This is a genomic window from Ruegeria sp. YTSA108 (genome assembly GCF_059610185.1).
Genome location: NZ_JBXWND010000010.1, coordinates 1 through 112826, shown reverse-complemented (window position 1 = coordinate 112826; position 112826 = coordinate 1). Strand labels below are relative to the sequence as shown.

The 112826-nt window shown below is 57.9% G+C and carries 104 protein-coding genes and 1 tRNA gene (1 of these 105 running past the window's edge); 52 read left to right on the top strand and 53 right to left on the bottom strand.

The annotated features are described in order from the left end of the window. A protein-coding gene (locus AC2FHW_RS14655; RefSeq protein ID WP_142637398.1) for an NADP-dependent malic enzyme crosses the window boundary here: on the bottom strand, positions 1 to 2053 show its 5' portion. It extends 203 nt beyond the left edge of the window; only the first 2053 of its 2256 coding nucleotides appear in the window; the start codon lies at positions 2051 to 2053; its stop codon lies beyond the left edge, outside the window. 160 nt (positions 2054 to 2213) lie between these two features. On the opposite strand from AC2FHW_RS14655, the gene mutS reads away from it, so the two are divergent. Further along, positions 2214 to 4826 (top strand): DNA mismatch repair protein MutS, encoded by a 2613-nt coding sequence (gene mutS / locus AC2FHW_RS14650; protein ID WP_496678697.1) that lies wholly within the window; start codon positions 2214 to 2216, stop codon positions 4824 to 4826. A gap of 32 nt (positions 4827 to 4858) precedes the next feature. Here the strand turns inward: mutS and AC2FHW_RS14645 are convergent, their stop codons facing one another. Next, positions 4859 to 5422: a nucleotide exchange factor GrpE gene (locus AC2FHW_RS14645; protein WP_142637400.1), complete on the bottom strand. Its 564-nt coding sequence runs from the start codon at positions 5420 to 5422 to the stop codon at positions 4859 to 4861. Positions 5423 to 5432: 10 nt separating this feature from the next. Further along, positions 5433 to 6497: a heat-inducible transcriptional repressor HrcA gene (gene hrcA / locus AC2FHW_RS14640; RefSeq protein WP_271950608.1), complete on the bottom strand. Its 1065-nt coding sequence runs from the start codon at positions 6495 to 6497 to the stop codon at positions 5433 to 5435. 112 nt (positions 6498 to 6609) lie between these two features. Between hrcA and rph the strand changes: the two genes are divergently transcribed. Genes rph through AC2FHW_RS14620 form a run of 4 tightly spaced genes read left to right on the top strand, consistent with a single transcriptional unit; the run spans position 6610 to position 9435 of the window. Beyond that, complete coding sequence (gene rph, locus AC2FHW_RS14635) at positions 6610 to 7323, top strand: ribonuclease PH (protein ID WP_271950610.1); 714 nt, start codon at positions 6610 to 6612, stop codon at positions 7321 to 7323. Further along, complete coding sequence (gene rdgB, locus AC2FHW_RS14630) at positions 7320 to 7934, top strand: RdgB/HAM1 family non-canonical purine NTP pyrophosphatase (RefSeq protein ID WP_142637405.1); 615 nt, start codon at positions 7320 to 7322, stop codon at positions 7932 to 7934. The genes rph and rdgB overlap by 4 nt, the downstream gene beginning before the upstream one ends. Beyond that, complete coding sequence (hemW, locus tag AC2FHW_RS14625) at positions 7924 to 9078, top strand: radical SAM family heme chaperone HemW (RefSeq protein ID WP_496822129.1); 1155 nt, start codon at positions 7924 to 7926, stop codon at positions 9076 to 9078. Before rdgB ends, hemW begins: the two co-directional genes overlap by 11 nt. A 3-nt stretch (positions 9079 to 9081) precedes the next feature. Further along, positions 9082 to 9435, top strand: a complete 354-nt coding sequence (locus tag AC2FHW_RS14620) for a YbaN family protein (RefSeq protein WP_142637410.1) — start codon at positions 9082 to 9084, stop codon at positions 9433 to 9435. On the opposite strand, the gene AC2FHW_RS14615 is transcribed toward AC2FHW_RS14620, so the two are convergent. The 7 genes from AC2FHW_RS14615 to AC2FHW_RS14585 form a co-directional block, all read right to left on the bottom strand. Beyond that, positions 9425 to 10321 carry a ParB/RepB/Spo0J family partition protein gene (locus tag AC2FHW_RS14615; protein ID WP_496822127.1) on the bottom strand — a complete coding sequence of 299 codons (897 nt, stop codon included), beginning with the start codon at positions 10319 to 10321 and terminating at the stop codon, positions 9425 to 9427. The genes AC2FHW_RS14620 and AC2FHW_RS14615 overlap by 11 nt on opposite strands. A gap of 19 nt (positions 10322 to 10340) precedes the next feature. Then, positions 10341 to 11144, bottom strand: coding sequence for a ParA family protein (locus tag AC2FHW_RS14610; protein WP_142637414.1), 804 nt, complete (start codon positions 11142 to 11144; stop codon positions 10341 to 10343). Next, the gene (rsmG, locus tag AC2FHW_RS14605) at positions 11137 to 11751 is read right to left on the bottom strand and encodes a 16S rRNA (guanine(527)-N(7))-methyltransferase RsmG (protein WP_496703257.1); all 615 of its coding nucleotides are present in this window, start codon (positions 11749 to 11751) and stop codon (positions 11137 to 11139) included. The genes AC2FHW_RS14610 and rsmG overlap by 8 nt, the downstream gene beginning before the upstream one ends. Continuing rightward, positions 11748 to 13616, bottom strand: coding sequence for a tRNA uridine-5-carboxymethylaminomethyl(34) synthesis enzyme MnmG (mnmG, locus tag AC2FHW_RS14600; RefSeq protein ID WP_496702907.1), 1869 nt, complete (start codon positions 13614 to 13616; stop codon positions 11748 to 11750). Before mnmG ends, rsmG begins: the two co-directional genes overlap by 4 nt. A 12-nt stretch (positions 13617 to 13628) precedes the next feature. Further along, positions 13629 to 14915: a tRNA uridine-5-carboxymethylaminomethyl(34) synthesis GTPase MnmE gene (gene mnmE, locus AC2FHW_RS14595; protein ID WP_496822125.1), complete on the bottom strand. Its 1287-nt coding sequence runs from the start codon at positions 14913 to 14915 to the stop codon at positions 13629 to 13631. Positions 14916 to 14946: 31 nt separating this feature from the next. After that, positions 14947 to 16218, bottom strand: a complete 1272-nt coding sequence (gene rho, locus AC2FHW_RS14590) for a transcription termination factor Rho (protein WP_142637421.1) — start codon at positions 16216 to 16218, stop codon at positions 14947 to 14949. A 124-nt stretch (positions 16219 to 16342) separates the two neighbouring features. Continuing rightward, positions 16343 to 16792: a CopD family protein gene (locus AC2FHW_RS14585; protein WP_142637422.1), complete on the bottom strand. Its 450-nt coding sequence runs from the start codon at positions 16790 to 16792 to the stop codon at positions 16343 to 16345. 404 nt (positions 16793 to 17196) lie between these two features. Here AC2FHW_RS14585 and AC2FHW_RS14580 point away from each other — a divergent pair, with 404 nt between their 5' ends. The 4 genes from AC2FHW_RS14580 to dnaQ are packed head-to-tail and all read left to right on the top strand — an operon-like array spanning position 17197 to position 19931. Continuing rightward, complete coding sequence (locus AC2FHW_RS14580; protein WP_496822146.1) at positions 17197 to 17796, top strand: Maf family protein; 600 nt, start codon at positions 17197 to 17199, stop codon at positions 17794 to 17796. Continuing rightward, positions 17793 to 18626, top strand: a complete 834-nt coding sequence (locus tag AC2FHW_RS14575) for a shikimate dehydrogenase (protein ID WP_496692597.1) — start codon at positions 17793 to 17795, stop codon at positions 18624 to 18626. The genes AC2FHW_RS14580 and AC2FHW_RS14575 overlap by 4 nt, the downstream gene beginning before the upstream one ends. Next, positions 18623 to 19216 carry a dephospho-CoA kinase gene (gene coaE / locus AC2FHW_RS14570; protein WP_496822123.1) on the top strand — a complete coding sequence of 198 codons (594 nt, stop codon included), beginning with the start codon at positions 18623 to 18625 and terminating at the stop codon, positions 19214 to 19216. The genes AC2FHW_RS14575 and coaE overlap by 4 nt, the downstream gene beginning before the upstream one ends. Then, positions 19209 to 19931, top strand: coding sequence for a DNA polymerase III subunit epsilon (gene dnaQ / locus AC2FHW_RS14565; protein WP_271950625.1), 723 nt, complete (start codon positions 19209 to 19211; stop codon positions 19929 to 19931). Before coaE ends, dnaQ begins: the two co-directional genes overlap by 8 nt. Before the next feature lie 26 nt (positions 19932 to 19957). On the opposite strand, the gene secB is transcribed toward dnaQ, so the two are convergent. Beyond that, on the bottom strand, positions 19958 to 20455 hold the full coding sequence (gene secB, locus AC2FHW_RS14560) for a protein-export chaperone SecB (RefSeq protein ID WP_142637430.1): 498 nt from the start codon (positions 20453 to 20455) through the stop codon (positions 19958 to 19960). Positions 20456 to 20509: 54 nt separating this feature from the next. Next, complete coding sequence (locus tag AC2FHW_RS14555; protein WP_142637432.1) at positions 20510 to 21010, bottom strand: FxsA family protein; 501 nt, start codon at positions 21008 to 21010, stop codon at positions 20510 to 20512. A gap of 108 nt (positions 21011 to 21118) precedes the next feature. Here AC2FHW_RS14555 and AC2FHW_RS14550 point away from each other — a divergent pair, with 108 nt between their 5' ends. Genes AC2FHW_RS14550 through AC2FHW_RS14540 form a run of 3 tightly spaced genes read left to right on the top strand, consistent with a single transcriptional unit; the run spans position 21119 to position 23396 of the window. Continuing rightward, on the top strand, positions 21119 to 21778 hold the full coding sequence (locus tag AC2FHW_RS14550; RefSeq protein WP_142637434.1) for a Tim44/TimA family putative adaptor protein: 660 nt from the start codon (positions 21119 to 21121) through the stop codon (positions 21776 to 21778). Further along, the gene (gene mltA, locus AC2FHW_RS14545; protein WP_271950628.1) at positions 21775 to 22809 is read left to right on the top strand and encodes a murein transglycosylase A; all 1035 of its coding nucleotides are present in this window, start codon (positions 21775 to 21777) and stop codon (positions 22807 to 22809) included. Before AC2FHW_RS14550 ends, mltA begins: the two co-directional genes overlap by 4 nt. After that, the gene (locus AC2FHW_RS14540) at positions 22809 to 23396 is read left to right on the top strand and encodes a Smr/MutS family protein (protein WP_271950630.1); all 588 of its coding nucleotides are present in this window, start codon (positions 22809 to 22811) and stop codon (positions 23394 to 23396) included. Before mltA ends, AC2FHW_RS14540 begins: the two co-directional genes overlap by 1 nt. Here the strand turns inward: AC2FHW_RS14540 and AC2FHW_RS14535 are convergent. The 3 genes from AC2FHW_RS14535 to hslU form a co-directional block, all read right to left on the bottom strand. Further along, on the bottom strand, positions 23393 to 24610 hold the full coding sequence (locus AC2FHW_RS14535; RefSeq protein ID WP_271950632.1) for an MFS transporter: 1218 nt from the start codon (positions 24608 to 24610) through the stop codon (positions 23393 to 23395). The two genes, AC2FHW_RS14540 and AC2FHW_RS14535, sit on opposite strands and share 4 nt — an antisense overlap. Continuing rightward, positions 24610 to 25704 (bottom strand): alpha/beta hydrolase, encoded by a 1095-nt coding sequence (locus AC2FHW_RS14530; protein WP_496702921.1) that lies wholly within the window; start codon positions 25702 to 25704, stop codon positions 24610 to 24612. Before AC2FHW_RS14530 ends, AC2FHW_RS14535 begins: the two co-directional genes overlap by 1 nt. Before the next feature lie 97 nt (positions 25705 to 25801). Further along, on the bottom strand, positions 25802 to 27109 hold the full coding sequence (hslU, locus tag AC2FHW_RS14525) for an ATP-dependent protease ATPase subunit HslU (protein ID WP_142637444.1): 1308 nt from the start codon (positions 27107 to 27109) through the stop codon (positions 25802 to 25804). Positions 27110 to 27289: 180 nt separating this feature from the next. On the opposite strand from hslU, the gene AC2FHW_RS14520 reads away from it, so the two are divergent. Further along, complete coding sequence (locus AC2FHW_RS14520; protein ID WP_496822121.1) at positions 27290 to 28531, top strand: MFS transporter; 1242 nt, start codon at positions 27290 to 27292, stop codon at positions 28529 to 28531. Between the two features lie 14 nt (positions 28532 to 28545). Here the strand turns inward: AC2FHW_RS14520 and hslV are convergent, their stop codons facing one another. After that, complete coding sequence (gene hslV, locus AC2FHW_RS14515) at positions 28546 to 29097, bottom strand: ATP-dependent protease subunit HslV (RefSeq protein WP_271950638.1); 552 nt, start codon at positions 29095 to 29097, stop codon at positions 28546 to 28548. 198 nt (positions 29098 to 29295) lie between these two features. Here hslV and AC2FHW_RS14510 point away from each other — a divergent pair, with 198 nt between their 5' ends. Then, entirely contained in the window at positions 29296 to 29490 is a 195-nt protein-coding gene (locus AC2FHW_RS14510; protein ID WP_142637449.1) for a DUF1127 domain-containing protein, read from the top strand. A gap of 166 nt (positions 29491 to 29656) precedes the next feature. Here the strand turns inward: AC2FHW_RS14510 and trxA are convergent, their stop codons facing one another. The 8 genes from trxA to regB all read right to left on the bottom strand — a co-directional run bounded on the left by trxA (position 29657) and on the right by regB (position 41476). Further along, positions 29657 to 29977 carry a thioredoxin gene (gene trxA, locus AC2FHW_RS14505; protein ID WP_271950641.1) on the bottom strand — a complete coding sequence of 107 codons (321 nt, stop codon included), beginning with the start codon at positions 29975 to 29977 and terminating at the stop codon, positions 29657 to 29659. Positions 29978 to 30037: 60 nt separating this feature from the next. Further along, entirely contained in the window at positions 30038 to 33397 is a 3360-nt protein-coding gene (addA, locus tag AC2FHW_RS14500) for a double-strand break repair helicase AddA (RefSeq protein ID WP_496822120.1), read from the bottom strand. Then, positions 33394 to 36321 (bottom strand): double-strand break repair protein AddB, encoded by a 2928-nt coding sequence (addB, locus tag AC2FHW_RS14495; protein WP_496729337.1) that lies wholly within the window; start codon positions 36319 to 36321, stop codon positions 33394 to 33396. Before addB ends, addA begins: the two co-directional genes overlap by 4 nt. Further along, positions 36314 to 37000 carry a nucleotidyltransferase family protein gene (locus tag AC2FHW_RS14490; protein WP_271950645.1) on the bottom strand — a complete coding sequence of 229 codons (687 nt, stop codon included), beginning with the start codon at positions 36998 to 37000 and terminating at the stop codon, positions 36314 to 36316. Before AC2FHW_RS14490 ends, addB begins: the two co-directional genes overlap by 8 nt. Then, on the bottom strand, positions 36997 to 38001 hold the full coding sequence (locus AC2FHW_RS14485) for an aminoglycoside phosphotransferase family protein (RefSeq protein WP_496822119.1): 1005 nt from the start codon (positions 37999 to 38001) through the stop codon (positions 36997 to 36999). Before AC2FHW_RS14485 ends, AC2FHW_RS14490 begins: the two co-directional genes overlap by 4 nt. Next, complete coding sequence (gene tsaE / locus AC2FHW_RS14480) at positions 37998 to 38471, bottom strand: tRNA (adenosine(37)-N6)-threonylcarbamoyltransferase complex ATPase subunit type 1 TsaE (protein WP_282022140.1); 474 nt, start codon at positions 38469 to 38471, stop codon at positions 37998 to 38000. Before tsaE ends, AC2FHW_RS14485 begins: the two co-directional genes overlap by 4 nt. Positions 38472 to 38512: 41 nt before the next feature. Beyond that, positions 38513 to 40018, bottom strand: a complete 1506-nt coding sequence (locus tag AC2FHW_RS14475) for a PAS-domain containing protein (RefSeq protein ID WP_496822117.1) — start codon at positions 40016 to 40018, stop codon at positions 38513 to 38515. Positions 40019 to 40081: 63 nt separating this feature from the next. After that, positions 40082 to 41476: a sensor histidine kinase RegB gene (regB, locus tag AC2FHW_RS14470; protein ID WP_142637465.1), complete on the bottom strand. Its 1395-nt coding sequence runs from the start codon at positions 41474 to 41476 to the stop codon at positions 40082 to 40084. Between the two features lie 92 nt (positions 41477 to 41568). Here regB and AC2FHW_RS14465 point away from each other — a divergent pair, with 92 nt between their 5' ends. The 3 genes from AC2FHW_RS14465 to AC2FHW_RS14455 all read left to right on the top strand — a co-directional run bounded on the left by AC2FHW_RS14465 (position 41569) and on the right by AC2FHW_RS14455 (position 44264). Continuing rightward, a complete protein-coding gene (locus AC2FHW_RS14465; RefSeq protein WP_142637468.1) occupies positions 41569 to 42189 on the top strand; it encodes an SCO family protein in 621 nt (206 codons plus the stop codon). Positions 42190 to 42275: 86 nt separating this feature from the next. After that, on the top strand, positions 42276 to 42830 hold the full coding sequence (locus AC2FHW_RS14460; protein WP_142637470.1) for an ActR/PrrA/RegA family redox response regulator transcription factor: 555 nt from the start codon (positions 42276 to 42278) through the stop codon (positions 42828 to 42830). 357 nt (positions 42831 to 43187) lie between these two features. Continuing rightward, positions 43188 to 44264 carry a CapA family protein gene (locus tag AC2FHW_RS14455; protein ID WP_496729298.1) on the top strand — a complete coding sequence of 359 codons (1077 nt, stop codon included), beginning with the start codon at positions 43188 to 43190 and terminating at the stop codon, positions 44262 to 44264. A gap of 6 nt (positions 44265 to 44270) precedes the next feature. Here AC2FHW_RS14455 and AC2FHW_RS14450 read toward each other — a convergent pair whose 3' ends face one another. Beyond that, positions 44271 to 44870 carry an HD domain-containing protein gene (locus AC2FHW_RS14450; protein WP_271950659.1) on the bottom strand — a complete coding sequence of 200 codons (600 nt, stop codon included), beginning with the start codon at positions 44868 to 44870 and terminating at the stop codon, positions 44271 to 44273. Positions 44871 to 45074: 204 nt separating this feature from the next. Between AC2FHW_RS14450 and AC2FHW_RS14445 the strand changes: the two genes are divergently transcribed. The 4 genes from AC2FHW_RS14445 (at position 45075) to AC2FHW_RS14430 (ending at position 48258) form a co-directional block, all read left to right on the top strand. Beyond that, complete coding sequence (locus tag AC2FHW_RS14445; RefSeq protein ID WP_142637476.1) at positions 45075 to 45392, top strand: hypothetical protein; 318 nt, start codon at positions 45075 to 45077, stop codon at positions 45390 to 45392. A 101-nt stretch (positions 45393 to 45493) separates the two neighbouring features. Next, entirely contained in the window at positions 45494 to 46882 is a 1389-nt protein-coding gene (gene ahcY, locus AC2FHW_RS14440) for an adenosylhomocysteinase (protein WP_271950718.1), read from the top strand. A gap of 13 nt (positions 46883 to 46895) precedes the next feature. Then, the gene (locus AC2FHW_RS14435) at positions 46896 to 47645 is read left to right on the top strand and encodes an extensin-like domain-containing protein (protein ID WP_496678629.1); all 750 of its coding nucleotides are present in this window, start codon (positions 46896 to 46898) and stop codon (positions 47643 to 47645) included. A gap of 271 nt (positions 47646 to 47916) precedes the next feature. After that, the gene (locus tag AC2FHW_RS14430) at positions 47917 to 48258 is read left to right on the top strand and encodes a DUF2853 family protein (protein ID WP_271950663.1); all 342 of its coding nucleotides are present in this window, start codon (positions 47917 to 47919) and stop codon (positions 48256 to 48258) included. 204 nt (positions 48259 to 48462) lie between these two features. Here AC2FHW_RS14430 and AC2FHW_RS14425 read toward each other — a convergent pair whose 3' ends face one another. From AC2FHW_RS14425 to tsaD, 4 genes are read right to left on the bottom strand one after another with little or no spacing between them, the layout of a single operon-like run. Beyond that, on the bottom strand, positions 48463 to 48885 hold the full coding sequence (locus AC2FHW_RS14425; RefSeq protein ID WP_496822115.1) for an EVE domain-containing protein: 423 nt from the start codon (positions 48883 to 48885) through the stop codon (positions 48463 to 48465). After that, the gene (locus tag AC2FHW_RS14420) at positions 48885 to 49154 is read right to left on the bottom strand and encodes a YciI family protein (RefSeq protein WP_142637484.1); all 270 of its coding nucleotides are present in this window, start codon (positions 49152 to 49154) and stop codon (positions 48885 to 48887) included. Before AC2FHW_RS14420 ends, AC2FHW_RS14425 begins: the two co-directional genes overlap by 1 nt. A 1-nt stretch (position 49155) precedes the next feature. Beyond that, on the bottom strand, positions 49156 to 50118 hold the full coding sequence (locus tag AC2FHW_RS14415; RefSeq protein WP_142637486.1) for an NAD(P)H-dependent glycerol-3-phosphate dehydrogenase: 963 nt from the start codon (positions 50116 to 50118) through the stop codon (positions 49156 to 49158). Next, complete coding sequence (tsaD, locus tag AC2FHW_RS14410) at positions 50115 to 51212, bottom strand: tRNA (adenosine(37)-N6)-threonylcarbamoyltransferase complex transferase subunit TsaD (RefSeq protein ID WP_271950666.1); 1098 nt, start codon at positions 51210 to 51212, stop codon at positions 50115 to 50117. Before tsaD ends, AC2FHW_RS14415 begins: the two co-directional genes overlap by 4 nt. 97 nt (positions 51213 to 51309) lie before the next feature. Here tsaD and AC2FHW_RS14405 point away from each other — a divergent pair, with 97 nt between their 5' ends. From AC2FHW_RS14405 to AC2FHW_RS14395, 3 genes are read left to right on the top strand one after another with little or no spacing between them, the layout of a single operon-like run. After that, positions 51310 to 52023 (top strand): uroporphyrinogen-III synthase, encoded by a 714-nt coding sequence (locus AC2FHW_RS14405; protein WP_271950668.1) that lies wholly within the window; start codon positions 51310 to 51312, stop codon positions 52021 to 52023. A gap of 54 nt (positions 52024 to 52077) precedes the next feature. Continuing rightward, positions 52078 to 53286 carry a COG4223 family protein gene (locus AC2FHW_RS14400; RefSeq protein WP_496822113.1) on the top strand — a complete coding sequence of 403 codons (1209 nt, stop codon included), beginning with the start codon at positions 52078 to 52080 and terminating at the stop codon, positions 53284 to 53286. Positions 53287 to 53296: 10 nt separating this feature from the next. After that, positions 53297 to 54793 (top strand): heme biosynthesis protein HemY, encoded by a 1497-nt coding sequence (locus AC2FHW_RS14395; protein WP_271950672.1) that lies wholly within the window; start codon positions 53297 to 53299, stop codon positions 54791 to 54793. On the opposite strand, the gene AC2FHW_RS14390 is transcribed toward AC2FHW_RS14395, so the two are convergent. From AC2FHW_RS14390 to AC2FHW_RS14380, 3 genes are read right to left on the bottom strand one after another with little or no spacing between them, the layout of a single operon-like run. Continuing rightward, entirely contained in the window at positions 54790 to 55824 is a 1035-nt protein-coding gene (locus AC2FHW_RS14390; RefSeq protein WP_142637498.1) for an ABC transporter substrate-binding protein, read from the bottom strand. The genes AC2FHW_RS14395 and AC2FHW_RS14390 overlap by 4 nt on opposite strands. Continuing rightward, a complete protein-coding gene (locus AC2FHW_RS14385; protein ID WP_496743511.1) occupies positions 55821 to 57218 on the bottom strand; it encodes a sensor histidine kinase in 1398 nt (465 codons plus the stop codon). Before AC2FHW_RS14385 ends, AC2FHW_RS14390 begins: the two co-directional genes overlap by 4 nt. Beyond that, a complete protein-coding gene (locus AC2FHW_RS14380; protein ID WP_142637501.1) occupies positions 57211 to 57882 on the bottom strand; it encodes a response regulator transcription factor in 672 nt (223 codons plus the stop codon). The genes AC2FHW_RS14385 and AC2FHW_RS14380 overlap by 8 nt, the downstream gene beginning before the upstream one ends. Positions 57883 to 58029: 147 nt before the next feature. On the opposite strand from AC2FHW_RS14380, the gene AC2FHW_RS14375 reads away from it, so the two are divergent. From AC2FHW_RS14375 to AC2FHW_RS14355, 5 genes are all read left to right on the top strand, one after another. Next, positions 58030 to 58998, top strand: a complete 969-nt coding sequence (locus AC2FHW_RS14375; protein WP_142637503.1) for a Bug family tripartite tricarboxylate transporter substrate binding protein — start codon at positions 58030 to 58032, stop codon at positions 58996 to 58998. Positions 58999 to 59084: 86 nt separating this feature from the next. Then, positions 59085 to 59516, top strand: a complete 432-nt coding sequence (locus tag AC2FHW_RS14370) for a tripartite tricarboxylate transporter TctB family protein (RefSeq protein WP_281973875.1) — start codon at positions 59085 to 59087, stop codon at positions 59514 to 59516. 10 nt (positions 59517 to 59526) lie between these two features. Next, positions 59527 to 61065 carry a tripartite tricarboxylate transporter permease gene (locus AC2FHW_RS14365; RefSeq protein WP_142637508.1) on the top strand — a complete coding sequence of 513 codons (1539 nt, stop codon included), beginning with the start codon at positions 59527 to 59529 and terminating at the stop codon, positions 61063 to 61065. Between the two features lie 144 nt (positions 61066 to 61209). Then, positions 61210 to 61662 (top strand): SRPBCC family protein, encoded by a 453-nt coding sequence (locus tag AC2FHW_RS14360; protein ID WP_142637510.1) that lies wholly within the window; start codon positions 61210 to 61212, stop codon positions 61660 to 61662. Between the two features lie 91 nt (positions 61663 to 61753). Next, entirely contained in the window at positions 61754 to 62728 is a 975-nt protein-coding gene (locus AC2FHW_RS14355) for a hypothetical protein (protein WP_496822111.1), read from the top strand. 41 nt (positions 62729 to 62769) lie between these two features. Here the strand turns inward: AC2FHW_RS14355 and nadC are convergent, their stop codons facing one another. The 3 genes from nadC to nadA are packed head-to-tail and all read right to left on the bottom strand — an operon-like array spanning position 62770 to position 66248. Further along, entirely contained in the window at positions 62770 to 63624 is an 855-nt protein-coding gene (gene nadC, locus AC2FHW_RS14350) for a carboxylating nicotinate-nucleotide diphosphorylase (RefSeq protein ID WP_142637514.1), read from the bottom strand. After that, the gene (locus AC2FHW_RS14345; RefSeq protein WP_496822109.1) at positions 63621 to 65189 is read right to left on the bottom strand and encodes an L-aspartate oxidase; all 1569 of its coding nucleotides are present in this window, start codon (positions 65187 to 65189) and stop codon (positions 63621 to 63623) included. The genes nadC and AC2FHW_RS14345 overlap by 4 nt, the downstream gene beginning before the upstream one ends. Before the next feature lie 6 nt (positions 65190 to 65195). After that, the gene (gene nadA, locus AC2FHW_RS14340; RefSeq protein ID WP_496814472.1) at positions 65196 to 66248 is read right to left on the bottom strand and encodes a quinolinate synthase NadA; all 1053 of its coding nucleotides are present in this window, start codon (positions 66246 to 66248) and stop codon (positions 65196 to 65198) included. A 575-nt stretch (positions 66249 to 66823) separates the two neighbouring features. Here nadA and AC2FHW_RS14335 point away from each other — a divergent pair. From AC2FHW_RS14335 to AC2FHW_RS14290, 10 genes are all read left to right on the top strand, one after another. After that, positions 66824 to 68767 (top strand): AMP-binding protein, encoded by a 1944-nt coding sequence (locus tag AC2FHW_RS14335; protein ID WP_496814518.1) that lies wholly within the window; start codon positions 66824 to 66826, stop codon positions 68765 to 68767. Positions 68768 to 68845: 78 nt separating this feature from the next. Continuing rightward, positions 68846 to 69664: an ABC transporter ATP-binding protein gene (locus AC2FHW_RS14330; protein ID WP_142637523.1), complete on the top strand. Its 819-nt coding sequence runs from the start codon at positions 68846 to 68848 to the stop codon at positions 69662 to 69664. Between the two features lie 77 nt (positions 69665 to 69741). Continuing rightward, complete coding sequence (locus tag AC2FHW_RS14325) at positions 69742 to 70728, top strand: branched-chain amino acid ABC transporter permease (RefSeq protein WP_142637525.1); 987 nt, start codon at positions 69742 to 69744, stop codon at positions 70726 to 70728. A 2-nt stretch (positions 70729 to 70730) separates the two neighbouring features. Then, a complete protein-coding gene (locus AC2FHW_RS14320; RefSeq protein WP_271950685.1) occupies positions 70731 to 70988 on the top strand; it encodes a hypothetical protein in 258 nt (85 codons plus the stop codon). Positions 70989 to 70991: 3 nt separating this feature from the next. Next, positions 70992 to 72068 carry a branched-chain amino acid ABC transporter permease gene (locus tag AC2FHW_RS14315; protein ID WP_142637529.1) on the top strand — a complete coding sequence of 359 codons (1077 nt, stop codon included), beginning with the start codon at positions 70992 to 70994 and terminating at the stop codon, positions 72066 to 72068. 73 nt (positions 72069 to 72141) lie between these two features. Further along, positions 72142 to 73425: an ABC transporter substrate-binding protein gene (locus AC2FHW_RS14310; RefSeq protein ID WP_271950686.1), complete on the top strand. Its 1284-nt coding sequence runs from the start codon at positions 72142 to 72144 to the stop codon at positions 73423 to 73425. A 108-nt stretch (positions 73426 to 73533) separates the two neighbouring features. Beyond that, positions 73534 to 74367 carry an ABC transporter ATP-binding protein gene (locus tag AC2FHW_RS14305; RefSeq protein ID WP_271950688.1) on the top strand — a complete coding sequence of 278 codons (834 nt, stop codon included), beginning with the start codon at positions 73534 to 73536 and terminating at the stop codon, positions 74365 to 74367. Between the two features lie 19 nt (positions 74368 to 74386). Further along, positions 74387 to 75607 (top strand): phenylacetate--CoA ligase family protein, encoded by a 1221-nt coding sequence (locus AC2FHW_RS14300; RefSeq protein ID WP_271950690.1) that lies wholly within the window; start codon positions 74387 to 74389, stop codon positions 75605 to 75607. Between the two features lie 119 nt (positions 75608 to 75726). Continuing rightward, positions 75727 to 77394, top strand: a complete 1668-nt coding sequence (locus tag AC2FHW_RS14295) for an ABC transporter permease (protein ID WP_271950692.1) — start codon at positions 75727 to 75729, stop codon at positions 77392 to 77394. A 71-nt stretch (positions 77395 to 77465) separates the two neighbouring features. Next, complete coding sequence (locus AC2FHW_RS14290; protein ID WP_271950694.1) at positions 77466 to 77816, top strand: DUF2794 domain-containing protein; 351 nt, start codon at positions 77466 to 77468, stop codon at positions 77814 to 77816. Here the strand turns inward: AC2FHW_RS14290 and AC2FHW_RS14285 are convergent. The 3 genes from AC2FHW_RS14285 to AC2FHW_RS14275 all read right to left on the bottom strand — a co-directional run bounded on the left by AC2FHW_RS14285 (position 77813) and on the right by AC2FHW_RS14275 (position 80382). Then, positions 77813 to 78550, bottom strand: coding sequence for a C40 family peptidase (locus AC2FHW_RS14285; protein ID WP_271950695.1), 738 nt, complete (start codon positions 78548 to 78550; stop codon positions 77813 to 77815). The two genes, AC2FHW_RS14290 and AC2FHW_RS14285, sit on opposite strands and share 4 nt — an antisense overlap. Further along, positions 78547 to 79929: a leucyl aminopeptidase family protein gene (locus tag AC2FHW_RS14280; RefSeq protein WP_271950696.1), complete on the bottom strand. Its 1383-nt coding sequence runs from the start codon at positions 79927 to 79929 to the stop codon at positions 78547 to 78549. Before AC2FHW_RS14280 ends, AC2FHW_RS14285 begins: the two co-directional genes overlap by 4 nt. 63 nt (positions 79930 to 79992) lie before the next feature. Next, entirely contained in the window at positions 79993 to 80382 is a 390-nt protein-coding gene (locus AC2FHW_RS14275) for a hypothetical protein (protein ID WP_271950724.1), read from the bottom strand. A gap of 144 nt (positions 80383 to 80526) precedes the next feature. Here AC2FHW_RS14275 and AC2FHW_RS14270 point away from each other — a divergent pair, with 144 nt between their 5' ends. Together AC2FHW_RS14270 and AC2FHW_RS14265 are read left to right on the top strand one after the other, a co-directional pair. Next, entirely contained in the window at positions 80527 to 81177 is a 651-nt protein-coding gene (locus tag AC2FHW_RS14270; RefSeq protein ID WP_142637545.1) for a carbonic anhydrase, read from the top strand. Positions 81178 to 81281: 104 nt separating this feature from the next. Beyond that, positions 81282 to 81818: an SRPBCC family protein gene (locus AC2FHW_RS14265; RefSeq protein WP_271950701.1), complete on the top strand. Its 537-nt coding sequence runs from the start codon at positions 81282 to 81284 to the stop codon at positions 81816 to 81818. A 92-nt stretch (positions 81819 to 81910) separates the two neighbouring features. Here the strand turns inward: AC2FHW_RS14265 and AC2FHW_RS14260 are convergent, their stop codons facing one another. From AC2FHW_RS14260 to AC2FHW_RS14245, 4 genes are all read right to left on the bottom strand, one after another. Beyond that, the gene (locus tag AC2FHW_RS14260; protein ID WP_142637549.1) at positions 81911 to 83248 is read right to left on the bottom strand and encodes a metal-dependent hydrolase family protein; all 1338 of its coding nucleotides are present in this window, start codon (positions 83246 to 83248) and stop codon (positions 81911 to 81913) included. 180 nt (positions 83249 to 83428) lie between these two features. Continuing rightward, positions 83429 to 84451: an aspartate-semialdehyde dehydrogenase gene (locus tag AC2FHW_RS14255; protein ID WP_142637551.1), complete on the bottom strand. Its 1023-nt coding sequence runs from the start codon at positions 84449 to 84451 to the stop codon at positions 83429 to 83431. A 111-nt stretch (positions 84452 to 84562) separates the two neighbouring features. After that, positions 84563 to 85597: a glycosyltransferase family 4 protein gene (locus tag AC2FHW_RS14250; protein ID WP_142637552.1), complete on the bottom strand. Its 1035-nt coding sequence runs from the start codon at positions 85595 to 85597 to the stop codon at positions 84563 to 84565. Between the two features lie 23 nt (positions 85598 to 85620). Further along, positions 85621 to 86793, bottom strand: a complete 1173-nt coding sequence (locus tag AC2FHW_RS14245) for an MFS transporter (protein ID WP_271952613.1) — start codon at positions 86791 to 86793, stop codon at positions 85621 to 85623. Positions 86794 to 86934: 141 nt separating this feature from the next. On the opposite strand from AC2FHW_RS14245, the gene AC2FHW_RS14240 reads away from it, so the two are divergent. Next, the gene (locus AC2FHW_RS14240) at positions 86935 to 88077 is read left to right on the top strand and encodes a DUF3095 domain-containing protein (RefSeq protein ID WP_496729523.1); all 1143 of its coding nucleotides are present in this window, start codon (positions 86935 to 86937) and stop codon (positions 88075 to 88077) included. Here AC2FHW_RS14240 and AC2FHW_RS14235 read toward each other — a convergent pair. Both AC2FHW_RS14235 and AC2FHW_RS14230 read right to left on the bottom strand, forming a co-directional pair. After that, positions 88074 to 88841, bottom strand: a complete 768-nt coding sequence (locus AC2FHW_RS14235; RefSeq protein ID WP_142637558.1) for an aldolase/citrate lyase family protein — start codon at positions 88839 to 88841, stop codon at positions 88074 to 88076. The genes AC2FHW_RS14240 and AC2FHW_RS14235 overlap by 4 nt on opposite strands. Before the next feature lie 9 nt (positions 88842 to 88850). Continuing rightward, on the bottom strand, positions 88851 to 90263 hold the full coding sequence (locus tag AC2FHW_RS14230) for a pyridoxal phosphate-dependent decarboxylase family protein (RefSeq protein WP_271952609.1): 1413 nt from the start codon (positions 90261 to 90263) through the stop codon (positions 88851 to 88853). Between the two features lie 228 nt (positions 90264 to 90491). Here AC2FHW_RS14230 and hpaR point away from each other — a divergent pair, with 228 nt between their 5' ends. Further along, the gene (hpaR, locus tag AC2FHW_RS14225; protein WP_142637561.1) at positions 90492 to 90944 is read left to right on the top strand and encodes a homoprotocatechuate degradation operon regulator HpaR; all 453 of its coding nucleotides are present in this window, start codon (positions 90492 to 90494) and stop codon (positions 90942 to 90944) included. Positions 90945 to 91560: 616 nt separating this feature from the next. Further along, the gene (locus AC2FHW_RS14220; RefSeq protein WP_271952606.1) at positions 91561 to 92259 is read left to right on the top strand and encodes a fumarylacetoacetate hydrolase family protein; all 699 of its coding nucleotides are present in this window, start codon (positions 91561 to 91563) and stop codon (positions 92257 to 92259) included. On the opposite strand, the gene AC2FHW_RS14215 is transcribed toward AC2FHW_RS14220, so the two are convergent. Continuing rightward, positions 92252 to 93466 (bottom strand): winged helix-turn-helix domain-containing protein, encoded by a 1215-nt coding sequence (locus tag AC2FHW_RS14215; protein WP_496729521.1) that lies wholly within the window; start codon positions 93464 to 93466, stop codon positions 92252 to 92254. The two genes, AC2FHW_RS14220 and AC2FHW_RS14215, sit on opposite strands and share 8 nt — an antisense overlap. Positions 93467 to 93469: 3 nt before the next feature. Beyond that, positions 93470 to 94495: a LacI family DNA-binding transcriptional regulator gene (locus tag AC2FHW_RS14210; protein ID WP_142637565.1), complete on the bottom strand. Its 1026-nt coding sequence runs from the start codon at positions 94493 to 94495 to the stop codon at positions 93470 to 93472. Positions 94496 to 94610: 115 nt separating this feature from the next. Here AC2FHW_RS14210 and AC2FHW_RS14205 point away from each other — a divergent pair. Further along, positions 94611 to 94687: transfer RNA gene (locus AC2FHW_RS14205), tRNA-Arg, on the top strand. 431 nt (positions 94688 to 95118) lie between these two features. Here the strand turns inward: AC2FHW_RS14205 and AC2FHW_RS14200 are convergent. The 4 genes from AC2FHW_RS14200 to AC2FHW_RS14185 all read right to left on the bottom strand — a co-directional run bounded on the left by AC2FHW_RS14200 (position 95119) and on the right by AC2FHW_RS14185 (position 99818). Next, positions 95119 to 95406, bottom strand: coding sequence for an HU family DNA-binding protein (locus tag AC2FHW_RS14200; RefSeq protein WP_142637567.1), 288 nt, complete (start codon positions 95404 to 95406; stop codon positions 95119 to 95121). Between the two features lie 130 nt (positions 95407 to 95536). Continuing rightward, positions 95537 to 97000: an AMP nucleosidase gene (locus AC2FHW_RS14195; RefSeq protein ID WP_496679274.1), complete on the bottom strand. Its 1464-nt coding sequence runs from the start codon at positions 96998 to 97000 to the stop codon at positions 95537 to 95539. Then, the gene (gene ade / locus AC2FHW_RS14190) at positions 96997 to 98799 is read right to left on the bottom strand and encodes an adenine deaminase (protein ID WP_496679271.1); all 1803 of its coding nucleotides are present in this window, start codon (positions 98797 to 98799) and stop codon (positions 96997 to 96999) included. Before ade ends, AC2FHW_RS14195 begins: the two co-directional genes overlap by 4 nt. 143 nt (positions 98800 to 98942) lie before the next feature. Beyond that, positions 98943 to 99818 (bottom strand): LysR family transcriptional regulator, encoded by an 876-nt coding sequence (locus AC2FHW_RS14185; protein WP_496822106.1) that lies wholly within the window; start codon positions 99816 to 99818, stop codon positions 98943 to 98945. Positions 99819 to 99934: 116 nt separating this feature from the next. Between AC2FHW_RS14185 and AC2FHW_RS14180 the strand changes: the two genes are divergently transcribed. Then, positions 99935 to 100690 carry a class II aldolase and adducin N-terminal domain-containing protein gene (locus AC2FHW_RS14180; protein ID WP_271952596.1) on the top strand — a complete coding sequence of 252 codons (756 nt, stop codon included), beginning with the start codon at positions 99935 to 99937 and terminating at the stop codon, positions 100688 to 100690. Positions 100691 to 100702: 12 nt separating this feature from the next. Continuing rightward, positions 100703 to 101692: a sterol desaturase family protein gene (locus AC2FHW_RS14175; RefSeq protein WP_271952593.1), complete on the top strand. Its 990-nt coding sequence runs from the start codon at positions 100703 to 100705 to the stop codon at positions 101690 to 101692. On the opposite strand, the gene AC2FHW_RS14170 is transcribed toward AC2FHW_RS14175, so the two are convergent. Continuing rightward, on the bottom strand, positions 101689 to 102630 hold the full coding sequence (locus tag AC2FHW_RS14170; RefSeq protein ID WP_282027925.1) for a GlxA family transcriptional regulator: 942 nt from the start codon (positions 102628 to 102630) through the stop codon (positions 101689 to 101691). The genes AC2FHW_RS14175 and AC2FHW_RS14170 overlap by 4 nt on opposite strands. Positions 102631 to 102707: 77 nt before the next feature. On the opposite strand from AC2FHW_RS14170, the gene AC2FHW_RS14165 reads away from it, so the two are divergent. The 3 genes from AC2FHW_RS14165 to AC2FHW_RS14155 are packed head-to-tail and all read left to right on the top strand — an operon-like array spanning position 102708 to position 106659. Continuing rightward, a complete protein-coding gene (locus AC2FHW_RS14165) occupies positions 102708 to 103868 on the top strand; it encodes an acyl-CoA dehydrogenase family protein (RefSeq protein WP_281973960.1) in 1161 nt (386 codons plus the stop codon). Then, positions 103865 to 105883: an acetate--CoA ligase family protein gene (locus AC2FHW_RS14160; protein ID WP_271952587.1), complete on the top strand. Its 2019-nt coding sequence runs from the start codon at positions 103865 to 103867 to the stop codon at positions 105881 to 105883. The genes AC2FHW_RS14165 and AC2FHW_RS14160 overlap by 4 nt, the downstream gene beginning before the upstream one ends. Beyond that, positions 105880 to 106659: a carnitinyl-CoA dehydratase gene (locus AC2FHW_RS14155; RefSeq protein WP_496822104.1), complete on the top strand. Its 780-nt coding sequence runs from the start codon at positions 105880 to 105882 to the stop codon at positions 106657 to 106659. Before AC2FHW_RS14160 ends, AC2FHW_RS14155 begins: the two co-directional genes overlap by 4 nt. A 6-nt stretch (positions 106660 to 106665) precedes the next feature. Here the strand turns inward: AC2FHW_RS14155 and AC2FHW_RS14150 are convergent, their stop codons facing one another. Continuing rightward, positions 106666 to 107298 carry a class I SAM-dependent DNA methyltransferase gene (locus AC2FHW_RS14150; RefSeq protein WP_496822102.1) on the bottom strand — a complete coding sequence of 211 codons (633 nt, stop codon included), beginning with the start codon at positions 107296 to 107298 and terminating at the stop codon, positions 106666 to 106668. 89 nt (positions 107299 to 107387) lie between these two features. Here AC2FHW_RS14150 and AC2FHW_RS14145 point away from each other — a divergent pair, with 89 nt between their 5' ends. Next, positions 107388 to 108233 carry an SDR family oxidoreductase gene (locus tag AC2FHW_RS14145; protein WP_142637589.1) on the top strand — a complete coding sequence of 282 codons (846 nt, stop codon included), beginning with the start codon at positions 107388 to 107390 and terminating at the stop codon, positions 108231 to 108233. A 4-nt stretch (positions 108234 to 108237) separates the two neighbouring features. Here the strand turns inward: AC2FHW_RS14145 and AC2FHW_RS14140 are convergent, their stop codons facing one another. After that, complete coding sequence (locus AC2FHW_RS14140) at positions 108238 to 109857, bottom strand: GMC family oxidoreductase (RefSeq protein ID WP_496822100.1); 1620 nt, start codon at positions 109855 to 109857, stop codon at positions 108238 to 108240. 428 nt (positions 109858 to 110285) lie between these two features. Between AC2FHW_RS14140 and katG the strand changes: the two genes are divergently transcribed. Beyond that, a complete protein-coding gene (katG, locus tag AC2FHW_RS14135; RefSeq protein ID WP_496679254.1) occupies positions 110286 to 112487 on the top strand; it encodes a catalase/peroxidase HPI in 2202 nt (733 codons plus the stop codon). The last annotated feature ends 339 nt before the right edge of the window (positions 112488 to 112826 follow it).

The following is a 112826-nucleotide window of genomic DNA, read 5'->3' as shown; positions in this document are numbered from 1 at the left end:
GGCGCTGGAACGGATAGTTTGCCTGCTGGTCGACATTCAGCGCCACGTCCACCGTCATTTCACCTTCGTATTCGAAATCTACGCCACGCTGATCCAGAACGGCAGGAGCGCGGTGCATCTTTTCGGCCCGCTCCGACACCGGGTAGCCAAACGTCGAAAAGCTGACAAAGGCAACGCGCGGCTCCAGCCCCATATGGCGGGCAACGGCTGCTGAGCGCTCGGCGATATTGGCCAGATCGTTTTCGTCCGGCCATTCATGGACTAAAGTGTCGCCGATCAGCACGATCCGCCCCTTGTGCAACAACGCCGTCACACCGGCCGCGCCACGGGCCGCATCTGCATCAAACACATGGTTGATCCGATCCAGCACATGCGCCGATTTACGCGTCGCGCCCGAGACCAAACCGTCGCCATGCCCATGCGCCAGCATCAGCGATGAAAACACATGCCGGTCGCGCGCGGCAAGTCGATGAATATCCTTTCGATCAAAGCCTTTACGCTGCAGGCGATCGTACAAAAAATCAGAATAGGTATCGAGATGCGCAGTGTTGGCGGCATTCACGACCTCCAGCTCACGCACAGCATCGCCCAGCCCGGCCTCTTCCAGCTTTTGCTTGACGTCATCCGGGCGGCCTACGACCAGCGCTTTACCAAAGCCCGAGCGTTGATACATCACCGCAGCCCGCAGCACACGCGGATCGTCGCCCTCGGCAAAGATCATTCGGCTTTGCGCCTGACGGGCCCGCGCGTTCAGGCCGCGCAGAATGCTGGCGGTCGGATCCATGCGGGATTTCAGGCTCAGCTCATACGCGTCCATGTCGATAATCGGGCGCCGCGCCGCGCCGGTATCCATCCCGGCCCGCGCAACGGCGGGCGGAATGCGGTGAATCAGGCGCGGATCGAAAGGTGTCGGGATAATATAATCGCGCCCAAAGGTCAGCGACTTACCATAGGCCATCGCGACCTCATCAGGGACATCTTCGCGCGCGAGGTTGGCCAGGGCGTGGGCACAGGCAATTTTCATCTCGTCATTGATGGCGCGGGCGTGGATATCCAGCGCACCGCGGAACAGGTAGGGAAAGCCCAACACGTTGTTGACCTGGTTCGGATAATCGCTGCGCCCTGTGGCGACGATGGCATCAACGCGCACTTCGTGGGCCTCTTCCGGCGTAATTTCCGGATCGGGGTTTGCCATCGCAAAAATCACCGGGTTATCGGCCATGCTGGCGACCATATCCTGCGTCACAGCCCCTTTGACCGACACGCCCAGAAAGACGTCTGCGCCTTTCATGGCGTCTTCCAGCGTACGCAGATCTGTGGTGATCGCATGGGCCGATTTCCACTGGTTCATGCCCTCGGTCCGGCCCTGATAGATCACGCCTTTGGTGTCACACACGATGCAGTTCTCATGCCGCGCGCCCATCGACTTGAGCAGTTCGATACACGCTATCCCAGCAGCCCCGGCACCGTTCAGAACAATCTTCACATCTTCGATCTTCTTGCCCGAGATACGCAGCGCATTCAGCAGGCCCGCCGCACAGATCACCGCCGTGCCATGCTGATCATCGTGGAAGACGGGGATATCCATTTCTTCCTTCAGGCGCTGTTCGATGATGAAACACTCGGGCGCCTTGATGTCTTCCAGATTGATGCCGCCAAAGGTTGGCCCCATCAGTCGCACGGCGCGGCAGAACTCATCCGGGTCTTCGGTGTCCAGCTCGATATCGATCGAGTTTACGTCAGCGAAACGCTTGAACAGGACTGACTTGCCCTCCATCACCGGTTTTGAGCCCAGCGCGCCCAGATTACCAAGACCCAAAACCGCCGTCCCATTCGAAATCACGGCGACCAGATTTCCCTTGTTGGTATAGTCATAGGCCGTTTCTGGATTTTCCGCGATTGCTTCACATGGAACAGCCACGCCGGGGCTGTAGGCCAGCGACAGGTCGCGCTGCGTCGTCATGGGAACGGTGGCTTGTACCTCCCACTTGCCAGGAGTTGGGTCCAGGTGAAAGGCCAGCGCCTCTTCGTTGGTGATCTTCGCTTTGGGCATTTGATACGTCGTTTCTCTGCAACTACGGGGCTTCTGCCTCATAGCGCAGGCACGCGCGCGCCTCAACGAGAATACTTTTGCCTTTCGCACCAGATGGCGGATTTGTAAGGTCGCGACCGAACGCCGTCAAAAGGGATCAACCTTGTCCACAGTCACGCCGATGATGGCGCAATATCTCGAAATCAAAGAGGCCCATGCCGACGCCCTTCTGTTTTACCGGATGGGCGATTTCTACGAGATGTTTTTCGAGGATGCCGTCAACGCCGCCGAGGCGCTGGACATCGCCCTGACCAAACGCGGCAAGCACAACGACGCCGACATTCCGATGTGCGGTGTGCCGGTCCATGCCGCCGAAGGGTACCTGCTGACGCTGATCCGAAAAGGCTTTCGCGTGGCCGTTTGCGAACAGATGGAAAGCCCGGTTGAGGCAAAGAAGAGAGGCTCTAAATCAGTTGTAAAGCGCGGTGTTGTCCGGCTGGTGACACCCGGAACACTGACCGAGGACGCGCTGCTAGAGGCGCGCCGCCACAACTTTCTGGCCTGTTATGCCGAGGTGAGGGATGAAGCGGCGCTTGCCTGGGCCGATATCTCAACCGGGGCGTTTCACGTGATGCCTTTGACCTCTGTGCGCCTAAGCCCTGAACTGGCCCGGCTGGCCCCGTCGGAGCTGATCGTGGCGGACGGGGCCGAACAGGTCCTGCACGAACCTGCCCGCGATCTGGGCATCTCGCTGACGCCCATTGGCCGCGCCAGTTTCGACAGCACGGCGGCTGAAAAGCGCATCTGCGCTTTGTTTCACGTGGGCGCGCTGGAAGCGTTTGGAAATTTTGGCCGGGCCGAAGTGTCCGCTATGGGCGCATTGATTGACTATTTGGAGATCACGCAAAAAGGCAAATTGCCCCTGCTGCAAACGCCGCTGAAAGAATCCGAGGACCGCGTGGTGCAGATCGACGCCGCAACGCGCCGCAATCTGGAGCTGACCCGGTCGCTGTCTGGCGGGCGCGCCGGATCGCTTTTGTCGGTGGTTGACCGTACAGTCACGCCGGGCGGCGCGCGGTTGTTGGAACAGCGCCTGTCCAGCCCCTCGCGCAATCTGGATGTGATCCACGGGCGGTTGGATGCGGTAAGTTTTGCAGCCGATGACAGCCTGATCGCCCAAGATCTGCGCGATGCCTTGCGCAAAACCCCCGATTTGGACCGCGCCTTGTCGCGCCTGTCGCTGGAACGCGGCGGTCCTCGCGATCTGGCCGCCATCCGCAACGGGCTGGCGCAGGCTGCAACCATAGCCGAACTGTGCAATGCCGGAGATCTGCCGGTATTGCTGGCCACTGCGGTGCAAAACCTGACAGGGTTTGATGATCTGCTGACCCTGCTGGATGAGGCGCTTGTGGCCGAGCCGCCTCTGATGGCGCGCGACGGCGGCTTCATTGCCCCCGGCTATGACGCGGAACTGGATGAGGCGCGCACCCTGCGGGACGAAGGCCGCTCGGTCATCGCCGGGTTTCAGAAGAAATACTCCGAGCACACGGGCATCACCTCACTGAAGATCAAGCATAACAACGTGCTGGGCTATTTCATTGAAACCACGGCAACCCATGCCGAAAAGATGTTGAACCCGCCGTACTCCGAAACCTATATCCACCGGCAAACCACGGCCAATCAGGTGCGGTTCACGACAGTAGAACTGTCCGAGATCGAAACCCGTATCCTGAACGCCGGAAATCATGCTTTGGAGATCGAAAAGCGGCTCTATCAAAGGCTTTCTGATGAGATTCTTACCCGTGCTGCGCAGCTGAACCAAGCCGCGCGCGGGCTGGCAGAACTGGACCTAACCACTGCGCTGGCCGATCTGGCACGGGGCGAGAACTGGTGTCGCCCGCAGGTCGATGCCTCTCGTGCCTTTGATATACAGGGCGGGCGGCATCCGGTTGTTGAACATGCGCTGCGCCAACAAAGCGGTGACGCGTTTATCGCCAATGATTGTGATCTCAGCGCCGAAGATGGTGCTGCAATCTGGTTGCTGACCGGCCCCAACATGGCGGGTAAATCAACCTTCCTGCGGCAGAATGCGCTGATCGCCCTGCTTGCACAGATGGGCAGCTATGTTCCAGCCGAACAAGCCTATATCGGTGTAGTCAGCCAGCTGTTCAGCCGTGTCGGGGCATCTGACGATCTGGCCAGGGGTCGGTCGACCTTTATGGTTGAAATGGTCGAAACCGCCGCCATCCTCAATCAAGCCGACGATCATGCGCTGGTCATTCTGGATGAAATCGGACGCGGGACGGCCACCTATGACGGGCTTTCCATCGCCTGGGCCACGCTCGAACATCTGCACGCCGCCAATAAATGTCGCGCGCTGTTTGCAACGCATTATCACGAGCTGACCGCGCTGGCCGGAAATCTGGAAGGTGTCGACAACGCCACCGTTGCGGTCAAGGAATGGGAGGGCGAAGTGATCTTTTTGCACGAGGTTCACAAAGGCGCCGCAGACCGGTCCTATGGTGTCCAGGTGGCGCAACTGGCTGGCCTGCCGGCATCCGTTGTCGAACGTGCCCGCGTTGTGCTGGACCAGCTGGAGAAAACCGAACGCGAAGGCGGCAAGCAAAAGGCTTTGATCGACGATCTGCCGCTGTTCTCGGCTGCCCCGCCGCCACCGCCTCCCCCAAAAGCTTCACCCGTTGCGGATATGTTGGGTGAGATCTTGCCGGATGAGCTAAGCCCGCGCGAGGCATTGGACCTGATCTATAAATTGAAAGGGGCGGCCAGATCCTGACCGCCTCAATAATTGAATGATATCTTAAGCGCTTAGCTTGCCGGCGTGGACGACACGCCCACCTGCGCGGGGCGCAAGAGCCGGTCGTACAGCATAAAGCCTTCTGCAGATACCTGGATGATGTCACCGGCGCGTGTTCCGGGCACGGGGGCCTCGAACATCGCCTCATGCACATTGGGGTCAAACCGATCGCCAACTTCTGGCGTGATCACCTGAATCCCGTGTTTCTGAAACACGTCCTTCAGCGCGCGCATGGTCAGTTCAACACCTTCCAGCAAAGCGCCTGCGACCTCTTTCTGCTCGTCGGTTGCGGCCTCAAGCGCGCGTTTCATATTGTCATAGACCGGCAGCATGTCACGGGCCAGTTTCGAGCCGCCATACTGTTCGGCATCGCGCCGTGCCTTGTCGCCGCGCTTGCGCGCGTTTTCCGCATCGGCCAATGCACGCATGAATTTGTCTTTGTAGTCGTCGCGCTCGGCGCGCAGCTCATCCAGCTCCAGCGCTTCTTCGCTGATCTCAGCAAATTCATCTGCCAGCTCTTCGGCCTCGGCCGTTGCGATATCGTCCAGAAAATCTTCGTTCTTGGGCTCTGCCATCTCTTACCCTCTAGCTCCGGTCGGATATCAGTTTGCCGACCAGTTGCGCCGTATAATCCACGATCGGCACGATCCGTCCATAATTCAGACGTGTGGGCCCGATGACCCCAACCGCACCGATTATCTTACGATCAGCGTTCATATATGGAGACACCACCAAAGAGGAACCCGAAAGTGAGAAAAGTTTGTTCTCAGACCCGATAAAAATGCGCACACCTTCGCCTTCTTCGGTCAATTCCAGAAATTCGGCGATGTCGCGCTTGCGTTCGAGGTCGTCAAACAGGGTGCGAATGCGCTCCAACTCATCTGCTTCGCCACGTTCACCCAGCAGATTCGCCCGCCCTCGGACGATCAAACGAGCCGAGTCGCCATCATCCCCGTCCCATGCGGCCATGCCGCTGTCGACCATTTCACGGGCCAGCACGTCAATTTCCTGTTTCCGCGCATCGATCTGGGTCAGCATCTGACGGCGAGCCTCGCTGATTGTGCGGCCCTCGATCAGGGCGTTCAGAAAATTCGCCGCTTCCCGCATCGAGCTGGGCGTTTGCCCGGGTGGCGGCTTGAACAGCCGGTTTTCCACCTGACCGTCGGAAAAGACCAAAACCACCAGGGCCCTGTCATGCCCAAGCGACACAAATTCGATATGTTTGATTTCCGCTTCGTGTTTCGGCGTCAAAACCAGTGAGGCCCCTTGTGTCACGTGTGACAAGGCCGCACCGACACGGTCAAGCATCCCGCCGACATCCCCCGAGTTAGCGCCCAGTGTGTCGTCCAGCTTCTGCCGGTCATCCGCGCCCAGATCACCGACCTCCAGCAATCCGTCCACGAACATCCGTAACCCGTGTTGCGTCGGAATCCGCCCCGCACTGACATGCGGGCTGTCGAGCAGGCCCAGAAACTCAAGATCCTGCATCACATTGCGAACCGTCGCCGCACTGACTTTTTCCGATAAAGTGCGCGTCAGGGTACGGCTGCCGACAGGCTCACCGCTATCCAGATAGCTTTCGACAATCAGCCGAAACACCTCGCGCGACCGGTCATTCATCTCGTTCAGAACTTTGCTTGCGTCACTCATCGGCAATCCTCTGCTGGATGGCCATTAAATAGCAGGTAGGCGAAAGGTCAATCAGGGTTGCATCCTGACGCTGCGGGGCGGTATCCCCAAACCAGCAAACAAAGGAATTCCCATGCGACCCTCAGGACGTGATCTAAACGAAATGCGCGCCGTTTCAATCGAAACGGGATTTACCAAACATGCCGAAGGTTCCTGCCTGATTAAGATGGGCGATACCCATGTGTTGTGCACTGCCACGATCGAAGATCGCGTGCCACCGTTCATCAAGGGTTCGGGCCTGGGCTGGGTTACCGCTGAATACGGCATGCTGCCCCGTGCGACCAATACACGGATGCGGCGCGAGGCTGCCAGCGGTAAGCAGGGTGGTCGTACCGTGGAAATCCAGCGTTTGATCGGCCGTGCCCTGCGTGCAGGTGTTGATCGGGTTGCCCTGGGTGAACGCCAGATCACCGTCGACTGCGATGTGATCCAGGCCGATGGTGGCACCCGATGTGCCTCGATCACCGGTGGCTGGGTTGCACTGCGGCTGGCGGTGAACAAGCTGATGAAGGCCGGGGACGTGATCTCGGACCCGCTGGTTGACCCGGTTGCGGCCGTGTCCTGCGGTATTTACGCCGGTCAATCGGTGCTGGATCTGGATTACCCCGAAGACAGCGAAGCCGGCGTGGACGGCAACTTTATCATGACCGGGTCCGGCAAATTGATCGAAGTTCAAATGAGCGCGGAGGGCTCGGTCTTTAGCCGCGTTCAGATGGATCAACTAATGGATCTGGCTGAACAGGGCGTTAGTGAACTGGCTGCTGCGCAAAAGGCCGCCACCGCATGACCCGCAAGTTCGACGGCGACAGGTTGCTGGTGGCCACGCATAACAAAGGCAAGCTTGAGGAGATGGCACATCTGCTTGAACCCTTTGGCGTCACTGTTATCGGCGCCGCTGACATGGACCTGCCTGAACCGGAAGAGACCGAGGATACATTCGTCGGCAATGCCCGGATCAAGGCCCATGCCGCGGCCAACGCGACCGGCCTGCCTGCGCTGTCGGACGATTCCGGGATCACCGTCGACGCGCTGAATGGCGCTCCGGGCGTCTATACCGCCGATTGGGCAGAAACCGGCAATGGCCGCGATTTCCTGATGGCGATGACCCGCGCGCATGAAGAGCTGGAGGCCAAGAACGCCCCGCACCCCCGCACCGCGCAATTCCGATGCACTCTGGTGCTGGCCTGGCCCGACGGGCATGACGAGGTGTTCGAAGGCATCGCCCCCGGTCACTTGGTCTGGCCCATTCGTGGTGCGGACGGCTTTGGTTATGATCCAATGTTTGTGCCCGAGGGTCATGGCATTACCTTTGCCGAGATGGATCGCTGGGAAAAGAACAAGATCAGCCATCGCGGTCGCGCGGTTGAGATGTTCGTGAAAGGCTGTTTTGGCGGATGATTGGCGCAATGGGGGCTTTGGCCTGTATGTGCATTGGCCCTTTTGCGAGGCCAAATGCCCCTATTGCGATTTCAACAGCCATGTTTCAAAAAATATTGATCAAAAACAATGGCTTGATGCATATCTGGTCGAGCTGCGCCGTAGCGCTTCCGAAACCCCCAACCGTGTCCTGAACACCATCTTCTTTGGCGGCGGCACCCCGTCTCTGATGGATCCCGAAACCGTCGCCGCAGTGATTGATACCGCCCGCGCCCTTTGGCACCCCGCCAATGACATGGAAATCACACTTGAAGCCAATCCCAGCTCGGTCGAGGCGGGACGGTTCGCAGCCTACCGGGAAGCAGGCGTCAACCGTATCTCAATGGGGGTTCAGGCGCTGAATGATGACGATCTGCGCCGGTTGGGCCGCATTCACAGCGTGGCCGAAGCGCGGGCTGCTTATGACATAGCCCGTCATTGTTTTGAACGGGTCAGCTTTGACCTGATCTATGCGCGGCAACATCAAACCCTTGATGCCTGGCGCGCAGAGTTGACCGAAGCCCTGTCGATGGCGGTCGATCACCTGTCGCTGTACCAACTGACCATAGAAGACGGAACCGCCTTTGGTGATCGCTATGCCGTGGGCAAGCTACGCGGCCTGCCCTTGGATGATAGCGCCGCCGATATGTATCTGGCCACGCAAAAGATCTGCGAGGCTCATGGTCTGCCCGCCTATGAGGTATCGAACCACGCCCGCCCCGGAGCGGAATCACAGCACAATCTGATCTATTGGCGCTATGGTGACTATGTCGGCATTGGCCCCGGCGCCCATGGACGGATCACCCAGAATGGCCAGAAATATGCGACTGAAACCTATCTGAATCCGCAGCGGTGGTTGGACGCGGCTTCCTGTGGTAGCGGAGAGAAAGAACGCGCCGCATTATCGCGTGAAGATCAGGCAAGTGAATACCTTATGATGGGTCTTAGAGTTTCCGACGGGCTAGATATAGATAGATATACGGAAATATCAGGCCACCCCTTACCACAAGACCCTTTGGGCCATCTTCAGGATATCGGCATGGTTCAAATGCTGGATGGTAGACTGATAGCAACAACGGACGGTCGGGCCGTCTTGAACGCCGTGATCCGCGAACTTTTGGGATAGACCATGCAATATCTGTGGGCAGGGCTTGGATTGTTATGCGTCGGGCTGGCCGCTGTTGGGGTGGTGCTTCCCCTACTACCAACGGTTCCATTTCTGCTTCTCGCCGCCTTCTTCTTTGCCCGCTCGTCTTCACGGCTGCATAGCTGGCTGATAACGCACCGACTGTTTGGCCCAATGATCGTCGATTGGCAGAGTTCAGGCGCGATTCGTCCGGCCGCAAAAAAGGCGGCCACCCTGTCGGTCACCGCCGTATTTGGACTATCGGTCATGATGTCTGCGCCGTCTCATGTCCTGATCATCCAGGCGATTGTACTAGGCGGCGTGATGTTCTTTATCTGGACCCGCCCTAGCGGCTGAGCTTGGAACAAAGATCATCCAGTTGATCCAGGTTCTCATAGGTCAGGACCACCTGCCCCGTTTCCGAGCCCGCTTTGTGATTGATCGCCACTTTCATCGCCAGAATCGCGGAAAGATCCTTCTCCAGCGCCCGGGTATCCGCATCTTTACCCGCATTCAGATCCCGAGACCTTGGTGCCGGTCGGGCCGCATCCCCCTGCTGTTGCTTCTTCACCAGCGCTTCCGTTGCCCGCACCGACAGCCCGTCTTTGACAATTTGCTTTGCAAGGTCCGAGGCATTCTCGACCGTGATCAGCGTCCGTGCATGGCCAGCCGATAATTTTCCTTCTATTACAAGGGTTTGTACATCCATTGGCAGGGACAACAGGCGCAGCAAATTGGCAATATGACTGCGGCTTTTGCCCAATGCTTCAGCCAGCTTTTCTTGCGTATGACCAAAGCGGTCCATCAGCTGCTTATAGCCGGCCGCCTCTTCCACCGCATTCAAATCCGCGCGCTGGATGTTTTCGATAATGGCGACTTCCAGAACCTCAGTGTCATCAAAATCGCGAACGATAACGGGGATATCATGCAACTGCGCCATTTGCGCCGCGCGCCAGCGGCGCTCACCCGCGACGATTTCATAATCGCCTTCGGCAATCTCGCGGACGATCAGCGGCTGAATGATCCCCTTCTCTTTGACCGAAGCGGCAAGCTCATCCAGATGCTCCCGGGCAAAGGTGCGGCGCGGCTGATTTGGGTTTGCGTGAAGCTTTTCGATTGGAATCGTCAGGTCCGGCCGCCGTGAATCAGTTGGCACGCGTCCCTGGGGCTCTTGTGTGACATCTGCCATCAACGCCGAAAGCCCGCGACCCAACCCTCTTGGTTTTGATTTTCTGGCTGTCACAGGGTCCTCCTAGTACCGCTCAGACTGCGGTTTTATTGTTCTTATGCATGACTTCCCGGGCCAAATGCCGATAGGCCATCGCGCCCAGAGACCCCGAGTCATATTGCAAAACCGGCAACGCGTATGACGGAGCCTCACTGACCCGTACATTTCTGGGTATTTTGGTTTTAAATACCATCTCACCCAGATTGTCACGTGCGTCTTTTTCGACCTGACGGGACAAGTTGTTGCGGTTGTCATACATAGTCAGCACAACACCTTCGATTCTGAGGTCTGGATTCGCAGTCTGTCGCACCTCGCGAATGGTCAGCATGAGCTGGGACAAACCCTCTAATGCGAAGAACTCGCTTTGCAATGGCACCAGTACGGAATGCGCTGCGACCATCGCGTTTACCGTCAGAAGATTCAGCGATGGCGGACAGTCAATCAGGACGAAATCCAGATCGTACTTATCAATAGCAGTCTGGCGTAACGCATCATGCAGTAAATAGCTGCGTTTTTCGTTCGAAATCAGTTCGATATCGGCGGAACTGAGGTCTACCGTAGCGGGGACAACGAGAATGCCTTCAATCTCCGAGTCCTGAACGACCGCATCCAAAGGCGCATCATCCAGAATCAGGTCATAAGTTGTCCAATCTCGATCCTCGACACCTAAACCGGTTGAAGCATTCCCCTGTGGATCCAGATCAACCACTAGAACCCTGCATCCGGCCTCGGCCAGGCCTGCTGCCAAGTTTATGGCTGTTGTCGTCTTCCCAACCCCGCCCTTCTGGTTGGCTACCGCTATGATCCGGGGGCCTGAGGGACGAGATAGATCAACCACGTGATACTCCTTTGACCTTGAGGATGACGGCTTGGGGTTCTGTTAAACTTGTAATCGGATCACAGGTGAAATTCCATTCTTCCTGCGCATCCTGTACCTCTTTTTTCCAGCTTACACCTTTCGGCAACAAAGCGACGCCAGGATCGCCTAAATGTCTGTCACAAAAAGACAATAACACCCCGAGATCTGCCAAGGCGCGGGCAGACAAAACATCTGCATTCAGGGGGTCCACCGCTTCAATGCGTTTCGCCACCACTTTACAGTTTGCGCCACATTCCCGGGATACATTGCGTAAAAACGCAGATTTTCGCTGATCGCTTTCAACAAAGGTGAATTTTGCGTCTGGCGCTTCTTCGATCGCCATAATTGCACAGACCATACCGGGAAACCCACCACCACTTCCAATATCAACCCAATGCGAAAAGTTCTCGGCACATCGAAAAACCTGAACGGAATCCAAAATGTGCCGTGTCCAGATTTCGGACAAGCTTTTGCGCGATACGAGGTTGATTTTCGGGTTCCAGCGCTCGACAAGGGCAACATATGTTGCCAGTCGATCATATGTTTCACGTGAAACATTCAGACCGTCAAACAGCTCTTCCTTCATGCTTTGCGCACCCTCTGATCGCGGCGAAGCTTGGCCAACACCAGAGTCAGCGCAGCCGGCGTCACACCCTCTATCCGGCTTGCCTGCGCTACATTCTCAGGACGGGCGTTGGACAACTTCTGCTTCATCTCTGACGACAGCCCATCCAATGCGAAGAAGTCAAAATCACGCGGAATCTCATAGGCTTCATCGCGTTTCATCGCTTCGACATCACGTCTTTGCCGCTCGATATAATTCGCATACAGCGCATCGCGTTCCACTTGCTGCCGAATGCCTGAATCAACGTCCTGCAACTCAGGAATCAAGGGAACAAGGTCCTCAAAGTTCACATCAGGAAAGGCCAAAATCGCCATACCATCGCGGCGATTGCCATCCTGATTGACCTCGATACCAGCTTCTCGCACTTCTTTCGGAGTATAGGAATGATCTGTGAGCTTCTTTTTCGCAGCCTCCAACTTCTCCATCTTTTCAGAGAAGTGCTTGCGGCGTGTCTCGCTTACGCAACCTAGGCGTAGGCCAATAGGCGTCAGTCGTTGGTCGGCATTATCGGCGCGCAAAGACAATCTAAACTCTGCCCGTGAGGTAAACATCCGATAAGGTTCCGCCACTCCGCGAGTGGTCAGGTCATCGACCATGACACCAATATAACTGTCGGAACGCGTGAAATGGATTGGATCCCGACCCAAGACCTGAAGGGCAGCATTGAGGCCAGCCACCATTCCCTGAGCTGCAGCTTCCTCATATCCTGTGGTACCGTTAATCTGACCCGCAAGATATAGTCCTGGCGCCTCAGGCAACGACAGTGATGATGTAAGAACGCGAGGATCTACGTAGTCATATTCGATGGCGTAGCCAGGTTGGAGGATCTCTGCCTTTTCCAGCCCCATAATGGATCTGACATAATCGACCTGAACATCCTGTGGCAGTGAGGTAGAAATTCCATTCGGATAGATTGTGTGATCATTCACACCTTCTGGCTCGAGGAAAATCTGATGAGATTCCTTATCCGCAAACCGCACAATCTTATCTTCGATCGAAGGGCAATATCTGGGGCCTATACCGTCAATATGCCCCCCATACATCGCCGATCTGGAAAGGTTCTTTTCAATGATCTCATGTGTTCTGGCATTGGTATGTGTAATCCCGCAAGAAATCTGCGGTGCCACCACCCCCATCGAAAGGAATGAGAACAGCGTAGGTTCATCATCGCCGTCCTGACGTTCGAGACCTGACCAATCAATCGTCCGACCATCCAGCCGGGGTGGTGTCCCCGTTTTCAAGCGTCCTAGCGGCAGGTTAAGGCTATCCAAACGCTCGGCCAGCTTTACCGAGGGACGATCCCCCATACGTCCGCCAGGGCGCGATACGTCACCAATGTGAATAACGCCTCGCAAAAATGTCCCAGACGTCAGGATCACAGCGCCGGCCCGTATTTCAGACTCATCCGCCAATCGAATTCCGGTAACAGCAGGTCCATTCACCAGGAAATCTGTCACCTCGCCGACTACGACGCTGAGGTTCGGCTGTGCCGTGGTTTCTCGCTGCATCGCAGCTCGGTACAAAGCCCTGTCTGCCTGCGTTCTGGGCCCCTGCACAGCGGGGCCTTTACGGCGGTTCAGTAAACGAAACTGAATTCCCGCCTGGTCTGCGACGCGCCCCATCACCCCGTCCAACGCGTCAATTTCGCGGACAAGATGCCCTTTGCCGAGGCCCCCAATAGCGGGGTTACAGGACATTACGCCGATATCAGTGGCCGACAGAGTCACAAGGGCGGTAGTCGCACCCATCCGGGCGGCCGCATGGGCCGCCTCTGTTCCGGCGTGGCCCGCTCCGATAACGACGACGTCAAAATCCGAATGTTTCACGTGAAACACTCCTTACTTTCCCAGGCAGAAGCTTGAGAATATTTCATCCAACAAGTCTTCTACACCAATTCTGCCAACCAGAGCTTCCAAAGCGCGGATCGCGGTCCTCAGTTCCTCGGCTGCAATATCATACAGGTCGGGACCTGATTCCAGAACAACGATTGCAGCACTAAGTGCGTCGCGCGCTGTGATCAGCGCTATACGATGCCTTTCACGCGTGGCGATACCATGGGTAGTAGTACGATCACCCAATACACGCGATATGTTGGAAATCAACCGATCCACACCCTGCCCGGTTTTCCCGGAGATTCCCTCATCAGGACTGTTTCTCAGATCGGATTTCGGATGAACCTGGATATCTCCTTCCAACAACTGAACGCCCAGCTCTTTTGGATCATCAGTCAGAAATACGCGCAGATCGGCGGCCTCGGCGCGCTTTTTGGCCCGCTCAATTCCCAGGCTTTCGACGTGATCGTCGGTTTCCCGCAAGCCCGCTGTATCCAACAAAGTAACGGGAAGTCCCTCAAGGTCCATTCGAACTTCAATCACATCGCGCGTAGTGCCGGCATATTCCGACGTGATCGCTGCTTCGCGACCGGCCAGAGCATTCAGCAATGTCGACTTTCCAGCATTTGGCAAGCCAACAATCGCAACCTCGAACCCGGTTCGAATGCGTTCCGCAATACGAACCCCTTCAGCTTCACGGTGTAGATCTGCAATGACATCTGTGATCAACTGGCGCACTTCAGGGGTAACATCGGTTGGCACCTCTTCATCGGCAAAATCAATCACTGCCTCAAGCAGCGATGCGGCGCGAATCAAATCGCGCCGCCAGCGTTCAGCCAAATTCCCAAGCTCTCCGGCCAGAATGATCTGTGCTTGCTTGCGTTGAGCTTCTGTCTCAGCGTCGATCAGATCGGCAAGGCCCTCGACCTGTGTCAAATCCATTTTGCCGTTTTCCAAGGCACGGCGGGTGAATTCCCCGGGATCGGCCAGGCGCAAACCGTCCATGTCCGCAAGGCAGCGCATGACGGCGTTGACCGCCGCTGTACTGCCGTGAATCTGTAGCTCTGCCACGTCTTCGCCAGTAAAGCTGGCCGGGGCCTGGAAGGTCAGAACTACCCCATCATCCAGGCGCGATCCGTCTTTGCCATACAGGCTGCGCACCCGCATCCCGCGGGAGGGCAAAGCAGCACCGGAAAGAGCAGCCGCGGCAGGATGCGCCAAGGGGCCCGAGAGACGGATGACCGCCACCCCTGCCTTGCCTTGCGCGCTGGCCAAGGCGAATATCGTATCCATTCGACCGCCTCGCTTGCGTCCAGGACCTGTGTCAGGTGTTCATCGAATCGAAGAACTCGCCATTTGTCTTGGTCTGTTTCAACTTGGACAACAGGAACTCGATCGCATCGGTAGTGCCCATCGGGTTCAGGATACGGCGCAGAACAAAGGTCTTGGCCAGATCACCCTTATCGACCAGCAAATCCTCTTTCCGCGTACCGGATTTGAGGATGTCGATAGCCGGGAACACGCGCTTATCTGCGATCTTACGATCCAGAACAATTTCCGAGTTACCGGTGCCTTTGAATTCTTCGAAGATGACTTCGTCCATCCGGCTGCCGGTATCAATCAGCGCAGTGGCGATGATGGTCAGCGAGCCGCCTTCTTCGATATTCCGTGCCGCACCAAAGAATCGCTTAGGCCGTTGCAGAGCGTTTGCATCCACACCGCCGGTCAGAACCTTACCCGAGGATGGAACCACGGTGTTAAATGCCCTACCAAGTCTTGTGATCGAGTCGAGAAGAATAACAACATCTCGTTTATGCTCGACCAAACGCTTGGCTTTTTCGATAACCATCTCAGATACGGCAACGTGGCGGGTGGCGGGTTCGTCAAAGGTCGACGACACGACCTCGCCCTTCACCGAACGCTGCATGTCGGTCACCTCTTCCGGCCGCTCGTCGATCAGTAGGACGATCAGATAGCACTCAGGGTGGTTCTTTTCGATCGAGTTCGCAATATTCTGCAGGATCACCGTCTTACCGGTCCGTGGCGGTGCCACAATCAACGACCGCTGACCTTTACCGATCGGCGAAACCAGATCGATGACACGGGCGGACTTGTCCTTGATGGTTGGGTCTTCGACCTCCATCTTCAGGCGCTCATCCGGATAAAGCGGTGTCAGGTTGTCGAAAGCAACTTTATGCCTGGCTTTCTCGGGATCTTCGAAATTGATTTTGGTGACCTTGATCAGTGCGAAATACCGTTCGTTCTCGTCCGGCGCCTTGATATCACCTTCGACCGTATCACCGGTGCGCAACGAATGCTGGCGGATCATTTCTGGCGAGACATAGATATCATCAGGACCGGGCAAATAGTTCGCCTCGGGCGAACGCAGGAACCCGAACCCATCTTGCAGAACTTCAAGTACGCCATCGCCGCCCACGGTCCAGCCTTCATCTGCGCGTTCACGCAGAATCTGGAACATCATCTCGCCTTTTCGCATGGTCGAGGCGTTTTCGATCTCAAGCTCTTCGGCCATCGCCAAAAGGTCTTTGGGGCTTTTGGCTTTCAGATCGGCCAGATTGAGGGATTCATTAGACATGATGATAAGAACCTTGGCCGCATGGATGCGGCTCGGACTGGAATTTCAATACGGAAGATACGCCGCCCGGACGGGCGTGTTACGCGATAAATAAGCGCTTACCTACAAAGAGTCAAATAGCTGCTCAGAACTTCAGAACGACCGCCAGAACGATGATAACCATCAAAATGGTAGGCACCTCGTTCATCATGCGATACTGCCGCCCAGTGAGCGTATTTCGGCCCTCTAAGAAGTCCTTTCGACGTACCATCAGCCAGTAGTGGAACCAAGTCATCGCAATCACTGCTGCGCCTTTGACCCAGGGCCAGGCAAAATCCCAGCCGACTATGCCTGGAGTGAATACCATGATCAGGCCGCAGGCCCAGGCCACGTACATCGCCGGGCGCATGATCACCCGCAGCAGCTTTTCTTCCATTTCAAAGAAGATCTCCTGCGCCCCGTCAACGCCTTGGGCTTTTTCTACGTGATAGACGTACAATCTAGGCAGATAGAACAAACCAGCCATCCAAGAGATCACGGCCATGATGTGCAGGGACTTCACCCAAGGATAGATGGTGAAAAGAAGATCAGTCATTCCAGCTCCGGGCGTGGTTTGGATCTCTCCCTATAAAAAAAATAGGAAAAGAGAAAGGATGATGGCTTTGTAGGGAGATCAAATTCCGTGGATTACTTATTTACCCATCTGTTTTCCCCAGGTGGATAGTTTCACCCGAGAACTGGGTGATTCTGTTAATTTCATAAAAAACCACAATAAAACAATATGTTATGATTATATAGTGCGTAGACTTCCCGGGATAACTTGATGAATAAGCTGGGATATCCCGCTTGTCCCGATGTTCAAAGTTATCCTTGTCCAGACTGGACAGGGTTCGGGCGACTCATAGAAGTTTTTCGCGAAAACACCGGGCTTGCGTGTCAACAGGAAAACCATACAAACCATCCTTGAACGATCAACCATTTGCTCAGGGGGTTTTCCACATTTCTGTCCCCATCATATTGGCCTCGGGGTCATCCATTCGTGCGCAGTTGCTAGAGAATGCGGGCGTGCGGTTTGCCGTTCAAACTGCACGCGTGGACGAAGAGACCGCCAAACGGGCTTTGCTGGCCGAAGAGGCATCTCCACGTGATATTGCCGATACTCTGGCAGAGATGAAAGCCCGCAAGGTCAGCGACAAGGTGCCGGGGCCGATGGTTCTGGGATGTGATCAGGTGCTGGATTTCGAAGGTCAGCTTTTGTCCAAACCGCAATCGCCCGAGGATGCGCTGGCGCAGCTCAAAGCGATACGGGGCAAGCGGCATATGCTGTTATCCGCAGCCGTCATCTATCAGAATGGCGAGCCGATCTGGCGACATGTAGGTCAGGTGCGCCTGCGGATGAGGATGAGTTCGGACGCCTATCTACGCGACTATGTTGCGCGCAACTGGGACAGCATCCGCCACGCAGTCGGGGCCTATAAGCTTGAGGAAGAAGGCGTGCGGCTGTTCGCAACCATTGACGGTGACTATTTTAACGTTTTGGGTATGCCCCTATTGGAGCTGTTGAATTTTCTGGCGGTCAAAGGGGTGATTGATCAATGAGTGGCAAGCAGATCCCGCTGGCGGGTGTGATCGGGCATCCGATTTCCCATTCGAAATCCCCAATACTGCATGGCCATTGGCTGAAAACTTATGGCCTGGCCGGTCACTATATCCCCATGGATGTCGCACCGGATGATCTTGAGGCTGTTCTACGAACTTTGCCCAAAGCCGGATTTGTCGGGGCCAACATCACAGTGCCCCATAAAGAGGTGGCCTTGGATCTGGCGGATACGGCTTCGGACCGGGCCAAGCAGATCGGGGCTGCTAATACGCTTGTGTTTCAGCCCGACGGTTCGATCCATGCGGATAACACCGATGGGTACGGGTTCATGCAGAACCTGCGCAGCGGCGCCCCAGATTGGATTCCAGCGGATGGTCCCGCGGTTGTCTTTGGTGCCGGAGGCGCCGCGCGTGCTGTTCTTCAAGCGTTGGTCGATGCAGGTGTGCCCGAGATTTTCTTGACCAATCGGACGCGCACACGTGCAGATCGCCTGAAGGAAGAGTTTGGTACGACCATAACGGTGGTGGATTGGTTGAAAGCGGGCAACGTGGTTGAAGATGCGGAACTTGTGGTCAACACAAGTTCGCTTGGGATGCACGGCCAGCCCGAGCTGCGGGTGCCTCTGGACGGGTTACAGCCCGGTGCCATAGTCACCGATCTGGTCTATGCGCCACTTAAGACACGCTTGCTGGAAACAGCAGAACAGGCGGGATGCACACCCGTAGATGGCCTTGGCATGTTGTTGCATCAGGCCGTACCTGGGTTTGAAAGCTGGTTTGGGGTGCGCCCTGAAGTCACTTCTGATTTGCGTGCTGCGGTGCTGGGATGAGCTTTGCACTTGGCCTGACCGGTTCTATCGGCATGGGAAAAAGCACAACTGCCAGCATGTTCGTCGACGAAGGCTGTGCGTTGTGGGACGCAGATGCCGCCGTGCATCGGCTATACGCGCGTGGCGGGACAGCGATCAAGCCGATGCGTAGGGCGTTTCCTGAGGCCATTATCGACGGCGCGGTTAGCCGGGAAGTATTGAAACGGCTCATTTCAGCAGACCCGGCAGCGCTGAAAGCGATTGAGGCCGTTGTTCACCCGCTGGTGGCGGCGGATCGAGCGGCGTTCCGGGAACAAGCCACCGCAGATATTCTTGTTTTCGATATTCCGCTGCTTTTTGAAACCGGTGGAGATGCGGCGATGGATGCGGTCGCCTGTGTCTCGGTCCCGGCTGACGAGCAGAAACGCCGCGTGATGGCGCGCGGTACCATGACCGAGGCGCAGTTCGAGCAGATCAAAGCCAAGCAGATGCCGAATGACGAAAAATGCGCGCGGTCTGATTTTGTGATCGTCACGGACAGTCTGGACCACGCCCGCGCGCAAGTGCAGGATGTGGTCAGACAGATACGAGCAGGGCTGACAGATGCGTGAGATCGTACTCGATACAGAAACCACAGGCTTTGATCCTGAAAGCGGCGACCGGATTGTGGAAATCGGTGCGGTTGAGCTTTGGAATCATGTGGCCACGGGCGAGACCTATCACGTCTATATCAACCCCCAACGGTTCATGCCCGAAGAGGCGTTTGGCGTGCATGGCATTGGCCCGGACCTGCTGGAACCGCCCCGGCCGGTGGAAAAAGGTCAGGTCACGCTGAAGGACAAGCCGGTTTTTGCCAAGGTTGGTCAGGGGTTTCGGGATTTTGTCGCTGACTCGAAACTGGTGATCCACAATGCGTCATTCGACATGAAGTTCCTGAATGCCGAGCTGGGCTGGATGGGTCTGCCGCCGATCCCGATGGATCAGGCGCTGGATACGCTGGCGATTGCGCGCAAACGGTTTCCGGGCTCGCCCGCCTCGCTGGATGCGTTGTGCCGGCGGTTCAACATAGACAACTCGAACCGGGTCTTGCACGGGGCGTTGCTCGACTCTGAAATTCTCGCTGAGGTCTATCTTGAGCTGATCGGCGGACGTCAGCCAGATTTCGGGCTGTCGACCTCTGCGTCTTCTTCGGTTGGCGGAGCAGAAGAGTGGCGGCCATCGCCGCGCAAAGATGCCTTGCCGTCCCGGATCACCCAAGACGAACGCGCGGCGCATGAGAAATTTATTGATAAACTGGGCGAAAACGCCCTTTGGTCCCGCGCCTGAGATCACTCCGGCGCGGGGAGGGCTGATTAGGCCTGAGTCTTTTGCGTCTCGGCTTGGCGACGCATCAATTCATTCCGGTACAGGCTGACAAAATCAATATTGTCCAGGTTAACCGGCGGGTATCCTCCATCGCGCGTGATGTCGCTGACGATGCGGCGCAGGAACGGGAACAGCATGCGCGGGCATTCGATCATCAGGAACGGATGCAGCTGGTCTTCGGCGACACCTTCCACATGGAACAGGCCGCAATAATCCAGCTCGCACAGGAACAGGATGTCTTCCATGCCCTTGGCTTTGGATTTGAGGTTCAGCTTGATCGACACCTCGTATTGATGCTCAGCCGGGCGCTTTTTGGCGTCCAGATTGACCTGAACCGCGATCTCGGGCTGGACATCGCCAGACACGCCTTTTTGCGCCATCACGTTTTCAAAGGACATATCGCGAATGAATTGTCCCAGAACGCGCATCTGGATCTGGGGTGCGGTCTGGGCCGCGGTGTTTTCTTGGGCGCCGTCTTCGGCCATGGGTCTACTCCGAAACTGAAATTCGCCACTGCTTAGCAAGTTGGGCGAGGCACCTCAATGCTGGTGCGGCCCTTCGACCCATTTCGATGGCTTTGACGGGTTCTGACGGGGACGAACCTCGGTGTATTCACCGTCGACCACATCGCCCTGGGTCGATGCTTGGGGCCCGGTCCTGAACTGCGTCCCGCCGCCCATCTGAAACTGCGTGATTGTGACCTTCGAGCGGAGATAACGGAATACAGAGACCCGGACGCCAGGGATTAACAGCGCAAATCCAACGGCATCGGTGAAAAACCCCGGTGTCAGCAGCAAGACACCAGACAGCAAGATCATCGCGCCATGGGCCAAAGGTTCGGTCGGGTCGTCAAGCTCTGCAAAGGATCGTTGCAGGTTTTCCAGCGCCATGCGACCTTGTGTCCGCACCAAAGCGGTACCCAGAACGGCCGTTAGAACCACGATCGCAAGGGTTGGCCACAGTCCGATTAGCCCACCAACCTGAATGAACAGGCCGATTTCGATGATCGGAACAAGTAAAAAAGCCAGGAACAGGTACATTTGCATTATCCTTTACTGCAGGTCGGGCGGTAGACTTGTCCCGAACTGTCACCTACATAGTGGCAAGAGGCCGTGTATACAAAGTCGCGGTCTGACCAAGAGGATGAAATGAACGAACCAATGATCCAGTTGCTGGTCCTGGCCGGAATTGCCGTTTTCCTGATCCTGCGCCTGAAAAGCGTACTGGGTACACGTGAGGGTTTTGAGAAACCCCCGCTTCAACAACAGTCCGAAGCCAATAAGTCGCGCCGTGATTTTGAGGTGATTGAGGGTGGGCCAGATCACGACATTACCGATCACGTGCCCGAGGACAGCGAACAGGCGCAGACCCTATCCGCTATGAAACGGATCGAGCCGGGCTTTTCGGTGGGTGAATTTGTTCAGGGCTCTCGCGGCGCTTATGAGATGATCGTCATGGGGTTCGAAAAGGGCAATCTGGATGAAATCCAGCCCTTCCTGTCGGAAGAGGTATTTGAAACCTTTGTTTCGGTCGTTGCCGCGCGCGAGGATCAGGGGCTGACCATCGAGGCCGAATTTATCGGTGTGCGCGAAACCACACTGGCAGATGTGAGCTTTGACAAGGATACCAACCAGGCCGAAATCACCATGAAATTTGTTGGTGAGCTGACTTCGGCCGTGCGGGATCGTGGTGGCGATATCATCGAGGGCAACCCAAACACGGTTAAACGTCAAAAGGACAGCTGGACCTTTGCCCGCGTTATGGGCTCGGACGATCCGAACTGGCTGCTTGTTGCCACGGACGCATGATTGAAGCGTTTCGGTCGCTTTTCCTGGTGGCTGTCATGACCACCTCTGCCAGCGCCGAGGTGACACGATCCATACTGTCCTATGATGACCTGAATGGTTGGGCCGCCGATGATCACGGGGCGGCCCTTTCGGTTTTTCTGAACACGTGCGGTGATCTGGATGATCCGGACTGGCAGGCATTGTGCGGCGTGGCGCGCACCTATAAGCCCGATGCGGCCCGGTCATTTTTTGAGCTGTTCTTCCGTCCCGTTCTGGTCGAAGACGGGAAGGATGGCCTGTTCACAGGCTATTTTGAACCCGAACTGGACGGGTCCAAAACCAGATCGGAGCGGTATAAATACCCGATCTATAAAATGCCTCCTGAGGCGCGCGGAGCCGAAAAATGGTTATCCCGTCGCGATCTGCTGACCGGTGATGTCATGCAGGGCCGCGGTCTTGAAATCGCCTGGGTGGACGACCCAGTCGAGCTGTTCTTTCTGCAGATTCAGGGCTCAGGCCGTATCCGGTTGCCCGATGGGAGGGCGCTGCGGGTCGGTTATGGGGGCGCCAATGGGCATCCTTATCGTTCGATCGGGTCCGAACTGATCCGGCGCGGTGCCCTGGGTGCGCATCAGGTCAGTGCGCAGATGATCAAATCCTGGGTCCGCAAGAATCCCGAGGCGGGTACCGAATTGCTGTTTCACAACCCGTCTTATGTGTTCTTCCGCGAGGTGAATCGTGTTGCACCGGAATTTGGCCCTCTGGGTGCGATGAACCGTTCGGTCACTACCATGCGCAGCATTGCCGCCGATCCGGCATACACACCGCTGGGTGCTCCAGTCTGGGTCGAAAAGGACGGCAAGGATCCTTTGCGCAGGCTGATGATCGCTCAGGATACCGGGTCGGCCATCAAGGGCGCGCAACGGGCTGATATTTTCTTTGGAACCGGCGATGCCGCAGGGGCTGCAGCGGGGCGCCTGAAAGATCCGGGTCGCATGGTGGTACTGCTGCCGATTCAGCGCGCATATGCTCTTTTGCCGGACGAGTTCTGATGTCGCGCCGCAAATTGACCCCTGACGAAATGGATCTGTGGCGCAAGGTGACCAAACAGGCAGATCGCCTGCATCCCGAACTGCCGCAGTCGGTGCACCCCACCTCATTGCCCAAGCCGAAACCGACAAAGACCTTTAAGCCCCGGATCGAGGCGTTTGAAGTCGGGCAGAACGCGGCTGGCAGGGGTGTACGGCATGTGTTGAAACCATCCGTTACCGAAGGGTTACGCGCCAACCCGGTGCAAATGGACAGCAAGGCTTTTGCCCGGATGAAACGTGGCAAGCTCCGACCCGAGGGCAAGTTGGACTTGCATGGCTTGCGGATGGACACGGCCTATCCGGCACTGGTGCGCTTTGTGCTAACCGCGCAGGCTTCGGGCAAGCGTCTGGTTCTGGTGGTGACCGGAAAGGGCAAGGATCGGGACGAGCCCGGCCCCATCCCCACTCCGCGCGGCGTCTTGCGTAATCAGGTACCGCAATGGCTGTCACTGCCGCCCTTGGCACAGGCTGTGATGCAGGTGACGCCCGCGCATATCAGCCATGGTGGCGACGGGGCCTATTACGTCTATCTGCGTCGCAGTCGCTAAAGCGTGCGTGCGGCGCGGCTGATTCCAATCCAGGTCAGCAGACAAACCAGCAGGAAGAAGACGCCGATCCACAGGAACTGCGTGTCCAGAGGAACCCCCTGATCAATCAACACGCCGGTCAGTCCGGGGCCAATCGCCGACCCAAGGACCATGACCGCAGTGGCCATGGCCTTGATCGCGCCAATATGACGGGTTCCATAGAATTCCGCCCAGAACGCACTGGGCAAGGTGCTGTTTGCGCCGACGGTAAGCCCCAGAAAGACCAATGCAGCAACCGCACCCCCAATCGAGGTGCTTGCAGCCGCCAACATGAAGCCGATAGCTATTGGCACCTGATAGAAGGGCATCATTCGGGCGGTTCCCCATTTATCCAGTGCCCATCCCGCGACAAACATCGAGATCAGGGAAACACCTGTGTAGACGGGAAACAGCGCCACCAACTCGATATGTTGCCAGCCTTTGACCTCGGCCAGATGGACCTGATGAAAGAAGAATGCGGTGATAAAGGCAGAAGGACCCAGCAAGGCGGGGGCCATGAACCAGAACAACGGGTTCAGCAAAGCGTCGGTGCGTGTCCAGTGCCGCCCCTGCATACCTGCTGCTGAGTACTCGCTGGCCAGACTTTGCGGTGTGCGCTCTTGCCGAAGCAAGCGCAGCAGAATCGGAATGCCGGCCACACAAATACCTGCCGAGATGATCCAGAGCAGGCGCCAATCCAAAAACACCATCGCAGCGACAAAGATTACCGGCAAAAGCGCTTCGCCAACCGCAAATCCGACCGAGGCGATCGACAAGGCCTTGCCGCGCGTTGTGGTAAACCAACGCGCCATCGCGACCAAGGCAAGATGGGTGCTCATCCCTTGCCCGAACAGGCGCAACAGGAAGATCACCAGCGGTAGCAGGATCAGCCAGCGGTTCAACGCCATCGCTAGCGCCGCCACGGCTAGCCCAGCCAGGACAGCGGGGCCGAGCACACGCACCCGGAAGATATCCGTAAGCCCGCCCGCCCAGATCATGATGATGGCGGATGCGGTCGTACCCAGCGAATAGATCCCACCCCAGGCTCCATGGCTCAACCCGAACGTCGCACGAATTTCGCCGGAAAAGATCGAGATGAAGAACGTTTGCCCAAAACAGGACAGAAAAGTCAGCAGAACTCCGGCGCCAAGCCATGAGGCATTTGCTTTCAGATAATGCCCCAGGTGAAAGGACATTACGGAGAGCTGACCTTGGCCTGCCCGGTCTCGGTCAGCTCAATCTCGGTCGCCCCGGTCGGGTTGCGGACCTCGGCGGGGGCGATCACGTCAATTCCGCGTTGCCTGCCAAAGGTGCTGCTGACTCGCCGCGCGGAATTGATGATCGCAAGAAGCGCCGGAGAGGTTGCGGCCACAAAATGAGAAGACCCGGCATCGCTGTTGAAGGCGGTCGTATCCAGAATACTGATCTTATATTCGGACAGCGCATCGGCCGAGCTGATATTTCCCAGACGTTCGCTTTTGGCGGTACCGCGCAGGCGTGCGGATATACTCAGCAGCCTGTCTTTGCGTGAGATCATCACAATGAACGGGTCAGGCAGCGTTTTGATGCTGTCCATCTGCGACCGGAACAGATCGACATCCAGATCCGGTGCGATCAGAACAACCCCTTCGATATTCCGATGCGACCAGCCCGGTTCGCGCAGCTCGGCCTGCCGCATCATCTCCATCGTCAGGGCGGTGCCCATGGAATGCGCCACAAGGATAACCCGATCGACCCCCATTGATTTCAGCTGGCGAACAGTTTGTTCCAGACCATCACGGGCGAACAGCATGCTGTCGATGTCATAGGCATAGCCATAACCCGTTGCCTGGCTTGGCCAGGAATAGACCATGGTTTCACCCGGTATTTCCAGATCATGTTCCAACTGCGCGGCGCGGAACACTGTTTCCGACTGGGTCGTGTTATAGCCGTGGATAAAGATCGAAACCTCGTCCACACCTCTTAGTCGCGAGGCAAGGCCCTGGGGTCCAGCAAGCTCGTCTTCATCAGCCATCACGAACTGATTTTCCGGGTCCGGGTCGGCATAGGAAAAATCCAATGTCCCGGGTGTGTGATTGGGTGGAATCGAGACCGTCATCTCGAGAAACTGCAGCTGATCGCTGCGGCGATACCCATAGGATCCGTCCGCTTCGCGCGCGCGGGTGGTTGCTGCGTAAATGGTTTTGGGCGTGCCAATCTCCAGTGCCGAGGGCACGGTTTGAGATACGGTCCGGTCGACACATGCGGCTAGCGTTGCCGCAGTCAGGACAAAAATAATATAGCGCAGCACCTGTCGCCCCCTAAGGAATTTGCGCACACGCTACTCTATTCTGATCCCAGGTCCAGCGGGGTCAATGACACGGACCGGCAAAAACCGGCTGGAGATATTACAGAACGTAACGGCTGAGGTCCGTAGACTTTGTCAGCTCACCCAGATTGTCGTCAACGAACTGTGCATTCACGGTGATTTCCAAACCGGCCTGATCGGGGGCTGTGAAAGACAATTCCTCGAATACGCGCTCCATCACGGTGTAAAGCCGACGTGCACCGATATTCTCGACGCTTTGGTTCACATCCGCTGCGATTTTCGCCAGGGCTGCGATGCCGTCCTCGGTAAAGCTGACCGTGACATCCTCGGTGCCCATCAAGGCAGTGTACTGGCGGGTCAGCGCGTTGTCTGTCTCGGTCAGGATGCGGACGAAATCCTCTTCGGTCAGTGCGCGCAGCTCGACACGGATCGGCAGGCGCCCCTGCAGTTCCGGCAACAGGTCGGATGGTTTGGCAATATGAAACGCGCCTGAGGCAATGAAAAGAATGTGGTCGGTTTTAACCGGCCCATGCTTGGTGGAGACGGTTGTGCCTTCGATCAGAGGCAACAGGTCACGCTGCACCCCCTCTCGGCTGACATCACCGCCGCGTGCGTCCGAACGGGCGCAAACCTTGTCGATCTCGTCCAGAAACACGATGCCGTTCTGTTCAACCGATTCCAGCGCCGCGCGGTTTACGGTTTCGTCATCCAACAGTTTGTCGGCCTCTTCCCCGATCAGCATGTCATAGCTTTCGGCGACGGTCAGGCGTTTCTTGACGGTGCGCCCGCCAAAGGCCTTGCCGAAAATATCGCCCAAATTCATCATCCCCATCTGACTGCCGGGTTGGCCAGGGATATCGAACATCGGCATCTGACTTGAGGTATCCGTCAGTTCCAGCTCGATCACTGTGTCGTCCAGCTCTCCGGATTTGAGCTTTTTGCGGAACATCTCGCGGGTGCCCTCACGTGCGTCTTCCCCGGCAATGGCAGTAATCACCCGGTCTTCGGCGGCCTGATGGGCCTTGGCTTTGACGTCCTCACGCATGAATTCACGGGTCTGCAGGATCGCGGCATCGGCCAGATCACGCACGATCTGTTCCACATCGCGGCCAACATATCCAACCTCGGTGAATTTGGTGGCCTCGACCTTGATGAAGGGTGCGCGGGCCAACTTGGCCAGACGCCGGCTGATCTCAGTCTTGCCAACGCCGGTGGGGCCGATCATCAGGATATTCTTGGGATAAACCTCATCCCGGATGTCATCAGCCAGTTGCTTGCGCCGCCAGCGATTACGCAGCGCCACGGCGACTGCACGCTTGGCATCCTTCTGCCCGATGATAAAGCGATCCAGTTCCGAGACAATCTCGCGCGGGGTCAGGTCGGTCACGGGGGCAGTCCTTTCGGTCGGCATAAGTTGGCTGCGGTCTAGGTAATCACCGCAACGGCGAAAACAACAGCGGCAGCGTTGGTTAGCAATGCCCCACCCGGTTTGCAAATGCTTTCCATAGGTAAAGCGCCCGGCCTCTGTTACAGTGATTTCAAAGCGTTGAGAGCCCGGAGCGCGGAAATGACCAAGATTGCCAAGATCACCCTGCTGTTTGTCGTGTTTGTCGACCTGATCGGGCAAGGGTTGGTCTTTCCGATCATCAACTCACTGATCATGGAGACGAAATCGGGGTTCCTGCCTGAAAACACGGCCATGGGCACCCGGCATTTCTACTACGGCTTGGTGATTGGCTGTTTCTTTCTGTCCTGGTTTCTGGGCGTGGTCTATGTCTCTAAGGTTTCAGATTCCATTGGTCGCAAGAACGCGCTGCTAGTGTGTCTGGGAGGGGCATTGATAGGTTATGCGCTGACCATCACTGCGCTGTATCTCAACAGCCTTTTGCTGTTGATTGTCGGCCGGTCGATCACCGGGTTCACAGCTGGCAACCAGCCTATCGCGCAGGCGGCAATGATTGACGGCAGCACCGATGCCGCTGACCGCGACCGCAACATGGGCTATATCGTGACAGGTGTCAGCTTTGGCCTGGTTGGCGGTCCCATTATTGGCGCGGTCCTGTCGGACTCGGCCCTGCTGGGCAGCGCGGCGACGCTGAAAACGCCATTCTACGGCGCCTTTGTTCTGGTGTTGATCGCCATTTTCCTTGTCGCCGCGTATTTCAAGGATACCCGGACCGAGCGTGAGCCCTTTGTCTTTCGCCCCCGCGATATCACCGACAGCCTGATAGCGGTGCGCGAACATCCGATGGTTCTGAAAATCATGCCGGTCTATGGCCTGTTCATGATCGCCAATGTGACCTTCTATGTGTTTGTCGACAACTTCCTGACCAGCGCATTTGGATACGGGGTCATCGGCGGCAGCATGGCCATGGTCGTCATTGGGGTTGCGCTGGCCTTTTCCAGCACCTTCCTGGTCAAACCTGCGCAAGAACGGTTCAGCAAACACCAGATCATCTATGTCTCACTGGTTGTGATGGTGATCAGCGGCCTAGGTTTCGCCTTCAGCCCCAGCGGTGTGCTGAGCTATGTCCCGGTCTTTTTCTTCTATTTCTTCTTTGGCGTCTCATACCCGACACTGCTGGGCCTGTTTTCCTCCAGTGTCAGCGACACCGATCAAGGCTGGGTCATGGGGGTGACCACGGCTGTCTTCTGTTTGGCCGGGGGCGTCATGTCCCTGATCGGCGGCGGGTTGATGAGTATCGACATCCGCCTGCCCTACTACATCGTGATCCTGACCGCCCTGTTGGGGCTGGTCGGGATGCATAAGCGGTGGAAAGGCAAAGAGATCCGAGAGCTGTTGGCCTGAGACAGTTCTGCGTCTTAGATCGTCTCAACCGTGAGATTGCCATTGGTATAGACGCAGATATCGGCGGCGATGGCCATGGCTTCGCGGGCGACTTGTTCCGCCGGTCTGTCGCCATCCATCATCGCGCGCGCCGCTGCCAGGGCAAAATTGCCACCCGATCCGATGGCAGCCACGTTGTGTTCCGGCTCCAGCACATCCCCTGCCCCGGTAATCACCAGCAGATCCTTGCCATCAGTGACGATCAGCATCGCCTCAAGCTTTTGCAGGTATTTGTCGGTGCGCCAGTCCTTGGCCAGCTCGACCGAGGCGCGGGCCAGTTGGCCGGGTGTGGCCTCAAGCTTGGTTTCCAGACGTTCCAGCAGGGTAAAGGCATCGGCGGTTGATCCGGCGAAGCCTGCGACAACCTCGAACCCGCCGGGTGACAGGCGGCGTACCTTGCGCGCGGTCCCTTTGATCACGGTCTGGCCCAAGCTGACTTGCCCGTCCCCGGCAATGACCACCTGCCCGCCTTTTTTGACGCCAATAATGGTTGTGCCGTGCCAACCGGGAAAGTCGCTGTCTGCCATGGGGGCCTCCGTTTTCGCCTGCTGTTCTATATGGGCCGGTCTCATCCGCAGCGCAACAGTTCACAACTTGCTTATAAGATATGCAAAAAACGCAAATCGGGGCTGTAAAACCAGCAATTGTGGGACTCAGTTGAAAATCCTACATGAGGCTCACAACCGACAACGGGTCGGCTGTTTCTGTTTATAAGGAATGCGCAAATGGCAACTACCGCAAATATCCATGCGCCGCTCGGAGCAGCTACCATCCTGCATGTAGTGGACGCGTTTTTTGGCGCTTTTGAAAAAGCCGCCGATTGGAATGAATCCCGCAAAACCCGCAATGCCCTGTCGGCTCTCAGTGATGAACAGCTGGACGATATCGGCCTGTGCCGCGCGGATATCACCACCCTCTGATCCACGAGAATTCGTGAATTCAAGATAAGCCGCCCGGGTCTGGGCGGCTTTTTCTTTTTCTGCGCAGCTTTTTCCAGTCAGACAATTCAGGCGGAAGCGCTTTGCCCCAGATACGAAAAAAGGCGCCCCGAATGAGGCGCCTTCAAACGTTGTTTCCCGAACCGGATCAGAGCGCTTCTTCGATCCAGCTTTGCAGCGCGGCTTTCGGTGCGGCGCCTGCGCGGTTCGAAACGACCTGACCATCCTTGAAGATGAACAGCGCCGGGATGCCACGTACGCCCATGGCGGCGGCAGAGTTCGGGTTGCTGTCTACATCGACTTTGGCGATCTTGACCTTGTCGCCATATTCAGCCGCCAACTCTTCCAGAGCGGGTCCGATCTGTTTACAGGGGCCACACCATTCGGCCCAGAAATCGACAACTACGGGGATGTCGGAATTCTTGACTTCGGCGTCAAAAGTATCGTCGGTAACAGCTACGGTCGACATATTCTGTCTCCTGAATGGGGAATGCTTGGTCACTGAAACTAGGTGTCGGGTATGCCAAGGTCAAGGCGTCAGCGCACGGGTCAGCGCAGCTTTCACCAGATCGTGTGGCAGCCACATCAGCTGGGCTGTTCGGGTCCACAGAATTGCGGTTCTGACTTCGTGGTCCGGATAGATCTGCGACAATGAATCAGCATAGGCACCCATCTGCCGCAGCAGTCCTTCGGGGCAGGATGCTGCATTGTCTGGAACTGTCATATTAGATTTAAAATCAATTACTTGGACGTCCGTTTCAGTGACGATCAGCCGGTCAATGACACCATGGATACGCCGCCCGCCCAGATCGGCCGTTACCGGGACTTCGGCCAAGGTATCGGGGGCGAACACTGCCTTCAGGTGATCCGCCGTCAACACATTTTGCGCCTCGGCCAGCAATCCTTGCCGCTCGGCCTCACGCATATCGGGAAGAACCCGTGCGCAAAGCTGCGGCCTGTTCTCAGGAAGGACCCGCGGCAAATGCTCCAGCAGCAGGTGCAGGCGGGTGCCGCGCAGCTTGGCGGCCTCTTCATCCTGGCCCATGTCCCCGGGCAAGGCCTTGGCCCCGCCCAGATCAGACGGGCTGAGGGTTTCCGGCGCCGCATCAATGGCGGGGGCGGAATTCAGGAAGGTCGGCGGCAATTCGCTGTGGGCACGAACGGCACCTGTGTGTTCGATAAATTCCGGACCATGCCAATCTCCGTGCGACAAGCGCAGGATCTCACTGTTGGGCAGAGCTGTTGCCCCTGCCCGCGCCATAGCCGCCTGCACCAGTTGATACCAACTGGTTCCGTCCTTGCCGACATCCCCTGCCGCACCGACGATTAGCCACTTCTCTGCACGGGTCAGCGCCACGTATAACAGGCGCAACCGTTCATTCTCTTCCCGTTCGCGCGCTTCGGCTCGCGCCTGCGCGATCAGCGCCGGGGACGCGTCTGCCGGTACTTTCCATAGTGGCTTAGCATCCGTCACCATGATCTCGGCATCGCGCGGGGCTTGCCGTCTGCCGGTATCCGGCAGGATCACGATGGGGGCTTCCAACCCTTTCGATCCGTGCACGGTCATCACGCGGATCATGTTGCCGACACCGCTCATCTGCCGTTTGATCTCCAGATCGTCCGTCTGCATCCAGACTAAAAAACCTGTCAGGCTTGGAATGTCGGTGCGTTCATAGGCCAGCGCCTGTGACAACAGCGCGTTGATGCCGTCTTCGGCCTCGGGGCCCAGCCGACCCAGCAGCAGGCGCCTCCCGTGATGACGGGTCAGAATCCGCTCGATCAGGTCATATGGGCGCAGAAAGTCGATTTGGCTGCGTAGGTCATTCAGAATGGCTAGCGTCTCGGGAAACTCCTCGGCCCGATTTCGCAGCGCTGCCCAAAGGAATTGCTCTTGTCGCCGATGCGCCAGATCAAAAAGCTGCTGTTCTGACCATCCAAACAGAGGAGATTTCAGTACCGTGGCCAGCGACAAGCTGTCCTCGGGCGTGGCCAAAAAGCTCAGCAGAGCCGCCAGGTCCTTGACCGCAAGCTCGGCTCCGACCTTCAACCGGTCAGCCCCTGCAATCGGCAGTTCGGCAGCCTTGCAGGCGCGGATGATCTCAGCAAACAGGTCCGAGCGGCGCTGGACGAGGATCAGAAAATCCCCCGGCTGTACCTTTCGCCGGACGAAACTGCCCGGTACCTCGCCATCTTCGGGGATGGTTTCCCCCTGTTCGATCATATCCCTGATCGACTGTGCAACCTGCTCGGCCAGAACAACGGTATGGTGGCGCGCTCCAGGGCGGTCCACCGGGTCGGTCCATTCGGTATCTTCCTCGTCTTTGACTTTTTCGACCACCGGCCATAGGTCGACGCGCCCTGGCAGATCGGACTTGAAGGCGCGGTGCTGGCTTTCTTTGTGAAACCCGGCCTCGGCATGGTTTTCGAACAGAATATCGACCAGAGACAGAATGGCGCTGGAGGAGCGGAACGAGTATTCCAGCGTAGAATCCCACAGTTTAGAGCCTGATTCTTCCAGTTTCCGCCCAAATTCGGCCTGCATCCTGTCAAAGGCCTGAGGGTCGGCCCCCTGGAAGGAATAGATCGATTGTTTCTTGTCACCCACCACGAAAATAGTGCGCTCAATCCCGGACCGGGCCCCCTCCCCACTGGTGAATTCCTGCGCCAACTTTTCGACGACGTCCCATTGGTCCGGGCTGGTATCCTGGGCCTCATCCACAAGAATGTGGTCAATCCCGCCATCCAGCCGGTACAATACCCAAGACGCTACCGCCGGGTCGTTCAGTACGTTTCGGGCGCGCAAGATCAGGTCGTCAAAGTCCAGCCAGCCGCGCAGTTGTTTGCGCCGCTCATATTCCGGCAGAAAGGCCATTGCGAACCGATGAAGTGCCAGCGTTTTACGGGCTGCAACCAGTGCAAGCCGCTGTTCACGCGCGGCTTCAATGCGCAACATCAACGCCTCTAGCTGTGGCATCTGACCCGCCAGAACACCTTCGCGCAGGGGTTTGGTCGGGAAAGCGTTAATCTTGGCGGTAAACGGGTCCTTGGCCGCCTTTCCGGTCAGAAATACATCTTCAAGCACCGGCAGCGCACTGATATCGGCGCGGGTGAAGGCCGCAAGCCTGGTGGCTGCCTTGGCATTATTCCCACCGCTTTCGGTCAGTGCGGGCAAGACGCTGCGGACAAGTTCGACCTCGCCCCCCAAAAACACCTGACCCAGCAAGAGCTGTTCGTCAAAATCGGCGGGCAGATTGAATTGCTGCAAAACCTGCGACCAATCGACGGTCTGCGTAAACAGATTGCGCTTTTGCGTGATGGCGGCGGTCAGTGTTTCGAACCCCGTATCGGTCACAAAACGGGCGACATCCCCGATCAGATTGGCCATATGGCCTTCGGCAAAATCTTCAACGATTTCTTCGCGCAGTAAGGCCGCGGCCCGATCTTCCATCTCGGTGAATTGCGGGCTGACCCCGGCCTCAAGTGGGAAACGGCGCAGCAGCGAGGCGCAGAAAGAGTGGATGGTCTGAATCTTCAGTCCGCCGGGCGTTTCGATCGCGCGGGCAAACAATGTGCGGGCCTGTGCCAGACGGTCCGGGTCAATCGCACCCTGAACGCCCAGATCGGTCAACTGCGCCAATAGCGGAGCATCCCCCAGCATGGCCCACTCACCGAGGCGTTTGAACAACCGGTTTTGCATCTCGCTGGCTGCAGCCTTGGTGTAAGTCAGGCAGAGGATGTGTTGCGGCTGCACCCCGTCCAGCAACAGCCGCGCCACCCGATCGGTCAGAACCCGCGTTTTGCCAGATCCCGCATTTGCCGCCAGCCAGGTCGAGGTATCGGGTCGTGCGGCCTGCACCTGCCGTTCGGTTGCGTCGTTGCGGGCGCTCATTTCAGGTACTCGGGGGCGCTGTTGCTGGTTCGGTCCCACTCTCCGAAACGTGCCAGATGATCATAGTCCCCGATATCGGTATCCTTGTGCAGCATGCGGCGCGAGGTGAAGCCTTGATCAGGCTCTAAATAAGAGGAAATGAGCTGTTTCAGCTCAGCCAGGACCTTGTCGACCGGCTCTTTGGTCAGAGGCGCGGGCACCTCTTTATAGGTGCCGCCCATGCCGATAAAAATTGCTTCGGCCACAGGCAGCGGGTCAAACCCTTCGATCCCGCCCTGCTCGGCCATTGCAGCTTCGATCAGCAACTGTTTTTCAAACTTGGCCTGCTGGCTTTCGGTCGGGGGCGCACCGGTTTTATAGTCGACCAGCCGCAGCGCCCCGCGGCTGTTCAGGTCAATGCGGTCGGCGCGCCCGACTATGGTGAAATCCAGCGGACTGAGCGCCAGTTTCATCGCGGCCTCAAAAGCCACAGGCCCACCATCGCTGCGCCTGGTGGTCTCGGCCCGCAGGAAATCATCCGCAATCCGTTCCAGCCGCGCGAGCCATAATTTGCGCGCTGTGGGCCATGGGACATGCTGGACCAGCAGGCTTTCGGCGCGTTTCAGGAAGCTTTCGCGTGTCAGCAAGGCCGTGTCCAGCACGCTGTCCTTGACGAATTGCTCCAAAATCTCGTGGATCACGATCCCGCGCAGCAGCGCATCCGGGGCCTGAACCAAAGGGTCCAGTGGTTTCAACCGCAGCACATGTTTGGCGTAGATCGCATAAGGATCACGGATCAGGCGCTTGATCTCTGTGACGCTCAGGCGGCGCGGGCGCGACCCGACCGGAGGGCGCGGAGATGGGCGCGGTGCCGCCTTGATTTCTGGAGCGTATTCAAGTTGTTCGGACCACCCCAGATATTGCCGCCCTCGGCCGCGCATTTCTACAAGGGCGGTTTGGCCACCCTGTTCTGCGAGGCCACTCAACAGGTTGGTTAACCGATTCAACCAGCGGGAAGGAACGGTTTCGGCATCGTCGGACCGGGTCGACCGGGTCAGCCAGACCTCGGGCGCGCCGATAGCCTGCTGGAAGTCATGTGCCGACAGGCCAATGCGCCGCTCTGGCAGCAACAGCCCGGCCTTATCGCGCATCTGCCGGTTCAACCAGGGATCGGGCGCGGGCGCCTCGGGCCAACTGCCCTCGTTCAAACCGCCAAGGATTAGCAAATCGGCGCCCTGCACCCGGGCCTCGAGCGTGCCCCAGATCATGATCCGGGGGTGTGGCGCGTCGCGGTCGCGGACCTCTTCTCCGGCCAGCAAAGCACCCAGCAGATCGGCAAAGTCATGGGCGGTCATGGTGCCGCCATGCTGAGCCTCATTTCGCAGCTCGGTCACAACCGCCAGCGCCTTTTGACCGGCGTTCTTGTCCCATAGGGTGCCGGAATCGTCAGTGTGACCGGCGGCAATGGCCTGAGCCAACCCGCAGAGGCGATCAACCCAATCCGCCAGTGGCAACTCATCAGCAATTTGCTGGTCGCAGAAATGCTGCACCAACCAATGGACCCAGCCTTCGGGCATCTCTTTGCGGATGGCAAATGCCGTCAGGCTGGCGGCATCCGGAAATGGCGGCCCGTGGCGGCGCAGGTCCAGTTCCAGATCGCGGGCGTGCAACAGATGAGAGCCACGCTCGCCCCCGTCATGACAGAGCGGATGTTTCAGCAGGGTCAACAGCGCTTCGCCGTCCAATCGACGCGCGAACAGGGCCGCGACATGGCGCAGGAACCGTCCGGGTGGGGACAGCTGCAGCGGCAGGCCAGCACTGTCATCGGGCAGGATGTTCCACCGGTCCAGCGCAGCGCTGACCTGACGAGTCAGCATGCGGTCGGGGGTGATCAGAGCGGCGGTCTGGCCGGTTTCAGCCGCCTCTCGCAAGCGGAGTGCTATGGCCAGGGCCTCGGCCCGAGGGGACTGCGCCTCGACCAGGGTCAGGTCCTTGGTTGCACCATGCAGATCGGTCAGTTGCGGGCCTTCGGACATCCACGCATCCGTGATCGGGGCAGGGCGTAACGCAAGCGATATCAGTTTGTTACGGGCGGGTGAGGGTGGATTGTCCTGGGCCCAGGCTGTGATTTGATCCGGACTCAGCCCAAGCTGGTTCATGAGTTTTCGGAACCGGTATTGCGGGTGATCCTCAGAGGTTAACGCCGCATCCAGCTGAGCCCAGACCTGATCGGGCTGGTCAAAGTCAAAACCCGGCAGGATCAAAGCGCCTTGCGGCAGGCAGGCAACGGCTTGCATCAGCATCAGTGTCGTTCCCCGTGACCCCGTCGAGCCGGCAAGAATGACCGGGTGCTGAGGTGGATCCACTCGCCAATGTTTGATTAGGTTCTCGACCACGCGGCGCTGCCGGGCCTGCGTGTCCAGGATGTCGTCTTCTGTGTCGATGAACTGATCCGCAATCCCGATAAACGCCTGCGCGCGGGCCCAATGCCCGGACATGTCGGTGACATCCAGCCGCCGGATCGCTTCGGGTGAAACGCCTTCGCCCTGCATCTCATCTATCAATGTGGCCAGACTGTCTGACAGGTCAAACAAAGACGAGCGCGCCGCCAGATCCGGTTGTTGATCCAGCAGCTTCGAGACCAGCTGCGTCAATTCCAGCCGCCGTCGCAGGGGTGGGATTGCGGGTGGTATCTGCGCCAGATTCACGCTTTCACCCAGATCAGTCACCAGTGAAAGGCGCGGCAACAAACAGGCAGGGCCCTGGTCGAACAGCTCACGCACCCTGCGAGCCATACGCCGCGTGTTAACAACCAGTTCCACTCGGGCCAAAGCCTCGGGCGGAAGAGCGGCACAGCGATTTCTCAACCCCCGGACCAGCGTCTTTGGAAAATCCACACCCGGAGGTACGGCAAAGACGCGGGGCAGGGGTGAGGGGTCAAACATCCGCCAACAGGCCTTCAGCAAGGGCGATCCCTTCCGGATGGCCAACATCGCACCAGCGGCCGGGATAGGTTAGGGCAAACAGCCGGTCTTTCTTTTGCATCCGATCCCAAAGCAGGTTCAGCGAAAACACCTTGTCTGGAATTTCGACCAGCCCTTCCGTCTTCATGATCTGCGCGCCTCCGTAGATCAATCCGGGGCCGCGGGTAATCCGGCCCGTTTCATCAGCAGTAAAGTCTCCGGCGCCGGCATGACCAATCGCCTGCGCGGTCGGGATGCACATTAGCAATGCGTCCATCAAATCGGGGTTCCAGGCGGCCCGCAGCATTGTCAGCGGGTTCAGGCCGGACCAAATGGCATCTGAATTCAACGTGAACACTGAATCAGACCCTAATAAGGGCAAAGCTGCCCGTAATCCGCCCCCAGTATCCAGAATGTCGGGCTGTTCGTGTGAAACAAGTACGCCTTTCGGTGCCAAATGCGCCTCAAGCTGATCCGGCAGATAGTGCAGGTTGGCCACTTTGCGAACCGGCCCAAGCGCGTCAACCAAATCAAGCGCGTGGTCGATCAACGGGCGCCCGGCTACCTCGATCAGCGGCTTGGGGCGGTTCAGGGTCAGGGTGCCCATGCGGGTGCCGAACCCGGCTGCGAACAGCATGACGGCATTGGGGGGCCGGGTCATCTCTGTCTGAGCCTGTTCAGGTTTTCGGGTGTCGGCGCGGGCAGAGCCACGCGCAGCAGGTCGGCAACATTCACCAGCGCCGGGTGATCCAGATCCCGCATCAGATGGCCCCACGCAGCGGGGATCAAATCGACATAATGGGGTTTGCCATACTCGGTCGCAAGCCGTGTAAACACACCAAGAATCCGCAGATTTCGCTGGGCACCCAGCACAGCATAGGCACTGCGGAAATCATGATCGTTGACACCCGTAGCCGAGATATAGTGGCTGACCATCCGCATTTCCGTACCCGGCGTCACTTTGCGGCGCACATCCTGGAGCAAAGACACCAGATCATAGGCAGGATGGCCCAGCATGGCGGTCTGAAAATCCAGCAATCCAACCCGCTCAACCCCTTGGCGGTCAGGGAGCCAGATCAGGTTTTCCGCGTGGTAATCCCGTTGGACAACAACTTTGGTGCCGGATGTTTCTTGATGCAGGATATCAGCAAATCGGTGTTCGAACCGATCCTGCGCATCCCGGTCATATTCGCCAAGAACCCCTTGGGCGTATTTGGTGAAGGATAAGGCCGCCAGTTCGGTCATCAGTGCCGGGCCGTAAGATTGCAGCGACAGGGTCGGGGCCTCGTGCAACGTGATCAGAACATCTGTCGCCGCCTCGTATAATTCCCGCTCCATATCGGGATGTTTGACCAGAACCCGCGCGAACAGGTCATCGCCAAGGTCTTCCAGAAGAAGAAACCCATATTGCGTGTCTTCGGCGTAGATCTGTGGGGCGCTTAGCCCGATAGATTGTAAATGCCGGGCCATCCGTACGAAGGCTTCGACCGGTTCCGCCTGGCCCGGGGGCGAATCCATCAGAACAGCGGACTTGCCCGTGACCGGGTCGGTCAGGCGCTCGTACCGGCGGTTCGAGGCATCCCCCGCCAAAGGCTCTCGGCGGGCCTTGGACCACGGCGTGTGTGAAATCAGAGCTTCGGCAAGGACGGCGCGGTTTGTCATTCGCTGACCTCCAGTTTTTGAGTCCATTTTTCGTCGGTCCATGTGAGGGTGATGTGGCGCATATCCAGCATGTCCGGGTCTGTTTCAAATGTCATCGCCAGGGCAGAACCGGGTGTCAGCGGGCCCAGTTTCTCGGGCCACTCAATCAGGCAGATCGCTTGTTCCATCGCTTCGGCCAGCCCAAGCTCTTCGACTTCCTCCACCGCGCTCAGCCGGTATAGATCGCAGTGCCAAATCTCACCTTTACGGGTGTCATAGACCTGAACCAGCGTGAATGTGGGCGAGGGCACATCCTCGGGCCGGGTCATCAGTGACTGGATCAGACTGCGCGCGAAATGGGTCTTACCGGTTCCGATCTTACCCTGCAGCAGCAGGATGTCGCCCGGATGCAGAATTGCGCCCAGCCGACTGGCAAATTTGGTCGTATCTTCGGGCGAATTCAGGGTGATCCTGAGGGGTGGTAACGTCATGGCGCCACAATGGCCCCACGCTGGATTGGCTGCAACCCGGTTCAGGCGCTGATTTGCTGTATCTCGTGCTGTGGCAACGCATTGTGCGTGGCAAAGCGAATGATGGTGGCCCCGTTTTGCAATGGGCAGATGGTGCAGTTCAGATCGGTTCCGTTACGCATCTGGATTCTGGCTGACCACTCAGCCCGGTTGTCCCGCATTTCCACGAAATCCCGGATTTCACCCAAAATCGGAGTGGCCGTGCAATGTTTCTGCCAGTTGCGGGTCACGTCCAGAACCGTGTCGGGTTCAAATCCGGCACCATCGGCTTCACCCCATAATTTCTGATAGGCATAATTGGTGAAGGCCAAGGTACCGTCATCACCGAAAACGGCAACCGCGTCGGCCAGCTTATCCAGGATGGATTGCATCAAATCCATTTCCGCCCGAAAGCGGCGGGTCAACGTGATCTCGGCCGTGATATCTTCGAACAGAAAGGCCACCGCACCATCCGGGTGCGGGCGGCCGCTGACGGAATAGACCGAGCCGGATGGCAGCGACCATGTTTCCTGGTAATTTCCGTCTTCTGCGGCCTCCAGCAGATCGTTCATCTGATTACGCCAGCTGCGATAGTTCTTGGGTTCCGGCATCATGTGCTGATCGCGCAGGCGGTCAAAGAAACTGGACAGGTTGGGGCGGCAGCTCAGGAAATCCGGGGGCAGGGTGGTCAGGTCAATCAAGGCGGGGTTGAACAGGGCAAGCTGGCGATTTCTGTCAAAAATGGCCAAGCCGATGGACAGCTGTGCAAAGGTTTTGGTCATCGTCTGTACGAATTTTCGCTGTGCTGTCTCGGCGGCGACGATGGCGTTGATGTCCACAGCGTAGCAAAGGCTGCCTTCCGGATGGTCCACCATCGTCAGGTCAAACCAAAGCTTGTTTGCACTGTCTTCGGACGAAATGAATACACGGGTCTTGGCGCTGATACGCGCGCCATTTTCGGGCCCGGGAAAAAGAGGTGCAGTCAGGTCGGTATCGCCACCGCGCACTTTGCGGACAAGCGAGACATAGGCGGCGTTGCACCAGCGGATCTTGTTTTGATAATCCAGATGCCAGACCGGGTAGGGCGCCAGTTCCATCGCCAGGCGGATCGGATCGCTATTCTCGCGCAATACGGTTCTGGGGTAATCAGAGCTTTCCCGCAGCTGTACGCGCACGACCCCGTCGATCCATTCGCACAAAACGTCCCGCTCGACCGAGCAATCAATGGCGGGGATGACAAGATTCCCTTCGTGCCTGACGCGTTCAGGGGTTTCAGGAAAGCCCGGAAAATCCCGCTGCAGCAGCCGACGCAGATCTGACCAGTCGCGCACAGCCTCAAACCCATCCAGAGCGATGTCTGTGTGGCTGATCAGGCGGTCACCGTCGAACAGAAACACGACATTGAACAACGAGGCCGGCTCGGACAGGCCGAAATTGTCACTTGTCTGCTGACGACGGGGCAAAAGCCATTGAACCGCCAGACTGGCAGACACCACACTGATGACGGCCAATATGATCCAGTCGACCATGTGCTCTCCCGCGGTGAATTCACGGGTATAGCTATGGGCGGAAATGGTTAACGGGGTCTTAACTCAGACTTGGATATGCTGATTTACACCTGAAGGAACGGGGGTGTCGCCGGTCTGTGCATCCACAAGTTTTCGCGGCCAGGATACCCGGACGATGGCCCCTATACGTTCGGGATTGTCCGACAAGGTCTGATATGGATCAGAGCCATTGGCGAAATCCAAATGCGCACCGCTGCGTTCCAGTAGGGTTTTTGCGATGAACAGGCCCAGGCCCATACCTTCATATTCCGGCCGGGCCCGCTTTTCCGATTCTGCCCGCCGTCGGCGCATGAACGGATCCCCGATCCGGCCAATCATTTGCGAAGGATACCCGCGGCCGTCATCCATGATGTTGATCGTAATCCTTTCGGCTGTCCATTCCGCTTCGACCCAGACGTTGCTGCGCGCGAAATCCACAGCATTCTGGATGAGGTTGCGCATTCCGTGGATGATCTCAGGTTTACGCAGGATCGAAGGCTGTTGAACATCGCCATCCCCCACCGGGCCTTCGGCAAAGTGAACCTGCTTGCCGCGGTTGATATGTGGCTCGGCGGCCTCATGGATGACAGTGGACAGGGGGGCCTGTCTCAGGTGGAGGTCGTCTTTACCAGCCCGCCCCATGTCGCGCAGAATGTCGCGGCAACGATTGGCCTGTTCGCGGATCAAGGCGGCGTCTTCTTTCAGATCCGGGCGGTCGTCCAGCTCTTCAATCAGTTCGGCACTGGTCAGTTTGATTGTTGCCAGAGGTGTTCCAAGTTCGTGCGCGGCGGCGGCGACAACTCCACCAAGATCGGTCAGTTTCTGTTCACGTGCGAGGGCCATATGCGTGGCCGACAGCGCCTGAGACATCGACTGCACCTCAGAGCTTACGCGGTGGGAATAGGCCCCCAGGAAAACGATCGCGATAACGATGGCGGCCCAGTTTCCGAACAGAAGGATATCGGGGATCTCAAGATCCACACCGCCATCCGTGTGCAGGGGAAGGTGAAATTCGGCTAGCAGCGTGGTCAGAATGATGGCCACCGTACCGATGATCAGCGTAGAACGGGTGCTCATGACATTGGCCGAGATCGTCACAGGACCCACCAACAGCAAGGCGAACGGATTATTGAGGCCTCCGGTAAGGTACAGCAGGATGGTCAGCTGCAACAAATCGAACAACACCATCAGAAAGTTTTCGAACTCGGACAGGCGTTTGTTGCGTGGAAAGACAAGAATAGCCGTCAAGTTGCCCATGACCGAAATGCCGATGGCCAGATAGCACAGCGTCACATCCAACTGCACATCATAGGTCTGTTGCGCCACGGTGATTGCGGTGATCTGGCCAAAGATGGCCACCCAGCGCAGCAGGATCAGCGTCCGCAGGCGAATCCAGCTGCGTTCCTGACCAGGCCAAAAAGTGATGTTGGAATCTGCCATTGGTCCATTATGTCCTGTTGCATCGGCTGTTCATCTTGATAGGTGTCCCGGCCGGAACGATCAACAACTCCTCTATCGTCAGGTAAGATGCCATGGTCCGTCTATACGCTATCCTTGCAACAGTTGTTTTGGCCGTAGGTCTGGGGGCCATGTGGCTGCTGACGCGCGGCGCAGGCTCGGACGACAAATTCGCGCAGTGTCGGTCCAGCCAGATCGCAGGGGGTACGGCCACCATTGGCGGGCCCTTCGAACTGATCAACGGCAAGGGCGAGACTGTGACCGACAAACAGGTGATAACCGAACCTACGCTGGTCTACTTCGGCTATACCTTCTGTCCGGATGTTTGCCCCTTTGACATGTCCCGCAATGCCGAAGCGGTGGATATTCTGGCCGAACGCGGACAATCGGTGACGCCGCTGTTTATCTCGATCGACCCGGATCGCGATACACCCGAAGTTATGGCCGATTACGCCTTTAACCTTGGTGGTAAGACCATCGCCCTGACCGGCACGCCCGAGCAGGTCAAGGCCGCCAGCAAGGCCTATAAGACCTATTATAAGGCCCATGACAAAAGTGATGAGTACTATCTGGTTGATCACTCGACCTTTACTTATCTGGTCACACCCCAGGACGGGTTTATCGAATTTTTCGATCGCAATGACACAGCCGAGCAGATGGCTGACAAGGTGGGCTGCTTTCTGGACAAGATCTAGAACGCAACGGTCTGTTTGACCTTTGCAATGGCGCTGCTATTACTCATGTTTAAGCCAACGGCGTGAATTAGCGGAAAGAATAGAATATGGCGGACAGCTCTGACCTCGACATCGGCCCGGATAAATCGCTGTTATTGGTGGATGATGACGAACCGTTTCTGAGACGTCTGGCCAAGGCCATGGAAAAACGCGGGTTCGAGGTTGAAACCGCGGGCTCTGTCGCCGCTGGCCGCGCCATTTCCACAGCCCGCCCGCCTGCATATGCGGTTGTTGACCTGCGGTTGGAGGATGGCAACGGCCTGGATGTGGTCGAAGTGCTGCGCGAAAAGCGCCCCGACAGCCGGGTTGTGGTTCTGACCGGGTACGGCGCTATTGCCACCGCTGTGGCCGCAGTCAAGATTGGTGCCACCGACTATCTGTCGAAGCCCGCCGACGCCACCGACATCACCAACGCATTGCTGGCCAAGGGCGACGAACTGCCCCCGCCGCCGGAAAACCCAATGAGCGCGGATCGCGTGCGCTGGGAGCATATCCAGCGGGTCTATGAGCTGTGTGATCGCAACGTCAGTGAAACCGCGCGACGCCTGAACATGCACCGCCGGACATTGCAACGGATCTTGGCGAAGCGCAGCCCGCGATGAGATCGTGAGTATAGCTTGCGCATACCAGGCCAGAACTCATGAAGCCGGAAAACCGAATTGAGTCTCGACAGGCGGCTATCAAACATATGCTTTGTCGCGGCTGATGGACCGCCACCCCTGAAGACTTTAATTTAGTGTCTGTTAACCAATTTGTGTTGTCGTTAAGTTCAATAATTATATTTTCCGAACAAATAGTTGAGATGTATCGAAGTGTCGCCGCTCCCTAATACGCCATACGAAAGCCTCCGTATTTCCAACCCTGCCCTTAAAGCCATTGTCTCTGTTGTCACCTGGGCAGCAGAGAGATTTGGGTTTTGGGCGCGACCACGAAAGGGCGCTGCGGGTGAGCTTTCCGAAATGAACATTTTGGACAACCTGTACTGGGTCTATAAAAGTAAGAACCCCATTCAGCAGCCTGAAGCGGAGCTGGATCAGTCAGGCTTTATGACTAAAACGGCCGTACAACTTTCAACCGCTGACATCAGTGACACATCAAATTCGGTCACTCTGAGCTTTGCCGGGGACATTCTAAGAACCCACAGGGCCAGTGTCGCAAAAGATCAAGTATATGCTGAGATTGAAGATCTTTTGTTTCAGGATGATATTTTGGTCGCCAACTACGAGTCACCTGTAACGACACAGCCCTTGATTGATGAAGTGATCGGGGACGCTGGCCCGCCGATCGAATGTGCGTCGGAAGAACAGTTCGATGCTTTGACCAGCCATAACGAAAGGTTCATTGATGTTTTGAACCTTGCAAACAACCATATTCTCGACATGGGTGTTGAGGGGCTTGAGACGACTTTGAACGTCTTAAGTGACAGAAATATCATGCAAATCGGCGTGAATGAGAGTTTGGCAGAAGCCACAGCCGTCAAAACGATCGAACGAAAAGGGATAAAGTTCGGATTTGCGTCCTGCGCTTTTGGTACCAACGGCCACGCGCTTCCTGAAGGTCAAAAGCAGAGCATCAATATCGCCAAGCTGACTTCAAAACATCAAGCGCCGGACACCACCCTTCTAAAGACACAGATCTCGAACGCAAAAGCGGCTGGCTGTGATCTGGTTATTGGGATTATTCATTGGGGTCATGAGTTCGAGCTGTTCCCGCGCCGAGCGCAGCAAGAGGCCGCACAGGATTTGGCCGAATTCGGAGCTGATCTTATCGTCTGCCACCACCCCCATGTCCCTCAGCCAATACAGCTGTATCGCACACAGACCGGAGATCGGACGGTGCCAATCGCCTATTCCCTAGGAAGTCTGCTGTGGGGTTTCGCCGATAGAGACATTGCCAGCAGTACGATTATGCAGATTGAAGTACAGAAGACTGAGGGCAAGGCCGAAATAACAAATCTGAAGGCGACGCCAGTGCGTTGGCATGCCCATGAGATGGACGGTAACGTCTTTCAGAAGGTGGCGCGATCAGAAGGCTGATAGTGGTCAGGGCCCAATCTCGGCCATCAATGCCGAATGTCTATGCGTATAGGCACATCTTACTTCAACGGGTGGCCGCAATTTGATCTGCAGCCCTTCCATAATAACCCTGTCCGGGCGGCCGAAGAATTTTGTCGCCTCGGCCTCGGAAAAGCCCGCGATCTGGGTGGCTTCCATCCAGGCGCTGATCTTGTCGGCCTTTTTGATTTGCCGTTTAACCGTTTTAGGCACCGCAGCGGGCAGGCCAAACCGGATGTGGATCGCCGCAGCCAGCCGGTCATCCAGTGCGCCATAGTCGGGACCGACAGCGGATTTGACCGGAGAGATCATATCTCCGATCACGTATTCCGGCGCATCGTGTAACAGGGCCGCCAGCCGCCATTTGACCGGTGCCTTGGGGGCAATACGACCAAAAAGCTCTTCGACCAGCAGCGAATGCTCGGCCACCGAATAGGCGAAATCGCCATGTGTCTGCCCGTTCCAGCGGGCCACAAAGGCCAGCCCATGCGCGATATCCTCAATTTCGATATCCACCGGTGTTGGGTCCAGCAGGTCCAGCCTGCGCCCGGACAGCATTCTTTGCCATGCGCGGGGTTGTGTTGCCATTCTGCCATGCCTTGTGAAGTGGGACACATTAAATTCGCATTTTTGTGGTAAGCTGTACCTGTCAAGATCACCAGCTGCCAACTTTTTCTTGAGCAATCGTGCTTTGAACAAGCGCGCGGTGATACCGACATTTGTACCGAGGGGGGCGCATGCTCCTCCCGGTGTGCCCCTCTCGGACGTAACTCGTATCGAAAGGAGCTTGCTATGTTCAAGCGTTTGTTAGGAATTGCTCTGGCCTTTGGTATGGCCGCCACTGCACCGCCTGCCTTTGCCCAGCAAAGCTGTGCGTTGCGTGATCAACTGATTTCAACGCTACAGGACAATTATTCCGAGGAATTGGCCTTTGGTGGATTGCAAAAATCCCGTGGCTCGCAATCGGTGATGGAGGTCTGGACCTCTCAGGAAACGGGTAGCTATACCGTTTTGGTGACACGTCCGAACGGCATCAGTTGCATTGTCGCCGTTGGGACCGACTTTTTCCAAGCGATCCCCAAAATCAAGGTAGAGGGCATACCAAGTTGATTTTGGCGGCTTAAAACCCCGTTTCCGGCCATCTGCGTTGCCACGTCCCAAAAGGGATGCTAGGGCAACCCGGATTGAATTATACCGGAATGGAGCACCTGATGGCCGGGGACTATATCGTCAAAGACATTTCGCTGGCCGGGTTTGGCCGCAAAGAACTGGATATTGCAGAGACCGAGATGCCGGGCCTGATGGCCCTGCGCGCGGAATACGGTAACGCAAAGCCCCTGAAGGGCGCGCGTATTGTTGGGTCGCTGCACATGACCATCCAGACAGCCGTTCTGATCGAAACACTTGTGGCGCTGGGCGCGGATGTGCGTTGGGCGTCGTGCAACATCTTCTCAACCCAGGACCACGCAGCGGCGGCGATTGCCGAAGCCGGAATTCCGGTGTTCGCCATCAAGGGCCAGACGCTGGTAGAGCATTGGGATTATCTGGACAAATCCTTCCTGTTCACCGACGGCCCCAACATGATCCTGGACGATGGCGGCGATGCGACGCTGTATATCCTGCTGGGCGCCCGCGCCGAAGCGGGCGAAGACATTATCCCCGTACCGGGCTCGGAAGAGGAAGAGGTGATCAAAAAGCAGATCGCCAAGCGGATGGCCGCGTCCCCGGGTTGGTTCACCAAGATGCGCGACCAGATCCAGGGCGTGTCCGAAGAAACCACGACCGGTGTGAACCGCCTGTATCAGCTGGTGAAAGACGGCCAACTGCCGTTCCCAGCGATCAACGTCAACGACAGTGTCACCAAGTCGAAGTTCGACAACAAATATGGCTGTAAGGAATCGCTGGTCGACGGTATCCGCCGCGCCACCGACACTATGATGGCTGGTAAAGTTGCCGTGGTCTGTGGCTATGGTGACGTGGGCAAAGGCTCGGCCGCGTCGCTGCGCGGTGCCGGTGCCCGTGTGAAAGTGACCGAAGTTGATCCGATCTGCGCCCTGCAGGCCGCGATGGACGGGTTCGAGGTTACGCTGCTGGAAGACGAAGTTGACAGCGCGGATATCTTCATCACCACGACCGGCAACAAGGACGTGATCCGCATCGAGCATATGCGCGCGATGAAGGACATGGCCATCGTCGGCAACATTGGTCACTTTGACAACGAAATTCAAGTGGCTAGCCTGAAGAACCACAAATGGACCAACATCAAGGAACAGGTGGACATGATCGAGATGCCCTCGGGCAATCGTCTGATCCTGCTGTCCGAAGGCCGCCTGCTGAACCTGGGCAACGCCACCGGTCATCCGTCTTTTGTGATGTCGGCTTCGTTCACCAATCAGGTGTTGGCCCAGATTGAGCTGTTCACCAAAGGCGATCAGTACGAAAACAAGGTCTACATCCTGCCTAAACATCTGGACGAGAAGGTTGCACGCCTGCATCTGGACCGTATCGGCGTGAAGCTGACGCAGATGGACAGCGAACAGGCATCGTATATCGGTGTGAATCCGGAAGGCCCCTATAAGCCTGAACATTACCGCTATTGATTGCGGGTCAGGCATGACCAAACCTTCTGGACGCCGTCGGATATTGCATCTGGCGGCGTCTTTCGTTTTCTCAGCACTCGCCTTGGTGGTTTTGATGGGTGGGGGTGGCTACTGGCTTTTGTCCCACCCGCAATCACCGGTTCCGGACCACTGGAACCCTTTGCGAGATCTGACCATTACGGCTCGGGTCACGCCGGTCACACCTGTGCAAATGCGACGAGCTTTGGCCGATGAAACGCAGTGCAGGGCCGCATTGGCCGGGGCGGGGGTAAGCTTTTCCCTGGTCGAGGATCTGATTGTCGACGAGAAATGCGGAATAGCCGGGCGCGGGGTTCTCTCGGGCTTAACCACGGCCAGCGTCAATGGCGTCGAGACCCGTTGTGCCACGGCTCTGCTATTGGCCATGTGGGAACACCATGTGGTCCAACCCGCCGCGCGCGAGATGTTGGGCAGCAGGGTGCGCAGCTTGCGCCACCTGGGCAGCTATAACTGCCGTCGCATGCGCACCGCGCAGGGAAAGGACAGCGGTTGGAGCAGTCATGCCACCGCTGATGCCATCGATATTGTCGGGGTCGAGTTGGCAGATGGGCGAAGCCTGAGCCTGCTGTCGGACTGGACAACACTCGGACCCGAAGCAGATTTTCTACACCGGATTGGCCGGGGTGCATGCGAATGGTTTCGGGTGGTACTTGGCCCAAACTACAACCGGCTGCATGCGGACCACTTTCATCTTCAGGGACCGGGTTGGGGATATTGCAGATAACCACCGGTTGGTTAGCAGGTGCCATGTCGGCACGCTGGACTGGTTTCAACATTCTCCCGCTGCGCCCTGAATCCAAACCACCTGACCCTTACAGAAGGCCAGAATCAGGCATTGTGGTACGCGGAGTCTATCTGTGCTGCCATAATTTCGCTTACGGGGAATGACCTGAAATTTTCCCTTTGTGTAAACAGAACAACTGAATAACCTTCCGACACCTGTTCATAGGCGCATTGAAAATCGCAGCCAAAGCTGCTCAACGGGAGAAATATTCATGGGAAAACGCGACGAACTGATCGCCAAATACGCAGATGATCTGAAAAACAAATGCGGGATGGACCCCGACATGGACCTCTTGACCAAGGTCACAATCGGATGTGGTCCGGCGATTTATGACGCCGACGCGTCGACCGTGGCAGCAACTCAGTCAGGTGAAATTGAGACCGTCAAGAATAACTTCCTGATCAAGAAGCTGGGGCTTTCCGACGGTCCCGAGCTGATAGAGGCGATTAACAAAGCGCTGGAAACCTATGGCATGTCCGAGCGCAACAAGTATCGTGCTGTCGTTTACTATATGCTGACCAAGCATTTCGGCAAAGAGTCGGTCTATAGCTAAATCCGGGTTTCGACCAATCAGCGCCCGCCCGATCTGTGGCGGGCGTTTCCAATTTTAGGTACTTGTTGTTTGTGCCAAACCTGCCAAATGGGCTAGTGTCAGTTTGTGACCAGGACGGTCAGAACCGAAATTCTATACGCGTGTGGTGAGTCGGGAGCACGCGGGGTAGGGAAGGTTCTGCATCTGTCAGGACCTTCCCTCTGATCAATCCGCTTTCGTCTGCCCCAGATCGCAAATCACTTGCCATTCGGCATCGCTGACCGGTTGCACGGACAGGCGGGAGTTTTTGACTAAAACCATCTCGCCCAGACGTTCGTCCATTTTGATCTGATTCAGCGTGACCGGGATGGTGAACGGGCGCACGGCTTTGATATCCACACATTCCCAACGCTCATCCTCGGTGGTGCTGTCTGGATGGGCTTCGGCGCAAACCTCAACAATGCCGACAATCGCCTTGTCTTTTTGCGAATGATAGAAAAAACCACGGTCGCTCACGGCCATCTGCCGCATGAAATTGCGTGCCTGATAGTTGCGCACCCCATCCCATTCTTCGCCCTCTGCGCCCTTGGCGACTTGCTGGTCCCAACTCCAGGTCGAGGGTTCGGATTTGAACAGCCAATAAGCCATCAGCCGACCACCTTTTTCCAGACGATCAGATCAACTGACTGGAACAGTCCTGCATTGGCATAGGGATCATTGTCGGCCCAGTTTTGCGCCGCCGTCATATCCTCGACCTCGAGGATGATCAGTGATCCGATCATCGCATCGCCTTCCAGAAGGGGTCCGGCCTGGGCAACAACACCGGTTTCTTCGATATAGGCCAGATGGGCGGAACGGTTATCCAGCCGGGTTTGCAGCGCGTCGGGTTTATCCTTGGCGATAAGGGCGATCAGCATGTTATTCCTCCTTCAGGGGTCGGTTCAGCAGCCAGCGCATGGCTTCACCAACGCTGCATTTTCCGGTGCTTATTTCTGAAACGATTGTGCTTATGGGCATGTCCAGGTCTTCGGCCTTGGCAATTTTGGCCAAAGCCTTGGCCGTGGCAACACCTTCGACGGTTGTGTTTGTGTCAAAAGCATCCTGGCGCCCAAGCGACAGGCCAAATCGATAGTTCCGGGACAGTTCGGAACAGCAGGTCAGTACCAGATCACCCATACCCGACAGGCCCATCAATGTTTCAGGGCGGGCCCCGCGCATCAGCGCAAAGCGCTGCATCTCGGCAAAGCCCCGCGTCATAAGGGCGGCACGGGCGCTTTCGCCCATGCCTTCGCCAATGCAGGCCCCGCACCCGATGGCCATGACGTTTTTCAAGGCCCCACCAAGTTCGGCGCCGATAGTATCCGCGGTGCGATAGAGGCGCAGATTTGTGGTGCTCAATTCATGCTGCAGGTCACGGCCAATCGCATCATCCGCACAAGCGAGGGTCAATGCGGTGGGAAGGCCGCGCGCGATGTCGTTCGCAAAGCTTGGCCCGGTCAACAGCGCAGCGCGCGCCTCTGGGACGGTTTCACGGATAACGGAAACCGGCCCAAGGCCCGAGGTCAGCTCTATCCCTTTGCAGCAGGCGACCAGCGTTTTATCTCTGAGGGTAGCGGAATGCGCACACAACGCGCTCCGCAATTTCTGCATCGGCACGGACAGGAGGATGATTTCGCTTTCTGCCGCCAGATCAGCGTCCGAAGTAACCGTAATCGCCTTGGGCAAAGGTGCATTCGGCAGGCGCGCGCTGTTTACGCGATGGTTCTGCATCATCTGGGCCTGTTCCGGATCCCGAGCCCATAGCGTGACGGGGCCTTTCCCGGCCAGCGAAATCGCCAGAGCTGTTCCAAACGCTCCGGACCCCAGAACCGACACGCTCATGCTTTGGCTCCTTTTTTGCCGCTGCCCAACATGGCCGGGCTGGTTTCATCCAGAGGCCAACGCGGACGCGCGGTCAGGGTCAGATCATCGCGGGCACCAGTGCGGAAACGTTCAATTCCGGCATAGGCGATCATGGCGGCATTGTCGGTGCACAGGGCTAACGGAGGGGCGGTAAATCGGGCACCTTTTTCGACGCAGATAGACTCTAACACGGTACGAATGGCCGTATTTGCCGCAACGCCGCCCGCAACAGACACAACCGCCTCCGCAGGGCCTTCCAATAGGTAAAGGTCGATTGCGCGGCGGGTTTTCTCGGCCAAAGTGTCCACGATGGCCTGTTGGAACCCGGCGCAAAGATCGGCGCGGTCCTGTCGCGTCAGGCCACCTTTTTCAGCCACGATCTGGTCGCGCATTCGCATCAGCGCGGTCTTGAGCCCGGAAAAGGACAAATCGCAGCCCGGACGGTCCAGCAGTGGCCGCGGAAACCGGAACCGCTTGGGATCGCCCGTGCGGGCTTCGACCTCGACCGAGGGGCCACCGGGTTGCGGTAGGCCCAGCAGGCGGGCTGTCTTGTCAAAGGCCTCTCCCGGGGCATCGTCGATGGTGCCGCCGAGACGGGTGAACTGCTCGGGCCCATGGGCAATCAGATATTGGCAGTGCCCGCCCGAGACCAGCAGCATCAGGTAGGGAAACGCGATCCCGTCCGTCAGGCGTGGCGTCAGCGCGTGACCGGCCAGATGGTTGACTCCGATCAATGGCAGGCCCGTGGCGGCACTGATCCCTTTGGCGCACATGACGCCCGACATAACCCCCCCAATCAGGCCGGGACCGGCGGTTACGGCAATAGCGTCCATGTCGGCAAGGCCCAGACCCGCGGCCTCTAACGCCTGAATCACACAGATATCCAGCTTTTCCGCATGCGCGCGGGCGGCAATTTCAGGGACCACGCCACCAAATGCGCTGTGCAATTCGGTCTGGCCATAGACAACCGAGGACAGCACCTCGGCGGCTGTATCATCGGATTGGCGCACGACTGCGGCGGCCGTGTCATCACAGCTGCTTTCCAACCCGAGGACAGTAAGTGTTTGCACCATTGGCCTGATCCGTTACACCTTGGTTGCCAAGCGGGGTATCACCCTGCGCGGATGCAAACAATCCCAAGGCCGAAGGCGCCAACTGTTGTATTTGTTGATGACCCGCCCGCGCGCTGCGTCTGAAAGGTTCGTCGCGCAGTTGCCAACCCGCATCAGAAGCCGGGTAGAGGTTATCCATTCGCCGATTCTGGAAATCAAACCTTTGGCGGTGCAAGTGCATGCGGATGAAGCAAAGGGGCTGATCTTTACTTCGGCCAACGCCGTTAATGCGGCGACGTCTTTAGATGTATCTCGAAAGATGCCGGCCTTTTGTGTGGGTCCTGTTACCACCGGAACGGCCAAAGGCGCTGGCTGGGATGCCCGGATGGTGGGTGCTACCGCCGAAGAGCTGATTGCAAACCTGCTAAAGCACCGGCCCCAAAGCCCGCTGCTTCATCTTCGGGGGGAGCACAGCCGGGGTAACATTGCTGAACGGTTGACCGAATCCGGTCTGGCTGTGCGTGAACAACCTGTCTATAAACAGCACTTGTTACCGCTCACAGATCGGGCAGGCGCCGTTGCTGAGGGCAATGAACCGGTGATTGCCCCCATATTTTCACCCAGAACAGCGCGACAATTTGCCGACATCTGGGTGGGTTCGGCACCACTTTGGCTGGCTGCAATCAGCGAGGCCACGGCTGAACCCCTTTATTCCTTGGATTATGTCCGCCTGAAGATTGCCAAAGAGCCGACACCGAAGAAAATGCGGAAAGCCGTTAAAAAGCTTGTGAAACATGCGATGCGGGTTGAGGGCGGCGAGGCCACAGATTAACTTAGTCTGGTTAGTTGTTCAGGTTGTTTTGGATTCGAAAAGGGGAACATTGCGGTGGCTGGTAAGAAGAAAACCGATCAAAAGCCGGAAGATGACCCTAAGGCTGACGCAGTCGAGGACATTGTCCAGACCCCGGATGAGGCACCTGTTGACGATGCTGACCCCGTAGAAGAAACGCGTTCCGAAGCCGAAGCCGAAGCCGAAGCCGAAGCCGAAGCCGAAGCCGAAGCCGAAGCCGAAGCCGAAGCCGAAGCCGAAGCCGCTCTTACGTCGCCTGATCAGACCGTCGCAGAACCGCCGGTCGAAAAACGCGGCGGCTTTATCCCGGCGCTGATTGGCGGTGCGATTGCTGCGGCGGCCGGGTTCGCTCTGGGTCAAAGCGGCGCGTTCTCCTCGGGTGAGTCCGACGCAATCGCCGCGCTTGAGGCGAAGCTGACCGCACAATCCGATCAGATATCAACACTGTCGAAGTCTCTGACCAACGGGTCGGACCTGTCCCAGAAGATTGACGCGCTGACCAGCCAAATCGCGCCAATCACCGCTGATCTGGATGGGGTGAAGTCCAGCATATCCGATCTGACCAACAAGGTTGATCCGCTTGCCAGCCGTTTGGCCGAGTTGGAAAGTGGCGCGCTGACGCAGGGCGCTTCACCTGAAACCGGCGCGGCCATCGAAGCCGAGCTGAAAAAACTCCAAGACTCTTTGGCCGCGCAACGGGCCGAGGTGGAAAAGATGGTGTCCGACGCTCAGACGCTCGAGGCCGAGGCTGCAGCAAAATCGCTGGCGGCGACCAATGCAGCCCTTCTGTCACGGGTGCATGAACAGTTGAATACGGGTCAACCTTATGGCGAACTGATTGCAGAACTGAAGGCCGCAGGCGTAACCGTTCCCGAGGCGCTGGCAGCACCGGCAACCGAAGGTGTCGCGACGATTGCAGCACTTCAGGACAGCTTTGCGCCCGCTGCGCGCACGGCGCTGGCCGATGCGCGGGACGCGGACAAGGGCACCGGAATTGTCGCGTTTTTGCAGCGCCAGACAGGTGCACGTTCGGTTACCCCGCAAGAAGGTGACAGCCCCGATGCGGTCCTGTCGCGGGCTCAAGCCGCTTTGTCGGGCGGAGATGTCTCTGCTGCCCTGGATGAGCTGAAATCCCTGCCCGATGCAGCCAAAGCTGCATTTGAAGGGTGGGAACAGGCGGCCCAGACGCGGGTTTCTGCTGTGGATTCTGCAAATGCGCTTGCCTCAAGCGCGAACTCGAACTGAGGGGCCTGCTATGCTGTGGTCACTGTTTAAGATCCTTGTTTTTGTTGCGATTGTCGGCTTGCTGGCTCTTGGCGCCGGGTTCCTTATGGAAACCAAAGGCGGGGTGCAGATCACAGCGGGTGGCACGGAATACACGCTTGGTCCGCTTCAATCGGTCATTGCGCTGGGCGTGATGATCATTGCGATCTGGCTGTTCTTCAAGCTGCTGACCCTGCTGATCGCCACGCTGAAATTCCTCAATGGGGATGAAACAGCCCTGTCGCGTTATTTCGACCGCAGCCGGGAACAGCGCGGATATCAGGCATTAACCGATGGGATCATGGCGCTTGCCTCGGGTGAGGGGCGGATCGCGATGAACAAGGCCGCCAAGGCCGAAAAGCTGCTGAACAAACCCGAGCTGACCAACCTGCTGGTGGCCCAGGCCGCCGAGATGAATGGCGATACCCAAAAGGCATCTGAAACCTATAAGAAACTGGTGACGAATAATGCCACGCGTTTTGTGGGGGTGCGCGGTATCATGAAGCAGAAGCTGGCCGAAGGCGATGATGACACCGCCCGGAAGCTGGCCGAAAAGGCATTGGCCATCAAGCCACGCCATCAGGAAACGCAAGATATCCTGCTGGGCCTGCAGACCAAGTCGCAGGATTGGGCTGGGGCGCGATCAACGCTGACCGCCAAGCTGAAATCCGGGCATTTGCCCCGCGATGTGTTCAAGCGCCGCGATGCGGTGCTCGCCTTGTCCGAGGCAAAGGGCATTCTGGACGAAAGCTCGACCGTAGAACAGCAGGAACAGGCAATCGAGGCCAACCGCCTTTCCCCTGATTTGGTGCCGGCCGCTGCGATGGCCGCCCGTGCCTATATCGAAAAAGGCAAGCCGCGTGCCGCAACGAAGATTCTGAAAAAAGCATGGGAGGCACAGCCACATCCCGATCTGGCCCATGCTTTTGCCGATATTGCACCGGATGAATCACCGGCCGAGCGCATCAAACGCTTTGCGACGTTGACCCGCATACACGCGCAGAATCCGGAAACCTGCCTGATTCTGGCCGAGTTGAACATCGTCGCCGAAGATTTCCCCGAAGCCCGCCGCGCGCTGGGGGATGTGGTCGAAAAACAGGCTGATGCCCGCGCCTATACGCTGATGGCAGCGATTGAACGTGGCGAAGGGGCCTCGGATGTGGTTGTGCAGGGCTGGCTGGCAAAGGCGCTGAACGCGCCGCGCGGGCCGCAATGGGTCTGCGACAACTGCCATGACATTCAGCCGGAATGGGGTCCGGTCTGTCAGAACTGCCACAGCTTTGACACGCTCAGCTGGCAAACGCCGCAAACGCCAGAGATCGCCTCGGCCACCGGTGTTCACATGCTGCCGCTGATCGTTGGCGCGCTTGAGGACAAGGCCGACACCGATATGGATGAGGTCGACGAGGCCGATGAGCCTGAGGTTATCGAGGCAGAGATCGAACCGGTTCGGCCTGATATCGAACCGGCCATCGACGAAAAGACCTAGCGCGCACTTTCCACGTCGAAGGCGTCGTTCCACAGCTTGAACAGCTCGGCCCGTCGGTTCTGATCTCTGGCCACCAATAGAGCCGGCGACAGGGCGATGAACCTTCGGGCGCTGGGCGTTAACCCCGTATCGGCTGTGTCCATCTGGGCGACGAGACCCGAAGTTGCCAGCAGGGTTTGCGCCTGTGGCGACAGGAGAAAATCCAAGAATTCCGTGGCGGCTTGTTTGTTCCGCGCCTGGCGCGGGATCATCAGGGCACGTGACAGGACCAGAGTATAGTCTTCTGGCAGGATCACCCCAATGCCCGGGGCCTTGGCATTGGCCACATAAGACCCCAAAACGTTATAGGCGATCAAAAAGCGCCCATTGGCCACATCGCGGATGATTTCCGCAGAACAGCAAGTGGCCACCGCGTCGATACGTGCAAAACCTTCGATCAAAGAGCCGAAAGTCGTGGCCTCAAGGCTGTCTCCATAGGCAAACAGATAACCCAGACCCGAGGCCGCGATGTCATAGGTTGCCACGCGCCCACGCAGTAGATCCGGCTGGGTTCGCATCATGTCCAGCAGGGCGAACCGGCTGCGTGGGACGTTCTGATCCTGTAACAAGGTCTTGTTGTAGACGATGACGGCGGGTTCGGTGGTGATCCCCCACAGCTCATCCCGCCAGCGTCGCGCGGCGGGCAGGGCATTGGTAAGGTCGGATTGAAACCGGTGTCCGCAGGCCGAATTCACCAGCCAGACCATCTGTTGAATCGCGGATGAGAACACGATGTCTGCAGGATTCTCACCTGATTTACAGACAGTGCGGCTGTGTTGGAACAGAGCGTTAGATCCCCATTGTTCATAAGTGACCTGCAGATTGGGGTTCAGCGCCGTAAATCGTTCGAGCACGGGGGCGATGATCGCAATGTCGGTGGTTGACCGGATCAACATCGGATCCTGACCTGCGCCGAATTCTGCGATGGCTTCTTGGGCGCGCGAAAGCGAAGGAATCAAACTCAGCGCTACAAGGGCTAGGGCTCGGATCATGTGCTGCTCTCATCTGTTCTGGCCGGGAAACTCAGCGCAGCGCGAAACCCGGTTTCATCCCGCCCCATCTCGACTCGGCCGTCAAAGGCCTCAGCGGTGGATTTCACGATGGACAGGCCCAGGCCGGTGCTATCCTCGCCCGAACCTGTGCTGCGATTGAACCGGTCCCCCAGCTGATCGGCGATTATGGTCGCAGGCCCGGGCCCCTGATCGCGCACCCACAGAACAGCGCGCGCGCCCTCTTGCGCGGCGCCAATACGGACGGGTGGCAGGCCATGACGCAGAGCGTTGCCAAGCAGGTTCTTGGCGGCTTCGCCGATCGAAAAGGCATCGCCATTCACAAGAACTGGCGTATCGCCGATTTCCAGACGCACCTCGATAGTGGGGGCCATCAATTCATGATCGCTGTGTTCCAGCACGTCCAGCGCCACTTCGCGCAGGTCGACGGGCAGCCGCGGGGCGCTGTCGATACGGTGGATCACCATGGCGCGCGACAGCAACTGATCCAGCAGCGTGCCCAGTGACCGGGTGCGCCCCAACAGCCGATCCAGCGCGCGCGTGCGGGCTGGAAGGTCGGGATCGTCCTGCGCAATCTCGGCCTGTACCCGGATTGCGGCCACGGGTGTGCGCAGCTGATGGGCGGTGTCGGCAATCAGGTTGCGCATCGTGTCCACTTGTCGATCCAGCCGCCCCATGAACCGGTTCATCGCGCTTAGCATCACCTGCAACTCGTGTGGCAACCCGTCGCTGGCCATCGGTGTCAGGTCATAAGGATCGCGGCGGGTCAGGTCATCGGACAGCGCCTCAAGCGGGCGCAGGGCCGAGCGGGTGACAAACCACGACATGATCAGCAGCAACATCCCGGCCACCGCCATGGGCAGCAAGGCATCGCGCATCAGGCCCACGGTCATGGATTGGCGCGCGCGCAGGGTTTGGCCGACCAGAATTTCCACCTCGCCCGAGAAATCGCGCTCGGCAAACAGGCGGGTTACGCGGACGAAACGGGCGGGTTCCCCGTTCAGATCAGAGGCGAAATAGACCGGCGCAGTGCCAGTCTGTGGCGGCACCTCGATCACGGTGTCCCGGTCCAGCCCGGTTATGAACGGGCCATCCGGTACCTGAACCGCATAGAAAATACGGTCATCAGGCGCCTGTGCCAACAGTTGAAAGGCCGAGACTGGAAGATCGACAAAGGGTTGGCCATCTTGAATGCGAACGGATTCGGCAATGTCACTGGCCGCGCCCAGCAGCAGCCGGTCATAGGCCTGCCGCGCAGCAAGGCGACCATTGGCCCAGATCGACAGGCCAACCAGAAACCCGCCCAGAACCAGGATCAGAACCACCGCGCTTAGAACGCGGGCCGTCAGGCTGTGGGGCAGGCGCAGCCTAGTCATTCAGACCGATCCGATACCCCACCCCACGCTGGGTGGTAATGCTGATGGCGCTGCCGGTGAATTTTTTGCGGAGCCGTGCGATATACAGCTCGATCGCGTTTTCCCCCACATCGGCGTCTTCGAACCCGTAAAGCGAGTTATACAGCCGGGATTTCGACAGATACTGACCTTCGTGCCGGATCAGGGCGTCCAGGACCGCCGCCTCGCGCGCGGTTAGGTTCAGGCGTTTACCGTTCAGCGTGGCGCTGCGATCCTTGGCGGCATAGATCAGCGGACCCAGCGTGATCTGTTCGCTTTTGCGATCGGCATCGCGCCGGACAAGGGCGCGCAACCGCGCCTCAAGCTCGCGCTGGTCAAAAGGCTTGCCCAAATAATCGTCGGCACCTTTGTCCAAAGCGGCGACACGATCTTCGACTGAAGTCAGTGCTGTCAGCATTAGCACTGGGGTGCGGTCGCCGCTGTCTCGGATTTTGCCCAGAAAGTTCAGGCCGGACCCGTCAGGCAGGTTTATATCCAAAAGCATCGCGTCATAGGTTTGAACTGCGCGGAAATCACCTGCGGATTCGACAGTGGTCGCCAGATCGCAGACAACGCCCGACCGCGCTAGATGAGCTATTACGCCTTCGGCCAGATCTACGGCATCCTCGATCATCAATACGCGCATTGTCCCCCCGCGCCCTGCCCTGAATTTCTGTGACAGGTTCGTGACAGCATTATTCTGTAAACAGTACCAGCCCGCAAGGACAGTCCCTTGCAGGAACAGGTTTCGGTTGCAGGACGCAGCCCAAAAAGACCAGAGGAGGAGACACGAATGAAACTGTTTGGAACAAGCGGCGCGATTGCGGCTGCTGTTTTTGCCCTGTCCGGCGTGAGCGCCAGCGCACAGGAATGTATTGCCCCGGCCAACCCCGGCGGCGGTTGGGATTTCACCTGCCGTCAGGTCGGTAAATCTCTGCAGGATCTGGGTCTGATCGACCAGACCATGCAGGTTGTGAACCTGGCCGGCGGCGGTGGCGGTGTTGCCTTTGCCGAGGTCGTCAACAAGCGCGGCGAGGATAATGAGCTGATCGTAGCGGCCAGCGCAGCCACGGCGACCCGCCTGGCGCAGGGCGCCTATCCAGGCAACACCATGGATCAGGTGCGTTGGCTAGCGGCCATCGGTGCGGATTATGGCGTGATCGCCGTTGCAGCCGATAGCGCGGTTAACACGCTGCCCGACCTGTTGGATCAGATCAAATCCGATCCGACGTCTGTGTCCGTGGCGGGCGGTTCCGCCGTGGGCGGTTGGGATCACCTGAAGGTTCTGATCGCGGCCAATGCCTATGGCATCGAGGACGTACGGTCGGTCAAATACATCGCCTTTGATGGCGGCGGCGAAGCTGTGACCCAGCTGTTGGCCGGTTCGGTTCAAGCCTTTACCGGTGACATCTCGGAAGCCAAGGGTTTTGTCGACTCGGGCGATATCAAAGTCATCGCCGTATTGGCGCCTGAACGTCTGCCCGGCGAATTCGCTGATTTCCCGACGGCCAAGGAACAGGGCATTGATGCCATCGGCGCAAACTGGCGCGGGTTCTACGCCCCTGGCGGAATGAGCGATGAGGCCTATGGCGATTGGGTCGGTAAGATCGGTGATCTTTACGCCTCGGATGAATGGAAAGAGGTCATGGCCGCCAATGGTCTGGCCCCGCTGGACCTGCAAGGCGCAGCTTTCCAGGATTTTGTTGCGCAATCCGTGGGTCAGATCCAGACCATCTCGAAAGAGATCGGTATCATCAAATAAGACCAGCACTCACCTGAGAGCGGGGTGTCGCGCCGGGCGCGCGGCACCCCGACCAGGCCCATACTTCCCTTACATAGGAGATACCCATGAGTGATCGCATATTCGGGGTCTTCGGCATTCTTCTTGCCATCGGCTTTGCCCTGTCAGCGCTGGCGATTGAAGAGAGCTTTCTGTCAGACGCGGTTGGCCCCAAGGCCTTTCCACTGATTGTCGCCGCCATCCTTGGCCTGTCCAGCGCGGTCATCGCGTTGCGCCCGGATGCCGAGCCCGAGTGGCCCGCGCTGGGCCGGCTGGTCGAAGTCGGCGCCGCTGTAGTCGTGATGATCTTCTATGCCGAGCTGTTGCCGGTTCTGGGATTTGTAATCTCTACCGCCTTTGCTGCGGCTTACCTGGCCTGGCGGCTGGGATCTGGTCCGATCGAAAGCGTAATGGTCGGAATCGGTACTTCTGTCGGTATCTACGTCATCTTCCATCTGGTTCTGGGCCTGTCACTGGCTCGCGGACCATTGGGTTTCTAAGGGGAACGTCATGGAAACTCTTGCATCCCTTGGCGATGGATTCGCTATCGCGCTAACATGGCAAAACTTGTTGCTGGCCCTGTTGGGTTGTTTTCTGGGCACGATCATGGGCGCGTTGCCCGGTCTGGGCCCGTCGAACGGCGTGGCCATTCTGATTCCTCTTGCGTTCACGCTGGGGCTGGGCGCGACGCCGTCTCTGATCCTGCTGACCAGTGTTTATTATGGGGCAATGTATGGCGGGAGAATCTCGTCGATCTTGCTGAACATCCCTGGGGACGAGCCTGCGATGATGACCTGCTTGGACGGGCATCCGATGGCCAAAAAAGGCCTTGCGGGCGAGGCGCTCTCGCTGTCCGGTATCGCCTCATTCATTGGTGCGTTTCTGGCCACATGGGGCCTGATCTTTCTGGCGCCGCAGCTGGTCAAGATCGCGCTGCTGTTTGGACCGGCTGAGTATTTCGCCCTGTTCGCGCTGGCCTTCATGACGCTGGGCGGCGTGTCCTCGACCAATCAGGCGAAATCGGCTTTTGCCGCTGCGCTGGGCCTTGGGTTGGCGACCATTGGTGTCGATACCCAGACCGGCGTACCGCGGTTCACCTTTGGTGAGGTGCACCTGTATGATGGGCTGGATTTCCTTGTCGCCATTGTCGGCCTGTTTGCCCTGTCCGAAGTGTTCATCTTTCTGGAAAACCGTCATGGCGGGTCGGATGCCGCTGGGCGCAAGTTGAATATCGGGCGGCTTTACCCGCCGATGTCAATGATCAAGCAATGCATGCCGACCATGCTGCGCACCTCATTCCTGGGCTTTCTGGCGGGGGTTCTGCCGGGGGCCGGGGCGTCTTTGGGCTCGTTTATTTCCTATTCGATGGAGAAACGGCTGGTCGACAAGGACAACACATTTGGCACCGGTGATCCGCGTGGCGTCGCCGCGCCCGAGGCCGGCAACAACGCCGCCGCCGGGGGGGCCTTGGTGCCGATGCTGGCGCTGGGCGTGCCGGGGTCAGGGACCACCGCCGTGCTGCTGGCGGTTCTGTTGGCGCTGAATATCACGCCCGGACCGCTGCTGTTCACCCAGAACCCGGATGTGGTCTGGGGCCTGATTGCGGCACTGTTCATTGCCAACTTTATGTTGCTCGCGATGAATATCCCGATGGTGGGCCTGTTCACCCGCGTCCTGATGGTGCCCTCGCGTATCCTGATGCCCGTCGTGGCGATGGTCAGCTTTGTGGGTATTTACGGCATCTCGGGGTCCAGCTTTGATCTACTGGTGATGATTGGGTTCGGTGTCATGGGCTGGGTTCTGCGCAAGCTGGACGTGCCGCTGGTGCCGATCATTCTGGGCACGCTGCTGGGCAACTCGATGGAGAATAACTTGCGCCGCGCAGTCACCATCGACAATGGCAACTGGTGGACGCTGGTTGACAGCCCGCTGGCCATCGGCTTGTGGTCCATTGCCCTGATCGGATTTGTTCTGCCTCTGATCGTAGGCGCGCGTGTCAAAGCCAAGATGCATCAGCGCCGCGACGAAGAGGGCGCGATCAGCGACTGACCGCATTGGGCGTCACCGCAAACCGGTGGCGCCCGATTAGGTAAGATTTGGGGTCGCGTATCCTGATCTGAAACAAAAAATTGAAACATTTGGCAAAAACCGCGTTATTGATAGGCACAAAGCTGTTGTGCGAAGGATGCCAGAATGGAACTCAGTGACGAAATCCGCATCGCTGCCCCGCGGGACGTGGTGTATGAGGCGCTGAACAACCCCGATATCCTGCAGGAATGTATCCCCGGCTGCGAAGAGCTGACCCAATCTTCGCCGCAAGACCTTGAGGCAAAGGTGGTTCTGAAAATCGGTCCGGTGAAAGCGCGGTTCGCGGGTCAGGTCACGCTGGATAAATCCAAGGCACCGGACGGATTTTCGCTGCAGGGCGAGGGCAAGGGCGGGGCTGCGGGGTTTGCCAAGGGCGGTGCCGATGTGACCCTGACCGAAGACGGGTCCGAGACGGTTCTTGCCTATACTGCTAAGGTGGATGTCGGCGGCAAGATCGCCCAGCTTGGCAGCCGTTTGATTGCCGGGACTGCCAAGAAACTGTCGGGGAAATTCTTTACCCGGCTCGGAGAGATCGTCTCAGAACAATCCGGCAGCTAGCCAGTTTCGCGCATTTCAGTTGACGGCGACCTCATTCGGCGCAATCACAAGAAAAACTGGCGGGCCAAACCCGAAGCAGGAGGCCAGAGTGATGGATTACGCGCAGCTGGAACGTCTTGAGAAGCGGGTTTCACTCAAGCCCAATGACCGACAGGCCATCCGGCAGCTTGTGACGATGCTGGAATACTCCAACCTACCGAAACAGCATCTGGGCGCCTACAGCAAAGCGCAGCTTGAGGTGACGGGCGGGTTGAAAAAGGGCTGGCAGGCAGCCCTGGTCGACACCGGACGGCAGACCGCCGCCTATTCTGGTTGGATGAAAGCCCTGGACACACAGAAAATCCAGTTGGCCGTGCCCATCGCCCAGATCTATGTGGGTCAAACCATCACCATCAATGGCGAGCATGGGAATTGCGGCCAACGCCTGAATTTCTTTGAAGAAACCAAGGTGATTTGTGGACTGTGCCACGAGTGCTACAAGGTGCAGATCCTGCCTGAGAACCTTGAGGGGATGTTTCAGGTCTATTTCTTGCTGCTCAACCTGCAGCTGCCCAGGGACAATGCCAGAAAAAGCATGATCGAGCTGCGCGAAGCGGTCAAGTTTCCCTATAAGGCGTATATCTATTGTGAGTCGATCGCAGAGGCGAAAGAGTGTCTTGCGATTTTCCGTGCCGCACAGGCGGAATTTGAGATCACTGGGGTTCACTCAAAAATATCCCACGGATGTTCTGAATACAGTATGGAATACCCCGCGTTTAAGTATTCCGATGGTGCGGGGGACGACTTTGAAACACCATCCGATTGGAGCGGGATCGAAGAGGCGTATTTCACGGACATTCCGATGCCTGCCCCGGAAAGACCAAGCAATTCCAAACCGATCCTCAGCTTGCGGGACGTTTTTGCCTTTCGGACATGGGTCAGGTTCGCTGAGCTGATCGGTGATAAATCCTGCGAAAAATATGGGACGCGCCTTGGCCCGGAGCTGCCTCAGCCCTTCGTCAAGCGTGTACAGGGGCAGGCGCGGGACCGGCACAGGGAAATGGTGGAGCTTTCTGCACAGGGTTAGCAGCTGTAGCCCATGTGCCAGTGCTGACGCGCGACCGTGGTCTAGACCGGAAAGTCCAATCCCAAATCCACGGTGCGCGCCGAATGGGTCAATGCACCTGAAGAGATATAGTCAACACCCGTTGCCGCGATTGAGGCGATGCGATCCAGCTTCACATTGCCCGAGGCTTCGGTCTTGAGCCTGCCATCCACCATCGCCACCGCCTCGCGCAGCATGTCATTGTCCATATTGTCTAACAGGACGACCGAGGCGCCTCCGACCTCAAGCACTTGGGCCAGTTGGTCCAGACGGTCGACCTCGATCTCGACGGCCATCATGTGGCTGGCATGGGCCTTGGTGGCCTCCAGCACCTGACGCACCCCGCCAGCGGCTGCGATGTGGTTGTCCTTGATCAGGATCGCATCTGACAGAGAGTATCGGTGGTTGAACCCGCCGCCATGCAGCACGGCCAGTTTTTCAACCAGACGCAGGCCGGGGGTTGTTTTGCGGGTGCAGGTGACGCGGGCATTTGTGCCTTTAGTTTCAGCCACGAAGCCGGCGGTCTTTGTGGCGATCCCGGTCAGGCGACCGGCAAAGTTCAGGGCCACCCGTTCGCCCGACAGGATTGAGGCGGCCGATCCCTTGATGGTCATCAGCGTATCGCCTGCCTTACAGGGTTGGCCATCGGCAATATGCGTGGTGATGTCCAATGAAGGGTCGATCAGGCGAAACGCCAGCGCCGCGACTTGCATGCCGGACACGACCGCATCCTCGCGCGCGTTCAGGCAAGCATCATAGGTGGTATCCGCCGGGATCACCGCGCGGGTGGTGACGTCGCCATAGCTGCCAAGATCTTCCATCAGGGCAATGCGGATCATCGGTTCAAGGACAAGATCGGGAACGGTAGAGAAGCTCATGATTGCTCCTTGCAGGCCTGCGCGCGGATGGCGAGTGCTTGGGAAAGGTACATCTCGGATCGTTTGCCGGGTCCGGCCGAGGGGTCGGGGAAATCGGATCGTTCATGCGCGCCGCGGCTTTCTTCGCGCGCCAAAGCGCCCGCCGCGATTAAAGTGGCGGTGGCGCACATGTTCAGGAAAGACGGGTTGTCGCTGTTTGCTGCCTCTAGCCGCGCGATGATACCAAGCGCTTTGATCAGGCCCTTGCGATCACGGATAACGCCAACATAGCGGGTCATGGTCTGGCGCAGCTCTGTCACGGCGGCAGGGTCAGATGGGGTGCCGCCGTCCTGAAAGGTGATTTCCAGCGGCGGCGTCGCGCTAGGTGTTGGCAGGGTCCGGGCGATGCCTTCCGCGCAGATGCGGGCGTAGACCAGCGCCTCAAGCAGACCGTTCGAGGCCAGACGGTTGGCGCCGTGCAACCCGGTCGAGGATGCCTCACCGCAGACCCATAAGCCGTCGATACTGGCGCATCCGCTGGTGTCGGTCGCGATGCCACCCATGTGGTAATGCGCTGCGGGGGCGACGGGGATGGGCTCCTGCGCCGGGTCGATTCCATTGCGGGCGCAATATTCCGCGACCGAGGGGAACTGAGCCTTGATCTCCTCGCCCAGAACCTCGCGCGTGTCCAGCATGGGGCGGTTGCCCGCCTGAACCTGAGCATAGATGGCGCGGGCGACGACGTCGCGCGGGGCAAGCTCGGCATCCGGGTGGATGGCCTGCATGAACCGCGCGCCATGACGGTTGACCAGAATGGCGCCTTCACCGCGCAGCGCTTCGGTTGCCAGCGGCGCAGGGTCTTCGCCGACATCCATGGCGGTGGGGTGAAACTGCACAAATTCGGCATCCGAAATCAGCGCCCCCGCGCGCGCAGCCATACCGATGACCTGCCCACGGATACGCGGCGGGTTGGTGGTCAGCGCATAGAGCCCACCGGACCCGCCCCCGGCCAGCAAAACCGCAGCCCCGCGCAGCATCACCGGGGCTGACCCGCCATTATCCGCACGCTGAATGCTGACGCCGGTAACGCGCCCGTCTTCGAAGTCCAGCCCAAGGGCCATGGTGCCCTCCAGAACCTGGATCGACGGGGTTTCGTGCACCTGTTCGATCAGGGCGGCCATGATCTGCGCGCCTGCCTGATCGCCCTTGACCCGGACGACACGGGCAAAGCTGTGCGCGGCCTCGCGCGACAGCACGTAATCGCCGCCCGCGGTCCGGTCGAAAGGCGTGCCCAGCGTGGTCAGGTCCAGAATATAGTCGCGCGCCTGACGCGTCACCAATTCAGCCACCTGCGGATCAACGGTGCCCGCACCGGCATTCACGGTGTCGTCCGCGTGGCTTTCCGGGCTGTCATCAGCGTCCATCGCCGCAGCCACTCCCCCCTGCGCCCAGGCAGAACTAGCACCCTCGCCCAACGCTTCAGGAGAGATCATCACCACCGGATGCGGGGCCAGTTTCAGCGCAGCATAGAGCGCGCCCAGCCCGGCGCCCACGATGATAACGCGGTCGGTGGTGAGGGTTTCCATCTCGGATCAGAGACCCAGCTTTCGCGACAGGTCGATCATCGCCTGCACCGAATGGCGCGCTTTTTCCGCGATCTCGGCGTCAACCTCGACCTGACCTTCCATCGTGTGCAGCACATAGAGGATTTTTTGCAGCGTGATCTTCTTCATGTAGGGGCACATGTTGCAGGGGCCGACAAAGTCGACCTCGGGCAGTTCATCGGCGATGTTCGAGGCCATCGAGCATTCGGTGATCAGCATCGCCTTTTCGGGCTTTTCGGTGCTGACATACTTAATGATCCCGCTGGTCGAGCCAGAGAAATCGGCCTCGGCCACCACTTCGGGCGGGCATTCCGGGTGGGCAATCAACCGTGTGCCCGGATTCCATTTGCGAAAATCGCGCAGGTCCTGGGCGGTGTATTGTTCATGCACGATGCACGAGCCCGGCCAGTACACGATGTTCTTGCGGCTTTCATTTGCCACGTTCTGCGCCAGATATTGATCCGGCGTCATGATGACGGTGTCGGATTCCATCGCATCGACGATCTGAACGGCGTTGGACGATGTACAGCAGATATCGGACGCGGCTTTCACCTCGGCGGTGGTGTTCACATAGGAGACGACCGGCGCGCCGGGGTATTTGGCGCGCATCTCGTCGATTCCCTCGGCGGTGATGCTTTCGGCCAGCGAACAGCCTGCGGCCATGTCCGGCATCAGCACGATTTTCTCGGGGCTCAGGATTTTCGAGGTTTCGGCCATGAAATGCACGCCCGCCTGTACGATCACGTCGGCTTCGACGTCGCTGGCCTTCATCGCCAGTTGCAGACTGTCACCCACAAAATCCGACACGCCATGGAAAATTTCAGGCGTCATGTAGTTATGGCCCAGAATGACCGCGTTCCGCTCTTTTTTAAGCGCATTGATCGCCTTGATATAGGGCGCATAGATCGCGAAATCCGGCGGCGTCACCACCCGGTCCATCCGGACATAGGTCTCCTGCATTTCCTCAACCAATTCGGTCGAAGGTGTCAGGTCATAATGCTGTGAAAGCACATTGGTGATGCTCTGGTGAGTGACATTCATCTCGGCAGTCCTGCCTTGCGTATTGGGGTGGGAAAGGGGTCGGAATTCGTGCTGCCCGACCGTCCAAGAAAACGGTTGATTTCAAAGGCGCACGCCTCTGATCGCACAATTCGAGCGGTTTTGGTCATGCGATCTGGATCATTCCGCATAACCGATGCCTTCGGTCGATACACATGCATAGCAAATCGGCATGAAAAACCGCTCTGAATATCCTACTCAGTTGCGGGATGCATACGGTGAATTCCAGGCGCGGTAAACATACAAAACCCCAAGCCAATACCGGTATACGTGGATGAATGCGCTTACCTGCTGCAAATTTGCAGTTCGCGGAACAGTTTGTGGTCATCTCGGGTCGGGTCTCTGACGAGGTGTATGACCCGGGCGGCACGGCCCAACTTGTTACATTTCGTAAGAATTGAGAAAACATCAGGCAAAACTTGACGCTGATCGTGTCGACGTCCCTTAATCGGGGCGTTGGCGTCCGGGCCAGACCCGGACCCGCCATTTCCGGCCCGGGTAGGGGCCGGGTGGGGAGGAGAAAAAGATTGACTCAGACGCAGTCAGGCGCTGAAGGGATGCAGTCTCTTCCGGCGCTGCTACACCGCAATGTGACTCAGTTCGGGGATGCCCCGGCCTATCGCGAAAAGGAATTCGGGATCTGGCAATGCTGGACCTGGGCCGAGGCGGCCAAGGAAATCCGCGCCATTGCGCTGGGGTTTCTTGAGATTGGCGTTGAGAAGGGCGACCATATCGCCGTCATAGGCCGGAACCGCCCGGCGCATTACTGGTCGATGGTTGCGGCCCAAATGGTGGGTGCGATTCCGGTGCCGCTCTATCAGGACGCGGTCGCCGAAGAGATGACATATGTGATGGAACATTGCGGTGCGAAATATGTCGTCTGCGGTGACCAGGAACAGGTCGATAAGGTCATCGAGATTCAGGAAAAAGTTCACCAGATCAAACACATCCTCTACACTGACAAGCGTGGGATGCGGAAATATGATCATTCCCAGATGAACGCGCTGGACGACATCAAGGCCGAAGGCAGCGCAGGTCATGCTCGCTTTGATGCCGAGCTGGACGCGCGTATCGCTGCGATCACCTATGACGACACTTGTGTGATGCTGTATACCTCGGGCACCACAGGCAAGCCGAAAGGCGTGGTGCTATCGAACCGCAATGTGATCGAAAGCGCCAAGAATTCTGCAGAGTTTGACCACCTGACCCGGAATGAGGACATTCTGTCCTATCTGCCGATGGCTTGGGTGGGTGATTTCATCTTTTCCATCGGTCAGGCCTATTGGTGCGGGTTCTGTGTAAACTGCCCCGAAAGCGCTGACACGATGATAACCGACCTGCGCGAGATCGGTCCGACCTATTTCTTTGCCCCGCCGCGGGTATTTGAAACGCAGCTGACCAACGTCATGATCCGGATGGAAGATGCGGGCAAGCTGAAGCAGCGTATGTTCCACCATTTTATGGCCCATGCCAAAAAGGTGGGTGGGTTACTGCTGGATGGCAAAGCGGTTGGGTTTGGTGATCGGATCAAATACGCGCTGGGCAATCTGCTGGTCTATGGGCCGCTGAAGGATACGCTGGGGTATGGCCGGTTCCGGGTCGGTTATACGGCAGGCGAGGCGATCGGGCCTGAGATTTTCGATTTCTACCGCTCGCTGGGGATTAACCTGAAGCAGCTTTATGGGCAAACCGAGGCGACGGTCTTCATCACCGTGCAGCCCGATGGCGAGGTGCGCGCCGATACGGTTGGTGTGCCCGCGCCAGATGTCGAGCTGAAGATCGCCGAAACGGGCGAGATCTACTATCGCTCGCCAGGTGTGTTTGTCGAATATTACAACAACCCGGACTCGACCGCCTCGACCAAGGATGCCGAGGGTTGGGTGGCCACGGGTGATGCCGGGTTCATTGAGGAAAGCAGCGGTCATCTGCGGATCATCGACCGCGCCAAGGACGTCGGAAAAATGGTCGATGGCTCGATGTTTGCGCCGAAATATGTTGAGAACAAGCTGAAGTTCTATCCCGATATTCTTGAGGTCGTGCTGTTCGGCAATGGCAAGGATCGCTGCGTGGCGTTCATCAATATCGACCTTACCGCCGTGGGGAACTGGGCCGAGCGCAACAACGTCGCCTATGGGTCCTATCAGGAACTAACGGCACATCCGCAAGTGTTAGAGACAATCAAGTCCCATGTGGAAGCGGTCAACAAATCGGTCGCCGCCGATGAAATGCTGTCGGGCTGTCAGGTGCATCGCTTTGTGGTGCTGCACAAGGAACTGGATGCGGATGACGGTGAGATGACCCGAACCCGCAAAGTGCGCCGGGGCTTTGTCGAAGAGAAATTCCACGACATCATCACCGCCCTTTACGACGGGTCTTCAAGCGTTTCGACCACGACCGAGGTGACCTATGAGGACGGCCGCAAGGGCTCGATCAGTGCCACACTTGAGATCGTGGATGCGCCGGTTGTAACGGTCACGCAACACAAGGTAGCGGCGGAATGAAGTCCGGTCCTGCGCCGCTCGACCTATGGTCATCGCCCGCCCGCCATTCCGTGTATTGCGTAAGTCAAGGAGGGGCTGATGTTGGATAGTTCCGAAGGATATGTCACCGAAGACGGCCGCAAGATCGGCGGCGTCGTGATGGAGATGAAGAACATCACTCTGCGCTTTGGCGGTGTGGTGGCGATCAAGGATATCTCGTTCGACATCCGTGAGGGTGAGATCCGCGCCATTATCGGTCCAAACGGGGCGGGTAAGTCCTCGATGTTGAACGTAATCTCGGGGTTCTATGTCCCACAAGAGGGCGAGGTCTGGTTTCACGGGGCCAAGCGCCCTCCAATGCGGCCCTATGAGGTCGCGCGGCAGGGGATTGCACGAACATTCCAGAACATCGCCCTGTTCGAAGGGATGAGCGTTTTGGACAACGTCATGACCGGGCGCCTGAACTATATGAAGACCAATATCCTGCAGCAGGCTTGGTGGAAGGGTAAGGCCGAGGCCGAAGAGACCGAAAACCGCGAGGCGGTCGAACGGATCATCGACTTTCTCGAAATCCAGCATATCCGCAAGACGCCCGTTTCACGCCTGCCCTACGGCTTGAAAAAGCGTGTCGAACTGGCCCGGGCGCTGGCCGCTGAACCCAAGCTGTTGCTGCTGGATGAGCCGATGGCCGGGATGAATGTTGAAGAGAAAGAGGACATGAGCCGCTTTATCCTCGACGTGAATGATGAATTCGGCACCACGATCGCCCTGATCGAACATGACATGGGCGTGGTGATGGATCTGAGCGATCGGGTGGTCGTGATGGATTACGGCAAGAAGATCGGCGACGGCACGCCTGATGAGGTGCGCAACAATCAGGAAGTCATCGATGCCTATCTGGGGGTGAGCCATGACTGATCTACGGAACGGGCTGAGAAAATTCGACGAATTTTCCGGGATGACGCGCCAGATGAAATCTGTTCGGAGGACATAGGATGCCTGAACAACTCGTATTTGCGATGGAAGTCATCCTCAACGGTCTTATGGCCGGGGTGCTCTATGCGCTGGTCGCGCTGGGCTTTGTGCTGATCTACAAGGCGTCAGGGATTTTCAATTATGCGCAAGGGGTTATGGCCCTGTTTGCCGCGATGACTCTGGTCGGAATCATGAACGGGCAGGTGCCGTTTGCACATCTGATCAATGCGACTTTCGGGACGCATATCCATTACTTTGGCTGGAGTGTCCCTGCGCTGCTGGCGATTATTCTGACTATGGCGGTGATGGTTCTGCTGGCTTGGGCGGTGCAGCGGTTCGTGATGCGCCATCTGGTTGGCCAAGAGCCGATCATCCTGTTCATGGCCACCATCGGGCTGGCCTATTTCCTTGAGGGCGTGGCCGACCTGATGTGGGGGTCCGAGATCAAGACGCTGGATGTAGGCCTGCCGCAGGGCATCAACCTCTGGCTCGATGAAGCGACCTTTAACGTCTTCGGCTATGGGTTCTTCATCGACAATCTGGACATTGTGGCAACGGTAATTGCGGCGCTGCTGGTGGCAGCGCTGGTTGTGTTCAGCCAATATACCAAGCAGGGCCGGGCGATGCGCGCTGTGGCGGATGACCATCAGGCGGCGCTGTCGGTGGGGATTTCGTTGAATTTCATCTGGATCATGGTCTGGTCTGTGGCCGGGTTTGTAGCGCTGGTCGCGGGCATCATGTGGGGCACCAAGTCTGGTGTGCAGTTCTCACTGTCGCTGATCGCGCTCAAAGCGTTGCCGGTGCTGATGCTGGGCGGGTTTACCTCGATCCCCGGAGCCATCGTCGGAGGGTTGATCATCGGTGTGGGTGAGAAACTGTTCGAGTTCGCCATTGGCCCGATGGTTGGCGGTGCGACCGAGAACTGGTTTGCCTACGTGCTTGCGCTGATCTTCCTTGTGTTCCGGCCGCAGGGCCTGTTCGGCGAGAAGATCATCGAAAGGGTGTAGTCATGACCAAGCTCATCGCCATTCTCAACGTGATCGCATGGGCCGGGTTCTGGGCGTTTGGGTATATCGCCCTGACCTCGGACGATCTGACCGACAGCCAACTGACGATCGCCGCGATCCTGGCTTTTGCCGGGTTGGTCACGGGTGTCATGGCCTACATGAAACTTGTGCGCGCCTCAGAGGCGAGCGGATATGCCAAAGGCTCCAGCCAACTGAACACTGCTGCCCGCGACCGGGCGCAGGAAGAATGGGGAAAGTAAGACATGTTTTATCGCGAGGCCGGAGATTTCAAAACCTCTTACGTGGAAGACAGCCAGACCTTTCCGATCAAATTTGACCGGTATCGGTACTATGTGGTGCTGGCAGTGGCATTTGGGATCATTCCATTCATCATCAATGACTACTGGGCGAACGCGCTGCTGCTTCCGTTTCTGATCTATGCGATCGCCGCCATCGGTTTGAATGTATTGGTTGGCTATTGCGGGCAGGTGTCGCTGGGTACCGGTGGGTTCATGGCTGTGGGGGCCTATGCCTGCTACAAGCTGATGACGGCCTTTCCCGAAGTCAGCATGTTCATCCATGTCATCCTTGCGGGCGGGATCACCGCCATTGTCGGTGTTCTGTTCGGATTGCCTTCGCTTCGGATCAAAGGGTTCTATTTGGCCGTGGCCACGCTTGCGGCGCAGTTCTTTCTGGTGTGGCTGTTCAACCGTGTGCCGTGGTTCTACAACTACTCGGCATCTGGGCAGATCAACGCGCCCGAGCGGGATGTGTTCGGCATCATCATCACAGGCCCGAATGCTCCGGCCTGGGCAACCTATCTGTTCTGCCTGATCTTCCTGACCTTCTGCGCCATCATTGCACGGAACCTGACTCGGGGAACGACTGGCAGGACATGGATGGCAATCCGCGACATGGATATCGCGGCCGAGATCATCGGGGTAAACCCGCTTAAGGCAAAACTGACCGCCTTTGCTGTCAGCTCATTTTTTGTGGGTATCGCGGGGGCGCTATTCTTTGCGGTCTATCTGGGCGCAGTTGAGGTTGGCGAAGTCTTTGGCATCCAGAAATCGTTCCTGGTCCTATTCATGGTCATTATCGGCGGATTAGGGTCTATCTTCGGCTCCTTCGCCGGGGCAGCTTTCTTGGTATTGCTGCCGGTTGTTTTGAAGGTGGTCGGTGTCGATCTACTGGGCTGGCCCACTGATATCGTTGCGCATCTCAATCTGGTGATCGTCGGCGCACTCATCATCATGTTCTTGATTCTGGAACCGCATGGGCTGGCGCAGCTTTGGCGTGTGGCGAAAGAGAAACTCAGACTCTGGCCGTTTCCGCACTGACAGGCAGGCCCAAAGACAAGACGGGTGCAAAGCCCGAATTCAACATCGGACCAATCAAGGGAGGAGACACCCGATGAAGACGAAACTGGCAACCCTGGCGCTGGGCGCCATGATGGCCGCAGGTCCGGCCATGGCCGACCTTGTGTTCCCGTCGCTCAGCTATCGGACGGGACCATATGCGGCAGGCGGTATCCCGTTTGCTGACGGCTATGCCGATTATTTCACACTGCTCAACGAGCGTGATGGCGGCATCGGAGGTGTTTCGGCCAATGTGATCGAATGCGAAACCGGCTATAACACCGAAAAAGGCGTGGAATGCTATGAATCCACAAAGGGCGAAGGCGCCTTGGTATATCAGCCATTGTCGACCGGCATTACATACCAGCTGATCCCAAAAGTGACCGCAGATGGCATTCCGCTGCACACGATGGGCTATGGCCGGACCTCTGCTGCGAACGGCAAGGTATTCAGCCACGTGTTCAACTATCCGGCCAACTACTGGAACGGAGCGTCGGGCGCGATCAACTATCTGCTGAGCGAAAACGATGGTGACCTGAACGGTAAGAAAATCGCACTGGTCTATCACAACTCGGCCTATGGCAAGGAACCGATCCGCACGCTGGAGACTCTGGCTGAAAAGCACGGGTACGACCTGACGCTGCTGCCTGTTGACCACCCCGGTCAGGAACAGAAATCGCAGTGGCTGCAAATTCGCCGCGAAAAGCCTGATTATGTAATCATGTGGGGCTGGGGCGTGATGAACCAGGTCGCGGTGCAGGAAGCTGCGAACATCCGCTTCCCGATGGAAAACTTCATCGGTGTCTGGTGGTCTGGCGCTGAATTTGACGTGCAGCCCGCGGGCGACAAGGCAAACGGCTATAAGGCACTGACCTTTACCGGGCTGGGCATGGACTATCCGGTCTATGACGATCTGCAGAAATACGTGGTGGATGCAGGCAAAGCGGCGGGTGCGGGCGATCAGCTTGGCTCGGTTCAGTATAACCGCGGTCTCTATGCCGCCATGCTGGCCGCTGAAGCTGTGAAGACTGCGCAGGGAATCCATAATACCGCTGATATCGACGCATCCATGATGCGCGATGGTATGGAGGCGCTGGAAATGACCAACGCCAAGATGGAAGCGCTGGGCATGACCGGTTTCGGGCCTGAATTTTCGGTCTCGTGCGAAAATCACGGCGGACCCGGCCTTGTCGGCGTTGTGCAGTGGGATGCTGCGGCCGGAACCTGGAACCCGGTTCAGGACTTCCAGCCGACCGATGCAGATGTGATCAACACGTTGATCGAAGAAGATTCTGCAGCCTATGCAGCGGAAAACAACATCACACCTGGGTGTGAATAAGTGGCTGGCCCCGGTCTTGATCCGGGGCCGCGAAACTGACCAGAGCGGCGGGCAGCCGCCGCTCTATCCCAACGGTCCCTCTCGGGACAGTCATGAGGACACGCGCTGATGCTGGATGCGGCACAAACCACTGACGTGCAGGCGGAAACCCTGCTTGAGGTCAACAATATCGAGGTGATCTACAATCATGTGATCCTTGTGCTGAAAGGCGTCAGCCTAACGGTGCCCAAAGGGGGCATTACGGCCCTGCTGGGCGGCAACGGGGCAGGCAAGACCACCACGCTCAAGGCTGTGTCGAACCTGCTGCATTCGGAACGGGGCGAAGTCACCAAGGGATCAATCAAGTATCGCGGGACCAGCGTGCATGAAAGCGATCCTGCAGATCTGGTGGAAAAAGGCGTCATCCAGGTGATGGAGGGCCGCCATTGTTTCGAACACTTGACGGTCGAGGAAAACCTGCTGACCGGCGCCTATACCCGCAAAGATGGTAAGGCCGCGATCCAACAGGATCTGGACCTTGTTTACACCTATTTCCCACGTCTGAAGGAACGCCGCCGCAGCCAGGCGGGTTACACGTCGGGCGGAGAGCAACAGATGGTTGCGATGGGTCGGGCGCTGATGTCGCGGCCCGAGACGATCCTGCTGGATGAGCCGTCCATGGGACTGGCCCCGCAGCTTGTCGAAGAGATTTTCGGCATCGTCCAAGATCTGAACGAAAAAGAGGGCGTCTCGTTTCTGCTGGCCGAGCAGAACACCAATGTGGCGCTCAGGTTCGCACATTATGGCTATATTCTTGAATCCGGCCGCGTGGTGATGGATGGCCCAGCTGCCGAGCTGCGCGAAAACCCCGATGTTAAGGAATTCTATCTGGGCATGTCGGATGACGGCCGCAAAAGCTTCCGCGATGTGCGCTCATACCGCCGCCGCAAGAGGTGGCTGTAGGCGGATGGAGGATTTGGCGATGACGAAATTCTACGATGCGCTAGAAACCCGCTCGGCCGACCAGCGCGCCTCTGAACAGTCTGAGGCGTTGCAGGTACAGATCACGCGCGCGAACTCGGCTCCGGGGTTTGCGGCGCATATGGCGGATGTTGATAAGGCAGCTGTAAAGTCGCTGGACGACCTTGTGAAGCTGCCAGTTCTGCGCAAGTCCGATATGGCTAAGGCGCAGGCGTCGCGCCCGCCCTTTGGCGGGTTTACCGTCAAACCGGCCCGGCATTTCCATCATGTTTTCCAGTCGCCCGGCCCGATCTATGAGCCCGGCAGCACCGATCACGACTGGTGGCGGATGGGGCGGTTCCTGCACGCAGCAGGTGTCGGGCCCGGAGACATCGTTCAGAATTGCTTTGGCTATCACCTGACCCCGGCGGGCATGATCTTTGAAAGTGGCGCGCGGGCGGTGGGGGCTGCTGTGCTGCCTGCCGGCACCGGCCAAACCGAACTGCAGGTAACCGCCGCGCGCGATATCGGCTGCACCGCTTATGCGGGCACACCGGATTACCTCAAGGTCATTTTGGACAAGGCCGATGAGATGGGCGTGGCACTGGATTTCGTGACTGCCGTTGTTGGCGGTGGTGCTTTGTTCCCGTCTTTGCGTCAGGAATACGCCAATCGCGGTATCGCCTGTCTGCAATGCTATGCCACCGCCGATCTGGGCAGCATCGCTTATGAAAGCCCGGCGATGGATGGGATGATCATTGATGAGCATGTCATCGTCGAGATCGTCACCCCCGGAACCGGAAACCCGGTCGCGCCGGGTGAAGTGGGTGAGGTTGTCGTGACCTCACTGAACCCCGATTATCCGCTGATCCGGTTTGCCACCGGTGATCTGTCGGCGGTTCAACCTGGTCAGTCACCTTGCGGTCGTACCAACATGCGCATCAAGGGCTGGATGGGACGCGCGGATCAGACAACCAAGATCAAGGGTATGTTCGTGCGCCCTGAACAGGTCGCGGCGCTGGTCGACAAGCATGATGAAATCGTCAAGGCGCGCGTCATTGCCGCCCGCCAGGGTGAGATGGACACGATGACGGTTCAGATCGAAAGCGCCGGCGGAAATGACTTGGTTTATGCGAAATCCGTCGTCGAGGTGCTGAAGCTGAAAGGCGCGATCGAAGTCGTGGCGCCGGGATCGCTGCCGAAAGATGGTTTGGTGATCGAGGATCAGCGCGTCTACGAATGAAGGCTGTGCAACTCTGCGGCAGTATGTGTCGCAGATTTGTTTCGCTGCCCACTGGTGTTTCCGAGCGTTTTGGTCGATTAAAGACGGACTCTGCGCCTTAGCCAGTTAAAGCCGGGATCATGGCCGATATCGAAATCTCTGAGCACGGACGGCGCAACCGCGGCGCTGTAGGTACACGCCTCGTCGGCGTAGTGGCCTGCCTTGTGGCGGCAGCCTGTCTGTTGCCGATGCTTGCGGTTGTTCTGGCCGCTACGACGGGCGGCACGGATACGGTTTCGCATCTCCTGGAAACTGTTCTGCCCGGCTATGCTATGACGACGCTGATACTGGTCGTGCTGGTGGCCACGGGCACGTTTTCCATCGGCGTGGGCGCAGCTTGGCTCGTGACGATGACGCGGTTCCCTGGCGTGCGCATTCTGGAAATTGCGTTGGTGCTGCCGCTGGCCTTTCCGGCCTATGTGCTGGCCTATGCCTATACATTCATTCTTGATCACCCGGGCATTGTCCAGACCACCCTGCGTCAGGTAACGGGCTGGGGCCCGCGCGACTATTGGTTCCCCGAGATTCGGTCGACCGAGGGTGCGGCGGTGATGTTGATCTTGGTCTTGTATCCTTATGTCTATCTTCTGGCCCGCGCCGCCTTTCTGCAGCAGAGCGCAACGGCCTTTCTGGCAGCGCGCGCGTTGGGCAAAAGTCCGTGGCTGGCCTTTTGGCACGTGTCGCTGCCAATGGCGCGTCCCGCGATTGCGGGTGGCGTGCTGCTTGCCATCATGGAAACCATCGCCGATTTCGGCACCGTGGCCTATTTCGGGGTGCAGACATTTGCCACGGGCATCTATACCAGTTGGTTTTCGATCGGTGATCGGGTGGGTGCGGCGCAGCTGGCGCTCTGCCTTCTGGGCTTTGCGCTGGTCATGGCCGTGGCAGAACGGATGCAGCGCGGGAAGGCCAAATACTATCAGGCAGGTAAAAGCCACGCCTCGCTGCCATCCGCCCGGCTGAAGGGCTGGCAAGCGGGCGCGGCTTTTGCCCTGTGTGCCATACCGGTGCTGTTCGGATTTCTGTTGCCGGTGTTCATTCTGGTTCAGATGGGGATGGAGTCCGAACAGAACCTTCTGTCACGGCGCTATCTCGGGTTCATTCAGAATTCGCTGACGCTGGCCGGTGTGGCGGCGGTTGTCACGGTTTTTGCGGCCATCAGCGTTGGGTTCTTTCAGCGATTGCGGCCGGGGAGGGTGTCCTCTGGTGCCGGGTACATGGCGCGGCTGGGCTATGCGGTTCCAGGCGGTGTGATCGCCGTCGGGCTGATGGTGCCTTTTGCCAGTTTCGATAACGCACTGGATGCATGGATGCGGCAGAATTTCGACCTGTCGACCGGGTTGCTTGTTACCGGTTCGATCTGGCTGTTGGTAGCCGCTTATATGGTGCGGTTTCTGGCCGCCGCGCTCAGCGCATATGAGGGAGGGCAGAGCACGGTGCATGCCAATATGGATGCGGCCTCGCGGTCTTTGGGGCAGACACCGCTGGGGACGTTGCGCCGGGTGCATCTGCCTATTCTGACGCCATCGCTGCTGACAGCGCTGCTGATCGTCTTTGTGGACGTGATGAAAGAACTGCCCGCGACCCTGATCATGCGACCTTTCAATTTCGATACGCTGGCGGTGCAGGCCTATAGGCTGGCATCAGACGAGCGGTTAGAGGGCGCTGCTGTGCCCTCGCTGGTCATATTGGCAGTGGGGTTGCTGCCGGTGATCCTGATCTGTCGGCAAGTCGGGCGACAGCGTTAGACTTGACCAAAAAACCACACCTATTTGCGGATGGGCTTGATTCGAACGCGTTTTCCGGCAAGGCTTGAGCCATGAACATGCAGCCTCCCAGCCGGTATTCTGCAAACTCGACCCAGATGCCCGTCGCGTTCGATCGGCACGAGATGTCCCAAATCCTTTCTGTCTATGGCCGGATGGTCGCCGCCGGAGAATGGCGCGACTACGGGATTTCGAACCTGTGTGATATGGCGGTGTTTTCCATCTTCCGCCGCACGGCAGAACATCCGATCTATCGGGTTGAAAAGGACCCGCGTCTGCGGGCACGACAAGGGATGTATTCGGTGGTCGGTATGGATGGTCGCATCCTGAAACGCGGTCATGATCTGCGCACGGTTCTGCGGGTATTGGAACGCAAGCTGATACGGTCGGTCGACTTGGATTAGAGCCTTTTATGGGCGGTCACGGGCCCATCGCCCTGGTCCAGAATGCGCGTGATTGCAACATCCATCGGCTCAAAGGTCACGTCCATGTGGAACGCATTTGCGTGCAGCAGCATATTGTCGCCGTAGACCCAGGCCACATGCCCTTTCCAGAACAGCAGATCACCGCGCTGAGCGGGTGTGCCAGGGGTCAGCGCCTGACCCAGATCACGCTCCTGGTCGCCACTATCACCGGGGCAGGGCAGCCCACAAGCCAGCATTCCGGCCTGAACCAGACCTGAACAATCAAGTCCGAACCGGCTGTTGCCGCCCCAAAGATAGGGCGTTCCCAGAAACAGCTCGGCCACGGCGACCGGATCGGTCAGGGTGACGTTGATCTGTTTGGCGTGTATGGCCGGGATAAAGCCCAGTTCCGTCTCAAGAAATCCATTCTGTTCAGACAGCGCCTGAACCTTGCTGCCAAAGCTTAGCGAGGTTCGGTCCCGGGATTTCATCGCGGGCTGCTCATAGGCATGGGTTGAGGGCGCGGTGATCCAATGGGTGGCAGGCAAGTCGGGGGCCAGACAGTCTGACCGGACCCAGCCCGCATAGCCGTCCTTGTCCGCAGTGATCCGGCTCCAGCCGTCACGCTCTTCGTCCGTGCGAAGGTTATCCCCATACAACAGCTGGCGATCGCGGGGACCGTCGGGGTCACGCATCAGGTCAACGACCGGCTGTATGATGCGCTGCCGGGTCACAGGCCCAAAATCTCGGGCAGGGCCGTCAAAAGGGCGCGGGGGCCTTGGCCGAACCCGCCCTTGCTGCGTCCGGGCTCCTTGCTGCGCTGCCACGAGAAGATGTCGAAATGCATATAGGGGCTGTCACCGACAAACCTGCGCAGGAACAGCGCGGCGGTGATCGAACCAGCAAAACCACCTGCCGGAGCGTTATCCAGATCGGCAATGCCGGGTTCGATCAGGCCCTCATAGGGGTCATGGAAAGGCATGCGCCAGACAGGATCGGCCGCTTTGCCAGCGGCGCGGGTCAAGGCGTTCGCCGCGGTATCGCTGGCGGTATAGAAGGGCGCCAGATCGGTACCCACCGCCACACGTGCCGCGCCGGTCAGCGTCGCCATTGAGATCACAAGGTCCGGATTTCCTTCATCCGCCAGCGCCAATGCATCGGCCAGAACCAAGCGCCCTTCGGCATCGGTATTGTTGATCTCAACCGTCAGCCCCTTGCGCGAGGTCAGGATGTCGCCGGGCCGAAAGGCGTTCCCCGCAACCGAATTCTCAACCGCGGGGATCAGCACACGCAGTTGCACGGGCAGCTCCAGCGCCATGATCATCCGGGCCAACCCCAGCACATTGGCAGCCCCGCCCATGTCTTTCTTCATCAGACCCATTGAGGCGCCGGGTTTCAGGTTCAGCCCGCCGGTATCAAAGCACACACCCTTGCCAACAAGGGTCAGCTTTGGGCCGCTTTGACCCCAGTTCATTTCGATCAGCCGGGGCGCTTGCGCGGCGGCGCGGCCAACCGTGTGGATCATGGGAAAGTTCTGTTCCAGCAGGGCGTCGCCCAGAACCACCTCGAGAGAGGCGCCGAATTCCTGCGCCAGGGCTTCGGCTGCGCTATGCAGCTGTTCGGGCCCCATATCCGAGGCCGGAGTATTGACCAAATCGCGGGTCAGCGCCTCGGCCCCGGCCAGAACCTCTAGCCGGGCTGCGTCGATACCATCGGGTGCAACCAATCGGGCCTTGGCCGGGGATTGGCTGGCATAGCGGTCAAAGGCATAGCCGGTCAGCAACCACCCTAGGCATTCGGTTTCGAGATCAGCTTGGTCTATGCTCGATGCGATGTGATATGTGCCTTCGGGCAGGGCTTCGGCGGCTGCGGCCAAAGGAAAACGTTTGCGGGCCCGGCCTATGGTTGTGCCATACCCCGCCAAAGCAGACTGTATCGCACCGTCAGCGCCGGGAATCAGTAAGACCTGACCCAGTGCACCGGTAAATCCACTGATCTTGGCCCAGGTCGTCTCGGCTTCGGGCTGACCCGCCAGCCAATCGTCCAGATCCGGCTGGGCAATGACGTGAAGGGGGACAGATGCGTCCGACGATGGAGCGAAAGACAGGGTCATGGAAATCTCGACTGTTGTGGCTTATGCCCAACCTAGCCGTCCATGGACCGTCCGCAAGCCCTGTCAGACCGAAAGATCTTGCTGATCCCAGATCACGGTCAGCGATTTCTCACCCACCCTGATCAGCCGCGACAGCGTGGCCCCGGCGGCGACCGAGTCGCCCGCGTCCACATTCTGCGCCACATCATTGGCCACACAGGCCAGCGCCATCATTCCGATCTGTTCGGCAATGGCCACAATGGATCGCGCACATTTGCGCAGCCCGGCCCAGTCACGCTGTCTCCAGAACCGCTCGCAATTCGACAGGCGCACCGCCAATTCCTCGACCGTGCGACACAGCACGTCCAACGCGTTTTTCTCACCCAGTTGTCGATACAGCCCATTCAGACGATCCGAATCCAGCCGCACTGTTTCTTTGTGTTCAAGCGTGACGATCTTATCCACCACATTCACCCCAATTCCATACGCCCCCACGGCATAGCCCGAATGTGGTGCGCAATTCCTTTGCAAAACCTTGCCATGGGGCAGGATAATGGCTCGAATTTTCTTCGAATTCAGGTTACAGCAGTCCACCGAGACACGAACAGGGACACAAGAATGGAATTCGCCAAACCTTTGCCAAACTATCTGGTCAATCGGTATCATGGCTGGAAAGCCACCACATATTCGGAAAACCAGGTCTGGTATCGCCGTCTGGCCACCGAAGGGCAGCGTCCGCGGGCCATGGTGATTTCCTGTTGCGACAGCCGGGTTCATGTCACCTCGATCTTTGGGGCGGATCAGGGTGAGTTCTTTATTCACCGCAACATTGCAAACCTGGTTCCGCCTTATGCGCCCGACGGTGATCATCACGGCACCAGTGCTGCCATCGAATACGCGGTGACCGCGCTGAAAGTGGCGCATCTGATCGTGCTGGGCCATTCCCAATGCGGTGGTGTGCAGGGCTGTATCGACATGTGCAAGGGCCAGGCGCCACTACTGGAAGCCAAAGAAAGCTTTGTTGGTCGCTGGATGGATATCCTCAAACCAAAATATGATCTGGTTGCCGATATCGAAGACAGCACCGACCAAGCGCGCCAGTTCGAACGGCAGGCGGTTGTTGCTTCGCTCGAAAACCTGATGACCTTCCCCTTCATCTCCGCGGCGGTAGAGAGCGGCTCGCTCAGCCTGCACGGTCTGTGGACAGATATCGGTGAAGGTGGCCTTCAGTGTTATGATCCCGGCGAAAAGAAATTCGTGGTCGTCTGACCCGGCGGATTTTCGACAATTTCAGGCAGCGCGGATCAGACTACTGATTCTGCGCTGTTTTTTTGATAAGTTTGGGATGTCATTTTAGGGATTCGGAGCATTCCATGCGATTGATCAAACGTGTTCTTGTCACCTTGCTAGTCTTGATTCTGGTTCTGGTAGGGGTGTCCTTTATATTGCCAGGCAAAACAGATGTTTCGCGTAGCATCACGATTGATGCCTCGCCCGAGGTCATCTTTCCTTATGTCAACTCCATGCAGGAGACCGAGAAATGGTCGCCATGGTTATCTCGTGATCCCGAGACGAAGCTGACCTATGGCGGGCCTGATTCCGGGGTCGGGAATGTGCTGAACTGGTCGTCGGATCACCCGCAGGTCGGCACCGGTTCGCAAGAGATCACCGAAAGCGTTGAAAACCAGATGGTCAGAACCGCCTTGGATTTTGGTCCAATGGGCACTGCCATTGCCATGTTTGAACTGCAGCCGGAGGGCAGCGGCACCAAAGTGACCTGGGGGTTTGAATCCGAATTGGGTATGAATCCCATGTCCCGCTGGATGGGGCTGATGATGGATAAATGGGTTGGCGGAGATTACCAGCGCGGGTTGGATAATCTGAAAACGCTGGTCGAGGGGCAGGGGTGATTTAGAGGACCCCGAGGTGTATTCGGATGGCGGCTTTGAGCCCCGAGCAGTCGTTACAAAGCTGGCTTTGAGCAAAGGACTTCATCTGGAACTCAGTCCAGCGTGTTCTTGTAGACTTTGCCGTCTTTCATGATCAGATCGAAATTCTCATGCGGGTCTGCGATCAGGTCGATATCTTGCAGCGGATTGCCGTCCACAAGGATTAAGTCGGCATAAGCGCCCTTTGCGATTACACCCAAATCGCCTTGTTGATAGGGGTGGCGCGGGCCTGAGAGTTTGAGCAGTTCAGCATTGGTTGAAGTCGCCATTTTCAGCACCTCGTATGGCGTGTACCAGCGCTGCAACTTGGCAAGGAACGCGCCTTGACGTTCGGCCAGTTTGGGATCGAACAGGATGTCGGTGCCGAAAGCGACTTTCACGCCAACTTCTTTCGCCGTTTTGTAGGTGAAATCTGTACCGTTGGTGACGTCGATCCATTTCTGCTGGCTAACAGGGTCGTCGAAAGAAAAGCCATCCTCGTCATCCAGAAGAGGCTGCACTGACAACCACACGTCGTTGTCGCGCATCAGTTCCATCGTTTCGCGGCTCATCAAGAAGCCATGCTCGATGGACTTAACGCCAGCGGCAACGGCTATCTCCACTGCCTCGTCCGTGAAGACATGAGATGCAACATAGGTGTTGTAGGTGTCAGCCACCTCTACGAATGCCTCGATTTCGGCCTTGGTGTATTGGCGTACATCCAGAGGGTCATAGGTAGATGACACCCCGCCGCCGGTGGAAATCTTAAGCTGGGTCGCGCCCATGCGCATGATCTCACGCGCGCGTTTGACCACTTCCGGAACACCATCAGCCTGCGCCATCAAACCAACGCTGTACCAGTACCATTGCGAATCCGCGCCGTTCGTCGGAACCGCTTGGTAGGGGCGATAGTCAAAGTGGCCGCCGGTTTGTGTCACGGGCGGGCCGGACGGCAGGATACGAGGGCCTTCGATCTCGCCTGCGTCAATCATCCGTTTTATGGCAAATGAATTGCCGCCAACGTCGCGCACCGTAGTGAAGCCGCGCATTAATGTGCCTTCGGACCCGATGGCACCCCGCACCGCGACCTCAAGAATATCGCCGGTCACAACCACGCTCTGCGGATTGCAGCAGTAAAGCGTGTGCCAGTGTACGTCGATCAGGCCAGGCATCAACGTGCGTCCACCGCCGTCGATGACGATACCATTGGCGACGGCGAGGGGTTCTGAGGACACATCTGTGATCAGATTGTCGGTTACAACGACATTGGCATTTGCAATCATTTCCTCATTCACACCATCAAACACGTTGACGTTTGTGAACAGTATCGGTCCCCCATCCTGGGAGAGCGCTTGCGAACTGGTTATTGCAAGAGCAATCGACGAAACTGCGGCAAGTTTGGGAAAATGCATTCGAAATTCCTCAGAAAATTCTGTCGGATAAACCATCTCAGCGGAAGCAAGATTTTTCAAGCATTACCTCGCTTTTCTCCAAGGTCGGCTTTGTCCGCCTAGCCGACGTTCAATAAAAAAAAACCCCGCTGACCATGCAGCGGGGTTTACTTAATCAATGCTAAGGGTTGTGCGTATCGCTCACCCCTTCTTCAGGACCTCACGGCCCAGCAATTCGGCGATTTGTACCGCGTTCAGCGCTGCGCCCTTGCGCAGGTTGTCACTGACGCACCACAGGTTCAGGCCGTTCTCGATGGTTGAATCCTGACGGATGCGGCTGATGAAGGTGGCGAAATCACCTGCGCATTCGATCGGCGAGACGTAGCCGCCCGGTTCGCGCTTATCGATCACCATGATACCTGGTGCTTCGCGCAGGATGTCACGGGCTTCGTCTTCGTCCAAGAATTCCTCGAACTCGATATTCACGGCCTCTGAATGGCCGACAAAGACCGGAACGCGGACGCAAGTGGCTGTAACCTTGATCGAGGGATCGACGATCTTCTTGGTTTCGACAACCATCTTCCACTCTTCTTTAGTTGAGCCGTCTTCCATGAAGACGTCGATCTGCGGAATGACGTTGAAGGCGATCTGCTTCTGGAACTTGTTCGGCGGAACTTCGGTGGTGGGGTTGTAGATGGCTTTGGTCTGATCCCACAGCTCATCCATCCCTTCTTTGCCCGCGCCGGAAACCGACTGATAGGTCGACACGACGACGCGCTTGATCTTGGCGCGATCATGCAGCGGTTTCAGCGCGACAACCATCTGCGCGGTCGAGCAGTTGGGGTTGGCGATGATGTTCTTGTTCTTATAGTCGTGGATCGCCTCGGGGTTACATTCCGGCACGATCAGCGGAATTGCAGGGTCATAGCGATACAGGGACGAGTTGTCGATCACCACGCAGCCAGCCGCCGCCGCCTTGGGGGCGTAGACCTTGGTCGCCTCGGATCCCACGGCAAACAGCGCCATGTCCCAGCCGGTGAAATCAAACGTGTCCAGGTCTTTGGTCGTGAGTGTCTTGTCGCCAAAGCTTACTTCGGTTCCCAGCGACCGACGGCTTGCCAGCACGGCAAGTTCATCGATGGGGAACTGGCGTTCTGCCAGAATGTTCAGCATTTCGCGGCCCACATTACCTGTGGCGCCGACGACTACGACGCGATAGCCCATTTCATGTCTCCAAAGTTAAGGACGCGCGTTCATAGCCGCGTTGCAGCAAAGAAAAAAGAGGTTTCACGGGATATTTCCCCCAATGACACCGATTTGACGCGGTGCATCGCCTCAGGCGTCGGTTAGAAGCCGTTCATAGAGCGCTACCAAGGTCTTTGCCTCGCCGTAGATGTCGAAATTCTGTTCCACATGGACGCGGGCGGCGCTGCCGGATAGCGCCAGCGACTCGGAGTTCGACAGCATTTCAGCGGCGGCATCAGCCAGGGCGGGAATGTTCCCCGGTTCGACCACTTGGCCCAGTGAGGGGTCGGTCACGATCTCTGCAAAGGCACCGACATCGGTTGCCACCACAGGCACGCCGCAGGCCATCGCCTCGAGCGGGGTCAGACCAAAGCCTTCCCAGCGTTGCGGCGCGATGAACAAGTCCAGCACCTGGTACCACTCGGCGATCTGATCCACAGTGACCTCGGGTTTGAATAGGATGCGGTCAGACAGGCCCGCCTTGGCGACCTTGTCTTTCAACTCGGCCAGAAAGCCGGTGTGTTTTTCGGTCGCGCGGCCCATGACGATGCCATGGACGTCTTCGAAACGGCCACAAAGGTCGATCATCGCATCGACGAAAGCATCGGTGCCTTTCTGGTGCCGGATACGGCCATAGCACCCAAGCAGCAGACCACTGGGCAGGCCAAGTTTGCCCCGCAGGGCGGCTTTGTCCGCGGGCGGGGTGAAATTCTGCAGGTTGATGCCATGCATGATGACCTGCGCGTCCCGCTCAAGATATCCGGCGGTTTTGCGCGAGGTGGCAACCACCGCGTCCATCTGGTCGATCAGCCATTTGGTATAGCCCGTATGCGACCGCTGCGAGGCGCTGGTGAATAGCAATTTCAGGCGCAGACGAAAGACATTGCGCAGGAACAGGCCCAACAGCATCTCGGTATTGCGGCGCGCATGCCAGACGCGCGTGGTCTTGCGCGACAGAAAGGGCAGGCGGCCCAGCGGGATATGGGGCAGGTCGGCTGGAAGGCCCGGTCCGGTGGCGGCGATGTCGATCCATTGCACCTGCAAAGGCACCAGCCGCGCAATCGTCGCGGTCACGCCGGACAGCCTGCGTTTGAGGTTGGGTGCGATGACAACAGGGTCGGACATGGGCTCTCCCGATGGTTCCAGCGTCAGTCAACGCTGTCGCGGCTGAATAGGTAAATCACGCATCCAATGGCAAGCGTGACTGCAAAAAAGCCGAATATCGCTGTGTAGGGCGCGGTTGGACTGATGTCCACTGTCGCGGCATGGACGCGGCCGGTGACAAATTGCGCCAGTCCCACTCCGCCGATGCCGAACAGATTCAACAGGGTCATGCCACGCCCGACCAGATGCGGCGGCACGAAGGCGCGGCCATGGGCCATGATGACCGGAAAGCTGGCGCCCATGAAACCGATCACCGCCATCAGACTTACTGACACCCAGACTGCCATGTCGATCCACAGGCACAACAGCCCCAGCGCCGCCGCGCCCAAGGCATTGCCGCCAAAGATCACCCATTTCCGTGTGCCCAAAAGCCGGTCGAGCGGCCCATAGGCAAAGGTGCCTGCAATCATCGCGGCCCCCATGAACAGGGTCGCGGTGCCGATCTGGGTGGTGCCAAGGGCGAACACGTCGTTCAGGTATGGTCCGGCCCACAACCCGCGCGTAGCCGCCGACGGCGCATAGGCCACCAGCATCAGCGGCAGGATGGCCCACAGGGCAGGTTCTTTCAGCAGGTCCAGTACTGACCCGCGATGATCGGTCTCAACCGGTTTGGGGTCGTGAACGCTGATCCAGATGCCCGCTGCGATAATGGCCGAGACGATGGCCAGTGTAGCCATTGTGGCGCGCCAGCCCATCAGTTCGACCGCAAGTGCTGTGGGGTAGGAGGCCACAAGATTGCCGACCGACCCAACGCCCAGCATGATGGCTGCTAGCGTGGCAAAGCGGGCGGGCGGGTATTCGCGGGCAAAGATGTAATAGGATGCCATCAGAACGGGCGAGCACCCGACTCCGATCAGCCCCATCGCGACTGCGATATGAAACGGGGTGCTGGCCACTGCAAACAACGCAGCGCCGCCCGCGCCACCTGCCAGCAACAAAACCGCAGCCGTCAAACGCGGCCCGATCCGGTCCAGCGCCCAACCCACTGGCAGTTGCATGGCGGCAAAGACCAGAAACCAAAGCCCCGAGGCAAAGGCCAGATCTTCGGGCCTTGCCCCGATGTCACGCCCCAGATCGACGCTGAGAACGGCAAGAAAGGCGCGAAAAAATTGGCTGAGCACATAGCCCAGACACAGAACCACCAGTCCGGTTTTCATGAGACGCCTCTTTCGCCCAACCCGCCAGCAAATGCTTGGCATGTCCCCGTGATATGTACAAGCGCGTGTGCTATGATGTTTTCAGCGGACATCGAACAAATTTGGGCTATCTGAAGGTCTATTCATATTGTCGAGGAACCAATGAAAGATGCACAGGCCGCATTTTATGACAGCCTTCCGCTGTTGCGGGACTTTAACAATCTGACTGATCCTGAACGCTTTACCGCGGTGCCGACGGAATGGGTTCTTGGTGTCGCAGATGTCGTGGATTCCACCGGTCAGATAGAGCGGGGACGATACAAGGCCGTGAACATGGTTGGGGCCGCGGTGATCTCGGCCATGACCAATGCGCTTCGCGGGCAAGAATTTCCCTATGTCTTTGGGGGTGATGGTGCCGGGTTCGCCGTACCGGCAAGCGCGGCAGAGGCAGCACGTAGCGTTCTGGCCGATTTGCGGCGCTGGGCGGAAGAAGAGTTCGAGATCGCACTGCGCGGGGCCGTCGTGCCCGTCGCCGAAATCCGGCAGGCGGGCAAGGATCTTCGGGTTGCGCGTTACGCGCCATCCGAGGGGGTGGATTATGCGATGTTCTCGGGCGGTGGTCTGGCCTGGGCCGAGGCCGAGATGAAAGCAGGCCGGTTTGAGGTTCCGTACGCAGCCCCCGGTGCGCTGCCGGATTTGACCGGGCTGTCCTGCCGCTGGTCCAACAGCAAGGCGCAGAATGGTCAGATTGTCTCGGTGGTGGTGCAGCCAACTGCCCGCGCTACCGAGACCGATTTCGCCGACCTGTCACGGGCTGTTCTAGTGGCCGCTGAAGGATTGGACCGGTCCGGCCACCCGATGCCGGAAAGCGGCCCTCCGATCCGCTGGCCGCCGCCTGGATTGGCGCTGGACGCCCATGTGTCCCGTGCGGGTCGCAATCTTTTGCTGCAGAAAATCAAGCTGTTGGCGCAGAATTTGATGATCGGGCTGCTGTTCAAATCTGGCAAGCGATTGGGGAATTTTGAGCCAGAACACTATAAGCGCACGGTCAGTCGCAATGCGGATTTCCGCAAATTCGATGACGGGCTGAAAATGACGCTGGATTGTGACCCGGCCACCCTGAACCAGATTCAGACCGTTCTTGAACAGGCCCGGAAACAGGGCAGGATCCGATACGGGCTGCACGCGCAGGATGAGGCGATGATGACCTGCTTTGTCCCCTCGGCCACCCGTGACGATCACGTCCATTTCGTCGATGGTGCCTCGGGCGGGTATGCTCAGGCGGCCTCGGCGATGCGGGCTTAGGCCTTCCACCTTGCGGCCAGGGCACGCGCCGCCTGTGTCAGCAGCATCACGTCGATCCCCACCGCCTGGAACTGGGCGCCCATGTCCTTATAGGCCTGCGATGCCTCATCCGTGACACCAAGAATGCCCGGGGCTTTGCCTGCTGCAACGATGCGCTTCATCGCGTCGGCGATCACCGCCTGGACCTCGGGCGCGGCGCTGTTTCCCTGAAAACCCATGTCAGTGGACAGGTCAGACGGACCGATAAACACGCCATCCACGCCTTCTACCTGTGCAATGGCATCCAATGCGGCGATACCGGCGCGGTTTTCCACCTGTAACAGCAGACATATCTGATCGTCTGCGGTCTGAATGTAGTCCTGAACCGTTCCATATTGCGTTGCGCGTGAGGCCATCGCGCCGACGCCTCGCACACCTTGGGGCGGATAGTGGCAGGCACGTACCAGATCGCGCGCCTGTTCAGCACTTTCCACAATCGGTACCAGGATTGTCTGAGCACCTGCGTCCAGCACCATCTTGATCAATGCGGTGTCGCCCACCGGGATTCGCACGACGGGATGTGTCGGACTGGCGGCCAGCGCGATCAGCTGATCCCGGATGGACCGGATATCATTCGGCGCGTGCTCACCGTCGATCACCAGCCAGTCGAATCCGGCAGTGCCCATGATCTCGGCTGTTACCGCCTCAGCAAAGCTGGACCAACACCCAATCAGATGGTCGCCGTTTTTCAGGGCTTGTTTGAACGTGTTGACGGATGCGGACATGTGGAACCTCTAGTTTAGCGAGCGGGCGATTTCAGTGATCACGTCAAATGCCATTTGGACGTCTGCATGCGTGGTTTCAAACTGACCGGCCTGAAAGCGGATCACCAAGTCGCCATCAACGCGGGTTTGAGTCAAGTAAATGCGGCCATCATCATTGATCGCATTGACCAGCCGTAGGTTCAGATCGTCCAGATCGGTTGATCCAGGGGGGGCATAGCGGAATGTCCACAATGACCACATAGGGTTAGTGGTGATTTCGAAATCGGATTCAGCTTTCAGCCGGTCATGCAGAGCCACTGACCATGTTATATGATTGCGCAACCTTTCACGTAGCCCTTCCAGACCATAGGCGCGGATGACGAACCACAGTTTCAGGGCTCGGAACCTGCGGCCCAGCGGTACCGACCATTCAGAATAATTTATGATCCCGTCCTTGCCGTGGGTCTTCAGGAATTCCGGGCTGATCGCGAGTGTCCGTACCAGATCATCGGGGTCCTTCAGAAAATGGGCGCAGCAATCGAACTGAACACCCAGCCATTTATGCGGGTTGAACACGATGCTGTCGGCTTGCTCGACTCCCTCCCAGTAATGGCGGTATTCGGGGCATATCATGGCCGAGCCAGCCCAAGCTGCATCGACATGCGAATATAGCCCGTATTTTTGCGCAATCTTCAGACATTCCTCTACCGGATCGGCCGCGCCGGTTCCGGTGCCGCCGACGCAGAGGATCACGCCGGTTGGTTGATAACCAGAGTCTAAATCGGCTTGGATTGCTGTTTCCAGCGCCTGTGGGTCCATCCCGCGCCAGTCGCCTTGTATGGGCACCCGCACCAGATTTTCCTGCCCGATCCCCGCAACCCATATGGCACGATCAACCGAGGTATGGACCTCGGCCGAGCAATATACGCGCAGCGGTTTCTGTCCGAACAACCCTTGTTGGTTGCCCTGCCAATTCAGCGCCTTTTCCCGCATGGTCAGCACAGCGGCCAGGGTCGCGGACGAGGCGGAATCCTGAATGACACCTGCAAAGCCCGTGGGCAGATCCAGGGCCTGCCGCAACCAATCCATCATCCGCGTCTCCATCTCGGTCGCGGCGGGGGATGTCTGCCACAACATGCATTGCGGAGCGATGGCGCTGGTTAGAAACTCGGCCAGAACCGACGGGGCCGAGGCGTTTGCATTAAAATAGGCAAAAAAGCGAGGATGTTGCCAATGGGTAATCCCAGGCATCACGATCTGTTCGAAATCGTGAAAGATTTCCTCCATCGCCTGGGAGCGCTCGGGAGGGCGCGCGGGTAAGGCGTTAAGAATATCACCGGGTTCCGTTCTGGCCCGAACCGGATTGTCGCCGACAGTCAGATGGTAATCCTGTGCCCACTCAGCAATCTTGGCGCCCCAATCCGAGAATTCATCCCAGTTCATTTTATCTTCCAATCTTCTCTGAACACCGCTTTCGATCCTGTGCCAGTGATGAATATCCGGGTTGAAACGTCAACGCCCTTTGCAGGAATCCAGTGGTCTGAGATTTTTCTGAACATGTTTCCGCAGAGAGAAATGGAATAATTTAGGCTCTAATAAGCGATAAATGCCTGGAATTCCAAACACGGAAAGGTCAGTTGAAGAATGAACCGAATTCGGCCAGAATTTAACATGGCTCATGAAATTCCATTGACGTCCCGGTCTTTGCCTATTGCGCTGCTGCGCGCGAGGGAACGGGTTATGGGGCCTATCCGTAGAATGCTTGTAGAGGCGGGCGTAACCGAGCAGCAATGGCGGGTTCTGCGGGTGCTGGAAGAGGAAGGCCCGCAAGAGCCCACCCATATTGCTGACCGTGCCTGTCTGCTTTTGCCCAGCCTGACCCGCATTCTGCAAAAGCTTGAGGCCAAGGGCCTTGTCGTGCGGAAAAGCCATCCGGTCGACAAGCGCAGGCAGATAGTTGAGATCACGGTCAAAGGGGCAGGGATTATCCGGGATAACATCGACTATACGTTGCTTTTGGCTGAAGAAATCCGCAACACGCTGGGACCAGAGCGGCATGAGGCGTTGCTGGATCTTCTCAACGATCTGCACCAGTTGAAATTACAATCAGATTCTCGGGACTAACAGTGTGTGGGCCCCGCCAGAGGGCCTTTGTGACCTCTCTGGCGGAGTGGCCAGGCCCGAGTGGACCATGTGCCTGGCCTACAGCCGGATACGAGGGGTGTTCAAACGATCCGGCAACGTTTCAGAGAACATCAGACCCCGAAAATCGGGGTTTCTCAGGCGCAAACTTACCCAGGGGGATGGGTGTTTGGCCGTGGTCCTCTGAATACTCGCACCCGGATTTCAGCGATTTCTGCCGTCCACGCGGGTGTCTTCGCAAGAAGGCGGAGGATTGGTGGTCCGCCGCCTTTGTGAGTGGTGACGTCTCAGTGCTGAACGCTTTCTGTTAGCAACAAGCTAGCGCGATACAGCGGTTTTCCAAGGTTTGACGGCTAAAATCTGAATGAGCTGTCGCAGTGTTTTCAGTCGCATGTTGAAAGTAAGCCCAGCGCCATAAGTAGCCATGTCTGCGAATTTTGAAACACGCGCAGGCTTACCGGTTCGATTTGGGCAAGCCTGTGCCGAATCATCCCCGAATTGTCGGCAAAAACCGGCGTGCGGGTTTCCAAGGATTGCGACTTGCTCTGGTTTATGCCCTTTAATATCCACTTTAACTAACCTGTGTTATGGCGGCATGATGATGGGTAGCCTGTTCTCTATTCCTGATCCGATCGCTTTGCCGGTTACCGGCGAGGACGACACATACCCGGTTGGGCGAATCTTTTGTGTGGGCAGGAACTATGCCGCACATGCGGCTGAAATGGGACATGAGGTCGACCGTGAGGCCCCTTTCTATTTCACCAAGGCCGCTGCAAACGCGGTCCTGTCTGGGGTGACGACGGCTTATCCTCCGGGGACCGAAAATTTCCACCATGAGATGGAGCTGGCTGTTGCAATCGGAAAGCCGGTTTTTCAGGCTGATACTTCTCAGGTGCAGGAAGCGGTGTTTGGCTTTGGCTGCGCCCTGGACATGACCCGACGTGATCTGCAAATTCGCGAGCGCAACAAACAGCGCCCTTGGGATCTTGGAAAAGATTTCGAGAATGCAGCCGTATTTGCCCCTCTGACCCGCGTGAGCGATTGGCAACCCGACCCGCAAAAACGCATCATTTTGCGCGTTAATGGCGAAACCCGGCAGGACGCAACCTTGGATGAGCTGATCTGGTCGATTGACGAGATCATAAGTCACTTGTCCGGCTATTATCATCTGCGACCAGGGGATTTGATCCTGACCGGAACGCCGGCTGGTGTAGGGCCGGTTCAGCCCGGAGATTCACTCGAGGGTGAGATTGACGGGTTGCAGCCGGTCAAATTGATTATATCAGACCCTAAATAGGGTCTTTTTGCCAATTCTCGGCAAATTCTATGTCATCCAACCCGGCAAAGCGACGAACCCGGTCCAGTTCGGCCTGTAGGCGGCGCGTGCGGGCATCTGACCACCGTACTGTACGTTCTGGCCACAGGGCGCTGACCCGCAGCACCGACTGATCGCGATGGGCCTTCATGTCGATCCGGCCAATCAGCCGGTCGCCTTCGAGAAGCGGGAAAACATAATAGCCATAGGTGCGTTTAGGGGCAGGAACAAAAACCTCGATCCGGTAGTGAAACCCAAACAGCCGCTGCGCGCGATCACGGTCCCGCAGCATGGGGTCAAACGGGCTCAGCACTCTGATCCGACCCGGCGCTGGGGGGATCTGCGCGGCTTGTTCAGCAACATCCGGGCGTGCAAACAGTTTCCTGACCTGACCATTGGCACATTCGATCTCGATCTCTTCGACATGGCCCTCGGTCAAGGCGGTTTTGCACCAGCTTCGGGCTTCTGCGGTGCTGACCGTATCCCAAAACGCCGCCAATTCGCCCGAGGTCGCAAACCCCAGCCGGTCAAGTGCCGCATGGCACAGCCAATCCACGGTATGTTCGGCGTCACACGGCATGTTGCCGGGGCAAAGATGCGTCTCGATCACCCGCTCGGTCAGGTCATAGCGTTTCTGGAACCCTTGCCTGCCGATCACGGTCAGCGCGCCCGAGCGCCACAGGAACTCCAGCGCGGTTTTCGACGGGTGCCAATCCCACCATCCGCCGGAGCCTTTCTTTTCGTCTTTTCCCACATCCGACGAGGAAACTGGCCCATGATCGCGTATATGCTGCAATACGGTTTCAAATTGCTGCTCGAACCCATCGCGACGCCAGTTTTTCCAGCGCGATTTCAGCAGGTCAGCGTCGCGCTGAAACCGCAAGTGCCAATGGGGGTAGAACTCCATCGGAATGACTGCGGCATCATGGGTCCAGTGTTCGAACAGCCCACGGTCACGTTCATACACATGCTTGAGGTTTTTGGCGCGATACGCGGGCCTGCGCGAAAACAGGATCATGTCATGGGCGCGGGCGACCGTGTTGATACTGTCCAGCTGAACAAATCCCAGACGCCTGATCAATTCAAGCAGGTCAGGCCCTTTCGCAGCCCCGGACGGCTGTTCTGCCATCGCGTGCCGGTCCATGAACAGGGCGCGGGCCGCCCGATTGTTCAGCCTTTGCATCGCCATGGGTCAGCGGCGTTTCAGCGTATCGCCATAACTGATCTTGGGGGTCAGAGTTATGCGGTTTTCGACCTCGGAAGTGGGATCGGAAAGCTGAACGGCGATTATTTCGGCTGCCTTGCGCCCAATCTCGTGTCGACATGCATCCATTGTGGCCAGCTTGCGCGGCAGACCCTGTAACAGTTCGACATTGTTGAACCCTGCCAAACCGATCTGGCCTGGAATGTCTATCCCCTGGTCCAACAGATACAGCAACCCGCCAGCACCAATCATGTCGTTGGAATAATACAGGAAATCCAGATCCGGTGAGCGTTCCAACATGGCTTGAGTCATCTCGCGGCCTTTGGCCAAGGCCGAGCCCCCGGAATAAAACTCGCGGTCTTCGATCTCGATCCCATGCTTGCCCAGCACTTCGGTAAAGCCTTCGAACCGTTTCCGAGCGCGGTGATCCAGGGGCATTTTGGTGCCCATAAAGCCGATATGTTCATAGCCCGCTTTCAGGATCGCCTGTGCCATCTCACGTCCAGCGCGGCGATGGGAAATCCCGACCATCGCGTCCACCGGCTTACCATCGGTGTCCATGATCTCGACCACCGGAATCCCCGCCGAATCCAGCATGGCGCGTGCGGCATCGGTATGTTCCAATCCGGCGATGATCACGCCCGAAGGCCGCCACGAGAGCATCTCGTACAGGACTTTTTCCTCTTTTTCGGGCAAATAATCGGTGACGCCGACCACTGGCTGTAGCTCGGTATCCTCAAGAATCTGATTGATGCCGGTCAGCACCTCGGGGAACACCATGTTCGACAGCGACGGGATGATCACTGCCACAAGGTTCACCCGGCTTGAGGCAAGTGCACCAGCGATTTTGTTCGGCACGTATCCCAGCTCTTTTGCTGCGGCCAGAACGCGTGTGCGGGTCGCATCCGACACGTCACCCCGATTGCGCAGAACCCGGCTGACCGTCATCTCAGACACTCCGGACGCTTCAGAAACATCACGAAGGGTGAGTGGGCGTTTGTTTTCTGTGGTCACGGGGTGCACCTGCGTTGTTGTTTTGTCCGATGGTAGCGTGAACAGGACGCATTTTACAACTGCCCTTCAAAGCCGATGACAACCCGAAAAAACCACGCTACAGAGAGTTTTGCGCGGCCCCGTGGCTCAACTGGATAGAGCAGCCCCCTCCTAAGGGGCAGGTTGCAGGTTCGAATCCTGCCGGGGTCGCCAAGATATCTAATGAAATCATTTATTTTCCATACTTTAGACAATTCACTCGCTTCGAAAGGTGACACATGACTAAAAATTGGTTCGGATGAGCCAATCAAAATATCCATCGCCGAGAATGAATTTCTTTTTGGGGCGAGTGCGGCAAAACAAATTACTGGTCCGAAAGTCGACCGGATATTGTCCGTTCTTGTTCTGTGACGGGGCCAGCCTCGCGAATTTGTGGCATTCGCCAGCTTAGGCCACCGGTCCTGTTGCGCACCCAGCTAATGAGCGCGGCGCTAGATTTATTCTTCGCTGATCTCAGATTGCATAACACCAGGCTGACCACGGCCGGCCTCCCAAAGCCTTACAAAAAACTGGCTTCAATAGGGGGGTAAAAGAAAAAGGGCCCCCAAGCGGCGGCCCTTGATCGTTTTGCAGTGAAAGCTGGATCAGCCGTTCACGCTGTCCTTCAGCGCCTTCGCAATGGTCATTTTGACCACTTTGTCGGCTTCTTTCTTGAACTGCTCGCCGGTGGCAGGGTTACGCACCATGCGCTCGGGGCGCTCGCGACAGTAGATTTTGCCGACACCAGGCAGGGTCACCGCGCCGCCCGCCGACACTTCGCGGGTGATAAGGCCGGTCATGGCCTCCAGCGCAGTGTTCGCAGCTTTCTTGTCGGTTCCCATTTCCTCAGCGAGAGCAGCAACCAGCTGAGTCTTTGTCATAGGCTTTGCCATTTCTTGGTCTCCTTAACGTGCCCGATAAATAGGGCCTCACCGCGTAACTGTAACGGGATATTGTAGGTGAACACAACGAATAGTAGCGTCGAAAACCCTAAAAATAGGGGGAATTCGTTGCTTTTTTGCTTCAGAGAAAGGCCGTTTCATCAAAGGAACGCAATTTCCGGCTGTGCAGGCGCTCTAGCGGCATGCCCCTCAGGTGCTCCATCGCACGAATTCCGATCGCGAGATGGCGGCTAACCTGTGTGGTATAGAAGGCAGAGGCCATGCCAGGAAGCTTTAATTCGCCGTGCAGCGGCTTGTCTGAAACACAGAGCAACGTGCCATAGGGAACACGGAACCGATAGCCGTTGGCGGCAATGGTCGCGCTTTCCATATCCAGCGCGATTGCCCGTGATTGGCTGAGCCGCTGTACCGGGCCGGACTGGTCGCGCAGTTCCCAGTTGCGGTTATCGACCGAAGCAACGGTGCCTGTGCGCATGACCCGTTTCAGCTCATAACCTTCCAGCTCGGTGACCTCGGCTACAGCCTGTTCCAGCGCAACCTGAACCTCGGCCAAAGGCGGAATCGGCACCCAGACCGGCAGGTCATCATCCAGAACCTTGTCTTCGCGCAGATAGGCGTGGGCCAGAACAAAATCGCCCAATGCCTGTGTGTTGCGCAGCCCGGCGCAGTGGCCAACCATCAGCCAGGCATGCGGGCGTAGCACGGCGATATGATCGGTCGCGGTTTTGGCGTTCGACGGACCGACGCCGATATTGACCAGCGTGATACCCGATCCATCCGCCCGCTTTAGGTGATAGGTCGGCATCTGCGGCAGCTTCAGGGGTTGTTCCAGCACTCCGCCTTCGGTGGTGATCTCGACATTTCCGGTCGAGACAAAGCTGGTATAGCCACTGTCTGGTTCGGCCAGCTGCGCGCGTGCATAGTTTTCAAATTCCGAGACGTAGAACTGATAGTTGGTGAACAGCACATGGTTCTGGAAATGACTGGGATCAGTCGCAGTGTAATGCGCCAGCCGGGCCAGTGAATAGTCGACCCTTTGCGCAGTAAACAAAGACAGCGGGCCGTCTTCTTCCTCGTGGTCATGGACGCCATTGACGATGTCGTCATGGGTGGTTGTCAGGTCCGGTACGTCGAATACATCGCGCAGGGTAAATCCGGCGGCGCCCTGATGCGGAACGATCAGATCAGGATTGTTGGCCACGGCGAAATGAACCGGAATGGGTGTGTCCGAGGCCCCGATCGTGACCGGCTGGTCATGGTTTCTGATCAACAGGGCAATCTGTTGAGTCAAATAGGACCGGAACAGATCTGGCCGCGTTACAGTGGTCGAGTGGATGCCCGGTTCCGAGACGTGACCAAAACTTAGCCGGCTGTCGACCCGCGCATAGGAGGAGGTTTTGATGCGAATTTCCGGGTAATAGGCTCTGAAGCGTTCAGTTGGTGCTCCGTGCTCGATCACATTGGCAAAGTTCTCGCACAGGAAGCTGGTGGCTTGCTCGTACAGTTCTTCCAACCTTGCGACCGCGGCTGCGGGATCGGTGAAGTTCTCGGGCGCGGGGGCCTTAGGTGCTCGTATTATTGTCATGCAAGGGGTTCCAAAAGATCGATCTTTTCAAATTTGCGCACATCCACCAGCCCAACATCCGAGATCCGCAATTCAGGGATCACCACCAGAGCCAGCAATGAGTGCTGCATATAGGCGTTGTTCAGTTTACAGCCACAGGCCTGCATGGCCCGAACCATTTGTTCGGCCTTGGCGGCCACTTCGGCTGCCGGGCTATCAGACATCAGTCCAGCGATGGGCAGTTCCACCAGCGCCAGTTCCTCACCGTCTCGGAAAATGGTGATGCCACCGCCGATCTCGGCCAGCCGATTTGCGGCAAGGGCCATCTGTTCGCGGTCGGTCCCAACAACAATCATATGGTGACTGTCATGGGCAACGGTCGAAGCCATTGCCATGCGCCCCTGATATCCAAACCCCGAGACAAAGGCGTTTGTGACCCCGCCCGTTGCGCGGTGGCGTTCGACAAGCGCAATCTGGCAGACCTCACCCTCGGCTTCAACCAGGCCGCCAATGATGGGCAGTTCGGCCTTTAGCGCTTTGGTCGGGGCCTGGTTTTCGACCACACCAATCACATTGGCCTGAACGCGGTTCGCCCCCTTAGGGGCCCCGATCTGAAAATCCGCGCTGGTCAGGGCATGGCCCAGATGCACGGTGTTTCGAGCGGCTCCAGGCCAATTCAGATGCGGGCAGTCCACAGTGATCTTGCCGTCCTCAGCCACGATTTGGCCGCGCGCTATGACAAGCTCGATGGGCAGGTCCTTCAGGTCCGAGCTGAGGATGATATCCGCCCGGCGCCCGGGCGTGATCGAGCCGATATCGCGCTCCAACCCGAAATGCGTGGCTGTGTTGATGGTCGCCATCTGCAACGCGATCAACGGATCACAGCCGCAGGCAATCGCATGGCGCACCACGCGGTTCATATGCCCTTCATTGACCAGGGTACCAGAATGGCAATCATCCGTGCACAGGATGAAGTTGCGCGGATCCAGCCCTTTCTCGGTGATGGCGGTGATCTGAGTTTCCACGTCATACCAGGCCGATCCCAATCGCATCATCGACCGCATCCCTTGACGCACCCGCGCGATGGCATCGGCCTCGCAGGTGCCTTCGTGGTCGTCGGCAGGGCCGCCTGCGACATAAGCTGCGAAATCAGGCCCTAAATCAGGCGAAGCATAGTGCCCGCCAACGGTTTTCCCTGCCCGTTGGGTCGCGGCAATCTCGGCCAGCATCACGGGATCACCATTGATCACCCCAGGGAAATTCATCATCTCACCCAGCCCGATGATGCCCGGCCAGCTCATTGCTTCGGCCACGTCCTCGGCGGTGATCTCATAACCGGTGGTCTCAAGCCCCGGCGCCGATGGCGCGCAAGAGGGCATCTGGGTGAAAATGTTAACGGGCTGCATCAGCGCCTCGTCATGCATCATACGAACGCCGTCCAGCCCCAGCACGTTGGCTATTTCGTGCGGGTCAGTGAACATGCTTGTCGTGCCATGAGGGATAACGGCCCCCGCAAATTCGGCCGGGGTCAGCATTCCTGATTCGATATGCATATGCCCGTCGCACAGGCCGGGCAGCATATACCGCCCCTCTGCCTCGATGATCCGGGTGTTCGGGCCGACGCAGTGCGAAGCATCAGGGCCAACATAGGCGATACGTCCATCGACAATCGCGATGTCATGATCGGGCAGGGCTTCGCGGCTGTGCACGTTAACCCAGATCCCGCTACGGACAACAAGGTCAGCGGCTTGACGCCCTGCGGCGACAGCGATCAGACGGGGGGCGGTATCGGGCCAGCTTGGGAAAGGTGTGAATTCCATGACCCAACTTTCCCGAACGCACGGAAAGGTGCAACCCCTGCTCGGCAGTTATCATGATTCCGTCATGCAGCGCGTCAGCGCTGTTGTGCCTAGCCCCGTGAAGGTCCCGTAAGAGCCGCTATGTTAGGCAGGAGAGCCACGGCCTAGCCAGGGAACGTTTTCGCAATCTCGCGCCGGACCCATTCGGCAAAGGCAATCGCTCCTGGTGACTCTTCTGCCTGAGGCGACAGCAACAGGTAATAGGCCTCTGGTACAACTGCGCGATATTCGAATGGTGCAACCAATCGACCTTCATCAATCAAGTCGCGCGCGATTGTGTCATGCGTCAGGCACAAGCCACCCCCGGCCATCGCAACCGACAGGCTGACCAGATAGGTGGTGGAATATGTGATCGGAGGATTTTCCCAAATTAGACCCTGATCTTCGATCCAATTCTGCCAATTCGACAGCAGGTTTGAGCAGTCATACAACGGGGTTCGCTGTAGTGTATCCAGCGACACCTCATAGCCCGGCGCGCAAACCGGATAATAATGATCGGATCGCAGCAGTTCGGTTCGCACCGTGTCCGAAGGTCTGAGCGAAAATCGAATTTCTACCGCAGCCCCCTCCGCCATTTCCCGGGGCTCCCACAACTCGGTGAATATGTTCAGCTGTACAGACGGGTGTTCGGCCTGAAACATTGGAAGGCGGGGGGCCAGCCAGTTGACCGCAAAAGTGATGTTGCATTGTACCTGCACCGCGTTCTGCTGGGCCCCGGTCACGGCCCGCGTTCCGCGCAGTAATGTGCGAAATGCCTCACGCACGACAGGGAGATAGCTGATCCCGGCCCCGGTCAATTCAAGTGCGCGGGGACGGCGCAGGAAAAGCGGTTGGCCAAGAAAGGCCTCAAGCGACTTGATTTGCTGGCTGACTGCACTTTGTGTCATATTTAGATCGCGCGCTGCCGCGGTAAAGGACAAGTGGCGGGCCGCGGCCTCGAAAGTCCGAAGCCAACCCAACGGGGGCAGCTGTTTTTGCATGGGCATAACCTGGCCATTAGTTCAGCTTATGAAATAGGCGCGATTTTTTCGTTGGTCAATTTTTTCTACTGCGGGCACGATTTTCCAATCAAGCAATCCGCTGACAGGAGACGGAAATGAGCGTTGCCAGCTTGCGCCCCAATATTGACCATTGGCCTGAACGTGTGGATCTGGCGGCTACATTTCGATGGGCTGAACGTCTGAATATGCACGAAGGGGTTGCAAACCATTTTAGCTTGGCGGTGAATCAGGACGGCACGCAATTCTTGATGAACGCCAATCAGATGCATTTTGCACGAGTCAAAGCATCGAACCTGCTTTTTCTGGATGCCAAAGACGCTGATGTCATGACCCAACCCGGCGCACCGGACCCAACTGCCTGGGGCCTGCATGGTTCGATTCACCGGCACTGTCCTCATGCCCGCTGTGTAATGCATGTGCATTCCATCTTTGCCACGGTTCTGGCCTCGTTGGCCGACAGCACATTGCCGCCGATCGATCAGAACACCACTACGTTCTACAACCGTTATGTGGTCGATCACGAATTTGGTGGACTTGCTTTCGAAAGCGAGGGGGAACGTTGCGCAACCATGCTGGCAGACCCAAAAAAGAAAGTCATGATCATGGGTAATCATGGGGTTTTGATTTTGGGCAGTAACCCGGCAGATGCCTTTAATAGACTCTACTATTTCGAACGCGCTGCTGAAACGTATATCCGTGCCTTACAGACGGGCCAACCCCTGCGCGTTTTGTCAGACGAGATTGCGGAAAAGACAGCTCAGGAACTGGAAGAATATCCCGATCAGGCCGAGGCACATTTGCGTGAGATCAAGGCCCTGTTGGATGCCGAAGGCTCGGATTACGCAAGCTGACGAGAGACCGTGATGCCGGACACTGACCAAAATCCCGAGGCCGCCCGCTGGAATTACCACCCCGATGGGCCTGTGGCTTTGAACCCGCTGTTTAACTGGCCGCCCCGCCTGTCTGCAGTGTTGAAATGGTATGGTGGTGCATGGCTTCAGGTCACTGCCCTGACCCTGTGCCTGGGGCTTGCGGTGGTGGCCTATGTGCTGTTTTTCCCGGGTTTAGAGACGATGAAGACCTTCCAGCCCGGCTGGATGTTCCGAATCTGGTTGCTGAACATGGTGCCTCAGATTCTGGTCGCGGGCGGGCTGCATTGGTGGCTGTACATGCGCAAAGGGCAGGGCATGTACAAGAAGTTCGACCGCCGGGATCTGACCCGGGACAACGGGACCTTCACCTTTCGCAATCAGGTCTGGGACAATATCTGGTGGACCCTGGGCAGCGCCATGAGTGTCGCCACGATTTACCAATGGGGGATCTATTGGGCGATGGCAAATGGCTATGTCCCCACGGTCACATGGTCCGCCGCACCGGTCTGGTTTGTGATCTGGATGTCGCTAATCCCCATGTGGTCGGGGCTGCATTTCTATTGGGTGCATCGGCTGGAACATCACCCCAAGCTGTATAAACATGTCCACGCGGTGCATCACCGCAACGTCAATATCGGGCCGTGGTCGGGGATATCAAATCACTGGTTTGAGAACCTGTTGTACTTCACCACCTATTTCATCCACCTGATCGTGCCGTCGCACCCGATACATTTGTTATTCCACGCCTATTTCCAGCAGGTCAGCCCGGTTCTGTCCCATTCCGGGTTCGAAAAGCTGAAAGCCGGGGAGACCGAGGCCGCCCGCGCAGGCGATTTTTTCCACCAGCTGCATCACCGGTATTTCGAGTGCAACTATGGCACCTCAGAGATCCCGTTCGACAAGTGGTTTGGCACCTATCATGACGGCTCGGCCGAGGCGACGACGCGCACGCGGGCTTATAAAAAGCAGATGTATACCTAGCCGACCCGTAGGGCACGGGGGGTGATCCCGAATTCGGCCCGGAAGGCGCGGGTCAAGGCGCTGGGATCGTCGTATCCGGCCCGCAGGGCGATCTCGCTGACAGTCAGGTCGGTTTCTGCCACCAGCTTCCGCGCCAAATTCAGGCGCAAGCGGCGATAGACCTGAGCCGGACCCGCACCCAGTTCGGATTGCATCCTTGTGGACAATGCCTTGTGCGAGCGTCCGACCTGTCGGGCGATGTCGGTAATGGGCAGCGGGGTTTCAAGATTTTCCTGCATCAATGCCAAGGCCTTGTTCACATACCCACTGGTTGCCCCGACCCCTCCGGAATGCGACCGAGCGGAATCGCGGGTCATGAACAACTGCGCGACTTCCAGGGCCAGTGCCTGCCCGTGGTCATGACCGATCAAATGCAACACAAGATCAAAAGCTGCCATGGCGCCCGAACAGGTAATGCGATTCCGGTCTAAGACATACCGCTCGCGCCGGGCGTCAATCTCGGGGAACCGCTCGGTAAAACCGGTCAGCTCTTCCCAATGGATGGTGGCGCGATACCCGTCCAGCAGTCCGGCCAGCGCCAGTAGCCAGCTTCCGGTGTCCAGCCCAGCCAGCACGTCATAGCGATTTGCGGCGGATCGCAATCCGGTCAGCGTCGGCCAGCCGCCATGCGCGCGAAACCCATAAGATGGCATCACCATCAATGTACCGCCGCGGGCAGATTGCAGTCTTGCGTGCGGCGTAACCTGCAACCCCGAGGATGATGTGACCGGCCCTTCTGTCAGCGACAGGAATTCCCAGTCATACAGTTTTCTTCCAGCCAGCGAATTGGCCGCGCGCAGGGGTTCGACCGTGTTGGCAAGGCAATGGTTTGAAAACCCATCAAAAAGCAGAACCCCGAATTGCTGCATCGCGGCAGGCGATTTTGTCCATCTTCGCATGGTTAACGTCTATTTCTGCACGATGAACTTTGCAACCCGGGCCACGATATCGCAAGCCCCAGATGTGGAGACCGCAGATGCAATATGGCCTGACCGACGAGCAAGAGATGATCGCCGCGACTGTTCGCAGTTTCGTCGAGAAAGAGATCTATCCACATGAAGAGCTGGTTGAACGTACCGGCGAGGTTCCGCAGGAAATAGCGGATGAGATCAAGCGCAAGACAATTGAATTGGGTTTCTATGCCTGCAATTTTCCAGAAAGCGTCGGATGTGCCGGGCTGAACCATCGGGAATTTGCACTGGTCGAGCGCGAACTGGGCCGGGGTTCGATGGCCTTGAACCACTTCTTTGGCCGTCCGCAAAACATCCTGATGGCCTGCGAGGGCGAGCAAGTCGAACGCTATCTGATGCCCGCAGTTCGGGGCGAAAGGATGGATGCACTGGCGATGACCGAGCCAGGTGCAGGTTCGGATGTGCGTGGTATGAAATGTGCCGCAGTTCGAGACGGCGGAGATTGGGTCGTCAACGGGACCAAACATTTCATCTCGGGCGCGGAGCATGCCGATTTCATCATCGTTTTCATCGCGACGGGTGAAGATCAGACGCCAAAAGGTCCAAAGAAACGGATCACAGCCTTTCTTGTGGATCGCGGCACGCCGGGATTCACCATCCGGGACGGGTATAAATCGGTCAGCCACCGGGGCTATAAGAACATGGTCCTGGATTTTGACGATTGTCGCCTGCCCGACAGTCAGGTGTTGGGCGAGGTCGATGGCGGGTTCGAGGTGATGAATACCTGGCTTTATGCCACCCGCATCACCGTGGCGACCATGTCGGTCGGACGCGCACGTCGCGCCTTTGACTATGCGCTGGACTATGCAGCCACGCGTGAACAATTCGGTCAGAAAATCGGCAAGTTCCAGGGCGTGTCATTCCAGATCGCCGATATGATCACCGAAATCGATGCCGCTGACCTGTTGACGCTGGCAGCGGCCGACCGGCTGGACAAGGGGCTGCCTGCAAACCGCGAGATTGCCTCGGCCAAGCTCTATGCGTCCGAAATGCTGTCGCGCGTGACCGATGCCGCGATTCAGGTGCATGGCGGCATGGGGCTGATGGACGATTACCCGCTGGAACGGTTCTGGCGCGATGCGCGTGTCGAACGCATCTGGGACGGTACCAGCGAGATTCAGCGTCACATCATCAGTCGTGAGCTGTTGCGGGCACTTGGCGCATGACAACGGCGCTGGCACGGGCGTTGAACCCCAGCTCCATTGCCGTGATCGGTGGTGGGGCTTGGTGCGCGTCAGTCATTCAACAGGCGCGCAAGTTCGGGTTTCAGGGCGATATCTGGCCGGTCCATCCCAAAGCCGCCGAGGTCGCCGGAGAGAGGGTGTTTGCACGGCTCGAAGATCTGCCCTCGGCCCCGGATGTGGCCTTTGTGGGCATCAATCGTCATGCAACAATCGAGGCGGTTCAGGCGCTGGCAGCGATCGGGGCAGGGGGCGCGGTTTGTTTCGCGTCGGGGTTCACCGAGGCGCGAGCCGAGGATGATCTGGGCGCCGATCTGCAGGACCAGTTGATTGCGGCCGCCGGCGAAATGCCTGTTCTGGGTCCCAACTGCTATGGTTTCGTCAACGGGCTGGATCAAGTCGCAGTCTGGCCGGATCAGCATGGGATGCAACCGGTGGAACGAGGCGTAGCGATCCTGACGCAAAGTTCGAATATTGCAATCAACATGACCATGCAACGCCGGGCCCTGCCCCTGGCGTTCATGCTGACCTGCGGGAATCAGGCGCAGACACATCAGGCTGACGTTGCCTCAACACTTCTGGACGACGACCGGATCACTGCTATCGGTGTTCATATCGAAGGGTTTGGCGATCTGCGAAAATGGGAGGCTTTGGCCGACAAGGCACGCAGACGGGGCGTATCGGTCGTTGCTTTGAAAATGGGCCGCTCGTCCCATGCGCAGGCGGCAACGATATCCCATACGGCGTCTTTGGCAGGTGGTGATGCGGGCGCGCAGGCTTTTTTGGACCGGTTGGGAATCGCACGGTTGGACGACATTCCCAGCTTTTTGGAATGTCTCAAGCTGTTGCATGTTACGGGGCGATTGCGCGGCAGCGGGTTGGGTACCATCAGCTGCTCGGGCGGTGAGGCCAGCCTAGCCGCAGATATGTCCGAGGGACGCGATCTGCATTTCCCGCCATTGACCAAGGTACAGCAAGCTGACCTGCGCGCAGCTTTGGGGCCCATGGTGGCGTTGGCGAACCCGCTGGACTACCACACCTATATATGGCGCGATACCGAAGCGATGACCCGCGCGTGGTCGGCGATGACCGGGCCGGAACAGGCCATTACCATTGCGATTGTGGACTATCCTCACACCGACGCATCGGATTGGGAATGTGCCACCCAAGCGGCGTTGAACTGCGCCGCCCAAACCGAGCGACCTTTTGCCGTTGCCGCGACCCTACCCGAACTTTTGCCAGAGGATGTGGCGCAGCGCCTGCTGGACGGCGGTGTGGTGCCCTTTGCCGGTCTGCATGAAGCCTTGGCTGCGGTTGAGGCCGCCGCGCGGCCGGTTGCGGCACCGGCTGATCCGGTACTGTTGCCCTCGCAGGCTGAGGCAGACCATGTCTTGACCGAAGCAGAGGCCAAACGGGCGCTGGCAGATCATGGTCTGCGGATTCCTCAATCCGTAGTGACGCGTCCGGACAAGGCTGCGCATGCTGCATCGAATCTGACCGCGCCTTTCGCGGTCAAGGGCGTCGGGCTTGCGCATAAATCCGAACACGGTGCGGTGCGCCTTGGCGTCGGCTTGGACGATCTGAGCGCGGTTGCGACCGAGCTTGGAACCGACGAAGTTCTGATCGAAGAGATGGCCCAAGGCGGTGTTGCCGAGTTATTGATCGGCGTCACCCGTGATCCGGCCCATGGCTATGTTCTGACGCTAGGGGCTGGAGGCGTGCTGACCGAAATTCTGCGCGACAGTGTTTCAGTGCTGATCCCGTCATCCCGGGACGTGGTCCGTCAGGCGCTGTGCAAGCTGAACTGTGCGCCGTTGCTTGCGGGGTATCGCGGTAAACCGGCGGCGGATACCGAGGCGATCCTGAATGCAGCCGAGGCTGTGCAAGCCTATGTTATTGCCAATGCAGCCCATGTCAGCGAAGTTGAAATCAATCCACTCATCTGCAATCCCGATGGCGCTGTGGCCGTGGATGCTCTGATCCGAAAGGCACGTATATGAACCCGGTTAAAACCATGCGCGATGGCGCGATTCTGCAGGTCACTCTGGACCGACCCAAGGCAAATGCCATTGATCTGGCCACCAGCCGGATCATGGGTGAAGTGTTCCGCGAATTCCGCGATGATCCTGAGTTGCGCGTGGCCATCCTGACCGGTGGTGGCGAAAAGTTCTTTTGCCCGGGGTGGGACCTGAAGGCCGCCGCGGACGGAGACGCCGTGGACGGAGATTATGGAGTCGGCGGTTTTGGCGGGCTGCAGGAATTACGGGATATGAACAAGCCTGTCATCGCCGCGGTGAACGGGATTGCCTGTGGTGGCGGGCTGGAACTGGCGCTGAGTGCGGATATGATCATCGCTGCAGAGCATGCCAGCTTTGCCCTGCCCGAAATCCGGTCGGGCACCGTGGCCGATGCGGCCAGTGTAAAGCTGCCAAAACGCATCCCCTACCATATCGCGATGGAACTGCTGCTGACTGGCCGCTGGTTCGATCCGGTTGAGGCAAAAGGGTGGGGCCTGATCAACGAGATCGTCCCAGGTGATCAGCTTTTAGACCGGGCATGGGAACTGGCCCGTTTATTGGCCAGCGGCCCCCCGCTGGTTTACGCGGCGATCAAAGAGATCGTGCGCGACGCCGAAGATTCCAGGTTTCAGGATGCCATGAACCGGATCACCGGGCGGCAGTTGCCGACGGTGGACATTCTATATGGTTCTGAAGACAACCTCGAAGGCGCGCGCGCCTTTGCCGAGAAACGCGACCCGGTCTGGAAAGGGCGCTGAGCGGGTTCAGATCTTCTCGAACATTGCGATAAGGGCGGTATCGTCCCGGTTGGGCCCGGCAGCCAGGTCGCCGTAGATTCGAACTTCGGGCAGGGACAGGTTTTGTATCTGCCCATGGGCAAGCTGGTGCAGTACGTCAGCAAATCCCAGAGATTCGTAGTGTTTCGCGTTAATCGACAGAGCGAATTGCGCGCCTGTCCGGGCCACGTTCAACAGCGCGGGCAGGGCCTCGGGGCCGAGATGGCCATGGGTAAATGTGCCCGAGGACACAATGCCCGAATAGCTGTCGCGCGGCACCGGGATGCCCTGGTTCAGGTCAGCCTCAATCGCGTCGCGGTAGATGTCTTTGCGCAGGGCCTGATCCAGCATCTCGGCGCTGATATCGGTGGCGTCGATTGGGCCAACGCCCAACCCGGCCAGTACCGCACCGCAAAGCCCGGTGCCTGCACCGACATCCAAAACCGGACCCTGTCCCCCGGCGCTGACAAAGGCGCGGGCGGTGTGGATATGCAACTGATAGTCCTCGCGCGCCGCAAAACCGTCATCATAGTCGCCAGCCCATTCGGCATAAAGCCGTTTGTGGTCCTCGGGGCTGTCTAGCGCATAAGCTGCATGCAGGTCGGGCGATTTTGTACGCATGACTCATGAAAGGCGTATGTGGGGATTCGAATCAAGTATCCAGTGGCGGGTGCTTGCATCTTGGACCATTGGCGATCATCAAGAAGGATATGGTTAAGACACTCTTTTCATTCGGTCACGGATATTCGGCGCAGGCCCTGTCGCGGCATCTTGAACCGGCGGGTTGGCGCGTATTCGGAACTACGCGCGATCCGGCGCAATCGGGTGCGGTCCGCGCATCCGGTGCCGAACCGGTGATCTGGCCCGGTCAGACGGTTGATTTGGACGGGGTAACACATCTGTTGATTTCTACCGCGCCGAATGCGGGCGGAGATCCAGTGCTGGCGGCGCTTGGCGACAAAATCGCTGACCGCGCAGGTCAGTTCGATTGGGTCGGATACCTTTCCACAACCGCAGTCTATGGGGACCACAAAGGCGGTTGGGTGGACGAGGCGACCCTTCCTTCACCAATGGCCGAGCGCGGCAGGTGGCGCGTCCGGGCCGAGACACAATGGCAAGACATTCCGGGCCTGCCCGTCCACATCTTTCGCCTTGCCGGGATATATGGCCCCGGGCGCGGCCCATTTTCCAAACTTAAACGGGTGGGAATGCGCCGCATAATCAAACCGGGGCAGGTGTTCTCGCGCATCCATGTGGCGGACATCGCGCAGGTGCTTGCGGCGTCGATGGCATCGCCGAACCCAGGTGCGATTTACAATGTCTGTGACGATGAGCCGGTGCCGCCACAGGATGTCATCGCCTATGCGGCTGAGCTGCAAGGCCTGCCTCTGCCCGCTGCGGTTCCGTTCGACCAGGCCGATATGTCCCCGATGGCCCGAAGTTTCTATAATGAAAACAAGCGGGTCAGGAATGACCGGATCAAGGATGAACTGGGTATCCGGCTTTTGTATCCGGATTACCGCGCTGGACTGCAGGCCCTGATGAAGGACGGCTGAGCCCTTATCGGGCGGTGGCTTTGATCAGGTCCGCGGCTTTCTCGGCGATCATGATGGTTGGGGCGTTGGTGTTTCCCGAAACCAGAGTCGGCATGACCGATGCATCGACCACGCGCAGCCCCTCGATCCCGCGCACGCGCAGTTCGGGGTCAACCACGGCCATCGCATCCACACCCATTTTGCAGGTTCCGACCGGGTGATAGATCGTATCGGCGCGAGCGCGAATATGGTGCTCCCAATCCGCATCGGTTTGAGCGTCATCTATGCCGTACATCGCTTTGTGCCGGAATTTACTGAAGGCCGGCGCGTGCAGAATGTCTTTGGTCATACGCGCGCCCTTGATCAGCGTGTCCAGATCGCGGTCATCGGACAGGTAAGCCGGATCAATGGCCGGAGCGGCAAAGGGATCGGCGCTGTGCAGCCCGACCGTGCCACGGCTTTCGGGGCGCAATTTGCACACATGGCAGCCGAACCCATAGCCATAATGCAGCTTCCTTGCATGATCATCGGCCAAGGAAATGACAAAGTGCAGCTGGATGTCGGGGCGATCCAAATCCGGGGAGGTTTTCAGAAACGCGGCGCCCTCGGCAAATGGTGTGGCCGCCATCGACTTGCCGGTCTTACGCCAGCGCCAAATATGTCCTGCCAAATTCAGTGCGGCAGCGACACCGATGCCGAATGTGTTGGTGTCCCGGGTTTTATAGAGCAGCGTGAAATCCAGATGGTCCTGCAGGTTCTTGCCAACGCCCGGCAGGTAGTGCCGCACCTGGATCCCATGTTTGACCAGATCATCAGCGGCACCAATCCCGGATAGCTGCAACAACTGCGGAGTTTGAAGTGCACCGGCGCAAACCAGAACCTCGCGCCTGGCGGAGACAGTGATATCCGCACCTTTGGCCTTTTTCCTGTACACCACACCGGTGGCCCGCTTTCCTTCAAAGGTCAGCTCTTTGGCATGGGCGTCGGTAATGACCGTCAGGTTCGGGCGGTCCATGACCGGAAAGACATAGGCCGCCGCTGCCGAGCATCGCTCGCCATTCTTCGACGGGTCGTGAAACTGTGTGACCTGATACAGACCAACGCCCTCGTTATCGCCCCGGTTGAAGTCCCGGCTTCGGCGGTGCTGCATCTGTTCGGCAGCTTCAATAAAGGCAAGCGTGATCGGGCGCGGCTGTTTCTGGTTTGACACGTGCAGAGGGCCGCTGTCGCCGTGATGGTCGTCGGCACCATCTTCGTTATGTTCGGACATCTTGAAATAGGGAAGGACGCTGTTCCAGTCCCAACCGGCACAGCCCAGTTCAGCCCAGCCATCATAGTCCTGACGCTGACCCCGGACGTACAACATTGCGTTAATCGCGCTGGACCCGCCCACCGTCTTGCCGCGCGGCTGATATCCTTTGCGGCCGTTCAGCCCCGGTTGGGCCACGGTTTCAAATGCCCAGTTGTTGATTTTCGGCCGCCCCGGCAGCGAGGCCACTGTTGCCGCGGGCAATCTGGTAAGCATGCCGTTGCCGCCGTTTCCGGCTTCAAGAAGGCAGACACGTATTCCAGGATCTTCGCTCAGACGACCGGCAAGAACCGAACCGGCGGATCCTGCGCCGACAATTACATAATCAAATTGCATTCAGACTCCAAAAATTTTCGGAACCGGCAGTCAAATACGCCGGTCAATCTGTATTAGGCGCTGATCCGAACAAAAGAACCCGCGCTCGTGTCGTTCATAAAGACAGTGGTCGCATACGGATGAAAAACAAGGGCTGTGGTCTATATGTGACCCAAGGTTATTCAGGGATTCGAAAATTGCTCCGATTGCGCGGGATCCGGGGATGTTCTCTTCATAATTATTTCCTATGGTTTTCATCATTAAACAAAACTTTTATGCATGAATGCAATTTGCTATTTCTGACTAGGTCAGGACTTCAGGAATACCGATACCCTTGCCAGATGCTCAGCGTATTTGGATGGGGAAGACGTGTCTTGAATCTGTGTTCTTGATTACCACGAATTTCACTGCGCAAGATCGCCGGATATTAGCTAGGATTGGAGACCGATATGGACGGAAGTGATAACCCCAAAGCAGGCGGATGCCCTGTGATGCACGGCGCTGGAACCCGTTCCAACCGGGATTGGTGGCCGAACCAGCTAAACCTGTCGATCCTGCACCAACACGGAGCGGCTTCGAACCCTCTGGGTTCGGATTTCGACTATGCCGAAGAGTTCAAAAAGCTGGATATGAAGGCGCTGAAAGAAGACCTATATGCGCTGATGACCGATTCACAGGAGTGGTGGCCGGCGGATTATGGCCATTACGGCGGTCTGTTCATTCGGATGGCCTGGCATAGTGCAGGCACCTACCGGACGGCAGATGGCCGTGGCGGGGCCTCGACCGGGAACCAGCGTTTTGCGCCGCTCAACAGTTGGCCGGACAACGGTAACCTCGACAAGGCGCGTCGTCTGCTGTGGCCGATCAAGCAAAAATACGGAAACCAGATTTCCTGGGCTGATCTGATGATCCTGGCAGGTAACTGCGCCATCGAATCCATGGGTGGCAAAACCTTTGGTTTTGCCGGCGGCCGTGCCGATATCTGGGCCCCCGAAGAAGACATCTATTGGGGAACCGAGACAGAATGGCTGGCCCCGACCGACAATCCGCAGAGCCGGTATTCCGGTGAGCGCGATCTGGAAAACCCTCTGGCCGCAGTTCAGATGGGCCTGATCTATGTAAACCCTGAAGGTCCGGACGGAGAGCCCAACGTTCTGGCTTCGGGTCGTGACATCCGCGACACCTTTGGCCGGATGGCAATGAATGACGAGGAAACCGTTGCTCTGGTTGCTGGTGGTCACACTTTCGGCAAGGCGCATGGCGCGGGCGATCCCGATCTGGTCGGCCCCGAACCCGAAGCCGCCCCGATCGAAGAGATGGGCTTTGGTTGGATCAACAAGTTTGGGTCCGGCAAGGGTGACGATACCACGACATCAGGGATCGAAGGCGCCTGGACCGCAAATCCGATCCAATGGGATAACGGCTATTTCGACCTGCTGTTCGGATATGACTGGAACCTGACCAAAAGCCCCTCGGGCGCGTGGATTTGGGAACCGGTGAATGTCAAAGAAGAAGACATGGCCCCGGCGGCGCATGACGCGTCGAAGAAGGTCAAAACCATGATGACCACCGCCGACATGGCGATGCGCATGGACCCGATCTATGGTCCGATCTCAAAGCGTTTTCACGAGAACCCGGAAGAATTCGCTGACGCTTTCGCCCGTGCATGGTTCAAACTGACCCACCGCGACATGGGCCCGCGTTCGAATTACATCGGCGAGGAATCTCCGGCCGAGGAACTGCTGTGGCAAGACAATGTCCCCGCCGTGGATCACGAGCTGATCGGTGACGCGGATGTGGCCGAGCTGAAGGCTAAGATCGCGGCCACTGGCCTCTCGGTGTCCGAGCTGGTTTCGACCGCATGGGCTTCGGCCTCGACCTTCCGCGGCTCGGACAAGCGCGGCGGTGCCAATGGCGCACGTATCCGTCTTGCTCCGCAGAAAGACTGGGACGCGAACGAACCGATGAAGCTGGCCAAGGCACTGACCGCGCTTGAGGGCGTTCAGGCGGCGTTCAACGGCGCACAATCCGGGGGCAAGAAAGTGTCTCTGGCCGACGTGATCGTTCTGGCCGGTAATGTGGGTGTCGAACAGGCTGCCAAGGCCGGCGGTCAGGAGGTTGAGGTTCCGTTCACACCTGGTCGCACCGATGCGACGCAAGATCAGACCGATGTGGACAGCTTTGCCGTGCTCGAACCCGAGGCCGACGGCTTCCGCAACTATCAGAAGACGGATTATTCGGTTTCACCCGAAGAGCTTCTGGTCGACAAAGCCCAGCTGCTGACTCTGTCGGCGCCGGAAATGACCGCATTGGTTGGCGGTTTGCGCGTGATCGGTGCCAATTTTGGTGACACCAAGCATGGTGTGTTGACTGACCGCGTCGGCACGCTCAGCACCGACTTCTTCATCAACCTGCTGGACATGGGCACCGAATGGAAGCCCGCGGGCAAAGGCGTCTATGAGGGTCGGGACCGCGCCAGCGGTGAGGTCAAGTGGACCGGTACCCGCGTCGATCTGGTCTTCGGCTCCAACTCGCAACTGCGGGCTCTGGTCGAGGTCTACGGTCAGGCAGGCGCAGAAGGCAAATTTGTCTGCGACTTCGTCTCGGCCTGGAACAAGGTCATGAATGCAGACAGGTTCGATCTGAAGTAAGCCTGTGACCTTCGCAGAATTTGCGCCGTCCGAGGAGACTCGGGCGGCGTTTCCTTGCCCCGGTTCCGGGCGCATACCCAGCAATGGGTACGATTCCGCCCAGGGGCTGTTCTTTCCGCTGTTCCATGCGGTCCGTTACCGACTCGGAAGAGAGAATTATTAAGCTAACATTTTGTTTTTATTAACATAGAGAAGTTTCTGTTAAGAAATGCAAAGTTTTTTCAGATTGGGGGTTGCAGGTCCCAGACCTAATCCGTAAATACCCCTTCACCGGCGCTGCTGAGGCGCTTGTGACACACTGGAGAGACGGTGGGACGGGCTGGAGAGACGGTCGGACGC

Excerpts from the sequence above, each read along its gene's own strand:
- AC2FHW_RS14510 (WP_142637449.1), top strand. The coding sequence starts at position 29,296 with ATGGCAACTACCGCAAATATCCATGCGCCGCTCGGAGCAGCTACCATC.
- mutS (WP_496678697.1), top strand. The coding sequence starts at position 2,214 with ATGATGGCGCAATATCTCGAAATCAAAGAGGCCCATGCCGACGCCCTT.
- AC2FHW_RS14430 (WP_271950663.1), top strand. The coding sequence starts at position 47,917 with ATGGGAAAACGCGACGAACTGATCGCCAAATACGCAGATGATCTGAAA.
- AC2FHW_RS14245 (WP_271952613.1), bottom strand. The coding sequence starts at position 86,793 with ATGAAAACCGGACTGGTGGTTCTGTGTCTGGGCTATGTGCTCAGCCAA.
- AC2FHW_RS14185 (WP_496822106.1), bottom strand. The coding sequence starts at position 99,818 with ATGCAAAAACAGCTGCCCCCGTTGGGTTGGCTTCGGACTTTCGAGGCC.
- AC2FHW_RS14345 (WP_496822109.1), bottom strand. The coding sequence starts at position 65,189 with ATGGAAACCCTCACCACCGACCGCGTTATCATCGTGGGCGCCGGGCTG.
- AC2FHW_RS14230 (WP_271952609.1), bottom strand. The coding sequence starts at position 90,263 with ATGAACTGGGATGAATTCTCGGATTGGGGCGCCAAGATTGCTGAGTGG.
- AC2FHW_RS14585 (WP_142637422.1), bottom strand. The coding sequence starts at position 16,792 with ATGACTGATCTTCTTTTCACCATCTATCCTTGGGTGAAGTCCCTGCAC.
- AC2FHW_RS14555 (WP_142637432.1), bottom strand. The coding sequence starts at position 21,010 with ATGTACCTGTTCCTGGCTTTTTTACTTGTTCCGATCATCGAAATCGGC.
- AC2FHW_RS14145 (WP_142637589.1), top strand. The coding sequence starts at position 107,388 with ATGGTTAAGACACTCTTTTCATTCGGTCACGGATATTCGGCGCAGGCC.
- AC2FHW_RS14215 (WP_496729521.1), bottom strand. The coding sequence starts at position 93,466 with ATGGCGATGCAAAGGCTGAACAATCGGGCGGCCCGCGCCCTGTTCATG.
- rdgB (WP_142637405.1), top strand. The coding sequence starts at position 7,320 with ATGACCCGCAAGTTCGACGGCGACAGGTTGCTGGTGGCCACGCATAAC.
- ade (WP_496679271.1), bottom strand. The coding sequence starts at position 98,799 with ATGGAATTCACACCTTTCCCAAGCTGGCCCGATACCGCCCCCCGTCTG.
- AC2FHW_RS14160 (WP_271952587.1), top strand. The coding sequence starts at position 103,865 with ATGACAACGGCGCTGGCACGGGCGTTGAACCCCAGCTCCATTGCCGTG.
- AC2FHW_RS14520 (WP_496822121.1), top strand. The coding sequence starts at position 27,290 with ATGACCAAGATTGCCAAGATCACCCTGCTGTTTGTCGTGTTTGTCGAC.
- AC2FHW_RS14475 (WP_496822117.1), bottom strand. The coding sequence starts at position 40,018 with ATGGTCGACTGGATCATATTGGCCGTCATCAGTGTGGTGTCTGCCAGT.
- AC2FHW_RS14325 (WP_142637525.1), top strand. The coding sequence starts at position 69,742 with ATGCCTGAACAACTCGTATTTGCGATGGAAGTCATCCTCAACGGTCTT.
- AC2FHW_RS14540 (WP_271950630.1), top strand. The coding sequence starts at position 22,809 with ATGTCGCGCCGCAAATTGACCCCTGACGAAATGGATCTGTGGCGCAAG.
- dnaQ (WP_271950625.1), top strand. The coding sequence starts at position 19,209 with ATGCGTGAGATCGTACTCGATACAGAAACCACAGGCTTTGATCCTGAA.
- tsaE (WP_282022140.1), bottom strand. The coding sequence starts at position 38,471 with ATGACGTTACCACCCCTCAGGATCACCCTGAATTCGCCCGAAGATACG.
- mltA (WP_271950628.1), top strand. The coding sequence starts at position 21,775 with ATGATTGAAGCGTTTCGGTCGCTTTTCCTGGTGGCTGTCATGACCACC.
- AC2FHW_RS14240 (WP_496729523.1), top strand. The coding sequence starts at position 86,935 with ATGAAAGATGCACAGGCCGCATTTTATGACAGCCTTCCGCTGTTGCGG.
- hslV (WP_271950638.1), bottom strand. The coding sequence starts at position 29,097 with ATGGCAGACAGCGACTTTCCCGGTTGGCACGGCACAACCATTATTGGC.
- AC2FHW_RS14235 (WP_142637558.1), bottom strand. The coding sequence starts at position 88,841 with ATGTCCGCATCCGTCAACACGTTCAAACAAGCCCTGAAAAACGGCGAC.
- AC2FHW_RS14270 (WP_142637545.1), top strand. The coding sequence starts at position 80,527 with ATGGAATTCGCCAAACCTTTGCCAAACTATCTGGTCAATCGGTATCAT.
- secB (WP_142637430.1), bottom strand. The coding sequence starts at position 20,455 with ATGGCCGAAGACGGCGCCCAAGAAAACACCGCGGCCCAGACCGCACCC.
- AC2FHW_RS14490 (WP_271950645.1), bottom strand. The coding sequence starts at position 37,000 with ATGACCCGGCCCCCCAATGCCGTCATGCTGTTCGCAGCCGGGTTCGGC.
- AC2FHW_RS14450 (WP_271950659.1), bottom strand. The coding sequence starts at position 44,870 with ATGGCAACACAACCCCGCGCATGGCAAAGAATGCTGTCCGGGCGCAGG.
- AC2FHW_RS14200 (WP_142637567.1), bottom strand. The coding sequence starts at position 95,406 with ATGGCAAAGCCTATGACAAAGACTCAGCTGGTTGCTGCTCTCGCTGAG.
- AC2FHW_RS14335 (WP_496814518.1), top strand. The coding sequence starts at position 66,824 with ATGCAGTCTCTTCCGGCGCTGCTACACCGCAATGTGACTCAGTTCGGG.
- AC2FHW_RS14385 (WP_496743511.1), bottom strand. The coding sequence starts at position 57,218 with ATGACTAGGCTGCGCCTGCCCCACAGCCTGACGGCCCGCGTTCTAAGC.
- nadA (WP_496814472.1), bottom strand. The coding sequence starts at position 66,248 with ATGAATGTCACTCACCAGAGCATCACCAATGTGCTTTCACAGCATTAT.
- AC2FHW_RS14435 (WP_496678629.1), top strand. The coding sequence starts at position 46,896 with ATGACCAAACCTTCTGGACGCCGTCGGATATTGCATCTGGCGGCGTCT.
- mnmE (WP_496822125.1), bottom strand. The coding sequence starts at position 14,915 with ATGGATACGATATTCGCCTTGGCCAGCGCGCAAGGCAAGGCAGGGGTG.
- AC2FHW_RS14255 (WP_142637551.1), bottom strand. The coding sequence starts at position 84,451 with ATGGGCTATCGCGTCGTAGTCGTCGGCGCCACAGGTAATGTGGGCCGC.
- AC2FHW_RS14405 (WP_271950668.1), top strand. The coding sequence starts at position 51,310 with ATGACCCGCCCGCGCGCTGCGTCTGAAAGGTTCGTCGCGCAGTTGCCA.
- rsmG (WP_496703257.1), bottom strand. The coding sequence starts at position 11,751 with ATGAAGGAAGAGCTGTTTGACGGTCTGAATGTTTCACGTGAAACATAT.
- tsaD (WP_271950666.1), bottom strand. The coding sequence starts at position 51,212 with ATGGTGCAAACACTTACTGTCCTCGGGTTGGAAAGCAGCTGTGATGAC.
- AC2FHW_RS14265 (WP_271950701.1), top strand. The coding sequence starts at position 81,282 with ATGCGATTGATCAAACGTGTTCTTGTCACCTTGCTAGTCTTGATTCTG.
- AC2FHW_RS14395 (WP_271950672.1), top strand. The coding sequence starts at position 53,297 with ATGCTGTGGTCACTGTTTAAGATCCTTGTTTTTGTTGCGATTGTCGGC.
- AC2FHW_RS14260 (WP_142637549.1), bottom strand. The coding sequence starts at position 83,248 with ATGCATTTTCCCAAACTTGCCGCAGTTTCGTCGATTGCTCTTGCAATA.
- AC2FHW_RS14150 (WP_496822102.1), bottom strand. The coding sequence starts at position 107,298 with ATGCGTACAAAATCGCCCGACCTGCATGCAGCTTATGCGCTAGACAGC.
- AC2FHW_RS14155 (WP_496822104.1), top strand. The coding sequence starts at position 105,880 with ATGAACCCGGTTAAAACCATGCGCGATGGCGCGATTCTGCAGGTCACT.
- AC2FHW_RS14365 (WP_142637508.1), top strand. The coding sequence starts at position 59,527 with ATGGAAACTCTTGCATCCCTTGGCGATGGATTCGCTATCGCGCTAACA.
- AC2FHW_RS14550 (WP_142637434.1), top strand. The coding sequence starts at position 21,119 with ATGAACGAACCAATGATCCAGTTGCTGGTCCTGGCCGGAATTGCCGTT.
- rho (WP_142637421.1), bottom strand. The coding sequence starts at position 16,218 with ATGTCTAATGAATCCCTCAATCTGGCCGATCTGAAAGCCAAAAGCCCC.
- AC2FHW_RS14535 (WP_271950632.1), bottom strand. The coding sequence starts at position 24,610 with ATGTCCTTTCACCTGGGGCATTATCTGAAAGCAAATGCCTCATGGCTT.
- ahcY (WP_271950718.1), top strand. The coding sequence starts at position 45,494 with ATGGCCGGGGACTATATCGTCAAAGACATTTCGCTGGCCGGGTTTGGC.
- AC2FHW_RS14280 (WP_271950696.1), bottom strand. The coding sequence starts at position 79,929 with ATGACCCTGTCTTTCGCTCCATCGTCGGACGCATCTGTCCCCCTTCAC.
- AC2FHW_RS14250 (WP_142637552.1), bottom strand. The coding sequence starts at position 85,597 with ATGTCCGACCCTGTTGTCATCGCACCCAACCTCAAACGCAGGCTGTCC.
- trxA (WP_271950641.1), bottom strand. The coding sequence starts at position 29,977 with ATGTCGACCGTAGCTGTTACCGACGATACTTTTGACGCCGAAGTCAAG.
- AC2FHW_RS14465 (WP_142637468.1), top strand. The coding sequence starts at position 41,569 with ATGGTCCGTCTATACGCTATCCTTGCAACAGTTGTTTTGGCCGTAGGT.
- AC2FHW_RS14290 (WP_271950694.1), top strand. The coding sequence starts at position 77,466 with ATGAACATGCAGCCTCCCAGCCGGTATTCTGCAAACTCGACCCAGATG.
- hpaR (WP_142637561.1), top strand. The coding sequence starts at position 90,492 with ATGGCTCATGAAATTCCATTGACGTCCCGGTCTTTGCCTATTGCGCTG.
- AC2FHW_RS14310 (WP_271950686.1), top strand. The coding sequence starts at position 72,142 with ATGAAGACGAAACTGGCAACCCTGGCGCTGGGCGCCATGATGGCCGCA.
- AC2FHW_RS14380 (WP_142637501.1), bottom strand. The coding sequence starts at position 57,882 with ATGCGCGTATTGATGATCGAGGATGCCGTAGATCTGGCCGAAGGCGTA.
- AC2FHW_RS14140 (WP_496822100.1), bottom strand. The coding sequence starts at position 109,857 with ATGCAATTTGATTATGTAATTGTCGGCGCAGGATCCGCCGGTTCGGTT.
- AC2FHW_RS14315 (WP_142637529.1), top strand. The coding sequence starts at position 70,992 with ATGTTTTATCGCGAGGCCGGAGATTTCAAAACCTCTTACGTGGAAGAC.
- nadC (WP_142637514.1), bottom strand. The coding sequence starts at position 63,624 with ATGAGCTTCTCTACCGTTCCCGATCTTGTCCTTGAACCGATGATCCGC.
- AC2FHW_RS14330 (WP_142637523.1), top strand. The coding sequence starts at position 68,846 with ATGTTGGATAGTTCCGAAGGATATGTCACCGAAGACGGCCGCAAGATC.
- hrcA (WP_271950608.1), bottom strand. The coding sequence starts at position 6,497 with ATGAGTGACGCAAGCAAAGTTCTGAACGAGATGAATGACCGGTCGCGC.
- AC2FHW_RS14170 (WP_282027925.1), bottom strand. The coding sequence starts at position 102,630 with ATGCGAAGATGGACAAAATCGCCTGCCGCGATGCAGCAATTCGGGGTT.
- AC2FHW_RS14370 (WP_281973875.1), top strand. The coding sequence starts at position 59,085 with ATGAGTGATCGCATATTCGGGGTCTTCGGCATTCTTCTTGCCATCGGC.
- AC2FHW_RS14620 (WP_142637410.1), top strand. The coding sequence starts at position 9,082 with ATGCAATATCTGTGGGCAGGGCTTGGATTGTTATGCGTCGGGCTGGCC.
- AC2FHW_RS14300 (WP_271950690.1), top strand. The coding sequence starts at position 74,387 with ATGACGAAATTCTACGATGCGCTAGAAACCCGCTCGGCCGACCAGCGC.
- AC2FHW_RS14220 (WP_271952606.1), top strand. The coding sequence starts at position 91,561 with ATGATGGGTAGCCTGTTCTCTATTCCTGATCCGATCGCTTTGCCGGTT.
- regB (WP_142637465.1), bottom strand. The coding sequence starts at position 41,476 with ATGGCAGATTCCAACATCACTTTTTGGCCTGGTCAGGAACGCAGCTGG.
- rph (WP_271950610.1), top strand. The coding sequence starts at position 6,610 with ATGCGACCCTCAGGACGTGATCTAAACGAAATGCGCGCCGTTTCAATC.
- AC2FHW_RS14195 (WP_496679274.1), bottom strand. The coding sequence starts at position 97,000 with ATGACAATAATACGAGCACCTAAGGCCCCCGCGCCCGAGAACTTCACC.
- addA (WP_496822120.1), bottom strand. The coding sequence starts at position 33,397 with ATGAGCGCCCGCAACGACGCAACCGAACGGCAGGTGCAGGCCGCACGA.
- AC2FHW_RS14455 (WP_496729298.1), top strand. The coding sequence starts at position 43,188 with ATGAACATTTTGGACAACCTGTACTGGGTCTATAAAAGTAAGAACCCC.
- AC2FHW_RS14645 (WP_142637400.1), bottom strand. The coding sequence starts at position 5,422 with ATGGCAGAGCCCAAGAACGAAGATTTTCTGGACGATATCGCAACGGCC.
- AC2FHW_RS14320 (WP_271950685.1), top strand. The coding sequence starts at position 70,731 with ATGACCAAGCTCATCGCCATTCTCAACGTGATCGCATGGGCCGGGTTC.
- AC2FHW_RS14485 (WP_496822119.1), bottom strand. The coding sequence starts at position 38,001 with ATGACAAACCGCGCCGTCCTTGCCGAAGCTCTGATTTCACACACGCCG.
- AC2FHW_RS14445 (WP_142637476.1), top strand. The coding sequence starts at position 45,075 with ATGTTCAAGCGTTTGTTAGGAATTGCTCTGGCCTTTGGTATGGCCGCC.
- AC2FHW_RS14375 (WP_142637503.1), top strand. The coding sequence starts at position 58,030 with ATGAAACTGTTTGGAACAAGCGGCGCGATTGCGGCTGCTGTTTTTGCC.
- AC2FHW_RS14460 (WP_142637470.1), top strand. The coding sequence starts at position 42,276 with ATGGCGGACAGCTCTGACCTCGACATCGGCCCGGATAAATCGCTGTTA.
- AC2FHW_RS14165 (WP_281973960.1), top strand. The coding sequence starts at position 102,708 with ATGCAATATGGCCTGACCGACGAGCAAGAGATGATCGCCGCGACTGTT.
- AC2FHW_RS14295 (WP_271950692.1), top strand. The coding sequence starts at position 75,727 with ATGGCCGATATCGAAATCTCTGAGCACGGACGGCGCAACCGCGGCGCT.
- AC2FHW_RS14390 (WP_142637498.1), bottom strand. The coding sequence starts at position 55,824 with ATGATCCGAGCCCTAGCCCTTGTAGCGCTGAGTTTGATTCCTTCGCTT.
- coaE (WP_496822123.1), top strand. The coding sequence starts at position 18,623 with ATGAGCTTTGCACTTGGCCTGACCGGTTCTATCGGCATGGGAAAAAGC.
- AC2FHW_RS14180 (WP_271952596.1), top strand. The coding sequence starts at position 99,935 with ATGAGCGTTGCCAGCTTGCGCCCCAATATTGACCATTGGCCTGAACGT.
- AC2FHW_RS14355 (WP_496822111.1), top strand. The coding sequence starts at position 61,754 with ATGGATTACGCGCAGCTGGAACGTCTTGAGAAGCGGGTTTCACTCAAG.
- AC2FHW_RS14415 (WP_142637486.1), bottom strand. The coding sequence starts at position 50,118 with ATGAGCGTGTCGGTTCTGGGGTCCGGAGCGTTTGGAACAGCTCTGGCG.
- AC2FHW_RS14175 (WP_271952593.1), top strand. The coding sequence starts at position 100,703 with ATGCCGGACACTGACCAAAATCCCGAGGCCGCCCGCTGGAATTACCAC.
- AC2FHW_RS14425 (WP_496822115.1), bottom strand. The coding sequence starts at position 48,885 with ATGGCTTATTGGCTGTTCAAATCCGAACCCTCGACCTGGAGTTGGGAC.
- katG (WP_496679254.1), top strand. The coding sequence starts at position 110,286 with ATGGACGGAAGTGATAACCCCAAAGCAGGCGGATGCCCTGTGATGCAC.
- AC2FHW_RS14305 (WP_271950688.1), top strand. The coding sequence starts at position 73,534 with ATGCTGGATGCGGCACAAACCACTGACGTGCAGGCGGAAACCCTGCTT.
- AC2FHW_RS14575 (WP_496692597.1), top strand. The coding sequence starts at position 17,793 with ATGAGTGGCAAGCAGATCCCGCTGGCGGGTGTGATCGGGCATCCGATT.
- AC2FHW_RS14420 (WP_142637484.1), bottom strand. The coding sequence starts at position 49,154 with ATGCTGATCGCCCTTATCGCCAAGGATAAACCCGACGCGCTGCAAACC.
- addB (WP_496729337.1), bottom strand. The coding sequence starts at position 36,321 with ATGTTTGACCCCTCACCCCTGCCCCGCGTCTTTGCCGTACCTCCGGGT.
- AC2FHW_RS14360 (WP_142637510.1), top strand. The coding sequence starts at position 61,210 with ATGGAACTCAGTGACGAAATCCGCATCGCTGCCCCGCGGGACGTGGTG.